104 protein-coding genes, 4 pseudogenes and 1 riboswitch (2 of these 109 cut by a window edge) are annotated in these 113130 nt (G+C 60.1%); of the genes and pseudogenes, 49 read left to right on the top strand and 59 right to left on the bottom strand.

The window, feature by feature from the left end:
* Positions 1-323: the start of an MFS transporter gene (locus ACMGGK_RS11320; protein WP_260966782.1), read on the bottom strand. The gene continues 850 nt to the left of window position 1, outside the view; the window shows 323 of its 1173 coding nt (coding positions 1-323); its start codon is at positions 321-323; the stop codon falls past the left edge of the window.
* A 181-nt stretch (positions 324-504) separates the two neighbouring features.
* Between ACMGGK_RS11320 and ACMGGK_RS11325 the strand changes: the two genes are divergently transcribed.
* On the top strand, positions 505-1374 hold the full coding sequence (locus tag ACMGGK_RS11325) for a LysR substrate-binding domain-containing protein (protein WP_016927730.1): 870 nt from the start codon (positions 505-507) through the stop codon (positions 1372-1374).
* A 49-nt stretch (positions 1375-1423) separates the two neighbouring features.
* Here ACMGGK_RS11325 and ACMGGK_RS11330 read toward each other — a convergent pair whose 3' ends face one another.
* From ACMGGK_RS11330 to ACMGGK_RS11340, 3 genes are all read right to left on the bottom strand, one after another.
* Complete coding sequence (locus ACMGGK_RS11330; protein ID WP_016927731.1) at positions 1424-1831, bottom strand: DUF2000 family protein; 408 nt, start codon at positions 1829-1831, stop codon at positions 1424-1426.
* A gap of 53 nt (positions 1832-1884) precedes the next feature.
* Positions 1885-2733: an AraC family transcriptional regulator gene (locus ACMGGK_RS11335; RefSeq protein ID WP_016927732.1), complete on the bottom strand. Its 849-nt coding sequence runs from the start codon at positions 2731-2733 to the stop codon at positions 1885-1887.
* A gap of 70 nt (positions 2734-2803) precedes the next feature.
* A complete protein-coding gene (locus ACMGGK_RS11340) occupies positions 2804-4684 on the bottom strand; it encodes a diguanylate cyclase domain-containing protein (RefSeq protein WP_049299216.1) in 1881 nt (626 codons plus the stop codon).
* 176 nt (positions 4685-4860) lie between these two features.
* A riboswitch (Fluoride riboswitch) is annotated at positions 4861-4936 on the top strand.
* A 40-nt stretch (positions 4937-4976) separates the two neighbouring features.
* Here ACMGGK_RS11340 and ACMGGK_RS11345 point away from each other — a divergent pair.
* The 3 genes from ACMGGK_RS11345 to eno are packed head-to-tail and all read left to right on the top strand — an operon-like array spanning position 4977 to position 7674.
* Positions 4977-5942 carry a DHHA2 domain-containing protein gene (locus tag ACMGGK_RS11345; RefSeq protein ID WP_420276904.1) on the top strand — a complete coding sequence of 322 codons (966 nt, stop codon included), beginning with the start codon at positions 4977-4979 and terminating at the stop codon, positions 5940-5942.
* A gap of 3 nt (positions 5943-5945) precedes the next feature.
* On the top strand, positions 5946-6374 hold the full coding sequence (locus ACMGGK_RS11350; RefSeq protein WP_016927735.1) for a hypothetical protein: 429 nt from the start codon (positions 5946-5948) through the stop codon (positions 6372-6374).
* Between the two features lie 16 nt (positions 6375-6390).
* Entirely contained in the window at positions 6391-7674 is a 1284-nt protein-coding gene (eno, locus tag ACMGGK_RS11355; RefSeq protein WP_143778992.1) for a phosphopyruvate hydratase, read from the top strand.
* Here eno and ACMGGK_RS11360 read toward each other — a convergent pair.
* Positions 7671-8078, bottom strand: a complete 408-nt coding sequence (locus ACMGGK_RS11360; RefSeq protein ID WP_016927737.1) for a MerR family transcriptional regulator — start codon at positions 8076-8078, stop codon at positions 7671-7673. The genes eno and ACMGGK_RS11360 overlap by 4 nt on opposite strands.
* Positions 8079-8148: 70 nt before the next feature.
* On the opposite strand from ACMGGK_RS11360, the gene ACMGGK_RS11365 reads away from it, so the two are divergent.
* The 3 genes from ACMGGK_RS11365 to ACMGGK_RS11375 all read left to right on the top strand — a co-directional run bounded on the left by ACMGGK_RS11365 (position 8149) and on the right by ACMGGK_RS11375 (position 12745).
* The gene (locus ACMGGK_RS11365; RefSeq protein ID WP_143778991.1) at positions 8149-9369 is read left to right on the top strand and encodes an NADH:flavin oxidoreductase/NADH oxidase family protein; all 1221 of its coding nucleotides are present in this window, start codon (positions 8149-8151) and stop codon (positions 9367-9369) included.
* 505 nt (positions 9370-9874) lie between these two features.
* Entirely contained in the window at positions 9875-11257 is a 1383-nt protein-coding gene (locus ACMGGK_RS11370; RefSeq protein WP_004937838.1) for a diaminobutyrate--2-oxoglutarate transaminase, read from the top strand.
* 18 nt (positions 11258-11275) lie between these two features.
* The gene (locus ACMGGK_RS11375; protein ID WP_028127421.1) at positions 11276-12745 is read left to right on the top strand and encodes a pyridoxal phosphate-dependent decarboxylase family protein; all 1470 of its coding nucleotides are present in this window, start codon (positions 11276-11278) and stop codon (positions 12743-12745) included.
* 76 nt (positions 12746-12821) lie between these two features.
* On the opposite strand, the gene ACMGGK_RS11380 is transcribed toward ACMGGK_RS11375, so the two are convergent.
* Both ACMGGK_RS11380 and ACMGGK_RS11385 read right to left on the bottom strand, forming a co-directional pair.
* Positions 12822-13349 carry a carboxymuconolactone decarboxylase family protein gene (locus ACMGGK_RS11380; protein ID WP_049299212.1) on the bottom strand — a complete coding sequence of 176 codons (528 nt, stop codon included), beginning with the start codon at positions 13347-13349 and terminating at the stop codon, positions 12822-12824.
* A gap of 3 nt (positions 13350-13352) precedes the next feature.
* On the bottom strand, positions 13353-14141 hold the full coding sequence (locus ACMGGK_RS11385) for a cyclase family protein (protein WP_197758478.1): 789 nt from the start codon (positions 14139-14141) through the stop codon (positions 13353-13355).
* A gap of 127 nt (positions 14142-14268) precedes the next feature.
* Here ACMGGK_RS11385 and ACMGGK_RS11390 point away from each other — a divergent pair, with 127 nt between their 5' ends.
* Both ACMGGK_RS11390 and ACMGGK_RS11395 read left to right on the top strand, forming a co-directional pair.
* Entirely contained in the window at positions 14269-15075 is an 807-nt protein-coding gene (locus ACMGGK_RS11390; protein WP_100225605.1) for a helix-turn-helix domain-containing protein, read from the top strand.
* A gap of 69 nt (positions 15076-15144) precedes the next feature.
* The gene (locus tag ACMGGK_RS11395; protein WP_079452142.1) at positions 15145-16077 is read left to right on the top strand and encodes a LysR family transcriptional regulator; all 933 of its coding nucleotides are present in this window, start codon (positions 15145-15147) and stop codon (positions 16075-16077) included.
* A 7-nt stretch (positions 16078-16084) separates the two neighbouring features.
* Here ACMGGK_RS11395 and ACMGGK_RS11400 read toward each other — a convergent pair whose 3' ends face one another.
* Entirely contained in the window at positions 16085-16726 is a 642-nt protein-coding gene (locus ACMGGK_RS11400) for a TetR family transcriptional regulator (protein WP_049299210.1), read from the bottom strand.
* 93 nt (positions 16727-16819) lie between these two features.
* Here ACMGGK_RS11400 and ACMGGK_RS11405 point away from each other — a divergent pair, with 93 nt between their 5' ends.
* From ACMGGK_RS11405 to pqqF, 8 genes are all read left to right on the top strand, one after another.
* Complete coding sequence (locus ACMGGK_RS11405) at positions 16820-17482, top strand: O-methyltransferase (protein ID WP_016927746.1); 663 nt, start codon at positions 16820-16822, stop codon at positions 17480-17482.
* A gap of 81 nt (positions 17483-17563) precedes the next feature.
* Positions 17564-18613: a dipeptidase gene (locus ACMGGK_RS11410; RefSeq protein WP_116403635.1), complete on the top strand. Its 1050-nt coding sequence runs from the start codon at positions 17564-17566 to the stop codon at positions 18611-18613.
* A gap of 117 nt (positions 18614-18730) precedes the next feature.
* Complete coding sequence (gene pqqA, locus ACMGGK_RS11415; protein WP_004937827.1) at positions 18731-18808, top strand: pyrroloquinoline quinone precursor peptide PqqA; 78 nt, start codon at positions 18731-18733, stop codon at positions 18806-18808.
* 58 nt (positions 18809-18866) lie between these two features.
* Positions 18867-19778, top strand: a complete 912-nt coding sequence (pqqB, locus tag ACMGGK_RS11420; RefSeq protein WP_420276905.1) for a pyrroloquinoline quinone biosynthesis protein PqqB — start codon at positions 18867-18869, stop codon at positions 19776-19778.
* 9 nt (positions 19779-19787) lie between these two features.
* Positions 19788-20543, top strand: a complete 756-nt coding sequence (gene pqqC / locus ACMGGK_RS11425) for a pyrroloquinoline-quinone synthase PqqC (RefSeq protein WP_015376769.1) — start codon at positions 19788-19790, stop codon at positions 20541-20543.
* A complete protein-coding gene (gene pqqD, locus ACMGGK_RS11430; RefSeq protein ID WP_049199562.1) occupies positions 20543-20821 on the top strand; it encodes a pyrroloquinoline quinone biosynthesis peptide chaperone PqqD in 279 nt (92 codons plus the stop codon). The genes pqqC and pqqD overlap by 1 nt, the downstream gene beginning before the upstream one ends.
* Positions 20814-21950: a pyrroloquinoline quinone biosynthesis protein PqqE gene (gene pqqE / locus ACMGGK_RS11435; RefSeq protein WP_049299205.1), complete on the top strand. Its 1137-nt coding sequence runs from the start codon at positions 20814-20816 to the stop codon at positions 21948-21950. Before pqqD ends, pqqE begins: the two co-directional genes overlap by 8 nt.
* A 2-nt stretch (positions 21951-21952) precedes the next feature.
* The gene (pqqF, locus tag ACMGGK_RS11440; RefSeq protein ID WP_420276906.1) at positions 21953-24268 is read left to right on the top strand and encodes a pyrroloquinoline quinone biosynthesis protein PqqF; all 2316 of its coding nucleotides are present in this window, start codon (positions 21953-21955) and stop codon (positions 24266-24268) included.
* A gap of 139 nt (positions 24269-24407) precedes the next feature.
* On the opposite strand, the gene ACMGGK_RS11445 is transcribed toward pqqF, so the two are convergent.
* On the bottom strand, positions 24408-27443 hold the full coding sequence (locus tag ACMGGK_RS11445; RefSeq protein ID WP_143778986.1) for an autotransporter domain-containing protein: 3036 nt from the start codon (positions 27441-27443) through the stop codon (positions 24408-24410).
* Between the two features lie 907 nt (positions 27444-28350).
* Here ACMGGK_RS11445 and ACMGGK_RS11450 point away from each other — a divergent pair.
* On the top strand, positions 28351-30444 hold the full coding sequence (locus tag ACMGGK_RS11450; protein ID WP_033640356.1) for a putative bifunctional diguanylate cyclase/phosphodiesterase: 2094 nt from the start codon (positions 28351-28353) through the stop codon (positions 30442-30444).
* On the opposite strand, the gene ACMGGK_RS11455 is transcribed toward ACMGGK_RS11450, so the two are convergent.
* Positions 30441-31637, bottom strand: coding sequence for an MFS transporter (locus ACMGGK_RS11455; protein WP_016927754.1), 1197 nt, complete (start codon positions 31635-31637; stop codon positions 30441-30443). The genes ACMGGK_RS11450 and ACMGGK_RS11455 overlap by 4 nt on opposite strands.
* Before the next feature lie 149 nt (positions 31638-31786).
* Here ACMGGK_RS11455 and ACMGGK_RS11460 point away from each other — a divergent pair, with 149 nt between their 5' ends.
* Positions 31787-32704, top strand: a complete 918-nt coding sequence (locus ACMGGK_RS11460) for an ABC transporter substrate-binding protein (RefSeq protein ID WP_016927755.1) — start codon at positions 31787-31789, stop codon at positions 32702-32704.
* Positions 32705-32759: 55 nt separating this feature from the next.
* On the opposite strand, the gene ACMGGK_RS11465 is transcribed toward ACMGGK_RS11460, so the two are convergent.
* Entirely contained in the window at positions 32760-34535 is a 1776-nt protein-coding gene (locus ACMGGK_RS11465; protein WP_420276907.1) for a sigma-54-dependent Fis family transcriptional regulator, read from the bottom strand.
* Positions 34536-34812: 277 nt separating this feature from the next.
* On the opposite strand from ACMGGK_RS11465, the gene ACMGGK_RS11470 reads away from it, so the two are divergent.
* Positions 34813-36333 (top strand): aldehyde dehydrogenase family protein, encoded by a 1521-nt coding sequence (locus ACMGGK_RS11470; RefSeq protein ID WP_049299200.1) that lies wholly within the window; start codon positions 34813-34815, stop codon positions 36331-36333.
* Positions 36334-36388: 55 nt separating this feature from the next.
* Here ACMGGK_RS11470 and adhP read toward each other — a convergent pair whose 3' ends face one another.
* The 3 genes from adhP to ACMGGK_RS11485 form a co-directional block, all read right to left on the bottom strand.
* Positions 36389-37405 (bottom strand): alcohol dehydrogenase AdhP, encoded by a 1017-nt coding sequence (gene adhP, locus ACMGGK_RS11475; RefSeq protein ID WP_016927758.1) that lies wholly within the window; start codon positions 37403-37405, stop codon positions 36389-36391.
* Between the two features lie 197 nt (positions 37406-37602).
* A complete protein-coding gene (blh, locus tag ACMGGK_RS11480) occupies positions 37603-38892 on the bottom strand; it encodes a bifunctional sulfur transferase/dioxygenase Blh (RefSeq protein ID WP_049299199.1) in 1290 nt (429 codons plus the stop codon).
* Between the two features lie 16 nt (positions 38893-38908).
* On the bottom strand, positions 38909-39694 hold the full coding sequence (locus ACMGGK_RS11485; RefSeq protein WP_033640363.1) for a sulfite exporter TauE/SafE family protein: 786 nt from the start codon (positions 39692-39694) through the stop codon (positions 38909-38911).
* Positions 39695-39885: 191 nt separating this feature from the next.
* Between ACMGGK_RS11485 and ACMGGK_RS11490 the strand changes: the two genes are divergently transcribed.
* Together ACMGGK_RS11490 and ACMGGK_RS11495 are read left to right on the top strand one after the other, a co-directional pair.
* A complete protein-coding gene (locus ACMGGK_RS11490; RefSeq protein WP_420276908.1) occupies positions 39886-41121 on the top strand; it encodes an FAD-dependent oxidoreductase in 1236 nt (411 codons plus the stop codon).
* Between the two features lie 127 nt (positions 41122-41248).
* Positions 41249-41542 (top strand): SelT/SelW/SelH family protein, encoded by a 294-nt coding sequence (locus tag ACMGGK_RS11495; RefSeq protein ID WP_004928553.1) that lies wholly within the window; start codon positions 41249-41251, stop codon positions 41540-41542.
* A 6-nt stretch (positions 41543-41548) separates the two neighbouring features.
* Here the strand turns inward: ACMGGK_RS11495 and ACMGGK_RS11500 are convergent, their stop codons facing one another.
* Entirely contained in the window at positions 41549-42490 is a 942-nt protein-coding gene (locus tag ACMGGK_RS11500; protein WP_420276909.1) for a LysR family transcriptional regulator, read from the bottom strand.
* A 97-nt stretch (positions 42491-42587) separates the two neighbouring features.
* On the opposite strand from ACMGGK_RS11500, the gene ACMGGK_RS11505 reads away from it, so the two are divergent.
* The 7 genes from ACMGGK_RS11505 (at position 42588) to ACMGGK_RS11535 (ending at position 47198) form a co-directional block, all read left to right on the top strand.
* Positions 42588-43787 (top strand): MFS transporter, encoded by a 1200-nt coding sequence (locus ACMGGK_RS11505; RefSeq protein ID WP_117286811.1) that lies wholly within the window; start codon positions 42588-42590, stop codon positions 43785-43787.
* Positions 43788-43881: 94 nt separating this feature from the next.
* Complete coding sequence (locus tag ACMGGK_RS11510) at positions 43882-44376, top strand: TIGR00645 family protein (protein ID WP_025302805.1); 495 nt, start codon at positions 43882-43884, stop codon at positions 44374-44376.
* Between the two features lie 188 nt (positions 44377-44564).
* The gene (fabZ, locus tag ACMGGK_RS11515; RefSeq protein ID WP_004928563.1) at positions 44565-45020 is read left to right on the top strand and encodes a 3-hydroxyacyl-ACP dehydratase FabZ; all 456 of its coding nucleotides are present in this window, start codon (positions 44565-44567) and stop codon (positions 45018-45020) included.
* Between the two features lie 30 nt (positions 45021-45050).
* Positions 45051-45839, top strand: coding sequence for a spermidine synthase (locus ACMGGK_RS11520; RefSeq protein ID WP_049299196.1), 789 nt, complete (start codon positions 45051-45053; stop codon positions 45837-45839).
* Positions 45840-45919: 80 nt separating this feature from the next.
* Positions 45920-46114 (top strand): ribbon-helix-helix protein, CopG family, encoded by a 195-nt coding sequence (locus tag ACMGGK_RS11525; RefSeq protein WP_004928567.1) that lies wholly within the window; start codon positions 45920-45922, stop codon positions 46112-46114.
* A 146-nt stretch (positions 46115-46260) separates the two neighbouring features.
* On the top strand, positions 46261-46662 hold the full coding sequence (locus ACMGGK_RS11530) for a VOC family protein (RefSeq protein ID WP_015377846.1): 402 nt from the start codon (positions 46261-46263) through the stop codon (positions 46660-46662).
* On the top strand, positions 46662-47198 hold the full coding sequence (locus ACMGGK_RS11535) for a dihydrofolate reductase family protein (protein WP_185976516.1): 537 nt from the start codon (positions 46662-46664) through the stop codon (positions 47196-47198). Before ACMGGK_RS11530 ends, ACMGGK_RS11535 begins: the two co-directional genes overlap by 1 nt.
* Here the strand turns inward: ACMGGK_RS11535 and ACMGGK_RS11540 are convergent.
* From ACMGGK_RS11540 to ACMGGK_RS11550, 3 genes are all read right to left on the bottom strand, one after another.
* Entirely contained in the window at positions 47183-48577 is a 1395-nt protein-coding gene (locus tag ACMGGK_RS11540; RefSeq protein WP_016927768.1) for an MFS transporter, read from the bottom strand. The two genes, ACMGGK_RS11535 and ACMGGK_RS11540, sit on opposite strands and share 16 nt — an antisense overlap.
* Before the next feature lie 113 nt (positions 48578-48690).
* The gene (locus tag ACMGGK_RS11545) at positions 48691-49758 is read right to left on the bottom strand and encodes an oxidoreductase (protein WP_016927769.1); all 1068 of its coding nucleotides are present in this window, start codon (positions 49756-49758) and stop codon (positions 48691-48693) included.
* Between the two features lie 12 nt (positions 49759-49770).
* Entirely contained in the window at positions 49771-50520 is a 750-nt protein-coding gene (locus tag ACMGGK_RS11550; protein ID WP_016927770.1) for a DeoR/GlpR family DNA-binding transcription regulator, read from the bottom strand.
* Between the two features lie 149 nt (positions 50521-50669).
* Between ACMGGK_RS11550 and ACMGGK_RS11555 the strand changes: the two genes are divergently transcribed.
* Positions 50670-51545: an alpha/beta hydrolase gene (locus ACMGGK_RS11555; protein ID WP_420276910.1), complete on the top strand. Its 876-nt coding sequence runs from the start codon at positions 50670-50672 to the stop codon at positions 51543-51545.
* On the opposite strand, the gene ACMGGK_RS11560 is transcribed toward ACMGGK_RS11555, so the two are convergent.
* The gene (locus ACMGGK_RS11560; RefSeq protein WP_049299193.1) at positions 51472-52689 is read right to left on the bottom strand and encodes an MFS transporter; all 1218 of its coding nucleotides are present in this window, start codon (positions 52687-52689) and stop codon (positions 51472-51474) included. The two genes, ACMGGK_RS11555 and ACMGGK_RS11560, sit on opposite strands and share 74 nt — an antisense overlap.
* Positions 52680-53846 (bottom strand): serine hydrolase domain-containing protein, encoded by a 1167-nt coding sequence (locus tag ACMGGK_RS11565; RefSeq protein ID WP_176063199.1) that lies wholly within the window; start codon positions 53844-53846, stop codon positions 52680-52682. The genes ACMGGK_RS11560 and ACMGGK_RS11565 overlap by 10 nt, the downstream gene beginning before the upstream one ends.
* Positions 53847-53967: 121 nt before the next feature.
* On the opposite strand from ACMGGK_RS11565, the gene ACMGGK_RS11570 reads away from it, so the two are divergent.
* From ACMGGK_RS11570 to ACMGGK_RS11595, 6 genes are all read left to right on the top strand, one after another.
* Positions 53968-54855 carry a LysR family transcriptional regulator gene (locus ACMGGK_RS11570; protein ID WP_239044530.1) on the top strand — a complete coding sequence of 296 codons (888 nt, stop codon included), beginning with the start codon at positions 53968-53970 and terminating at the stop codon, positions 54853-54855.
* A 225-nt stretch (positions 54856-55080) separates the two neighbouring features.
* Positions 55081-56385, top strand: a complete 1305-nt coding sequence (locus ACMGGK_RS11575) for an MmgE/PrpD family protein (protein WP_420276911.1) — start codon at positions 55081-55083, stop codon at positions 56383-56385.
* A gap of 19 nt (positions 56386-56404) precedes the next feature.
* Positions 56405-57742: an LLM class flavin-dependent oxidoreductase gene (locus ACMGGK_RS11580; RefSeq protein ID WP_016927776.1), complete on the top strand. Its 1338-nt coding sequence runs from the start codon at positions 56405-56407 to the stop codon at positions 57740-57742.
* Between the two features lie 17 nt (positions 57743-57759).
* Positions 57760-58674, top strand: coding sequence for an ABC transporter substrate-binding protein (locus ACMGGK_RS11585; RefSeq protein WP_016927777.1), 915 nt, complete (start codon positions 57760-57762; stop codon positions 58672-58674).
* Positions 58671-59576, top strand: a complete 906-nt coding sequence (locus ACMGGK_RS11590) for an amino acid ABC transporter permease (protein WP_049299026.1) — start codon at positions 58671-58673, stop codon at positions 59574-59576. The genes ACMGGK_RS11585 and ACMGGK_RS11590 overlap by 4 nt, the downstream gene beginning before the upstream one ends.
* Positions 59573-60334 (top strand): amino acid ABC transporter ATP-binding protein, encoded by a 762-nt coding sequence (locus tag ACMGGK_RS11595; RefSeq protein ID WP_016927778.1) that lies wholly within the window; start codon positions 59573-59575, stop codon positions 60332-60334. Before ACMGGK_RS11590 ends, ACMGGK_RS11595 begins: the two co-directional genes overlap by 4 nt.
* Positions 60335-60373: 39 nt before the next feature.
* On the opposite strand, the gene ACMGGK_RS11600 is transcribed toward ACMGGK_RS11595, so the two are convergent.
* The 3 genes from ACMGGK_RS11600 to ACMGGK_RS11610 form a co-directional block, all read right to left on the bottom strand.
* On the bottom strand, positions 60374-60511 hold the full coding sequence (locus tag ACMGGK_RS11600) for an AcrZ family multidrug efflux pump-associated protein (RefSeq protein WP_016927779.1): 138 nt from the start codon (positions 60509-60511) through the stop codon (positions 60374-60376).
* A gap of 193 nt (positions 60512-60704) precedes the next feature.
* A complete protein-coding gene (locus ACMGGK_RS11605; RefSeq protein ID WP_016927780.1) occupies positions 60705-61175 on the bottom strand; it encodes an Rrf2 family transcriptional regulator in 471 nt (156 codons plus the stop codon).
* A gap of 131 nt (positions 61176-61306) precedes the next feature.
* Positions 61307-61702, bottom strand: coding sequence for a DUF427 domain-containing protein (locus tag ACMGGK_RS11610; RefSeq protein ID WP_016927781.1), 396 nt, complete (start codon positions 61700-61702; stop codon positions 61307-61309).
* A 230-nt stretch (positions 61703-61932) separates the two neighbouring features.
* On the opposite strand from ACMGGK_RS11610, the gene osmB reads away from it, so the two are divergent.
* Complete coding sequence (gene osmB / locus ACMGGK_RS11615; RefSeq protein WP_004940700.1) at positions 61933-62145, top strand: osmotically-inducible lipoprotein OsmB; 213 nt, start codon at positions 61933-61935, stop codon at positions 62143-62145.
* Between the two features lie 154 nt (positions 62146-62299).
* Here osmB and ACMGGK_RS11620 read toward each other — a convergent pair whose 3' ends face one another.
* The gene (locus tag ACMGGK_RS11620) at positions 62300-63925 is read right to left on the bottom strand and encodes a methyl-accepting chemotaxis protein (protein ID WP_420276912.1); all 1626 of its coding nucleotides are present in this window, start codon (positions 63923-63925) and stop codon (positions 62300-62302) included.
* 338 nt (positions 63926-64263) lie between these two features.
* Between ACMGGK_RS11620 and ACMGGK_RS11625 the strand changes: the two genes are divergently transcribed.
* A complete protein-coding gene (locus ACMGGK_RS11625; RefSeq protein WP_197758249.1) occupies positions 64264-65502 on the top strand; it encodes a hypothetical protein in 1239 nt (412 codons plus the stop codon).
* A gap of 46 nt (positions 65503-65548) precedes the next feature.
* Positions 65549-65947 carry a hypothetical protein gene (locus tag ACMGGK_RS11630; protein ID WP_016927784.1) on the top strand — a complete coding sequence of 133 codons (399 nt, stop codon included), beginning with the start codon at positions 65549-65551 and terminating at the stop codon, positions 65945-65947.
* A gap of 6 nt (positions 65948-65953) precedes the next feature.
* On the opposite strand, the gene ACMGGK_RS11635 is transcribed toward ACMGGK_RS11630, so the two are convergent.
* Both ACMGGK_RS11635 and mrdA read right to left on the bottom strand, forming a co-directional pair.
* The gene (locus ACMGGK_RS11635; protein WP_016927785.1) at positions 65954-67672 is read right to left on the bottom strand and encodes a penicillin-binding transpeptidase domain-containing protein; all 1719 of its coding nucleotides are present in this window, start codon (positions 67670-67672) and stop codon (positions 65954-65956) included.
* 107 nt (positions 67673-67779) lie between these two features.
* A complete protein-coding gene (gene mrdA / locus ACMGGK_RS11640; RefSeq protein WP_049299020.1) occupies positions 67780-69705 on the bottom strand; it encodes a penicillin-binding protein 2 in 1926 nt (641 codons plus the stop codon).
* Positions 69706-69999: 294 nt separating this feature from the next.
* Here mrdA and ACMGGK_RS11645 point away from each other — a divergent pair, with 294 nt between their 5' ends.
* Positions 70000-70281, top strand: a complete 282-nt coding sequence (locus ACMGGK_RS11645; RefSeq protein WP_004940713.1) for a YjcB family protein — start codon at positions 70000-70002, stop codon at positions 70279-70281.
* Between the two features lie 37 nt (positions 70282-70318).
* Here ACMGGK_RS11645 and ACMGGK_RS11650 read toward each other — a convergent pair whose 3' ends face one another.
* Positions 70319-70765: a MarR family winged helix-turn-helix transcriptional regulator gene (locus ACMGGK_RS11650; RefSeq protein ID WP_060445182.1), complete on the bottom strand. Its 447-nt coding sequence runs from the start codon at positions 70763-70765 to the stop codon at positions 70319-70321.
* Between the two features lie 251 nt (positions 70766-71016).
* Here ACMGGK_RS11650 and ACMGGK_RS11655 point away from each other — a divergent pair, with 251 nt between their 5' ends.
* Positions 71017-72216 carry a multidrug efflux MFS transporter gene (locus ACMGGK_RS11655; protein ID WP_016927788.1) on the top strand — a complete coding sequence of 400 codons (1200 nt, stop codon included), beginning with the start codon at positions 71017-71019 and terminating at the stop codon, positions 72214-72216.
* A 171-nt stretch (positions 72217-72387) separates the two neighbouring features.
* On the opposite strand, the gene ACMGGK_RS11660 is transcribed toward ACMGGK_RS11655, so the two are convergent.
* The 4 genes from ACMGGK_RS11660 to ACMGGK_RS11675 all read right to left on the bottom strand — a co-directional run bounded on the left by ACMGGK_RS11660 (position 72388) and on the right by ACMGGK_RS11675 (position 74974).
* On the bottom strand, positions 72388-72879 hold the full coding sequence (locus ACMGGK_RS11660; protein WP_033640394.1) for an ester cyclase: 492 nt from the start codon (positions 72877-72879) through the stop codon (positions 72388-72390).
* A 9-nt stretch (positions 72880-72888) separates the two neighbouring features.
* Positions 72889-73341 (bottom strand): MoaF-related domain-containing protein, encoded by a 453-nt coding sequence (locus tag ACMGGK_RS11665; RefSeq protein WP_015377823.1) that lies wholly within the window; start codon positions 73339-73341, stop codon positions 72889-72891.
* Positions 73342-73651: 310 nt separating this feature from the next.
* The gene (locus ACMGGK_RS11670; RefSeq protein WP_004940727.1) at positions 73652-74086 is read right to left on the bottom strand and encodes a glyoxalase/bleomycin resistance/dioxygenase family protein; all 435 of its coding nucleotides are present in this window, start codon (positions 74084-74086) and stop codon (positions 73652-73654) included.
* 18 nt (positions 74087-74104) lie between these two features.
* Positions 74105-74974, bottom strand: coding sequence for a helix-turn-helix domain-containing protein (locus tag ACMGGK_RS11675; protein WP_033633095.1), 870 nt, complete (start codon positions 74972-74974; stop codon positions 74105-74107).
* Positions 74975-75153: 179 nt separating this feature from the next.
* On the opposite strand from ACMGGK_RS11675, the gene ACMGGK_RS11680 reads away from it, so the two are divergent.
* Positions 75154-76071 carry a DMT family transporter gene (locus tag ACMGGK_RS11680; RefSeq protein ID WP_033633096.1) on the top strand — a complete coding sequence of 306 codons (918 nt, stop codon included), beginning with the start codon at positions 75154-75156 and terminating at the stop codon, positions 76069-76071.
* 54 nt (positions 76072-76125) lie between these two features.
* The gene (locus tag ACMGGK_RS11685) at positions 76126-77022 is read left to right on the top strand and encodes a PhzF family phenazine biosynthesis protein (RefSeq protein WP_420276913.1); all 897 of its coding nucleotides are present in this window, start codon (positions 76126-76128) and stop codon (positions 77020-77022) included.
* 48 nt (positions 77023-77070) lie between these two features.
* Here ACMGGK_RS11685 and ACMGGK_RS11690 read toward each other — a convergent pair whose 3' ends face one another.
* The 12 genes and pseudogenes from ACMGGK_RS11690 to ACMGGK_RS11745 form a co-directional block, all read right to left on the bottom strand.
* Positions 77071-77424 (bottom strand): hypothetical protein, encoded by a 354-nt coding sequence (locus tag ACMGGK_RS11690; RefSeq protein WP_151254807.1) that lies wholly within the window; start codon positions 77422-77424, stop codon positions 77071-77073.
* Between the two features lie 141 nt (positions 77425-77565).
* Positions 77566-77799 (bottom strand): annotated as a pseudogene (locus ACMGGK_RS11695) (hypothetical protein); the annotation flags it as partial.
* A gap of 87 nt (positions 77800-77886) precedes the next feature.
* Complete coding sequence (locus ACMGGK_RS11700) at positions 77887-78153, bottom strand: hypothetical protein (RefSeq protein ID WP_089184587.1); 267 nt, start codon at positions 78151-78153, stop codon at positions 77887-77889.
* The gene (locus ACMGGK_RS11705; protein ID WP_420277447.1) at positions 78138-78272 is read right to left on the bottom strand and encodes a hypothetical protein; all 135 of its coding nucleotides are present in this window, start codon (positions 78270-78272) and stop codon (positions 78138-78140) included. Before ACMGGK_RS11705 ends, ACMGGK_RS11700 begins: the two co-directional genes overlap by 16 nt.
* Positions 78248-78725 (bottom strand): annotated as a pseudogene (locus ACMGGK_RS11710) (RHS repeat-associated core domain-containing protein); the annotation flags it as partial. The pseudogene ACMGGK_RS11710 and the gene ACMGGK_RS11705, both read right to left, overlap by 25 nt.
* 44 nt (positions 78726-78769) lie before the next feature.
* On the bottom strand, positions 78770-79381 hold the full coding sequence (locus ACMGGK_RS11715) for a hypothetical protein (RefSeq protein WP_420276914.1): 612 nt from the start codon (positions 79379-79381) through the stop codon (positions 78770-78772).
* A 10-nt stretch (positions 79382-79391) separates the two neighbouring features.
* A pseudogene (locus ACMGGK_RS11720) lies at positions 79392-80636 on the bottom strand (RHS repeat-associated core domain-containing protein); the annotation flags it as partial.
* Between the two features lie 141 nt (positions 80637-80777).
* Positions 80778-81095 (bottom strand): hypothetical protein, encoded by a 318-nt coding sequence (locus ACMGGK_RS11725; RefSeq protein ID WP_060435512.1) that lies wholly within the window; start codon positions 81093-81095, stop codon positions 80778-80780.
* A gap of 1 nt (position 81096) precedes the next feature.
* Positions 81097-82257: pseudogene (locus tag ACMGGK_RS11730) on the bottom strand (RHS repeat-associated core domain-containing protein); the annotation flags it as partial.
* A 225-nt stretch (positions 82258-82482) separates the two neighbouring features.
* Positions 82483-82812, bottom strand: a complete 330-nt coding sequence (locus ACMGGK_RS11735; RefSeq protein WP_049242637.1) for a barstar family protein — start codon at positions 82810-82812, stop codon at positions 82483-82485.
* On the bottom strand, positions 82812-87041 hold the full coding sequence (locus ACMGGK_RS11740; protein WP_420276915.1) for an RHS repeat-associated core domain-containing protein: 4230 nt from the start codon (positions 87039-87041) through the stop codon (positions 82812-82814). The genes ACMGGK_RS11735 and ACMGGK_RS11740 overlap by 1 nt, the downstream gene beginning before the upstream one ends.
* 31 nt (positions 87042-87072) lie before the next feature.
* Positions 87073-87504, bottom strand: coding sequence for a DcrB-related protein (locus ACMGGK_RS11745; RefSeq protein WP_049207056.1), 432 nt, complete (start codon positions 87502-87504; stop codon positions 87073-87075).
* Between the two features lie 234 nt (positions 87505-87738).
* Here ACMGGK_RS11745 and ACMGGK_RS11750 point away from each other — a divergent pair, with 234 nt between their 5' ends.
* Both ACMGGK_RS11750 and ACMGGK_RS11755 read left to right on the top strand, forming a co-directional pair.
* Positions 87739-88743, top strand: coding sequence for an alpha/beta fold hydrolase (locus ACMGGK_RS11750; protein WP_049299004.1), 1005 nt, complete (start codon positions 87739-87741; stop codon positions 88741-88743).
* A 69-nt stretch (positions 88744-88812) separates the two neighbouring features.
* Complete coding sequence (locus tag ACMGGK_RS11755) at positions 88813-89463, top strand: dihydrofolate reductase family protein (protein ID WP_164053681.1); 651 nt, start codon at positions 88813-88815, stop codon at positions 89461-89463.
* A 41-nt stretch (positions 89464-89504) separates the two neighbouring features.
* Here ACMGGK_RS11755 and ACMGGK_RS11760 read toward each other — a convergent pair whose 3' ends face one another.
* Positions 89505-91121 (bottom strand): serralysin family metalloprotease, encoded by a 1617-nt coding sequence (locus ACMGGK_RS11760; RefSeq protein WP_016927813.1) that lies wholly within the window; start codon positions 91119-91121, stop codon positions 89505-89507.
* A 411-nt stretch (positions 91122-91532) separates the two neighbouring features.
* Here ACMGGK_RS11760 and ACMGGK_RS11765 point away from each other — a divergent pair, with 411 nt between their 5' ends.
* Entirely contained in the window at positions 91533-91886 is a 354-nt protein-coding gene (locus tag ACMGGK_RS11765; RefSeq protein WP_420276916.1) for a protease inhibitor Inh/omp19 family protein, read from the top strand.
* 4 nt (positions 91887-91890) lie between these two features.
* On the opposite strand, the gene ACMGGK_RS11770 is transcribed toward ACMGGK_RS11765, so the two are convergent.
* Positions 91891-92412, bottom strand: a complete 522-nt coding sequence (locus tag ACMGGK_RS11770) for a chromate transporter (protein WP_028127817.1) — start codon at positions 92410-92412, stop codon at positions 91891-91893.
* Positions 92409-92975 (bottom strand): chromate transporter, encoded by a 567-nt coding sequence (locus ACMGGK_RS11775; protein WP_049299001.1) that lies wholly within the window; start codon positions 92973-92975, stop codon positions 92409-92411. The genes ACMGGK_RS11770 and ACMGGK_RS11775 overlap by 4 nt, the downstream gene beginning before the upstream one ends.
* 103 nt (positions 92976-93078) lie before the next feature.
* Between ACMGGK_RS11775 and ACMGGK_RS11780 the strand changes: the two genes are divergently transcribed.
* Complete coding sequence (locus ACMGGK_RS11780; protein ID WP_049299000.1) at positions 93079-93993, top strand: LysR family transcriptional regulator; 915 nt, start codon at positions 93079-93081, stop codon at positions 93991-93993.
* Here the strand turns inward: ACMGGK_RS11780 and licT are convergent.
* Genes licT through ACMGGK_RS11795 form a run of 3 tightly spaced genes read right to left on the bottom strand, consistent with a single transcriptional unit; the run spans position 93978 to position 98109 of the window.
* Positions 93978-94820: a BglG family transcription antiterminator LicT gene (gene licT, locus ACMGGK_RS11785; RefSeq protein WP_048796984.1), complete on the bottom strand. Its 843-nt coding sequence runs from the start codon at positions 94818-94820 to the stop codon at positions 93978-93980. The two genes, ACMGGK_RS11780 and licT, sit on opposite strands and share 16 nt — an antisense overlap.
* Positions 94821-94840: 20 nt before the next feature.
* Positions 94841-96256: a glycoside hydrolase family 1 protein gene (locus tag ACMGGK_RS11790; RefSeq protein WP_049298999.1), complete on the bottom strand. Its 1416-nt coding sequence runs from the start codon at positions 96254-96256 to the stop codon at positions 94841-94843.
* A complete protein-coding gene (locus ACMGGK_RS11795) occupies positions 96253-98109 on the bottom strand; it encodes a beta-glucoside-specific PTS transporter subunit IIABC (protein WP_016927820.1) in 1857 nt (618 codons plus the stop codon). The genes ACMGGK_RS11790 and ACMGGK_RS11795 overlap by 4 nt, the downstream gene beginning before the upstream one ends.
* Positions 98110-98669: 560 nt before the next feature.
* Here ACMGGK_RS11795 and ACMGGK_RS11800 point away from each other — a divergent pair.
* Positions 98670-99839, top strand: a complete 1170-nt coding sequence (locus ACMGGK_RS11800; RefSeq protein ID WP_049298998.1) for a cupin domain-containing protein — start codon at positions 98670-98672, stop codon at positions 99837-99839.
* Positions 99840-99876: 37 nt separating this feature from the next.
* On the opposite strand, the gene ACMGGK_RS11805 is transcribed toward ACMGGK_RS11800, so the two are convergent.
* From ACMGGK_RS11805 to ACMGGK_RS11845, 9 genes are all read right to left on the bottom strand, one after another.
* The gene (locus ACMGGK_RS11805; RefSeq protein WP_016927822.1) at positions 99877-101181 is read right to left on the bottom strand and encodes a c-type cytochrome; all 1305 of its coding nucleotides are present in this window, start codon (positions 101179-101181) and stop codon (positions 99877-99879) included.
* Positions 101182-101192: 11 nt separating this feature from the next.
* Positions 101193-101651 (bottom strand): (2Fe-2S)-binding protein, encoded by a 459-nt coding sequence (locus ACMGGK_RS11810; RefSeq protein WP_004940763.1) that lies wholly within the window; start codon positions 101649-101651, stop codon positions 101193-101195.
* Entirely contained in the window at positions 101651-103873 is a 2223-nt protein-coding gene (locus ACMGGK_RS11815) for a xanthine dehydrogenase family protein molybdopterin-binding subunit (protein ID WP_261465454.1), read from the bottom strand. The genes ACMGGK_RS11810 and ACMGGK_RS11815 overlap by 1 nt, the downstream gene beginning before the upstream one ends.
* 201 nt (positions 103874-104074) lie before the next feature.
* Positions 104075-104899, bottom strand: coding sequence for a M55 family metallopeptidase (locus ACMGGK_RS11820; RefSeq protein ID WP_015377804.1), 825 nt, complete (start codon positions 104897-104899; stop codon positions 104075-104077).
* Between the two features lie 16 nt (positions 104900-104915).
* Positions 104916-105971, bottom strand: coding sequence for a P1 family peptidase (locus ACMGGK_RS11825; RefSeq protein ID WP_420276917.1), 1056 nt, complete (start codon positions 105969-105971; stop codon positions 104916-104918).
* Positions 105972-106140: 169 nt separating this feature from the next.
* Positions 106141-108240, bottom strand: a complete 2100-nt coding sequence (locus tag ACMGGK_RS11830) for a peptidase domain-containing ABC transporter (RefSeq protein ID WP_420276918.1) — start codon at positions 108238-108240, stop codon at positions 106141-106143.
* Positions 108233-109507 carry an HlyD family secretion protein gene (locus tag ACMGGK_RS11835; protein ID WP_420276919.1) on the bottom strand — a complete coding sequence of 425 codons (1275 nt, stop codon included), beginning with the start codon at positions 109505-109507 and terminating at the stop codon, positions 108233-108235. Before ACMGGK_RS11835 ends, ACMGGK_RS11830 begins: the two co-directional genes overlap by 8 nt.
* A 261-nt stretch (positions 109508-109768) precedes the next feature.
* Positions 109769-110059, bottom strand: coding sequence for a hypothetical protein (locus ACMGGK_RS11840; protein ID WP_420277448.1), 291 nt, complete (start codon positions 110057-110059; stop codon positions 109769-109771).
* Positions 110060-110361: 302 nt separating this feature from the next.
* Positions 110362-111105 (bottom strand): sulfite exporter TauE/SafE family protein, encoded by a 744-nt coding sequence (locus ACMGGK_RS11845; protein ID WP_151254798.1) that lies wholly within the window; start codon positions 111103-111105, stop codon positions 110362-110364.
* A gap of 107 nt (positions 111106-111212) precedes the next feature.
* Between ACMGGK_RS11845 and ACMGGK_RS11850 the strand changes: the two genes are divergently transcribed.
* On the top strand, positions 111213-112094 hold the full coding sequence (locus ACMGGK_RS11850) for a LysR substrate-binding domain-containing protein (RefSeq protein ID WP_420276920.1): 882 nt from the start codon (positions 111213-111215) through the stop codon (positions 112092-112094).
* A gap of 6 nt (positions 112095-112100) precedes the next feature.
* Here the strand turns inward: ACMGGK_RS11850 and ACMGGK_RS11855 are convergent, their stop codons facing one another.
* Positions 112101-113130, bottom strand: the 3' end of a protein-coding gene (locus ACMGGK_RS11855) for a molybdopterin cofactor-binding domain-containing protein (protein ID WP_420276921.1). It continues 2336 nt past the right edge of the window; 1030 of the gene's 3366 nt are visible here — the last part of the coding sequence; its start codon lies beyond the right edge, outside the window; the stop codon is at positions 112101-112103.

A 113130-nucleotide genomic window follows, 5' to 3' on the forward strand; every position in this document is an offset into this window, starting at 1 on the left:
GCGCCGCCCTGCGTCAGGCCGACGAAGGCCATCAACACCAGCGCACCGATATACGAATGGGCAAACACGGCGAACAGCATCAGCGCACCGGCGCCCAGCCAGGAAAACAGCAGATACACGCGACGCGCGCCCAGCGAATCACACCACCAGGAAGCCACCAGCAACGCCAGGGCGTTGGTCAGGCTGAACACCGTCTGCACCGTACCGGCGGAGGCGGCGTCGAGCTGCCACTCGCTTCTGATGGTCGGCAGCGCGCCGGCAAACATCATGGTGCCCAGGCAGAGGCCAGCCCGGCTCACGCAAAGCAAAAAGAAAGCTCGCATTTCAGCGCCGCCTCCCTGCCAACCGCAGGGTGCGGATAACGCCATTAACACACATGACCGATAGCCAAAAGATCCGCATCATAAACTCAGCAATCAGAAGGAAATGCCTCATCATAGTGAGCAAAATCAACGGCTGACAAACGATCTTTCCTCCCTCATTTGGTTGAGCTAGACTCAACCTATGAAAAAAATCCACTCCCTGCCGCACCTGTCCGCTTTCGAAGCCGCCGCCCGTCTCGGCAGCTTCAGCGCCGCTGCGGATGAGCTGTTTCTCACCACCGGCGCGGTCAGCCGCCATATTCGCAGTCTCGAAGCACAGCTGGGGGTCACGCTGTTTTATCGCGGACACAAATCCGTGCGGCTGACGCAGGCCGGCGAGAATTTTTCCCGCACCGCATCTCGGGTGATAAGCGAACTGTATGCCGCGGAAAGCGCGCTGAAAGCGAGCGCCGGTCGGCAACGGCTGGTGGTGCACAGCCTGCCGACGTTCACCATGCACTGGCTGATGCCGAAACTGGCGACGTTCAACGAGATTCATCCGGAGGTCGCGGTTGATATCACCACCGCCACTGGGGCCGTCGATCGCAATATGCCGTTTGATCTGGCGATCAGGCGCGACCCCGCGCACTTCTCAGGGCTGAAGGCGATCCCTTTTTTGCAGGAAGACAGCCTGCTGGTCTGCAGCCAGAGCTATTTGCGCACCATGCCGATCGGTGCGCCAGACAATCTGGCCGGGCATACAGCCATTCGCATCCGCGCCCGGGAGGATTTGTGGCGCAGCTGGTTGAATACCTATCCGACGGCGCTGGACGCCTCGCCGCCGCCGCTAACGCTCGACCATACCTTCGCCGCCATTCAGGCGGCCGAAGACGGCCTGGGACTGGCCGTCGTGCCTTACCTGTTCTGCGCCAAACATCTGTCGTCCGGTCGGCTGGTGTCGCCCTTCCCGGCGTTGACGATTCGAACCGGCGTTTATTCCCTGCTGCTGCGCGATCGGGACGATGAGGTCGTGAGAAAGTTCGCCGCCTGGCTGCAGACGTTCCAGGCCTAAGCGCCGTATTGGATCCCGTCGCAAAAGCGCACCGCGCTAACGGTATTTCTCAGGCGTGCAGCGTCAGGCCTTTTATCGCCTTATCCACCGCTTTCTTCGGCCCGCGCAGCGCCAGGCCAACCAAATCCAGGTTGTCCGCGTCTTCGGCGAGAAAAACCTGCCGGTTGGCTGCATCGTGCCCGGTCGAGAACATGGCGTGCACATAGGGGATCAGCGTCAATTCCCGTTCCAGCCCTTTGCGATGCGCATTTTGCAGGCCCGGCAGATCCGCGGCGAAAATCAGCATCGGCTGCCCGGAAATGCCGCCGTAGCGCCTGCCTTGCGCATCCACGTAACATTCGCCGATGATCTCCGGGGCGGCGGCGGCGATGCCCGTCGCCAGAAAGGCCACCACGTTCAGCCGCTGCCAGGTTTGCAGATCGTCGCGCACGATAAACGCTATCTTGGTATCAAACATGTTTCGCTCTACTCCGTTGTGCTCTTAAAAGCGCATCATCGGCGATGAGCGAGTCAGCGGTATAGAACGTTTGTGCACTGCCGTTGATAGGCCGCCGGCGATAAACGGTAGGCGCGCCGGAACCAGCGGCCCAAATGACTTTGGTCGGCAAAGCCTACCCGCATGGCGACCTGCGCCGGCTCTTCCCCCTGCGCCAGTAACAGTCGCGCGGCACGCAGCCTCAGCCGGATCAGGTAAGCATGCGGCGACTGGCCGAAAGCGCGGGTGAATTGGCGAGTCAGACGGAAACGATCCAGGCCGCACTGAAGCGCAAGTTCCTCCAGACTGGGATTATCCGCCATGTGCTCGTGCAAGTAGTCCCGTAAACGATTCATCTCAATCAAAGCGTCATCGCGTTGGGACGTTGGCCTGACGCGTATATGCCGCGCCAAAAGCGTCAGCAGTTGGTCCAGGCTTTGATCGCGCGCCAGCCGGCCTTCCCTCTGATGCAACGCAAAAAAAGCCTGTTGTATCGCGGTCGCCAGCATCGGATCGTCGGTCAACGTGCTGTGGAAGGCGCCTTCCAGCACTGAAGCGTCCCCCAATCCGCGGCGCTGCATCGCGTCGGAGACCCAGCGCTGCGGCAGATAAAGCATCGCATAGGTAAACCCTTCGGCCTGCGGCGCATGGCCATCGTGCACCGCGCCCGGCTCGATCAGCATGGCGCGCCCCGGCCGGCTGGTGTGCAGCGAGCGGTGGCAATTGAAACGCTGCAAGCCCTGCTGCGTGACGCCCACCAGCATTTCATCATGATCGTGAGGATCGTAGGCATGCCCCTGAAAGTGGGCGTTGACGCTCTCAATACCCGTTTCGTCATCGCGCCGCAGTTCGAGCCAGTCTGTATGTTGATGATTGGACGCCATGCAATTAATCCGGAGTTCTGCTCACAGGAAAAGAAAAACAGCTTACCCTGAGACCGCCACCGTTGCACGCTCACAGCTCGCAGATGGCATAAGTGCCCTTTCCGGCCGATTTCGCCTGATACATCGCGCCGTCGGCACGGGTCAACAGCATCTCCTCCGTCACATCGCCGCGTGGAGAAATGGCCGCGCCGATGCTGGCGGAAAGCCGTACCTTCTGCGGCCCGATCTGCGTAATTTTGGCCAGTTGCGCCAACACGTTTTCGCAAAATTCGCTGACCTCGCGCCGCGGATCCGTCAACGGCCACAGGATCACCGTGAACTCGTCACCGGCCAGGCGCGAGACGCTGTGGTGCTCGCCTGCGCAGGCGCTGAGCAATGTGGCGAATGTCTTCAGGATCGCGTCGCCGAAGTCATGACCATAGCTGTCGTTAAGGGTTTTGAACCCGTCGAGATCGATAAACAACAGCGCCATCTGCCGCTGATGGCAACAGGCCTGCAGCGTGCCCGACAACCGGCGCCGAAACGCGCGTCGATTGGTCAATCCAGTCAGCATGTCATGGGTTGCGTCATATTCCAGCCGCTGCTGCAGCCGCTTCAACTCGGTAATGTCCATGGACAGAATGTAAAACCCCTGCGTTTCGCACGGCACCAGCGTGGTGTGGATCATCAGCAGTCCCTTTTGGGTCTGGAGCTCATTTTCAAAGCTCACCATTTCCCCCGCCAAGGCCCTGTCTATCATCGGTTTCGCTATCTGATAAACGTTCTCCCCCATAAAATCGCGCACCGTCATTCCTCTGAGGCGGCTTTCTTCCAGGCCAAACCAGGTTTTGTAGGCGCTGTTGGCGAACAGGTAGCGTTCATTGCCGTCGATCTGGCTGATCAACGCCGGCATATTGTCAGTAATGGCGCGCAGGCGTTCCTTCTCCGCGCTGAGCTGATATTCGGCGAGCACCCGGGTTTCAATCTCTTCGTTGAGTTTCTTGACGACCACGTTCAGCTCCCGCGTGCGGATTTCGACGCGTTGTTCCAGCTCGTGTTGCAGAGCGAACAGATCGGCCTCCGCCGCCTTGCGCTCGCTGATATCGACGATAACCGAGATGAAATGATCCGGTTTACCGTTAGGCAGCCGATTTAACGCCACCGTCAGCTGCACCCAGACGATCGAGCCGTCGGCGCGGAAATAACGTTTCTCCAGCGAGTAAGTGCTGATCTCGTTTCTCAGCAGCTGCTGCAGTTTTTCCAGATCGGTGTTGAGATCGAGCGGATAGGTAATGTCCTGAAAAGTGCGATCCATCAGCTCGCGCTCGGAATAGCGCAACATTTCGCAGATGCGCGGATTGACCCGCAGCCAATACCCCTGCAGCGACACCAGCGCCATCCCTACCGCCGCCTGGGCGAAAGTCTGTTCGAACAGGGCTTCCGAGCGTTGCAGATTGGACTTCAGGTTTTCGGTATAGACGTGGCGTTCAATGCTCTGCAAATACTCCTCCACCACGGCGGCGAAGTCGTGCAGGTCGGCCAGTTGTTCCGGGGAAAACGGCTGCGGCTGACTGTCGATAATGCACAGGGTGCCGAGCGGCAACCCGTCGAGCGACAGCAGCGGTTGCCCAACGTAGAAACCGATCCGCGGTCCGCCAATCACCAGCGGATTATCAAAAAAGCGCGGATCGTTGGCGGTATCGGGCACCACCAGCGCTTCGCGTTGCAAGATAGCATGGCCGCAAAACGAGATATTGCGCGGCGTTTCCCGGGCATCCAGACCGTAACGCGATAAAAACCATTGACGATCCCGGTCGATCAATGACACCAACGCGATGGTCACGCCGAAGTATTTCGCCGCCAGCCGCGTGATGCGATCCAGTTTCTCCACCGAGTTTGAATCCAGCACGTTCAGCGAATTCAATACCGACAGGCGTTCAGCTTCGTTTTCGGGGAAGCAGGGTTCGAGCATGTTGTCTCCCAATGTGTCACCGACGGACCCGGCATAGCCGGCGTGAGTCCGTTCAGCGTTTTCGTCGGTTAGCGGCAAATATCCTTGTCCATCATAGACTCACTCAGTATCAATCCGATTGCGCATTCTCGCCAGCTTTGCCGGGCGTTGCGTTTGCCACCGCGCTGCGCTACAGTCGCTCACAAGGTGATGGTGTTCCACCTTTCCCAACCGCCGCGTTCGCTCGAACCGGATGATGACGCCTGATATACAACTTCGCTTTATTTTTTAGGCAGGTATGTCAGGAGTCGCTATGAATGAAATCTCACGTTTTACCCCTTTTCCGCCACAGCCTGATCTCACCGTGCGGGAAATGCCGCTGTACGTTTTCGGCCATAAAAATCCCGACAGCGACAGCATCTGCAGCACGCTGGTGGTCGCGGACTGGCTCAATCACCTCGGCAAACCGGCCGTCGCTTTCCGCCTTGGCGAGCTGACGCCGGAAACCCGCTACATACTGGCCGCCGCCGGCGTACAAGCGCCTCCGCTGCTGAAAGGCGATCTCCGTGACCGTAAAGTCTGGCTGGTCGATTTTACCGACGTCGAACAAGGGCCGGCCTCATTGCCCGACAGCGATGTGGTCGGCGTTATCGACCATCACCGGCTGGGCACGTTAATCACCCGCAACCCGCCCGATGTCTGGGTTCGCGCCGTCGGCTGTTGCGCCACCGTGATCCTGCAGATCCTGGCGGCGGAAAGGCCGATGCCGCTTTCTTCCGCCCAGGCCACGCTGCTGCTGGGCGCGATTTTGAGCGATACCGTTGCGCTGAGCGCGCCGACCACCACCGAACTGGATCGGCTGGCGGTCTCGCGGTTGCGCGCAATTTCTCACGTTGACTATGACGCCTTCACCGCCGGACTGCTGGCCGCCAAAACCGATCTTTCGGGGGTATCCGCCGCGCAGTTGCTGCAGCGCGATGCCAAGAATTATCGCATCCATAGCGTCTCGCTGCTGCTGTCGCAGATAGAAGTGCGGGCCATGAGCGACATCGATCCGCTGTTGCCCGCGCTGCAACAGGCGCTTGAACACGCGAAGCAGGAAGCCGGGCTGGCGATGGCCGCGCTATTGGTCACCGATATCACCTGCCGTCGCTCCACCCTGTATTTCTCGCCGAACCGGGTGCTCGACATTCGTCAGGTGTCGCTGCCCGGCATGACGAGCCGGAAAAAAGAGGTTTTACCGTGGTTAACCCGCCAGATCGCTAACGCAGGGAGATAAGTCATGCCGCTCTACCAACATGCTTTACTGCTGGTGCAGGATGAACGCGACGGCCGGCTGCTGTTGCGTCATGCCGAACGCCTCAATCAGCAGATGAATACGCGCATTACCGTGGCGCACATCAGCGCCGACTATGCCGAGCTGGACTACCTCAGCGATTCGCTGACCAAAGATCGCCAGTCCAGCGAGGTGATCGCCGCCAAAGCCATGCTCAGCCGTCTGGTGGAAGACTGCTCAATCCCCCTGGAGGTGCGCGCAATTGTCAGCATCCATCGCTTCAAAGACGTCGAAGCCCTGATTGCCCGCGAAGGGGTCGATCTGTTGCTGCTCGGCCATCAGAACCGTCCGTTCGGCGTCTTTGCCTCCTTCGGCTTCGAGTTCATTAACCATTTGTCGATCGACGTGCTGATAAAGCACGTGCCCACTCCCTAGAATGAGGTGATCATCCATGAGCTATGAGATTGAAAACGTAACCGCCAGAGAAATCCTGGATTCGCGCGGCAACCCGACCGTCGAAGTTGAAATGACTGCGGCGGGCGTCGTGGCACGGGCTTCGGTTCCCTCCGGCGCCAGCACCGGTTCACGCGAGGCGGTGGAGCACCGCGACGGCGATCCGCACCGTTTCGGCGGCAGAGGCGTACTGGAGGCGGTGCACAGCGTCAAAACGGCGATCAATGAGGCGCTGCGCGGGGTGGATGTGCGCCAACAAGAGGAGATTGACCGCCGGCTGATCGCGCTGGACGGCAGCGAGAACAAGAGCCGATTGGGGGCCAACGCCCTGCTCGGCGTTTCTCTGGCCGCCGCCCGCCTCGCGGCGCAATTGTCGCAACTGCCGCTGTATCGTTATCTGGGCGGCATCGGCGCCAACCTGCTGCCGGTGCCCTGCATGAATATCATCAACGGCGGCGTGCACGCCCGTTGGCAAGGGGCAGACTTTCAGGAGTTTATGATAGCCCCGCAGGGCGCGCCATCGCTGCGCGAGGCCGTGCGCTGGGGCAGTGAAGTCTATCAGGCGCTGCGCCAAATCCTGTTGGAACAAGGCCTGTCGGTCGGCGTCGGCGACGAAGGCGGTTTCGCGCCGGCGGTTGCCTCGAACCGGCAACCGCTGGAGCTGATCGTGCAGGCGATAGAGAAAGCCGGTTATCAACCGGGAGACGATATCGCCATTTGCATGGACCCGGCCTCAAGTGAATTCTATGCCAACGGTAAATACCGCCTGCGCAGCGAAAACGCTGAACTGGATGCCGAACAGATGACGGCCTATTACCAGCGGCTGGTGCAGGATTTTCCCATCGTGCTGATTGAAGACGGTTTGGCCGAGGACGATTGGGCCGGCTGGCGCATTCTCAGCGACACCCTGGGCGATCAGGTGGAACTGGTTGGCGACGATCTGTTCGTCACCAACGTGAAATACATCCAGCGCGGGATTGATGAACGGTTGGCCAATGCGGCGCTGATCAAATTGAACCAGATCGGCACGCTGAGCGAAACTTTCGCCGCCGTGCAGCTTTGCCAGGCAAACGGCTGGGGCGCCTTTATCTCGCACCGCAGCGGCGAAACCGTCGACAGCTTTATCGCCGATATGACGGTTGCGATGCGAGCCGGCCATTTGAAAACCGGCGCGCCGTGCCGCGGCGAGCGCATCGAAAAATACAATCAGCTGATGCGCATTGAGGAGCAATTGGGCACCGCGGCGGTATATGCCGGGCGCGCCGCTTTTAAACGCCGTTAATCTTTGCAGGCCGGCCACGCACCGGCCTGTTTTTCATTTTTTGCGCGGCATAATCCCGCCACGCCGGATTCCAACAGAATACGCCGCGTCGCCATCAACGTCTCACGCTGCTCGTTCAGCGTCGCCATCATCCGCTCGATTTCCGCCAGCCGGCTGTCGACGCCCTGTATCAACCCATCCTCATAAGCGCTGCCCTGCAGCGCCAATACCCCGCGGATCGCCTGCAGCGAAAACCCCAGATTCTGGCCGATTTGGATCAGGTGCAGCCGCTCCAGCGCGCTTTCGCTATACACCCGATAACCGTTGACGCCGCGCACCGCTTTGGGCAGCAGACCCTGCTGTTCGTAGTAACGTATCGCCGAGGCGGCCATGCCGGCGCGCTCCGCCAACTCTCCGATTTTCATGCCCTATTGACCTTAAAGTTAACTTTAAACCTAGTATAGCGCCATTCACCCTGCGACAGGAACGTACCCGATGTTTACCCCGCTGATTCTGCCCAACGGCAGCCGCTTACCCAACCGTCTGGCCAAGGCCGCGTTGGAAGAAAATCTGGCCGATGAAGGCCAACTGCCCGGCCCCGCGCTATGGCGTCTGTATCGCCACTGGGGTATCGGCGGCGCCGGCCTCATCATCACCGGCAACGTGATGATCGACGGCCGCGCCATGACCGGCCCCGGCGGCGTGGTGCTGGAACAGGATACGCCGCTCGCCCCGTTTGAAACCTGGGCCAAGGCCGCGCGCCAGGAAGGCGCGCAGGTATGGATGCAGCTCAGCCACCCGGGCCGTCAGGTGATGGCCAACATGGGCGGCAACGCCTGGGCGCCCTCCGCCATCCCAATGGCGATGGGCAAGTACAGCAAGCAGTTTGCCCCGCCGCAGGCCATGAGCGAAGCGCAGATTGCCGAGGTGATCGCCCGCTTCGCCGCCAGCGCGCACGCCGCCGAACAGGCCGGGTTTACCGGCGTGCAGATCCATGCGGCGCACGGCTACCTCATCTCCCAGTTCTTGTCGCCGTTGTCCAACCAGCGCAGCGATCGTTGGGGGGGCGAGCTGGCGAATCGCGCCCGCCTGCTGCTGGAGGTGGTGAGCGCGGTGCGCCAGCGTGTCTCGCCAGGCTTTTGCGTGGCGGTCAAACTGAACTCCGCCGATTTTCAGCGCGGCGGCTTTTCGCCGGACGAGGCCCGACAGGTATTGTTGATGCTCAACAAACTGCCGGTCGATCTGGTGGAGCTATCGGGCGGGAGTTATGAAAGCCCGGCGATGCAGGGCGAAGCGGCGGACGACAGCACCCTGGCGCGCGAAGCCTATTTTCTGACCTTCGCCCGCGATCTCGCCGCAGTAGCCCGCATGCCGGTGATGACCACCGGCGGCATCGCCCGCCCGTCGGTGGCGCAACAGGTGCTGAACAGCGGCGTCGCGGTAGTCGGCATCGCCACCGCCATGGCGGAAATTCCCGATCTGCCGCACCGCTGGCAAACCGGCGAAGCCCCTCATGCACTGCCCGCACCGGTAAAATGGCGCGACAAAACGCTGACGCTGCTCGCCCGCATGGCGCTGATCAAGCGCCGCATGCACGCCCTGAGCCGCGATCGGACGCGCAACGTGCGTTACTCCCCACTGTGGTCGCTGCTCATCGATAGATGGCGCACCCGCCGCACTCTGCGGCGCTATCGCGTCTGGTTACGGCAACGTTAATGACCACGGCGCCGGCAGACTCGCCGGCGCCGCACAAAAATTCCGCTTTTTCGATCGCGCTACGTAAAATCTGCAAGAAATCACCACTCTGGATACCGCGCTTTTAACGCTCGATGACTTATATTCATCACAAATTTTGTGTATATAACCGCTATAGGACTTAAGGTGGTGAATAGATGAAAATAAGCCGCTATTTTCTATTTATGTTATTAATCGGAAATTCACCTTAATAATAAATGCATTAAAGAGGCGGACAAAGGAAAGCAGAAAGGGATTTTTACGCAATGTTAAGGAAATGTTGTTTTCTGCTGGCAAAACCAACGGTCAACAAATCAACAACATATTGATGAGCCTAAGAAAAAACTAAACAATTCAAAACAAAATCGGCTATTGAGTCCCAGGCGAAAAAGCCATATATTGGTCGCGCTTTTCACAAGGCAGTTACTTTTCTAATTCATTAATTCAATCGTTGCGTGTTGAGACCTTCGGTTGTAGGAGAGATATGATGACGGATAAAGTCCGTATTGATACTTTAGTTGCAAACTCATTAAACGGAAACAATGAAACCTATTTGGCGCGTCAAGCCGAATTTGAGTCGAATGTTAGGAGTTATCCGCGCAAACTGCCGTTGGCAATTGCGAAAGCCCAGGGCGTTTGGATCACTGATGTTGAGAATAATCAATATCTTGATTGCCTGGCCGGGGCGGGAACGTTGGCTCTTGGACATAATCACCCCGACGTCCTGCAAAGCATCCAAAATGTCATTACCAGCGGCTTGCCGTTACATACTCTCGATCTCACGACCCCGTTGAAAGATCGTTTCTCCGATTACCTGCTCTCTCTGTTGCCTGGCGAAGGCAAAGAGTATTGCCTGCAGTTCTGCGGTCCGTCCGGCGCCGATGCGGTGGAAGCCGCGCTGAAGCTGGCGAAAAAGCACACCGGCCGTTCCGGCGTGATCAGTTTCTCCGGCGGTTATCACGGCATGACCCACGGCGCGCTGTCGGTCACCGGCAACCTGTCGCCGAAGGCGGCGATCAACGGCATGATGCCGGAAGTGCAGTTCATGCCTTATCCGCATGAATACCGCTGCCCGCTGGGCATCGGCGGCGAAGCCGGCGTCAAGGCGCTGACCTACTACTTCGACAACCTGATCAACGACGTGGAAAGCGGCGTGCGTAAACCGGCTGCGGTGATCCTTGAAGCCGTTCAGGGCGAAGGCGGGGTTAACCCGGCGCCGGCCGAGTGGCTGCAGCGCATCCGCAAAGTGACCCAGGAACACGGCATTCTGCTGATCATCGACGAAGTTCAGGCCGGTTTCGCCCGTACGGGCAAGCTGTTCGCCTTCGAACACGCGGGCATCGAGCCAGACATCATCGTGATGTCGAAAGCGGTCGGCGGCGGCTTGCCGCTCGCGGTACTGGGCATCAAAAAAGAGTTCGACGCCTGGGAACCGGGTCACCACACCGGCACCTTCCGCGGCAACCAGCTGGCGATGGCCACCGGCCTGACCACCCTGCAGTACCTGAAAGAGCATAAGGTCGCCGACAAAGTGGCCGCTCAGGGCGAGTGGCTGAAAGGCAAGCTGGCCGAGCTGCAGAAACGTTATCCGGTGATCGGTCACGTCCGCGGTCTGGGCCTGATGATCGGCATCGAGATCGTCAAGCCGAACGAAGCGCAGGATCACATGGGCTGCTACCCGGCCGATGGCGAGCTGTCCGCGCTGCTGCAGAAGAAATGCTTCGAATCCGGTCTGATCCTGGAGCGCGGCGGGCGCAACGGCTGCGTGCTGCGCCTGCTGCCTTCCCTGCTGATCACCAATGATGAGCTGGGTATTTTCCTGGATAAATTTGAGCAGGCGCTGCTGGCCGCCGGCGTCAAGCCAGTCTGATTGGAGCGAATGACCGCGATGTCCAAGTTAAACCCGATTCTGGCTTCCTCGGCGCATAGCGCCGAGGCTTACCGCCAGGCGATCGCACAGAGCAGTGAAGCCGTCGTGCAGTGGCTGCAACAGCCCGAGATGTATCAGGGCAAAAGCGTTGCCGAACTGCGCGAGCGCATCAAGCTCGACTTCACCCCGCAAGGCCTGGGCAACCAGGCGGCGATCGAGCGCGCCATCGAGTATTTTTTGAAAGACAGTCTGTCGGTGCACCACCCGCAATGCGTGGCGCACCTGCACTGCCCGAGCCTGGTGATTAGCCAGGCCGCCGAAGTGCTGATCAACGCCACCAACCAAAGCATGGACTCCTGGGATCAGAGCCCGTCGGCCACGCTGATCGAAATGAAATTGATTGAGTGGCTGCGCGCCCAGGTCGGTTACCAGCCCGGCGACGCCGGGGTGTTCACCAGCGGCGGCACCCAGAGCAACCTGATGGGGCTGATGCTGGCGCGCGATGCATTCTTCGCGCGTCAGGGCCACTCCGTGCAGCAGGACGGTCTGGTGGGCGATCTGCGCAAGCTGAAAGTGTTCTGTTCTGAAAACGCCCACTTCTCGGTGCAGAAGAACATGGCGCTGATGGGCCTCGGCTATCAGTCCGTCACCCTGGTGAAAACCGATCGCTTCGCCCGCATGGACGTGAACGATCTGGCGGAAAAACTGGCGCAGGCCAAGGCCAACGGCGAGCAGGTGATGGCGATCGTCGCCACCGCCGGCACCACCGACGCCGGTGCCATTGACCCGCTGCGCGACATCGCACGGCTGGCGGCGGAGCAGCAGATTTGGGTGCACGTGGATGCGGCCTGGGGCGGCGCGCTGCTGCTTTCCGAGCAGTACCGCGACTACCTGGACGGCCTGGAGCTGGTGGACTCCATCACCCTGGACTTCCATAAGCAGTTCTTCCAGACCATCAGCTGCGGCGCCTTCCTGCTGAAAGACGCGCGCCACTACGAGCTGATGCGCTATCAGGCGGCCTACCTGAACTCCGAGTTCGACGAGGCGCAAGGCGTGCCGAACCTGGTGTCCAAATCGCTGCAGACCACCCGCCGCTTCGATGCGTTGAAGCTGTGGATGGGGCTGGAAGCGCTGGGGCAGAAGCAATACGCCGAGATCATCGATCATGGCGTCACGCTGGCGCAACAGGTGGCGCGTTACATCGCCGATCAGGAATCGCTGGAACTGGTGATGCAGCCGCAGCTGGCCAGCGTGCTGTTCCGCTACCGTCCGGCGCAGCTGGCGGCGAATGGCGACGCGGCCGTCGCGCTGTTCAACCAGCGTATCGGTGACGCCTTGCTGGAATCGGGCCGCGCCAACGTCGGCGTAACCGAGTTCGATGGCGTAACCTGCCTGAAGATGACGCTGCTGAACCCGATCGTGACGCTGGAAGACATCAAGCTGTTGCTGGCGTTGGTCGAGAAAACCGCCCAGCAGCTGCCGGCGTAACCCTCCGCCACTGCGCATTAAAAGCCGATAGCCCCAGGCTATCGGCTTTTTTATCGCGCTCACGCCGTGCGCGTACTCAATCCGTTGACATGTTTTCCCAGGATGTCGCTTGTAGGTCCAGATCGATTTCCAGCGTTTCCAAAAAGCGCGCCGTCATCATGTAGTGCCCAATCATTAATGCCAGTTCAGCCAGTTGAACCTCATCATAATAGCGCCTGACCGCGTTAAACGTGTCGGCAGAAACCTTCACCTGCTGCACGCATTCATCGACAAAATGCAAGATGGCCGCACCTCTGGCGTCGATGCCAACACCCTGCTCTATTTTCTCGATGTCGTCATCGCGCCACCCCGCAAGGATCGCCAACGGATAGTGTTGCATACGCTCATAAGCGCTGTGGCTTAACGCGCCAACCCTTAATATGATCATTTCCCGATCTTTATCACACAGTCGCCCGGCCGGAAAAGAAGCGCCCAGCGACAGATATCCCTGCGCCGAACGGCTGGTTTTCAACAGACCCAGCGTAAGATTGGCGGGAAAACGGGCATATTGTTGCTGTTGCTCAGCCGTTAATTCACTCACTGCCGGCAGTTTTATTCTGGCCATCGTTTATTCCCCCGCGCGTTCATCGATAATTGCAACCGGCCGAGCCCAGCCGGCGGATGCCTTATAAACTTTGACCGGCAGACTGATCACGTTGAATCCGCAGGGGGGCAGCAATTCAAGATTGCACAGTTTTTCAATCTGGCAATAAGGATATTTACTGCCGGCATAGTGCCCTTCCCAAATAAGCGAAATATCGCCGCTTTGTTCAAATTTGGTGCGCGTATGGCTGAATGGCGCATCCCAGCTCCAGGCATCGGTGCCAACCACTCTGACGCCGCGTTCAGTAAGATACAGCGTCGCCTCACGGCCCATGCCGCAACCGCGATGAATAAAATCTTCACTGCCGTACCGCCCACCGGCCGCCGTATTGACCAGAACAATATCGCCGACGGCGAGCGGATGATCAATCCTCGCTAATTCACTCTCAATATCACGCGCAGTGACCACATAACCGTCTGGAAAATGGCGAAAATCCAATTTGACGCCAGGGCCGATACACCATTCCAGCGGTATTTCATCAATGGTTTTTGACGCCGAACCGTCGTCCATATGCGAATGGTAGTGATAAGGGGCGTCCATATGCGTCCCCGCATGGGTGCTCATGCGGACAAATTCCACCGCCCAGCCCTCCTGACGCGGCAGCGCCAGGGGATCCAGGCCGGGAAATGATTCCGCCAGCTGCAACGCTCCGCGCTTGTTGTCAACATACTCGATTTCCGGCAGAAACCGCTCCGGATCGGAAGCGATCCCGCTCATCAGCGGCACCGAAAGATCAATGATTTTACCGTACATATTGTTACCTTTATCCAGGGGAATGACATGCCCAGAGTAAGCTTTCCCCATAGAATAGAAATGCCGATTATCAGACAACTTATTGTTATAATAGGAAGACGCAGCCATGAACGGACAGGAAGGCGTCATGAAACCGTCAGAATTGACCGGGGAAATCCCAATATCGATTTGGTTCAGAAATAAATCCTGGCCGGCAGGAACGCAATTCCCTTTACAGGCGTTGCCATGGGGCAAACTGATGTATTCCATGAAAGGGTTGGCGGAAATAAATATTGAGGACAATATTTATTTATCCACTCCGGAATATGCCATTTGGCTCCCCGTTAATACCGAACATGAATCCGTAGCAAAGAGTGCAATTGACTATGTCATTCTTCATGTCAGCCCCCCGCTATGCCAATCCTTACCGAGCAAACCGCAAACCCTGCGGCTGAATAAGATCGTCAAAGCGGTGCTGGCCGATTTTTCAGAAAGGCGCATTGGCTATCCGCACACGCCTCAGGACCAGACGTTGGTTACCGCATTGCTTGAGCAGCTGGCGCTGTCGGAGCGTTTTGACAGCTACCTGCCGCTCGGCAGCGACGACGTGATCAAGATCATGACCGAAAAGATGAGCGCCGCGCCGCACGATTTCAACACGCTGACGCAATGGTCGGGCATGCTGGGCTTGAGCGAGCGTACGCTCTCGCGGCGATTTCTCGCCGCCACCGGCATCTCTTTCAATGAATGGAAACTGAGAAGCAAAACCCTCATGGCGATGACGCTGTTGCAGGAAGGGAGAGCCGTCAAATATGTCGCCTCTACCCTGGGGTATCACGATCCTTCCGCGTTTATCGCCATGTTCAGACGGCAAACGGGCCAGTCCCCCTCCGGTTTTTTAGCGGTAAGTCATGGCACCCCGAAAACAGGCTCAGGCATAATGCATGGCGACTGATGCAGCATTCGTACGCACAAACTGCATCGAACGCCTTCCCCCCTATTCAGCACGACAGGATGCGCACGCATGACAGACCCTGATTTCAACCTGCTGATCGCGCTCGACGCGCTGCTGACGGCGGGCAGCGTTGCCGGCGCAGCGCGCCGTCTCGGTTTAAGCCCCTCGGCGATGAGCCGTACCCTCAGCCGACTGCGCGCGGCCACCGGCGATCCCCTGCTGGTGCGCGCCGGCCGTCATATGGTGCTGACGCCCTATGCCGAAACGCTGCGCGAGCGGGCGCGGCACGCGACGTTCGAAGCCCGCGCTGTGTTGCGTCCGGCTCAGGGAGCATTGGATCCCGCCGCGCTGGATCGTACCTTCACGCTGCGCGCCAATGACGGCTTCGTCGAGGCCTTCGGCCCGGCGCTGATCGCCGCCGCCGCCGAACAGGCGCCGCGGGTGCGGTTGCGCTTTGCGCCCAAGCCGGAGAAAAGCGACCGCCCCCTGCGTGAAGGTCTGGTCGATCTGGAGATCGGCGTGTTGGGTGACATGGGCCCGGAAATCCGCCTGCAGGCGCTGTTCCGCGATCGCTTCGTTGGCGTGATGAGAACCGCACACCCGCTGGCGCAACAGCCGGAGATTGGCGTCGCCGACTACGCCGCCTGCGGCCACGTGGTGGCCTCGCGCAGCGGGCGCATCCTCGGGCCGGTAGACGCCGCGCTGGCGGAGCTGGGGCTGGCACGCCATATCGCCGCCGTGGTGCCGAGCTTTCCCGCCGCGCTGGCGGTGGCGCAGGCCTCGAATCTGTTGGCGTTGCTTCCCGCCTCTTTCCTGCAGGCTCAACCTGCCGATGGCCCGCTGCGCGTCTTCGAACTGCCGGTAAAAACGCCGCCCATCACCGTCTCGCAGATGTGGCATCCGCGCCTGGACGCCGAGGCGGATCACCGCTGGCTGCGGCAGTTGGTGCTGTCGGTTTGTCGTCGGCAGGCGCAGCTCCCGGCGAGTGACAATGTCACCTAAAAAGCGTTTACGGCCTCTGATGCCCGTTTAAATCGGCCAGATAAGCGCAGAACATATCCGCCATCGCATCGGCATAAGCCGAGATCTCGGAATCAGTTCGCGGCGTTTCGGAGAATTGCTTGCCCGCCGCCCCCAACGTGCCGACGATCAGATCGCCCGCCAACCGGCGAGTGACCTGCGGAACATCAGGCAACGCTTCGCACATGAAAACCTGCACGATATCCTTGCCGGCTGCCTTTACCGCCTGTGCCTCCGGCGCATCGCGGTAAAGCGGCGCCGCATCATTCAACGCTACGCGCATCTGCGCCTCTTCACATTCCGAACGGATAAACGCCTGCACCAACAACCGCAAGCGCGCGAACGGCGTTTTCTCGCGGTCGGCCAAAATACGGCTCAGCATATCCGTGGTCTGCCGCCATTCGTCGCTCTGCAAACGAAACAGGATCGCCGCCTTATTGGGGAAATACTGATAAAGCGACCCGACGCTGACGCCGGCACGCTCGGCCACCCTGGCGGTGGTGAAACGCGCCGCCCCCTCCTGCGCCAAAACCTGAATAGCGGCGGTCAGAATAGCGGACACCAGTTCGGCGGAGCGCGCCTGTTGCGGTTGTTTTCTCGAGGAAATTTGCTTACTGCGGCGTTCAGTCATAGCGGGCGGCCAATGCGAATAGAGGAATGCGAATAGTTCGTCATATTATAACGGCATGCGCTAACGCGCTCCATTTACGACAGGAAATTTGCCATGAGTACCCTGACCACTGCCCCCTTAGCGCCGCTGCTAAACCGCCTGTTCCAACAGGCATCCCGCCGGTCGCCGGCGCTTGCCGCCCTGTTCCGCGACGTGCCGGACGCAGAGCAAAGCCGGCTGATGCAGAGCAAAACCGAGTACCGCGAACTCTACCACCGCCTGAAGGATTTCCCGCTGGCCGTGTCGCCGGCGACCGGGGCCTTGCTCTACATGTTGGCGCGGGGTTGCCGGGCGCAAAACATCGTCGAATTCGGCACGTCGTTCGGTATTTCGACCCTGCACCTGGCCGCCGCACTGCGCGATAACGGCGGCGGCCGATTGATTACCTGCGAGTTTGAACCGAGCAAAGCGGCGCGGGCGCGCGACAACCTGACCGAAGGCGGCGTCATCGACCTGGTGGAGATCCGCGTCGGCGACGCCCTGGAAACGCTGCGCGGCGATCTGCCGGCCACGGTCGATCTGCTGCTGCTCGACGGCGCCAAGGGACTTTATCCCGATATTCTCGACCTGCTTGAGAGCCGTCTGCGGCCCGGTGCGCTGATCGTCGCGGACAACGCCGATGACAGCCCGGATTACCTGGCGCGGGTGCGCGATCCGGCGACGGGCTATCTCTCCACGCCGTTCGCGGATGACGTCGAATTGACAATTCGGCTTTAAAATCCCCATCGAGCGAGGGTTGTTCCCCCTCGCTCGATGGGAGAACATAGCGTTCACGATGCCTGACGCAGTGAAACGCCCATGACGCTTCCCCCTCTCTGGCCGGTCTTCGACGGCCATAACGACCTGCTGCTCAATCTGTGGCTGCAGCATGACGACGATCCGGTCGCCGCCTTTTATTCCCGCGTCACGCCGGGCCACCTCGATTTCTCCCGCATGCAGCGCGGCGGATTCTGCGGCGGGCTGTTCGCGGTATTTATTCCTCCGGTCGGCTATATCGCCCAGATGCGTAATCAAACGCAGGACGAGGCGCAGGCCGCCTTCGATCCGCTGGCGATCGCCGAACGGCAAATCGCCATCCTGCAGCAGCTGGAGCAGGCTTCTCAGGGGCGGCTGCGCATCTGCCGCACCGCCGCCGAGATAGAGCAGTGCCGCCTCAACCGGCAAATCGCCGCGGTGCTGCATATCGAAGGCGCCGGCATGATCGATGCGGAGCTGACGCAGTTGGAGGCCTTCTACCGGCTGGGCGTGCGCAGCATCGGGCCATTCTGGAATCTGCCTAACGCCTTCGGCACCGGCGTCAGCGGGCCGTTCCCCGGCTCACCCGATACCGGCCCCGGCCTGACGCCGGCCGGCGAGGCGCTGATCCGCGCCTGCAATCACCGACGCATCATGATCGACGTCTCGCACATGAACGAGAAAGCCTTCTGGCAAACCGCCGCGCTGAGCCGCGCGCCGCTGGTCGCCACCCACTCCAACGCCCACGCCCTCTGCCCGCAGCCGCGCAACCTCACCGACGCACAGCTGGACGCCATCGCCCAGAGCGGCGGGATGGTCGGCGTCAATTTCGGTACCGCCTTCCTGCGGGCGGACGGTAAACGTGACAGTGCAACGACAGGCTTAACAGAAATTGTTAAACACGTTGAGTATTTGATCGCTAAACTTGGTGAAGATCGCGTGGGATTTGGCTCTGATTTTGACGGAGTCAACGTACCGCAACCGTTGGAGGACGCCGCAGGCCTACCGCGCCTGACGCAAGCGCTGGCGCAGGCCGGGTTCGATAACCGGCTGCTGGAGAAGCTGACCTGGCGCAACTGGCTGAACGTGCTCGCCGCCACCTGGGGTGAATAACCCGGTTACGCTTTAAAGGTTGCGATCTTCGTCACATTTCGCCAACATTGGGCCGGCCTAATGCGAAAATTTCTCATTGGGCTCGAACTATCACGATGCATGTAAAGGAGCACCGCTATGACTACCTGGACTAAACCTGAGTTTGTTGACCTGCGTCTGGGGCTGGAAGTGACGCTGTACATTTCCAACCGTTAATCGCCTGTCTGCCCGCCTTTCGCGCGGGCATTTCTTTCCCTCTTTTTCTGGTTCAGACATGCAGATAAAAGTTCTCGGCTCGGCGGCGGGCGGCGGCTTTCCCCAGTGGAATTGCAACTGCGACAACTGCCGGGGCGTTCGCGAGCACAGCATCAACGCCACGCGTCGCACGCAGTCTTCCATCGCCGTCAGCGACGACGGTAAAAACTGGGTGCTGTGCAACGTTTCACCGGATATTTGCCATCAGCTGCTGGCTTCGCCCGAATTGAACAATCCCGACGTGCTGCGCGGCACCGGCATCGGCGCGATCGTGCTGACCGACAGCCAGATCGATCACAGCGCGGGCTTGCTCAATTTGCGTGAGGGCTGCCCACACCACGTCTGGTGCACCCCTGAAGTGCATGACGATCTCAGCACCGGCTTCCCGGTGTTTCCCATGCTCTCCCATTGGAACGGCGGGTTGATTCACCACCCGGTGACGCCCGGCGAACCGTTCCGCACGGCGGTCTGCCCGACCGTGCGCTTCACCGCCATTCCGCTGCTCAGCAACGCGCCGCCCTATTCGCCGTACCGCGATCGCCCGCTGCCGGGCCACAACGTGGCGCTGTTTATCGAAGATACCGCGCGCGGGGCCGGTCTGCTGTACGCACCGGGCCTGGGTGAGCCGGACGAGGCGCTGATGCCCTGGCTGCGCCGCGCGGACTGCCTGCTGATCGACGGCACGCTGTGGCGCGACAACGAACTGGCCAACGCCGGCGTGGGACGCAATACCGGCAAAGACATGGGGCACCTGGCGCTGGCGGAAGATCACGGGCTGGCGGCCCTGCTCAGCACCTTGCCCGCCAAACGCAAGATCCTGATCCACATCAACAATACCAACCCGATCCTCAATGAAGACTCCGCGGAACGGCAGAGCCTGACCGCCGCCGGCATCGAAGTGAGCTGGGACGGCATGAATATCGAACTGTAGGGAATCGCCATGACGCAACCACGTCCCCTGACGCCGCAGGCATTTGAAGCGGCGCTGCGCGCCAAAGGCGCTTATTACCACATCCACCACCCGTATCACATCGCGATGCACAACGGCGAAGCGACGCGTGAGCAGATCCAGGGCTGGGTGGCCAACCGGTTCTACTACCAGACCAGCATTCCGATCAAGGATGCGGCGATCATGGCCAACTGCCCGCAGCCTGACACCCGTCGCAAGTGGGTGCAGCGCATTCTGGATCACGACGGCTACGGCGGCAGCGAAGGCGGCATCGAGGCCTGGCTGCGCCTCGGCGAGGCCGTCGGGCTGCAGCGCGACGCCCTGCTATCCGAGCAGTTGGTGCTGCCGGGCGTGCGCTTCGCGGTGGACGCCTACGTCAACTTCGCGCGCCGCGCCTGCTGGCAGGAAGCAGCCTGCAGCTCGCTGACCGAACTGTTCGCGCCGCAGATCCACCAGTCGCGTCTCGACAGCTGGCCGCAACACTACCCGTGGATCGACGCCGCCGGCTACGACTATTTCCGCAGCCGCCTCGGCCAGGCTAACCGCGACGTGGAACACGGCCTGGCGCTGGCGCTGGACTATTGCGATACCGTTGAAAAGCAGCAGCGCATGCTGGAGATTCTGCAGTTCAAGCTGGACATTCTGTGGAGCATGCTGGACGCCATGAGCATGGCCTACACCCTGAACCGCCCGCCTTACCACAGCGTGACCGCCGCGCGGGTATGGCACAACCAGAGGCTGGTGTAATGACGCTGAACCCTGAACACACTCCCGTCTTCCGCCGCGGTTACCGCCTGCAATGGGAGCAGGTGCAAAACAGCCATGTGATCCTCTACCCGGAAGGCATGGCCAAGCTGAACGACAGCGCCGCCGCCATTTTGCAACTGGTCGACGGCCACACTACGCTGAACGGCATCATCGCCCAGTTGAACGCCCGCTTCCCCGGCGCCGATGGGTTGGCGGACGACGTGCTGGAATTTTTCCAGCGCGCCTACGAACAAAAATGGGTGACCTTCCGTGACTGAACCACGTGCGCCGGCGGTGAATCCGCCGCTCTGGCTGCTGGCGGAGCTGACCTACCGCTGCCCGCTGCAGTGTCCGTACTGCTCCAACCCGCTCGATTTCGCCGCGCAGGAAAAAGAGCTGACTACCGCACAGTGGATAGAGGTGTTCCGCCAGGCGCGGGCGATGGGCAGCGTGCAGCTCGGCTTCTCCGGCGGCGAGCCGCTGGTGCGTAAAGACCTTCCCGAGCTGATCGCCGCCGCCCGCGATCTCGGGTTTTACACCAACCTGATCACCTCCGGCATCGGCCTGACCGAGAAAAAGCTGCAGACCTTCGCCGACGCCGGGCTGGATCATATTCAGATCAGTTTTCAGGCCAGCGACGAAACGCTGAACGCCGCGCTGGCGGGCTCCGCCAAGGCATTTCAGCAGAAGCTGGCGATGGCCAAGGCGGTCAAGGCGCTCGGCTATCCGATGGTGCTCAACTTCGTGTTGCATCGCCATAATATCGGCCAGATCGACCGCATCATCGAACTGGCGATCCAGCTGGATGCCGACGACGTCGAGCTGGCGACCTGCCAGTTCTACGGCTGGGCGCACCTGAACCGTGAAGGCCTGCTGCCGACCCGCGAACAGATCGCCGAGGCAGAAGCGGTGGTGAAACGCTACCGCGAACGCATGGCCGCCGACGGCAAACTGGCTAACCTGCTGTTCGTCACGCCGGATTACTACGAGGAGCGGCCTAAAGGCTGCATGGGCGGTTGGGGCGCCATCTTCATGAGCGTGACGCCGGAAGGCATGGCGTTACCCTGCCACAGCGCCCGTCAGTTACCGATTACGTTTCCGTCGGTGCTGGAGCACGATCTGCAGCATATCTGGTACCACTCCTTCGGCTTTAACCGCTATCGCGGCTATGACTGGATGCCGGAGCCCTGCCGTTCCTGTTCGGAGAAAGAGCAAGACTACGGCGGCTGCCGCTGCCAGGCGTTCATGCTGACCGGCAACGCCGACAACGCCGACCCGGTGTGCGGCAAATCGCCGCATCACGGCACCATCCTGGCGGCGCGGGAAGCGGCGAACCGTTCGCAGATCGGTATCGATCAGCTGCGATTTCGCAATCAGACCAACTCCCGTCTGATCTTCAAGGGTTGACGATGGCACCCGCCGCCGCTTCGTGGCAGCTCGATAACGGTTTGGCCGTCAAAGCGATAAGCGACCCTGCCGCCGACGCCGCCGCCGCGCTGGTGCGCATCGAAGCGGGCAGCTTTCAGGCGCCTGCCGCCTGGCCCGGCCTGGCGCATCTGCTGGAACATATGCTGTTTCGCGGCAGCGCGAACTTCAGCGCGCAAGATGGGCTGATGGGCTGGACCCAGGCGGCCGGTGGCCGGTTAAACGCCACCACCCAGGCCACGCAAACCGCGTTTTTCTTTGAGGTGGGCGCCGCCCATCTGGCGGATGGGTTGGCGCGGCTGAGCGATATGCTCGCCGCTCCGCAGCTGGCGACTGAGGCGATCGCCCAGGAGATCGAGGTCATCGACGCCGAATACCGCCTGCTGCGCGCCGATGTTGAAACCCGCTGCGAAGCCGCGCAGCGGCAGATGTTCAGCGGATTTGACGCGCTGCATCGCTTTCATATCGGCAGCCGCGCCGCTTTCGGCAGCGATATTTCCGCGTTGCAGCAGGCGTTGCGGCAGTTTCACCACCATTATTACCGCGCACCGAACATGACGCTGTGGCTGCAAGGCCCGCAATCGCTTGAGCAACTGCATGCGCTGGCACAGCGCTACGGTGGCGGCTTGCCGTCGGGCAGCGCCGCGCCGCCCGAGACATTGCCGCCGCTGGCCGCCGGGCAAGATTACACGCTGTCTCTTCCCGGCGCGCCGCAGCTGCGGCTGGTGTTTGCCCTGCCGCACTGCCGTTCACGCGGCTGGCTGCGACGGCTTGAGCGTTTATTGCTGGACGACGCCCCTGGCGGGCTGTTGGCACGGCTGCGCGCGCACGCGTGGGGCGACGCCGTTCGGCTGGATTATGCCCGCTGCGGCGAAAACAGCGCCCTGTTGAGTTTTATTTTCACCGTCAATCACGGCTCGGCGTCTGAGGCCGCCCATATCGAAAGCGCCTTGCTGGCATGGCTGCAGGCGTTGAACGCGCTGACACCAGGCCAGCTCGAGCATTTCGGGCAACTGGCGAACCGCGATTTTCACCGTCTGGCGCCGCTCGATCAGCTGCGGGCCAGAGCGTTTGGGCTGCCGCCGACGGAACAGCATGACGACTGGACGCGGCAACTCGCTATGCTGATGGCGGCGCCGCGCCGCCGCCTGGCCGTGCAGCCCGAGGGGGGCGGTGAAACGCGCGAAATCCAAGGGCTGCCGCTGACCCTGCGCCCCTTCGCCGGCGCCGCGCTGGCGCCTACAGCGGAACCTTTCCGCTTTTTCTCAGCCTCAGCGGCGCTGCCGATCCCGCCCTTGCCGGCCGGCCAGGCGCCGCTGCGGCATCTGCGTTCCGGCGAGGCGCAGCCGGTGCTGTTGCTGCGCCCAGCGTCGCATGGCGCGCTCAGCGAAGAACAGGCCTGTGGCTTGCAGGCGGCGCTGCGCCCTAGCGCGGCGGAGCTGGCGCATCGGGAGGGACATTTAAGCGTCGAACGCCACCAGGGCGTGTGGCTGCTGCAGCTGGCGGGCAGCCACGGGCTGATCTGCCACGGCCTGAACGTCGTGAACCGGGCTCTGGCGGCGCAGCCGCCGGCCGTCATCAACGAGGCGGCGAGAAACCTGCGCCACGCGCAGTTAAAACAACGAAACGATATCGCCATTCGCCGCCTGTTGGCCCAATTGCCGGCGGCGCTGAACGTCTCTACGACAACGGCGCCACACTGGCATGCCACCCTGGTCGGCGGCGATGGCGAGTTAAAACGGCGACTGTCACATTTGCTGTATGACTTCCCCTACGCCATAACGGCTGAGCCGCAAACGCCGCCGCGTTTACATCCCCCTGTCACGCTGACGGAAAGCGGCGCCGAACACGCCTTGCTGCAGTTTTACCCGCTGCAAAACGATGAAGCCGAAGGCCGCTGGGCGCTGCGCGTGCTGGCCCGGCTTTACGCGCCGCGCTATTTTCAGCGGCTGCGCGTGGAACGCAACGTGGGCTACGTGGTGCAATGTGCCTTCCACCGCTGCACCCATGCCGAAGGCCTGCTGTTCGCGCTGCAATCCCCGACGTTCACCGCAGAACAGCTGCGGCAGTTAAACGATGAATTCTTGCTGCAGATGCATCATGAGCTGACGCACGTTAGCGTTGGAGAGCTGGAGCAAACGCAACAGGCGCTGCAACAAAACTTGCAAGGCCTCAGCGCCGAGCCGTTGCAACGTGCGCGGGAGATTGCGTTGGAAAATCGCGCGGCCATTGCCGCCGCTGCGCCGATCACGCTGACGCAATTGCGCTATTGGCAGCAGCGTTTGTTTTCCTCTGATTGATTTACCCGGCGGCGAACACCGGCCGGGGGAATAGGTCGCGGAGAAAGTATCGCTCATGCCGCAGAAGGCCGGCTGGCCGCGAAAAAAAAGCCCCCATCGTCTCAATGAGGGCTGAATAAAGCGAAGCATGCAACCGCGATCAGAAGCGCCAGGTCAGACCGGCGTTGACGCTGTTGTCCTGGTGGTTGGACGACAGCTGCCCGCCGTAGCCAAGGGACAGGACGGCGTTTTTGTTAATCGATACATCGACGCCCGCTTTCAGAATCGCGCCATCGCGAGAAACAGGCACGCTGTTCACGTCGAACGCCGCATCAGTGCGTTTGAACATCAGCTGCGTTTTACGCTCCAGCTTGCCGTACTGATGCTGCCAACCCAGCTCGCCGCGCAGCGCGATCGCCACGCTGTCGGTTTGCCACTCGGTGTCGGCGCGCAGACCCAACGTCGAGGCGGTGGCGGACTGACTTTGTTTGTCGCCGCGCAGCGCCGCTGCCCCGCCTTGTTCGTTGATCTCCTCGTTACGGTAATGGGTATACGCCAGGTTGGCGAACGGCTCAAGGTTGACCGCATCGCTCGTCCAATCGTAGCCGCTTTCGATGAACAGCTGACCGGTGCGCGCGTTATACTTGGCCTTCTCGCGATCCGACTGCGCGCCGTAGTTCACCGAACGCGAGGTGTCGATGCGATGCCAGGTATAGGTGCCGCCCGCTCGCAGCGCCAACGCGCCGAAGCGTTTGTCGCCGTACAGCCCCAGATGGTAGTTGTCGCTGTGAGCATCTGACTGATAACCTCCATCCAGCGAAGTGCGGGTATACCCGGTCATCATGCCAAGCCGGCCGTCGCCAAACAGTTCGCTGTCCAGACCTAACAGCACGCCATAGGTGGAGGTCTGGTAACCGGTGGCGTTGTCGTTGCCGGAAGCATGCCCCCAGCTACCCAGCAGTTTCGCCCAGGCGCCGTTGTCATCCGCTTTAATGTCGGTAGCGGTGCGGCGGCCTTCCGCCTGGCGCAAGCGCTCGGTGGCGGTATCGCGCAGGTAACGGCTTTCGTTGATCTGGGCGGAAGCCATATCCGCGTGGATCTGGCCGGACAGTTGACGGGTCGCCTGTTGCAATTCTCTGGCCGAGGTGAAGCCGAGGAAGCTTTCATAGACCGGATGGCCCGCCACGATGCTCGCCTCTTCGTTCACGGCTTGCGCCTCGCCCCCATCGCTTTGCAGCAGGTTGGCCTCTTCGGCCGCCGGGATCGCCACGCTGCGTTTGGCCGTTTCCGTGACCGGTTCCGTCGCGTTGAGCGTCTCCACCGCACGAGCTACCGCTTTCTCGTTCTCAGTGCTGGCCAGGCTGTCAAAGCTGGCGTCGGTGCGCGTGATGCCAAGGCCGACGTCATTGCCCCGATAATCCAGCGCGACTTTAACAAACGGATACGATGGGTTGGCGTTTTCGAATCTACCGGTAACGCCGTCCGTCGTGGTCAGGATGGTGTACTTGTTGCCCAGCAGACTCTGCGCCTCATTCTGCGACAGCAGGTTTTGGCTGCGTTCCAGGCTGACATTCACACTGCCGCCGTTGAGGAAAGCGCGCCGCGCGGCGATCTTATCGCTGCGGCCATTGTCCGCCACTTCCACGTTATACTGCGAACCGCGATCAAAAATGGCATCGTGCAACACATGCAGCGTGCCGATGCCGTTGCCCGGCGCGACGCTGCCGCTCCGAGCCGCTCTGAAGGCGCCTACGGTGCCCTCGCCGGACAATGTGCCGCTATTTTCGATATAGACGTTGGATGCCACCGAACCGTCGATCGCCAACACGCCCTGTTTCACCCAGGTATCACCGCGATAGGTGTTATTACCCAACAGCGCCAGCGTACCGGCGCCCGTTTTGGTCAAGCCGCCGTGCCCGCTGATGTCGTTACTCCACGAATCGAAATCGCATTCGCTCGACGTGCAGCGCCGCTCAACCGGCGTGCCGGGTTCGACGATATTTCCCAGGCCGGGGATATTCACCACAAACTGTTTCTCACTGTAGGAACCCGGCACATAATATTCCTGCGGGATATCCTCTTTGGTAATAAACATTTTCGGGCCGTTGATCGCATCGCGTAAATTGACGCGCCCCCAGCCGAATAAATTATCAATGCCGGCAACGCCTAAATCGGTGGCGGTGGTTTTAATGACTGCAGATATTTGATCGGCGCTCATATATGGGAAGCGCTGCATCAATACGGCGGCGACGCCGGTCACATGCGGCGCCGCCATTGAGGTGCCGGATTTGTTGCCGTAACCAGGATTAAGCGACAGCTCGCCCTTATTATAAGCTTCGCGATTCACGGCGCCGCCGGTATTGGACTCCAGCCGGCCGACGGTGCTGTAAATATCAGAACCCGGCGCGGAAACACAATAGCTGGCCGTTTGCCCGCAGCTGGTCGAGGAAACGCTTAACTGATTTTCGTCACTCAGGTTGGTCACAATCAGGTAATTATTCAGTACGTCCGGGAAAGCGTAAGGCAGTGACTTTTGCGCTTCCGGAATATTGTAATTGTTGTAATTGCCCGCCGAGAAGACGATCAGCTTGCCGTGCCTGGCCGCCCGCAGCAGCGTCGACATGGCGCTGTGCCCGCCGGTGGGCACCGGTTGTTCGCTGCCCCATTCCACGCTGGATTTGCTGCGCATCATCTCGGCGATCACTTCGCTTTTTACGAATGCCACGTAGTCCGGCCTGCCGTTCGGCAACCAGATGATATCGCCTTTGGCGTCTCGCCGTATATCCGGCGCGATCCCCCAGCTGTTATTGATGACGCGAGCCGCGCTCTGAATCAGCTCTTCACGGCCGTTGCGATTACCGTAATCATTCAATTTGGTGCCGATAATATCCGCGTCGAAAGCGACGCCGTGCATGCCTGCGCCATCTCTTTTAGCCGCAGCGATACCGGCTACGTGCGTGCCGTGATCGCCGAAAGACATATTATCTTGTTTATCATACGAGAAATTATAACTGCCGTTATCCAGGCGCGTCAGTTTACCGGAGAATTCAGAATGGGAAAGAATAGCGTTATCGATAACGCCGATGGTTATACCTTTTCCGGTATAGCCTCTGGCATAGGCGAATTCGGCGGAAATAGCTTCAAGCCCCCATTGGCGATTAAACTCCGCGGTTTTCCAACTGTCAGGCGCGCCCAATCGACCGGGATCCTGATAAGCGGCAAGAGAAGAATGAATGGATAAGCCATAACAACCCAGAAAAACGCAATACGCTAACTTCAATCTTTTATTAAGTATCATTTTACGCTCCATGTTTATTTATACCCAGAAGAAAACTTACGTTTTAACCGCGCTGAAACCTCCTATGATCGTGAAACGACGGATAACACATGCGGACCCGGCGCGGGCCGCACGAACAGACATGCTGAGAGATGCAAATGGGCGCGGACAGACAAAGGGATGTCATCGCGCCGGGCGCCTATGGCGCAGGCGTCTGGAGAGGAGGCGAATGTACGTTTGCCGGCGCCGTTGCGCCGGAATGACCCGACCATCGGGACCGGGCGTAAGGATCAGGCTGTGGGTACATTTCGCTTCATCATCCAGTTTTGCTAATGATTTTCATTCGCGAGGCTATCTTATATGTAAGCAAAGTGTCAACAGATGAAACAAAACATTTCTTGATTTGTATCATGACTTTTCTCTAAGCGCCGAGCGACGGTGCTGCGATAACCGCTGAAGAGTGCATGAAATGACGGCTATTGCCGCCATAAGTGAGATTTTTATCAGTGAATACGCATAGCGGCGACAGTGCAGACGATGGAAGAGCATGAAAACACCTGAATATTTCATCAAATAGAAACATCAGATTGATTAATTTTTATGGCAATAGCCCACCGTGGTCGGAGCACTTATTTTTCGATGCAATATAAGAGGGGCTTATAAATAACAGGAGTATTCCTAATGCGTTCTTGTGTAATCTATTTCATGCTACCAGGCCGGTTTTTAGCCGCGTCCGCTGGCTATTCCTAATTTCATTGGCAAGACTATATTGAAAGAGGCTCTGCTATAGAGCACGAATATGGGTAATTTTCCGAGGAAATACCGCATGACCCTGTTGCCCAAGCAGAGCAATAACAAAAATCCGATTGATCTCTATAGCGAAATCGTAGACGACTTGCCGGGTCTGATTTGCTTCGGCAACCGCCTTGGCGGTTACTTCAATAAGCAGTGGCGCGACTATACCGGCGCCATCGCCGGTGAGCACGGCGCCGCAGACTGGCTCGATGCCCTGCACACCGACGATCGCGATCGCCTGGCCGCGCAATGGCGCCAGGCGATCGTTGCCCTCTCCTCGTTCGCCGGCGAAGCTCGTCTGCGCGAGCGCAGCGGCGCCTACCGGTGGTTCATGCTGGCGTTTAACGCCCGTCAGGACGGCATGGCGCAGGAGCCCAGCTGGTATCTCACCGCCACCGACATCCATCCGCAAATGCTGCAACGCCAGCAAAACGTTCAGGCGCTCTCTATCCAGCAAGACATGCTGGACGCCAGCGTCGACTGCATCAAAGTCATCAATCACGATGGCACGCTGCGCCACATGAATCGCTCCGGCAGCCTGGCGCTCGGTCTTGATCCGGCGCAGAAAGAGTTTGGCATGCCCTGGCTGGGGCTCCTGTCCCCCGAGATCCGTCGCCGCGGCAGCAAGGCGCTGCGCAGCGTCAGAGCCGGAAAAAATGCGCGCTTCGCGGGATTGAGCGTGACGCCGCAGGGTAAAAAACAGCACTGGGACAACATTCTCACACCGGTCAGCGACGAACACGGCGCCGTGGCCGAGATTTTGTGCGTCTCGCGCGACGTGACGTCGCAACGCGTGATGGAACAGCGTCTGTTGCTCGCCAGCGAATATGACGAATTGACCGGCCTGCCCAACCGACGCTTATTCAAGAAAAAGCTGAAGCAAGAGATGAAGCGCGCCCTGCACGGCAAAAAGTCGCTTGGGCTGATGCTGCTGGATCTTGACCACTTCAAGCTGGTGAACGACACGCTGGGCCACGCGGCGGGCGACCATCTGCTGCGGGTCTTGGGTAAAAGGCTCAGCGCCTGCATGAATGCGCATTCGTTCGTCTCCCGCCTCGGCGGCGACGAGTTCGCCGTGGTGATCAGCGACGTCGAAAACGAGCAGGATATTTTCCGCATCGCCAACAAGTTTCTGCTGCAGTTGGAGACACCGATCACCCACGGCGGCAAGACGCTGCATTGCGGCATGAGCATCGGCGGCGCCATCTATCCCAAAGACGCTCGCGACGCTTCGGAGCTGATGAAATGCGCCGATACCGCGCTGTATGAACTGAAAGACGGCGGCCGCGGCGGCGTCTACATGTTCGATCGCAAGATGATGGACAAAGCCCGCGCCCGCGCCAGCCAGCTCAACTACGCGCGCCAGATCGTGCGCGACAACTGCATCCGCCCCAGCTACCAACCGAAGGTCTGCCTGATCGACGGCAGCATCGTCGGCTTTGAAGCGCTGCTGCGCTGGCACTGCCCACAAAACGGCGTACAGCTGCCGGCGACGGTAAGCGAGGCGTTCAACGACTACGAATTGGCAACCAAGATCAGCGAAGCCATGCAGCTGAAAGTCTTCGCCGATATCGCCCGCTGGCGCGCGGCCGGCGTGGCGGTACGGCCTATCTCGCTGAATGTGTCGCCGATCGAGTTTTTACGCGACAACTACGCCGAAACCTTCCTGCAACGCCTGCTGAAGTTCCGTATTCCCCATCACCTGATCGAACTGGAAGTGACCGAACACGCGTTCAACAAGCACGGTTCGAAATACGTACTGCGCGCGCTGCAAATGCTCAAAGAGATGGGTATCCGCATCGCGCTGGACGACTTCGGCACCGGCCACTCCTCGTTCAGCCATATCATGGACTACCCGCTGGACTGCATTAAGCTGGACTGCGACTTTATTCAACGCATGAACACCGAACCGGCGATCCTGGCGATCGTGGAAAGCATCGGCATTCTCGGTCAAAAGCTGTCGATCGATATCATCGCCGAAGGCGTGGAAACCGAGCAGCAGCGCCAAACGCTGTGCGAAGCCGGTTTCCATATCGGCCAGGGTTTTCTGTTCAGCCGGGCGGTCGAGTCCCAGCAGGTGCCCGAGCTGCTGCAGGCGATGCCGCAATCTGTCGAGGGCCGCTAAGCGCCCTGCCGTTCGCCGAACGGCGCCAGTTTCATGCCGACCAGCGTCACCACGCAAATGACCGCCCCGGCGTAAAAGGTGGACGCGGAACCGAACAGCTCCCACAGGGTTCCGGCCCCGAGACTCGCCAGCAGCAATGCCACGCCGCTGATCAGATTGAACATGCCGAACGCGGTGCCGCGCAGGTGCGCCGGCGCAGTGTGCGCCACCATCGCCGCCAACAGTCCCTGCGTCATGCCCATGTGCACGCCCCACAGCGCCACGCCAAACAGCACGCCCGCCCAATGATCGCTCAGCGCCAATACCAGATCGGCGGCGATCAGCACCAGCAGCCCGGCTTTCAGCAATCCTTCATGACTCATGCGGTCGGACAATTTGCCGAACGGATAGGCCGAACAGGCGTAGACCAGATTCATGGCGACCATCACCAGCGGGATCAACGCCAGCGGCGTGCCGCCCTGCTGCGCCTTCAAGACCAGGAACGCTTCACTGAAACGCGCCAGCGTAAAGATCGCGCCGATGCTCACCACCCACCAATAGCTGCGCCCCAACAGCCGCAGGTTGGCGCGGGTAATCGGGTTGGTGCGCTTGTGGGTTATCGCGGCGGCCGGCTCTTTCAGGCCGAAAAACAGCAGCGCAATCGCCAGCGCCGCCGGGATCGCCGCCACCCAGAAGATGGCGCGAAAATCGTTGTGCCACAGCAGCATCAGGCCGACGGCCAGCAGCGGTCCTAAAAAGGCGCCGACGGTATCCAGCGACTGGCGCAGCCCGAAAGCCGCGCCGCGGATCTCCGGCGGCGTCACGTCGGCCACCAGGGCATCACGCGGCGCTCCGCGGATGCCTTTGCCCACGCGATCCAGCAGGCGCGCGCTCATCACCATGCCAGACGACGACGCGATGGCGAAAAACGGTTTGCTGATGGCGCCCAGCCCGTAACCCAGCAGCGCCAACCCTTTGCGTTTGCCGAGATAATCGCTGAGCACGCCGGAGAACACCTTGACGATCAACGCCGTCGCCTCCGCCAGCCCTTCGATCAACCCGATGACGATCACGCTGGCACCGAGCGTCGTCGCCATAAACAGCGGTAACAGGCTATGGATCATCTCCGAGGAAACGTCCATCAGCAGGCTCACGCCACCCAATACCCATACGCCGCGCGGTATGCGGCCCAACGTAGCGAAACGCGACGACATGGTTCATCCTCGATCGATTCAGCGCCGCCTGAGGCGCCTCATGATTTTTCCAAGATTGGTTAGTTGATTTTGTTCGTTCACAGATCTGCCGCCTTTAGAGATAGTGCAACGACCGTGTGACACCCATAATAATGAAGGTAATTAACATAATGATATATAGCAAAAAAATGATAGTGATTGCGGCGCTGCTGAGTTTTTCCGCCGCCGCCGCACCAGGCGTGGATCTCGTCGCCAACGAAACGCCGATCCACACGGTGAAAAACGCCGAAGCCGTGGCCAAAATCCCCGCCGGCTTCCGGTTCGTGGAACCCGGCACGCTGACGGTCGCCATTTCTCTGCTGGGCAGCGGCCCGCCGTTCGGCCTGTACGCCCGCGACAATAAAACGGTGATTGGCAGCGAGGCGGACATCGCGCGCCTGGTGGCCGACGGTTTGGGGTTGAAACTCAAGCTGGTGCCCACCTCGTGGGAAGACTGGCCGCTGGGGGTGGCCTCCGGCAAATATGACGCCGCGGTTTACAACATCACCGTGACCAACGAACGCAAGACCAAATTCGATTTCGCCACCTATCGGCAGGATACGCTGGGTTTCTACGTCAAATCCGACAGTAAAATCACCCAGATCAAAACCGCGCCGGATATCGCCGGTAAAAAGATCATCGTCGATTCCGGCACCAATCAGGAAGCGGTGCTGCTGGCCTGGGACAAAGAGAACCGCGCCAAGGGATTAGCGCCTCTGCAACCGGTGTATGTCACCGACAAGGCCGCCTCCACGCTGGCCATTCAGTCCGGCCGCGCCGACGCCACCTTCGGGCCCAACGTTTCCGGCGCCTATCAGGCGCGGCTGACCGGCAAAACCCGGCTGGTGGGCATCGTGCCCGGCGGCTGGCCGAAGACCGCCAACATCGCCGTCACGCTGAAAAAAGGCAACGGCCTGGTGGACGCGGTGCAGGCTTCGCTCAACAGCGCCATCGCCAACGGCAGCTATCTGCAGGTGCTGGATCGCTGGGCGGAGAGCGACGAGAAGATTGCCCATTCCGAGATTAACCCGCCGGGGCTGGGGGACTAGAGTATGAACCGGCCCCGCATCGAGGGGCCGGTTATTGATGAGCAATCATGCCGCCTCATTCCGCCGCCGTTTTCTGCCTTCCCAGCTTGCGGTACAGCGTGCTGCGCGAAACGCCGAGCGCCTTCGCCGCCCGGCTGAGATTGCCGCCCGCCCTGTCGATCGCCGCCTGCAGCGCCCCCTGATCGGTATCGGCGTTCTCTTGCCGCGGCGCCAGCACCGCGATGGACTGAGGAAGATCGTCCAGGGTAAGCACCGCATGATCGTCCGCCAGCGCCAGCAGCACCTTGAGCGTGCTCAACAGTTGCCGCACGTTGCCGGGCCACGGATAGCGCGCCAGCATCGCCAGCGCCTCCGGCAACAGACGAATGTCGCGCCGCTCGCCGCCCAGCTCTCGCCATAGCTGCAAAATGAAGGCCTCCAGCTGCGCCCGCTCTCTGAGCGGCGGGATGCGCAGGCTGTATTCCTGTATGCGGTACAGCAAATCCTCGCGAAACGCCCCCGCCTCTACCTGCCGATGCAGATCGTGGTGCGTGGCGCAGACCAGCGCGAATTCGACCGGATAAGCGCTGCGGCTGCCAAGGGGCGTGACCGTTTTTTCCTGTAACACCCGCAGCAGGCGCGTTTGCAGGCCCGCCGGCATGTCGCCGATTTCATCGAGAAACAGCACGCCGCCGTCCGCCTCGCGGATCTTGCCGATGTAGCCTTTCGGATTGGCGCCGGTAAACGCCCCCGACGCATAACCAAACAGTTCGGATTCGATCAGCGGCTCAGGCAGCGCCGCGCAGTTGATCGCCACAAAGTTGCCGTTGCGCCAGCGGCTCTCTTGAAACAGGCTGCGGCTGAAATGCTCTTTACCGCAGCCGGTTTCGCCGGTCACGCACAGCGAAAGGCCGGCGTTGAGAATACGCAGCGCTTTCTGATGCTGCTCGTCGTGCCGTTCCGCCGGCGGCGCAGAACGCAGAGCGCTGACGCGGCGCTGCGGCGCCTCAAGCAACGAATAATAGTGCTGTTGATTGCCGGCCAGCGTCTGGCGCGGTGCGCCGGAAGGCTGTCGCAACAGGTCGGGAAACAGTTGGGTGAACTCAACGGAGCCGAATGAGGCCGACGAAAGCCGGAACTCCATCATCGCCAGTCGATTGGCGGCGATCAGCACTTCGTCGTGAAACACCAGCAGCAGCTCTTGCGCGCTGCCCAGGCAGCGGGCATCGACGTGCAGGCGCAGCGTCCAGTGGCGATCGGCGATCGCGCTTCTGACCCAGCGGTGTTCGATATGCCGCACCGCCTGCATGATCAGGCGCTGTGCATCGCGGTACGGGCGCTGCGCGGGGGCGGAGAGATCCAGTATGCCGGCAATGCGGCCATCCGGACGATAGATCGGCGCGGCGGTGCAGTTCAATCCGGCATTTTGGTTGAGAAAATGCTGGCCGCCGCGCACTTCGCAGAATGCGCCCAGCGCCAGCGCGGTGCCGATGGCGTTGGTGCCCCGCTCCGCTTCTCCCCACTGGTTACCCGGCGCCAGCGCAAAGCGCGACGCCTTATGCAGAAAGTCGGTATTGCCGCGGGTTTCCAGCACCAGCCCGCCGGCGTCGGCGATCACCACAATGGCGGGCTGGCGCGTAATTTGCGCACCCAGTTGCTCGATCAACGGCTGTACCCGCTGCGGCACCCAATCGTTGCGGCTGCGCAGCTCTTCAAGCAATCCGGCTTTGATAAACGGGATATGTTGATCGGTGCGCGTCAAACCATAACTCTGGCTGCGTTGCCAGGATTCCGCCAACGGCTGGGTCAGCACGCTGGCGCCCTCTGCGGGCAAGCGGTCGTCAGACAACATGCGTTTCTCCCCCCCGTTCGCGAGTGTTGCAAATGTGTATCATAAATGTGTACCAGGCGTTGCGACACGGGACACAAAAAATCATCGGCGGCCGCGGCACCGCTCGATTGCCTTACCCCTGTCAATGCCTAACATTTTAATAAATAGCCATTTTTTTACTAATGCTACGTCCATCGCTAATCTGGCACGGGGCGTGCTTCTCTGTGCTGCGGCGACAGGCCGCACTCACAGGCGCAGCGCAATAGCGCCGGTTATCATCTGCAGAGAGGTGCTTCACATGAAATATGTTCACCCCGGTTTGCCTGGCTCGCTGGTTTCGTTCCGTAAACGCTATGGCAACTACATTGGCGGCAAATTTGTCGAACCGGTATCCGGCAACTACTTCACCAACACCTCGCCGGTGACCGGCCAGCCGATCGCCGAATTCCCGCGTTCCGACGCCAAAGACATCGAGCTGGCGCTTGACGCGGCGCATGCGGCGGCGGACGCCTGGGGCAAAACCAGCGTGCAGGAGCGTTCCAACGTGCTGCTGGCGATCGCCGATCGCATCGAATCGCGGCTGGAGATGCTGGCGCTGACCGAAACCTGGGACAACGGCAAACCGATCCGCGAAACCCTGAATGCCGATCTGCCGTTGGCGGTCGACCATTTCCGTTACTTCGCCGGCTGCCTGCGCGCGCAGGAAGGCACCGCGGCGGAGATCGACCAGAACACCGTGGCTTACCATATCTATGAACCGCTGGGCGTGGTCGGCCAGATCATTCCGTGGAACTTCCCGCTGCTGATGGCCGCCTGGAAACTGGCGCCAGCGCTGGCGGGCGGTAACTGCGTGGTGCTGAAGCCGGCGGAACAAACGCCGCTCGGCATCAGCGTGCTGATGGAAGAGATCGGCGATCTGCTGCCGCCGGGCGTGCTCAACGTGGTGCAAGGTTTCGGCGGCGAGGCCGGCGAAGCGCTGGCGCGCAGCAAACGCATCGAAAAAATCGCCTTCACCGGTTCCACGCCGGTCGGCCGCCACATCCTCGCCTGTGCGGCGGAGAACATCATCCCCAGCACCGTCGAGCTGGGCGGAAAATCGCCGAACATTTATTTTGAAGACATCATGCAGGCGGAACCGGAGTTTATCGACAAAGCGATTGAGGGGCTGGTGCTCGGCTTCTTCAATCAGGGGGAGGTGTGCACCTGCCCTTCACGCGCGCTGATCCAGGAATCCATCTACCCGCAGTTTATGGAGAAAGTGCTGGCGCGTATCGCTACCATCCGCCAGGGCGATCCCTTCGACACCGAGACCATGATCGGCGCCCAGGCGTCAAAACAGCAGTACGACAAGATCCTGTCCTACATCGACATCGCTAAAAACGAGGGGGGCAAAATCGTTGCGGGCGGCGAGCCCGCCCAGCGCGGCGACGAAGTGCAAAACGGTTTCTACCTGCAGCCGACGCTGATTACCGGCAACAACAGCATGCGTTTCTTCCGCGAGGAGATCTTCGGGCCGGTGATTGGCGTCACCACCTTCAAGGATGAGGCCGAAGCCCTGGCGCTGGCCAACGACACCGAGTTCGGGCTGGGCGCCGGGCTGTGGACCCGCGACATCAACCGCGCTTACCGCATGGGCCGCGCGATCAAGGCCGGGCGCGTATGGACCAACTGCTACCACCTGTACCCGGCGCACGCCGCGTTCGGCGGCTACAAGAACTCCGGCATCGGGCGCGAGACCCACAAGGCGGCGCTGTCGCACTATCAACAGGTGAAAAATCTGCTGGTCAGCTACGACGCCAAGCCGCTGGGCCTGTTCTGAACCCGGCGTAATGACAAGAAGGCCACCCGCAGGTGGCCTTCTTTTTGCGCGTGGCCTACTTCGCCATGCCGAGATCGATCACCATGCGACCGCGAATGGTGCCCGCCTTCATCTCGTCGAAGATGGCGTTGATATCCCTCAGCGGCCGCTTGGTCACTTTCGGCGTCACCTTGCCTTCGGCGGCGAACTGGAACGCCTCCTTCAGATCTTCGCGCGTGCCCACCAGCGAACCCACCACCTGAATGCCGTCCAGCACCAGGCGCGGAATGCTCAGATCCATGCTCTCCGGCGGCAGCCCCACGGCCACCACTTTACCGCCGGCGCGCACCGCATTCACCGCCGAGTTGAAGGCGGCTTTCGCCACCGCCGTCACCACCGCCGCGTGAGCGCCGCCGGTTTGCTGTTGAATGATCTCCTCCGCGTTTTGCGTTTTGGAGTTGATGGTCAGATCGGCGCCGATCTGTTTGGCGAACTCCAGCTGACCGTCGTTGACGTCGATGGCGATCACTTTGGCGTTAAACACGTTCTTGGCGTACTGCAACGCCAGGTTGCCCAGCCCGCCAAGGCCATAAATGGCGATCCACTGCCCCGGTTTGATATCGGAAATCTTCACCGCCTTGTAGGTGGTGACGCCGGCGCAGGTGATGCTGCTGGCGGCGAAAGAATCGAGCCCATCCGGCACTTTCACCGCGTAGTCCGCCACCACGATGCACTCTTCCGCCATACCGCCGTCAACGCTGTAGCCGGCGTTTTTCACCGAGCGGCACAGGGTCTCGTTGCCGCTGACGCAGTATTCGCAATGGCCGCAACCCTGGTAAAACCAGGCGACGCTGGCGCGGTCACCCACTTTTAACGAGGTGACGCCCTCACCGACGGCGGAGACCACGCCGATGCCCTCATGCCCCAACGTAATGCCCGGCACCTCGCCGAAATCGCCGTTTTTCACGTGCAAATCGGTGTGGCACACCCCGCAACACTCCATTTTCAACGCCGCTTCGCCGTGCTTCAGCGGGCGCAGCACTTTATCCTGAATGTCTACGGTATGGTTTTTCGTCACTACGGCAGCTTTCATGGTGTTTTCCTTAGCAGTGTGGGAAGTACAGTTGTTAATGTAGTGACTGTATTCGGCGAGGGCAAGCGCCGCGTGTTTTGTGTAAAAACAAATAATTAAATATGAATCAGTCTGCTTATTTCATAAAAAACCATTAACAGACGGCGCGATCGCCTTGAGATTGGCAGCCGTGAACGATCGCGCCTCTCTGGCTTGATTTACCCCTTGAAGCGATTAACAGGAATTTTGAGGTAGTGCCGCCCATCATCTTCGCAATCAGGCAGTACGCCGCCGCGAATGTTGACCTGCAGCGCCATCAGCATCAATTCCGGATGCGGCAACGTGGCGTCTCGCTGCTTTCTTTGCGCGATAAATTGAGCTTTATCCATGTTGGCCACCCAGGGGTTGTTCTCGCGCTGCTCTCTCACTGTGCTTTCCCAGCGGGCCTCACGCCCCTCCGGGCGGTAATCATGGCCGGTAAACAGGCGGGTATCCGCAGGCAGGCTCAAGATCCGCTGCAACGAATCCCACAGGGCTTCCGCATTTCCGCCGGGGAAATCGGCCCTTGCGGTGCCGCTGTCCGGCATGAAAAACGTATCGTGAATAAACGCCGCATCGGCAATGTGATACGTGACGGAAGCCAGGGTGTGGCCAGGAGACAGCAAGACTTCAGCGCGCAGGTTGCCGATAAAAAAGACGTCCCCATCCGCAAACAGCGCATCCCACACGGTCTCGGCGGGAGGCAGTTCCTTCAAATTATAGATGTCTTGCCACAGCCCCTGCACGGCGGTAATTTTTTCGCCTATGCCGGTAAGGGCGCCGGTTTTCTGCGCCAGCCAGGTGGCGGCAGAAAAATGGTCGGCATGCGGGTGCGTATCCAGCACCCAGGCCACACCCCACCCTCGCTGCTGGATAAAACTTAAAATGGTGCGGGCCTGCTGATGCGAGACCGTGCCCGATCGGCGATCAAAATCCAGCACCGGGTCGATGATGGCGCAGCGACGCGCCTTGGGATCGGCGACGACATACTGCAGGCTGCCGCTTTCCGGCTCATAAAACGCATGCACTTGCGCATGAGACTGAACGGGCTGATGCCGGCGATACCAACTGAGCGCCTTATCGGCATCCGCGCCATATTCTTCGCATTGGCTGCGGAATTGCGCTTCATCGATCCGCCCTTCGCGCAGCGCATACAGCAGAGTGAGGCAAGCCGAGCGCGCCCCGCTCCTGCAATGCGCCAGGGTCTTCTTGCCTTGCCGCAACAGAAACTGGAAGGTGTAAACGGTCTCCCAGGTCAGCGTATCGAACGTATAAGGGAGATAGACGTAACGCATCCCCCCTTGTTCAGCCAACGCTTTCTCTTGCTGATGGTCAAGATACTCTCCCGGCTCTTCGTCCGGCCGGTTGTTGACGATAAGCCGGTAGCCTTGTTGATGCAGGGTAGCGAAATCACTCGCTGCGGGCGCCCCCGAAAAGGAGAGCTGATGATGGTATGTACGGATGCGCATATTTTTTCCTTCTGTCTTATAAGCTTTTAAAAAGCATATAAAGGGCCAGCACCAAGAGCATGGCGGCGTAGAGCACACGGATAATGTCCTCGCGTTTCTTCAGGCGCTCGGTGAGCGCAACCCCCACGACGCCCCCCAGAACACCGCCGACGATCAGCCAGCACGTGATGACGAGCGACACCTTGCCGGACAAGGCATAGCTTGCGCTCGTCGATAAACCCATGGCAGAAACCACCACCAGCGAGGTGGCCACCGCTTCAAGCAGCGAAAAGCGGAAAAACCAGAGCAGCGCCGGCACCACTAAAAATCCGCCGCCGATCCCCAGAAAGCCGGCCACCGCGCCCAGCGCCAACACGCAGGGCCACACGATGGCGGGATGAAAGGCCGCATCAGGAGAAGCCAATCCGTTGCCGGCCCGGTGATTTTTTTTCAGCGTTAATCCGGCGACAATCAGCATCAGCAAAGCGAAAGGCAGGGTTAGATAGCGCCCGTCCGTGATTTTTCCCATTTGTGAACCTGCCAGCGTGCCGGCCACCGCGACCAGCGACACGACAATGCCGGTTCGCCACCGGACGTTTCCTTTGGCGGCGTGCGCAAAAAGGTTGAGCAGCGCGCTGACGGCGACGGACATGGCGCTGGTGCCTATCACCAAATGCGTATCCGGGATTTGCACCATATACAGCAGCAGCGGCACACAAACGATGGAGCCGCCTCCGCCTGTCAGGGCCAAGAGAAATCCGACTATTCCTCCGGTTATCACCAATAACATCAGGGTATAAAAAGTAAAATGGAAAAAATCCAATGGGTTAATTCCTGAACGGTGTTTGTGGTATTTATTAACGATCAGTTCGCATTAATTGTCAAATAACTTATTCGATTTAGCTATTACATATAGCTAAATCGAATATGTGATTTTTAATATAACCATAAGTTCTATGAATTCCCTTTTAATCTGGGCATTAACCCCCTACTTTCTTATGAAAGGAGGCCTGCATGAAACCGGAAAAAATAAACACCAAGAAGAAAGTTGTTGTTATTGGCGGTGGTTCATCTGGAATAAGCGTCGTGGCAAGCATAAGGAAGCGAGTTAAAGGCATTGATATAACGGTAATTGAACCTAGCGACTGCCATTATTATCAACCGGCATGGACCCTGGTGGGCGGCGGGCTGTTTGATATCAATAAAACACGGCGTTCTATGCGCGCCGTCACCCCCCCAGGAACCGCATGGATTCAGGATAGTGTGGTCAGGGTGGAGCCCGGCAAAAAATATGTCGAGACCCGCCAAGGGCAGAAAATAAACTACGACTTTCTTATTGTTGCCTGCGGCCTCGTTTTACGTTGGGATAAAATAGAGGGTCTTGAAGAAACGTTGGGAATGAATGGCGTCACCTCTAATTATCGTTTTGATCTTGCGGAATACACCTGGAAACTGGTTCGTGAAATGCAAGGCGGCGAGGCGATATTTTCTCAACCGCCGGTTCCGATAAAATGCGCCGGCGCGCCGCAAAAAGCCTTATACCTTTCATGCGATCACTGGCGGCGACAAGGTGTCCTTAATAATATTAACGTCAATTTCTGCCTGGCGGGCGCGGCGGTATTCGGCGTGCCGCAATTTGTTCCTCCGCTGACCGATTACTTGAAGAAATACCACGCACAGGTCAACTTCCGGCATAATTTAGTTCGCGTTGATGGGCTGCGTCGGCAAGCAACCTTTTCTCTGGACGGTGATGAAGAAGGCAAACGCGAAGTGACACTGCCCTTCGATATGCTGCACGTAGTGCCGCCGCAATCTGCGCCGGCGTTCATTTCGCAAAGTGGGTTGTCTGACGAGTCAGGTTGGTGCGACGTGGATAAATTCACCCTACGGCATAAGCAGTGGCAGACGATTTTTGCGGTTGGCGACTGTTGCGCCACGCCAAATGCCAAAACCCTGGCGGCGGCTCGCAAACAGGTGGTAGTGGTGGCAGAGAACATCGCGGCCCGGCTTAACGGCGCTCCTGATGCGGCACGGTATGATGGTTATGGTTCCTGCCCATTGACGGTAGAGAAAGGCAAGGTTGTTCTGGCGGAGTTTGGTTACGACAGTAAATTACTCCCCACCTTTCCTCTGTTCGACAACACGCATCCCAGCCGTATGGCCTGGTGGCTGAAGGCCTGGTTTTTACCCAAATTTTACTGGGCGGGCATGTTGCGCGGGGTCGAATGGTTTGCCAAAAGCAAGCCATAGCGACCGTCATCGTTATCCGCGCCTCGCGGCTTCCGCAGGCGCTTGACTATTTGGCGATACACAGCCACCATCGCTTGCGAGCCCGCAGGCTGATTGCAAGCCGTCACCACTAACCGGTCGATCAACGATGAAAAACGCACCCGCCGTTACGATTCACTACTGTTCACAATGCAACTGGCTGCTGCGCGCCGGCTGGATGGCGCAAGAGCTGCTGAACACCTTCGGCGACGATCTCGCCTCCGTCACCCTGATGCCGGGCACCGGCGGGGTCTACCAAATCAGCGTCGATGGCGTGATGATTTGGGATCGCAAGATTGACGGCGGCTTCCCCGATGCGGCGCAGTTAAAGCAGCGGCTGCGCGATCACAGCTTCCCCGATCGTTCTCTCGGCCACAGCGACGGAAAAAAAGCCAGACACTGAAGGCCGTCAGCGCCCCGTCGGCGGCTGCGCGCCGAGAATGCGCGGCATCGTTTCTTTCATCATTTCCATGAATTTGCGTAAACGCGCGGGATAATAGCTGGCATAGGGATACAACAGGTAAATAGGCAGTGGCTCAGCTCGCCACAGGGGTAACAGCGTCTGCAGAGCGCCTTGCGCCAATTCTTCTTTCACCACCCAAGACGACACGATCGCGACGCCCAGCCCTTCCAGCGCCGCCTTGCGCGCCGCATAAAGGCTGTCGGTGCTCAACCTCGGCGCGATGTCGAAACGCCGCTGTTCACCGCTGGTCGCGTGAGTCAAGACGACCTCATTACGATAAAAACTGTTTACCGCCAACCACGGCAATGAGGCCAAATCGTCGAGATCGACGATCGCCGGTCGTTCAGCCAACAGCGCCGGTGACGCCACCGTGCTGCGCGGCACCTCCGCCAGCAACACCGCCACGACCGACGGATCGGTCACCGCCCCGACGTGAATGGCGCAATCCACCCCCTCGGGAATAAAGTCCGGAGAATGGTCGTTCAGCGTCCACTCAACGTAAGTTTGCGGATAGCGCCGCAAATACTCGCCCAACGGACCGATCAGCTGATCTTGACCGAATGCGTGCGGCGCCCGCACGCGCAACACGCCGACCGGTTCGTCGCGCGCGCCAGCAAGCCCTTCTTCCAGGCTTTGCCATTGTTCGATCAGCCCCCGCGCCTGGCGGTAACAGCGCTCGCCGTCGTCGGTCAGTTTGAGGGCGTGGGTCGTCCGCTGGATCAGTTTGGCGCCCAGCAGCTGTTCCAATGCCTGCAGACGCCGGCTGATTGTCGGCTGCGAGGTGCCCAGCTGCTGCGCCGCGGCCGACAAGCTGCCGCTTTCGACGATGCGCACCAGCGTATGCAGCAAAGTTATGCGGTCGCCGTTAGGTAAGTTAATTTTATTCATACGTTAAGTGTATAACAGTTTTACCTGCGAGGGGGCTACAGCGGAATGAAGCAAGCGGTAAAAATGGCCGCACATTCACCTTGCAGGAATTTTTGCCATGAGCACCGCCACCACCCACGGCGCACCGTCCGCCAACGTCGTATTTCTGCTGGCCGCCGGCGCCGGCCTCAGCGTCGCGTCAATCTATTACAGTCAGCCCATGCTTGGCATGATGGGCGCCGATTTCCACGCCGGCGTCGCCGATGCCGGCATGGTGCCGACGCTGACCCAGTTAGGTTATGCGCTGGGCATTTTACTGTTGGCGCCGCTCGGCGACCGGTACGATCGCCGGCGGATCATTCTGGTAAAAGGCGCGCTGCTGGCGCTGACGCTGTTACTCTGCGCTTTTGCCGCCTCGTTCCCGCTGTTGTTGCTCAGCAGCCTGGCGATAGGCCTGACCGCCACCGTCGCGCAGGACATTATCCCCGCCGCCGCCACGCTGGCGCCAGAGGCCAGCCGCGGCAAAACCGTCGGCGCGGTGATGACCGGGCTATTGGCCGGCATTTTGCTGTCGCGCGTGTTCAGCGGCGCGCTCGCCGAGTTCGCCGGCTGGCGCAGCGTCTACGCGCTCGCGGCGCTGGGCGTTTTGCCGATCACGCTGGCGATCTGGCGCATGTTGCCGCGTCTTCGCCCCCATAACGCGCTGAGTTACCCCGCGCTGCTGCGCTCACTGGGACATCTGTGGGCCGAGTATCCCGCGCTGCGGCGCGCGACGCTGGCGCAAGGCTTTCTGTCATTGGGCTTCAGCGCTTTCTGGTCAACGCTGGCGTTGATGCTGGCGGAGCGCTACCAGATCGGCAGCGCGGCCGCCGGCGCGTTTGGCCTGGCGGGGGCGGCGGGGGCGCTGGCGGCGCCGTTGGCGGGAAGTCTGGCCGATCGGCACGGCCCTGACGTCGTGACCCGTATCGGCGCGGGACTGGTTCTGGCCTCCTTCGCCTTGATGTTTTTGCTGCCGCTGTTGCCGCTCCCGGCGCAGCTGGCGCTCATTGCGCTGAGCGCCGTCGGATTCGACCTGGGCATCCAGGCTACGCTGATCGCGCATCAAACCATCGTTTACGGTCTCGATCCGGCAGCTCGCAGCCGATTGAACGCCCTCTTGTTCACCGGCGTATTCATCGGTATGGCGACCGGCGCCGCCCTCGGCAGCCGCATTCTGGCAAGCGCGGGCTGGCCGGGTGTCGTGGCGCTGGCGACGGCGGCGGGGGCCGTGGCGCTGTGGATCCGCAGCGGGCGCAAAACGGCGCGCGTAGCGGCCTGATATCGCCCTCTACTGGCGCAAGCGGTTGATTTTACCCAGGCCTCTTGCGCTATACTGAGCGCCCTTTTTGCTACGCATTTAAAACAATTTTATGATGGAACGCTTGCTAGAAAACGCGATGTACGCCTCCCGCTGGCTGCTCGCGCCGGTTTATTTCGGCCTTTCACTGGCCCTGGTCGCCCTGTCTATCAAATTTTTTCAGGAGATCCTGCACGTCCTGCCCAACATTTTCTCCGTCGCTGAAGCCGATCTGATCCTGACCCTGTTGTCGTTGGTCGACATGGCGCTGGTCGGCGGGCTGCTGGTGATGGTGATGTTCTCCGGATACGAAAATTTCGTCTCGCAATTGGATATCACCGAAGGAAAAGAAAAACTGAGCTGGCTGGGCAAAATGGACGCCACCTCGCTGAAAAACAAGGTCGCCGCATCTATCGTCGCCATCTCCTCCATTCACCTGCTGCGGGTGTTTATGGACGCCAAGAACGTGCCCGACAACAAGCTGATGTGGTATGTGATCATCCACCTCACCTTCGTGCTCTCCGCCTTCGTGATGGGTTATTTGGACAAGGTGACCCGCTCCAAGCATTAAACGCGCCGCCACGCCCGATCGTCAGGATCGGGTGTCATCCCCTCCTTCGCTATTCCCCAACCGTCGCCGCCGTCATGTCTTTCATCTGGCACATCTGATGATAATTTTATTATAATGTCATTACACTCATTATGGACCGAACGCCGGCCACCGCACCGGATTCGCCGCAGACAGGATCACGCACCTCCATGCCATTAAACGGTCACCCCCTGCAATTCAACGATATTCAGGCGATTCTGCCTCATCGTTATCCCTGCCTGTTGGTCGATCGCGTGCTGCCCGCCGGCACCTGCATTGCCGAAGGGCGGCTGAGCGCCATCAAGAACATCACCGCCAATGAGCCGACGTTCTGGAACGGCCATGCGCACTTCGCCGGTTTTCCCGGCGTGCTGTTGGTGGAAGCGCTGGCGCAAAGCACCGGGCTGCTGGCGCACTATTATCTCGGGGCGTTGAACGAAGGGGAACATTACTACTTCGCTTCCATTCAGCGGGCGCGGTTTTATCGCGCCGCCCGTCCCGGCGACCAGGTGTTGATGGAGGTCGCCTTTGTACGCCGGCGTGGCGCGATCGCCCGCTTCACCGGCCGCGCCAGCATCGATGGCCGGCGCATTTGCACCGCCGATTTCATGTGCGCCCGTAAATAGGCCGCTTGCCAAAGGAACCCTGCGAATACCATGTCTCTGGTTGACAGCTTACTCAGAACCCTCGATTTCTCCCCGCGCGGCCAGGTGATCGCTCGCGAAGCCGACGCCTGGGGCGAAATCATCGTTTCCGATCACAAGGACTACCGCACGCTGCGGTTTGACGGCATCTGCGAGCAAAGCAAGATGAGCCTCAGCAACCCCGCACAGCCGATCCACAACTACATCAAAGCGATGCTGATGGTGGTGGCCTGGCAGCCGCCGAGTTCGGCGTTGATCCTGGGGTTAGGCGGCGGCAGCCTGCTGCGTGCGCTGCACGCGCTCGATCCGGCCATGCGTCTGGACGTGGTTGAACTGCGCGCCGCAGTGATCGCCGTCGCGCGCCGCTATTTTACGCTGCCGGCCACCGACACCATCAGCCTGCGTACCGCCGACGCCATGGACTTTGTGCGCCCGCCTGCCGAGACGCGTTACGATCTGATTTTCTCCGATCTCTATTCGGCGTTCGCCATGGATCCGCAGCAAGGCACCCAGACATTCCTGGAAAACTGCGCCGCGCGGCTGAACGACGGGGGCTGGCTGGTGCTCAATTACCACGATCTGCCCGATGAGAACAGCCTGCTGTACCACAGCCTGCACCGGATATTCGGCACCGTATTGTTTTGCGTCGCCCCCAGCGGCAACGTGATCATTTACGCCACGCCGGCCCAGGTGACGTTGCCGCTCAGCACGCTTCGCACGCTGGCCGCCGGCAGTGGCGAGCTGTTCAACTGCGAACTCGGCTACCTGTCACGCAAGATAGAACGGCTGCATTTCCGCTAAGAACGAGCGGCGACGCGGTCTGGCTGGCCGCTTCGTCCACATGGTATTATCATTCAGTCATCATTCTCTGGAGGATCCTGATGGAAAAGAAAACGGCGCGGCTAACGGTGCTGATTGACCCGGACAAGAAGAAAGCCCTGGAAGAGCTGTGCCTGCAGCAGGACGTCACCCCTTCCCAGGTGGTGCGTCAGCTGATCCGCGATTATCTGCACAAGCATCAGGTGGATTATCCCAGCCAGCCGACCCACGCCAATCCGCGAGTCGAGAGCAATTGAACGGCGGCCTGCCCCGCAAACCGTGAAGCGCGCTTCCCCCTGCGCGCGTCCCTAATCCGAATCCTCCACGGCGGTCTGTCCATCCTGCAATATCGCTGCTACTGTTTTAGGCGTTCATTATTCTCTCTTGGGAAAGGAAACGCGCCATGTTCAGCCATATTACCGTCGGCGTCAGCGATCTGGATGCCGCCGCCGCGTTCTACGACGCCATTCTGTTGCCATTGGGTTTACAACGGCGGGAAGTGACGCCGGACGGCGGCCCCGCCGCCCGCTGCTGGGTGATGCCAGGCCAAACGCTGCCGCGTTTTTACGCCTACCAACCCTTCGACAGACAGCCCGCCAGCGCCGGCAACGGCAGCATGCTGGCCTTTCTCGCCGCCGACGAGCTGGCGGTTAAACGCGCCTACGCCGCCGGTCTGCTGGCGGGCGGCAGCAGTGAAGGCGAACCCGGCGAGCGCGCGCACTACGGCAAAGGCTATTTCGGCGCTTACCTGCGCGATCCCGACGGCAACAAGGTGCATGTGGTTTATCGGGGAGATCTCGCCTGATGAAATGCTCGGTTTACATCGCCACCAGCGTAGACGGATTCATTGCCGGCCCGGATGGCGACATTGACTGGCTGCTGCGGCCCGAATACGCGGTTTCGCTGCTCAATGGGTTGAGTTTTGAAGCGTTTGTCGCCGACATCGACGCGCTGGTGATGGGTCGCCATACCTATGAAAAAGTCCGCGCCTTTCCCGAGTGGCCCTATGGCGCACTGCCGGTGGTGGTGCTGTCGACGCAGCCCGCACCGCACGGCGCAGAACCTGTCCGCTGGATGAGCGGCGAACCGGCCAGCGTCGTGGCGCGGTTGGCCGAGGTCGGCTGCCGTCACCTGTATATCGACGGCGGCCAGACCGTGCAGCGCTTCCTGCAGGCCGGCTTGATCGACGAACTGACGATTACGCGCGTGCCGCTGCTGCTGGGCGGCGGTATCCCCTTATTCGGCACCGACGGCCCGGAGCAGCGCCTGCGCCTGCTTGCCGTCACCTCATCGGACAACGGTTTCGTGCAAGAACGCTACGCGGTTCAGCGCGCGCCGTAACGCAGCATCAGGCGGCGGCCACCGAAGGCGATGAGCAACGCCGCCAGTGCCAACAGCGCCGCCACGCCGTAGGTCACCCGCATGCCGTAAGCCGCGGCGGCCGCAGTGCCCGCGACCTGCTGCGAAGCCAGATAAAACAGCGCCCCCATCGCCGACGCGCCGGTGATCGCCCCGAGATTGCGCGACAGGTTCACCATGCCGGCGATCAGCCCGCGCCGTTCAGGAAACAGATCTTTCATCAGCATGGTGTTGTTGGCCACCTGAAACAGCGCATAGCCGGCGGTCAGCAGCGCGATGGGGGCGATATAGCCGAGCACGCCCCAACGGTTAAGCAGCGACAGCAGCGCCGCGCCGGCGGCCACCGCCATCAGCCCAAGCAGGGCAATGCGCTGCGATCCAAAACGATCCACCAGATAGCCGGCCGGTATGCCGGTCAAGATCGCCACCGCCGGTCCCGCCGACATCACCAGCCCCACCTGCGCGGCGCTTAACTCCAGCGCGCGTGACAGATAGAACGGCCCGACCACCAGCGTGGCGGTCATGACCGTCATCACCAGCGCGCTGGCCGCCAGCCCCGCCGTCAGGGCCGGATGACGGAACATCGACGGCGCAAGCAGCGGCGATGCGGCGCCGCGCTCCACGCGGATAAACAGCGCCCCCGCCAACAGCGCCCCCAGCATCAACGCCAGATTGAGTGCGCCGAAGTCGCCGCGCCCGAGGGTCATCGCCAGCGAATAGCAGAGCAATGCGCCGCCCAGCAGCAACGTGCCGGCGCGATCGAACGGTTCCGCGCGCACTGCCGCGCGCGGCCCATTCGGCAAGTATCGCCAGGCGAGCCACAGCGCCAGCAGGCCCAGCGGCAGGTTGATCAGGAACATCGCCCGCCAGCCGAAACCGGCGATCAGCGCGCCGCCCAACGACGGCCCCAGCGCGGTGCCCACGGCCGACATCGTGCCGAGCAGCCCCATCGCGCGGCCGATTTTTTCCGTCCCCAGCGCCTCGCCCGCCAGCGCCATGGCGATCGACATCATGACTGCGCCCCCCAGCCCCTGCGCCAGGCGCGCCGCCAGCAACAGCCACAGTTGCGGAGCCAGCGTGCAAACCAGCGAAGCGGCGGTAAACAGCGCGATGCCCGCCAGCAGCAGGCGGCGGCGATTGAGGCTGTCGCCCAAACGGCCGATGCCGATGATGCAAGTGGTGACGGCCAGCAAATAGCAGAGCAACACCCACTGCACCGCCTGGAACGAGGCATGGAACGCGGTGGCGAGCGCCGGCAGCCCGACGTTGGCAATGCTGATACCAAGCGATGACAGCAGCATGCTCAGAGAAAGAGCGGCCAGTATGCCGCGGACGCCTTGCGGCGAAGGATGGGATAACATGATGAACACTCCTGACATTGACTGCGGGTAAGCCTATGTCAGGGGGCAGGATGGCGGAAGACGCATGGCATGCACTGTATCCATGCGCCTGACGCCTTATCTGACGCGAGCCGTCACCAGGCGGCGATTTCCGCCTCGGTGAGCGGGAGAGTTTGGGTGACGCCGGTTTCCGCCGCCAGGGTGGCCGCTTCCAGCACCGCCATCACCGCCAACGCCTGCGCAGCGGTGACCGGGTTGGCGCCTGCGCCGCGCAACGCATCGCGCACCTGGAAGTAATACTGGCGCTGATCGCCATCCGGTGTCGGCAGCGTACGCATCGGCTCCGTGCCGATAAACAGGCTCATCGCATCGTCGTCTTTGCCCCACTCCGCCGATCCCGGCGTCACGCCGGCCAGCAGTTGGCTTTCCTGCCCGTCGGCGCGCGCTTTGACCACGCTGCCTTTCTCGCCGTGCACGGTAAAGCGTGAGACGCCCCCCGCCACCAGCATGCTGCCATGCAGGATCACGCGGTGCGTCGGGTAGTTGAGCACCACGTGAGCCCAGTCGTTAATCTGCGCGTTGGGGCGCAGCGTGGCGATGTTGGCCTGCACGCTGTGCGGCAAGCCGAACAGCTGCAGCGCCTGATCGACCATGTGCGGCCCCAGATCGAACCACAGTCCGCTGCCAGGGAGGTTTTGTTCACGCCAGCGCACCCGCACTTCTGGGCGGTAACGATCGATGTGCGACTCAAAGTGCGTCACCTTGCCAATCAGCCCCTGTTCGATCACCTGCTTCACGCCCAGGAAATCGCTGTCCCAGCGACGGTTCTGGAACACCGACAGCAGGCGGTCGTGCTTCTCCGCCGCCGCAATCAGCGCGCGCGCCTGCGCCAAATCCAGCGTAAACGGCTTATCCACCACCACGTGCTTGCCCGCCTCCAGCGCGGCCAGCGCCAGCGGCGCATGGGTGGCATTCGGCGATGCGATCACCACCAAATCCACCTCCGGCCGGCGGATGGCCTCCAGCGGATCGGCGATCACCTGCGCGTGCGGCAGATCGGCATGCACCTTGGCGGCATCGCGCGAAGCCACCACGCTCAGTTCCAACCCCGGCACCGCGTTAATCAGCGGCGCGTGAAACGCCTTGCCGACAAAGCCGTAGCCAATCAGCGCCACCTGCAACGGTCGAGCGGTATCGTTCATCAGTGTTCTCCTCTAGCGGTCGTCGGCGACGACACAAAGTTCAATCAATGACTGTTCGTCCAGGTTGTCCCACGGGCGATCGGTAAACAGGCGTTGGATCTGCGCCAGATCCGCCACGTGATGCGGTTCGCAGCGATCCAGCTTCATATGGTCAGCCACCAGCCAGCGCTCGCCGCTGTTAGCCAGCATGGCGCGCTTGACCTCTGCATCGGCCTCTTCGCCGGCGCTCAGTCCCAGCTGAGGATGCACCGCGCAGGCGCCCAGCAAGGCGATATCCGCGCGGTAGCGCGCCAGCAACGCCAGCGTGGCGCTACCGGCGAACAGCCGCTGGCGCGCATCCCACTGGCCGCCAAGCAGGATCAGGTTGATCTCCGGCCTGTCGCTCAGGCACTGCGCGATATCCAGCGAAGCGGTGATCACCGTCGCCGGGCCGCGCAACGCCTGCGCCACCGCCAACAGCGTACTGCCCGCGTCCAGCATCAGGGTGCTGCCGGGCGGGATCTGCGCAGCCACCGCGCGACCGAGCCGCTGCTTGATCTGCGGCAACAGCGCCGCGCGCGCCTGACGTGGCATGCCGGACGGTTCGAGCGCGATCGCGCCGCCGTGATGTTTCTGCGCCAACCCTTGCCGCTCGAGATCGGCCAGATCGCGGCGCACGGTATCGACCGAAACGCCGATGGCGGTGGCCAATTCCGCCACCGCCGCCTGTCCGCGTTCGCTGAGCAAATCCAGTAAATGGCGCTGCCTTGCCGCTTTGTGCATGGGCTTATTCCGCAGTAAAAAGCATAAAACAGCAATATACAGCAGATAACAGCAATGGAGAAGTCGCAATTGTGCGCACCGGCGATCAAACATCTTTTCGCCTGCGGGACGATGATGAAGGCATAACACATAACAATCCGGAGAAAGGCATGAACATCGATCTGACGTTTGAAGACCTGAGCGCACGCGCCGTGCAATACAACGCCCGCGCTTCGGTGGAGGATTTTGACGCCTGCATGGCGGAATACGCCGCGCTGGCCCAGCGAGCCAAGGCGCAGACGCCCGGCATTTACGACCTGCGCTACGGCATGAGCGCCGCCGAGCGCCTCGATCTGTTCCCGGCCAGCGCACAACCCGCTCCGCTGCTGATCTTTATTCATGGCGGCTATTGGCATTCACAGCGCAAAGAGGAAGCCTGTTCGATGGCCGCCGCGTTTGCTCGCCGCGGCGTGGCGGTCGCCACGCTGGAATACACGCTGGCGCCGGAAGCGACGCTGGCGGAGATCGTACATGAGGTGCGCAGCGCCGTCGCCTGGCTTTATCATCACGGGGCGCCTTTCGGCATCGATCCGGCGCGCATTTTCGTCAGCGGCAGTTCGGCCGGCGGTCACCTGTGCGGCATGCTGATCGCCGACGGCTGGCAACAACGCTATCGCCTGCTGCCCGACGCGATCAAAGGCGCGCTGGCGCTGAGCGGCCTCTACGATTTGCGACCGCTGTGCGATATCTACATCAACGACTGGCTGCACCTGACGCCCGAACAGGCGCAAACCCTCAGCCCGCTGTTTCTGCTGCCGGCGAAAGACCATGCGCCGCAGATCCTGCTCGACGTCGGCCAGCGGGAAACGCAAGGTTTCAAAAACCAGACGCAGGCCTATTATGACGCTTGCCTGGCGCATGGCCTCGACGTCCAGCTGCTGGCCGACCGTCACTGCAATCACTTTACGCTGGTCAACGAGCTGGCGGATGCGGAAAGCGCGATGTTCCGGCAGGTGATGGCGATGATCGACGCAACGCAACGGTAGCCTGCCGCTGTAACCGCAGCCTGGCGGCGATCGTAATCACCGCCAGCGCGGCGAACAAGGCTCCGCACAGCAGGCTGCCCTGTAGCCCCCACGCGGTGATAAACCCGCCGCCCGCCAGCGCCCCCACCGCCACCCCCAGATTGATAAAAGCGATATACAGCCCGGTGGCGAACGCCGGCGCTTGCGGGGCTTCGGCGGTCAGCCAAATCTGCGTGACAATCAAACCGCTGGTGTGCGCCGCTCCCCAATACAGGCAAAGCGCCGTCATCGAGCCAATATTCACGCTGCCATAGCGATACAGCAGCGCATAAGCCGCAATCAAGGCTATCGGATGCAGCAGCACCGTCACCGCACGATGGCGGCTCAGCCATCTGCCGGCCAACAGGTTGCCCACGACACCGCCCACACCGAACGCCACCAGAAGAAAGCCGATGACGCCGCGGCTGAGACCGATTTCGCGGCTGAGGTACTCGGCCGCGTAAGCATAGACGGCAAACATGGCGGCAAAGATCAGCACGCAGGTAGTGATATTCAGCCACAGCGTACCGCTGCGCAGGATTGCCAACTGTTTGCCATAGCTGAGGCGCTGTACGGCCGCATCAGGCAAACGCCACAGCAATCCCAGCGCCGCCAGAAGGTTCACCCAGGCACAGAACCTGAACGACGCTTCATAGCTGAACTGTCCGGCGAGCCATTGCGTCAGCGGTATCCCCAGCACCATGCCCATGCTGGTGCCGATGAACGCATAGGCGGTTGCTTTGGGAGCTTGATGCGGCGGATAAAGCGACGCGGCCGCCACCATGGCCAGTGAAAAATAGATCGGATGAAACAACGCCGGCACAATGCGCAGCAGCATGAGCATGGCGAAGCTGTCCACCTGTGCGGACAGCGCGCTGGCCGCCGCAAACACGGTCAACGCGATCAACAACATGCGTTTGCGATTGAATTGCGACGCCAACAGCACCAACAGCGGCCCGAGCAGCGCAATGGTCAGGGCGAAGATCCCGACCAGCCAGCCGGCCTGCGCCGTGGAGATGCCATACCGTGCAATGATCAGCGGCAAAATGCCCACCACGCCGAACTCGATGCAGTAAACGCCGAACAGCCCCAGCGCGAGGAAGAAAATCGGCGGCATCAGGCGCATTGCATCGCTCCCGTCGCGGCATAGACCGCCTGACAAATCTCGCCGACAAAGGCACCGGACATCCCTTCCAGCGCCGTGTTGGTAAACGCCACCACGCTGAGCTGCCGGGCAGGATCGACGAACCACGAGTGGCCATAGGTGCCGCCCATCCGCCAGCTGCCAACGGACTCCGGCGTGTGCGCAGCGACGGGATCTTTCAGCACGGTGATGCCCAGGCCAAACCCGCGCCCCGGCCAAAACGGCATCGGCAAATCGCCGATTTGGTTGCTGGTGAACGCCGTAACCCACTCGGTTGGCAGCACCGGCTCTCCTCCCTGGCGCAACGCTTCCAGCAGGCGCAGGAAATCCTCCGCCGAGCCGACCATGCCGGCGCCGCCGGAGGCGTACGCCAACGGATCCAGCGCACGCGCAGGTGACAGATGAAAACCGGCGCTGCCATCGATGAACGGTAAACGATCCGGTTGGCGCAGGCGGCGTGGCTCGCCGGGATGATCGGCGTAAGCGGCCGCCAGGCGCGCGGCGTCCACCGCCAGGAAATCGGTATCCGTCATCGCCAACGGCCCGGTCACCCATTTGTTGACCGCCTGCGCCAGCGGCAGGCCGCTCGCCTGTTCAATAACCGCGCCCAGCACATCGGTGGCGATAGAATAGCGCCACGCCGCGCCGGGCGGAGCCAGCAAAGGGGCGCAGGCAATGCGCCGCACGTTTTCCTGCAGGCTGACGGACGCGTCATCCATGCCGTCGGAGACGCCGAGCCGGGCATAGAATCCCCCTTCCGGCTGGAAAAAACGGTAGCTTAATCCGGCGGTGTGGGTCATCAAATGCCATAGCGTCAGCAACGGTTGGGTGCCGTCCGCCAGCCGCGGGCGAAAATTCGGCAGCCAACGCGTGATCGGATCGTCTAACCGCATGGCGCCTTGCGCCATCAACGCCAGCGCCGCCGTGGACACGATCGGTTTGGACACCGAGGCCAGACGAAACAGCGTATTGAGCGCCATCGGCTTGCCCGCTTCGCGATCCGCCATGCCCGCCGCGCGGCGATAAACGATCTCACCGCCCTGCGCCACCAAAACGACCGCGCCAACCAATCGTTTTTCGCGCAAGGCTTGCTCTATCGCGCCGTCAATCGCGTTGGCGGAGGATCCGTATTCATTCATCTTTATTACCTCAGATAGTCAGCCCATGCTGTCGCCACCGAGCATAGGGCGTGGCGATTAACGAAAAAACAGGCTAGATTTCCTTTCATAGCGGACACTCACGTCCGTAATAGGGCAAGCAATGGATAATCTGTCTGGGGTGAGCGTCTTTGTGCAGGCCGCGGAGACGCTGAGTTTCGTTGAGGCCGGGCGCGTGCTCGGCATTTCCGCTTCCGCGGTGGGGAAAAGCATCGCCCGCCTGGAAAACCGGCTGGGCACGCGCCTGTTTCACCGCAGCACGCGCAGCATGACGCTGACCGCCGAAGGCCGGCTGTTTCTGCACCGCTGTCAGCGCATTCTCGGGGAATTGGCGGCGGCGGAACGGGAAATCAGCGATACGAACAGCGCCCCGCGCGGCAAGCTGCGTGTCAGTTTGCCGCTGGTGGGCGGCCTGCTGAATCCGGTGCTGGCGGAATTTGTTCGGCGTTACCCGGAGATTGAGCTGGAAACCGATTTTTCCGACCGTCGAGTCGCGGTGATCGAAGAAGGGTTCGATGCGGTGATCCGCGTGGGCGATACCGAGGACTCTCGCTTAATGAGCCGCCAACTGGGCACGTTTCACCTACAGCTGGTGGCGGCGCCGGACTATCTGCGCCGGGCGGGAATACCCCGCCAGCCGGCAGAACTGCGCGATCACGCCTGCCTGTTATACAGATTCCCCACCACCGGCAAAGTCGAGACCTGGCCGGTGGCGGGCGGAGATAAACTGCTCGACGAAGGCCTGGGCAAGCGCACGGTATGCAATACCGTCGACACGCTGATTTACCTGGCGGAACAGGGCCTGGGCATCGCCTGCCTGCCCGATTTCGCGGTACGGGAGGCGCTGGAGCAGCAGCGGCTCCAACCCGTGCTTGGCGACCAATGCCGACACAGTGGCAGTCTCAAAATTCTCTGGCCTTCCAGCAAACATCTTACACCGCGTCTCAGGGCATTTATCGACATCATGAGCGTTCGCCTTTTCTCGGCCTAAGTCCTCTACCGCGTTAGAACAAATTCAGCTTTGCTTTGCACAAAAATAGCTAAAGTGCAGCCTGCCGCGCCTGCCAGCAGCCCTGACGGCGGCGCAGTGCCGTCGTGATATTCCATTCAGCGATATGGAAGCGCCGTTCGTTCTTTCGGGACAAAGAAAACCGCCACACAATACCTTTCACCCCGCACTCGTGCATAACCATCTATAAATTCAGGTGTTAACGCCTTGTCATTATCGATAACCGCCCAATTCGCTCATCTGATATTGAACAGCCAGCCGGATCAAACCGCTCTGTCAGCCGCTCGCCGCGGCGTGAAAGATTACTTCGCCTGCGCATTGCCGATTGCCCGCGGGGCGTTGAGCGATGCCGGTCTGGCAGCGATCGGCACGACGTTTCCGCCGAACGGCAGTGAGAACCGCGCACTGCGCTATGGCTATGTCAGCCACTCGTTGGACTTCGATGATTACCATCCTGCGCTGCGTGGCCATCCGAGCACCGTAGTGCTCTCCGCCCTGCTGGCGCTGAACGGTGAGAGTGACAATGTCACTGAACTGTTAACCGCCTATGTCATCGGCGTAGAGGCCGCTGGCCGGCTGGGATTGGCCGCTGGCACGCAACATTACGTGCTGGGTTTTCACAGCACCGCCACCCTGGGCGCGGTCGCCGCCTGCGCCGCCGTGGCGCGTTATCTGCAGCTTGACCAGCGGCAAACGCAGATTGCTCTCGGCCTGGCGGCCACCCAGGCGGCGGGCCTGCGCAGCCAGTTCGGTTCGGCGGCCAAACCGCTGCACGCCGGCCTGGCGGCACGCAACGCGGTCAACGCCACCCTGCTGGCTCAGGCCGGTTTCATCGGCCAACCGGAGGGCGTGCTGGACAGCCTGCTGGCTTCCCACGGCGACGGCCGGCAAAAACCGGAATGCCTGACCGCCGGCTGGGGCGCGCCCTGGCGCATCCTGCAGCCGGGGCTGGAGTTCAAGCGCTACCCGACCTGCGGTGGCACTCACAGCGCGGCCGAGGCGGCGCTCGCCCTGCGCGAGCGGCTGCTGGAACAAGGCGACGCCCTTGCAGAGATCGCCCTGGTTGAGGTCAGTTTTCCGCCCGGCGCAGATACCGCGCCCTATATTCGCCAACCGGCCACCGGTGTGGAAGCGCGCTTTAGCCTCGAATACGTCATCGCCGATGCGCTATACCACGGCGAGGTCGCGCTGACGCATTACGGCGAACAGCCGGTCGATGCGGCTATCGCCGCCCTGGCGGCAAAAGTTGAGCGCCATGCCGATCCTGCGGCCCCGCCGGACGCGCTCGATCCGGAGATGCGCTTCCATCGCCTGACCCTGACGCTGCAGGACGGAAGGCAAATAAGTGACATAGTCACAAGAAAGCAAACCGCCGCCCGGCCGACAGACCTCGACGCCAAGCTGCGCGCCATTTTGCAGCTGCTTCCGGGCCTCGAAGGCGAGAGCGTTATCCGCGACTGTGCGCTTATGTCCCCTGGCGCGCTGCCGCGACTGATTGCATTGTTAAATTAATAATAAAACAGGAATAACTATGAGTACTTCACCTTCAACACCATCGCGCCAACTCCGTCTCGGCCTGTTCGTTCAGGCGCTGGGGCACCACATCGGGGGATGGCGCGCAGAAGGCGCCAGCGGTTCACCGACCGATATCGACTGGTTCACCTGGATCGCAAAAAAAGCCGAAGAAGGCACCTTCGATATGTTCTTCGTCGGCGACGCGCTGGCGACCAGTGTGCACCGCCTGCCCTCGACGATGTCACGCCTGGAGCCGCTGACGCTGCTCGCGGCGCTGGCGGTCAATACCCGCCATATCGGGCTGGCGGCGACCGCCTCCACCACTTTCGATCAACCTTTCCACCTGGCACGCGCCATGGCCTCCATCGACCATATCAGCCACGGCCGCGCCGCATGGAACGTGGTGACCTCATTCTCCAGCGATGCGGCGCGCAACTTCAGCCGTGAAGATCTGCCGTCGCATGCCGAACGCTATGAAGTGGCGCGGGAATTCCTCGAGGCCAGCTACAAACTGTGGGACGGCTGGGAAAAAGACGCCATCGTGCGCGACAAGCAAAATGGCGTGTACGCCATCGACGAGAAAATCCACGCGGCCAACCATAAGGGCAAGCATTTCTCGGTGCAGGGCCCGCTGAACATTTCCCGCTCGCCGCAGGGGCGGCCAGTGATCATTGAGGCCGGCTCTTCCCCGGCCGGCCAACAGCTGGCGGCGGAAACCGCCGAAGTGGTGTTCACCGCCGCCGCCAGCCTGGAAGAAGGACAGGCTTTCTACCGCAGTCAGAAAAAATACGTGGCCGACGCCGGCCGCAACCCGGACCACCTGCTGATCCTGCCAGGTGTGATGCCGATTGTCGGCCGAACCAAAGAAGAAGCGCGAGAAACCTGGTATCAGCTGAATCAACTGGTGGATATCGATAACGGCATTGAGCAGCTGTCGGCACGCTTTGGTTTCGATTTGAGCGATTACCCGCTGGACGGCCCGGTGCCGAATGTGGGCGCCACCGAAGGCGGCCAAAGCCGCGTGAAACTGCTGACCGATCTGGCCGCGCGGGAAAACCTGACGCTGCGCGAGCTGGCGGCCGTCGCGGCCGGTTCGCGCGGCCACCGCGTGGTGGTAGGCACCGCCGAAGAGATCGCTGACGACTTCCAGCTGTGGCTAGAACAGCAAGGCGCAGACGGCTTCAACATCATGCCGGCGGTGTTGCCTAACCAGCTGGAACTGTTCGTCGAGCTGGTGATCCCGGAGCTGCGCCGCCGTGGCCTGTTCCGTGAAGAGTATCAGCATGCAACCCTGCGTGAAAACCTGGGTCTGCCGGAACCGGCAATCAACTTCGCTAACGTAAAATCGGCTTAATCCGCAGGGAAATCATGATGAAAACCACATTCAAACGCACCGTACTGTCCCTGCTGTTGGCTTCCTCCACGCTGGCGCCGTTGGCCGCAGCTCATGCCGCTGAAGGCGATGTTCCCTTCAAGGCGGCGGTGAAAGCTGCCGCCGATCCGGCGCTGCATGACAGCCTGCCTGAAGCTATCAAAAAGGCCGGCTATATCGTTGCCGGCACCAACCCGAACACCCCGCCGACCACCTTTTACCAGGCGGACAACAAAACGCTGGCCGGGCGTGAAATCGACGTGATGAGCGCGATTGCCGATCGCCTGGGCGTGGCGATCCACTGGAAGGACACCGGCGGTTTCGACAACATCATCCCCGGCCTGAAGTCCGGCCGTTATGACGTCGCGCTGGCCAACATTGACGCCAACAAAAAGCGCTTCCAGCAAGTGGACTTCGTCGGCTATTACAACGCTTCCAAGCTGGCCTTGATCGCCCGCAAAGACGCTGCGCTTGGCCCTTACACCGAGCTGGCCCAGCTGTGCGGCCAGACCGTCGGCGCCGGCGCAGGCACCTCGCAGATCACCCGCCTGCAGCAGGCCAGCGATCAATGCGTCGCCGCCGGCAAGCCGGCCATCACCATGCCGATCTTCCCGGACCGCCCGGCCGGGGTGCAGGCGGTGATCAGCGGCCGCGTGCCGATGTTTTTCGGCCCGTATGAAGGGTTGCGCTACCAGGCCACCCACGTTAAACCGCTGACGCTGGCCGGTGATATCAACATCGACGGCACCACGGTGGCCATCGCCCTGCCGAAAGGCTCCGAACTGGTGAAACCGGTGCAGGCGGCGCTGAATTCTCTGATCGCCGACGGCAGCTACCAGAAAATCCTCGACGGCTGGGATATCGGTTTTGGTGCTGTGAAAACCGCCGGCATCAATGAAGAGATCGCAAAATGAGTGGGCAACACCCTGTCGACGACGCGGAACTGAGCATCGTCGGCCACCGGCATTACGGGCGCTGGCTCAGCGCCCTGGTTGTGCTGCTGATCGTCGGCGTTATCATCAATTCCATGCTGCACAACCCGCGCTTTGAATGGTCGGTGGTGGCGGAAAATCTGACCGAGGCGTCCATCCTCAACGGCGTGCTCATGACGCTGAAGCTGACGGTGATTTCGGTGGTGTTCGGCTTCGCCGGCGGCGTGCTGCTGGCGCTGATGCGCCTGTCGGCCAATCCGGTATTGGTTGCGGTAAGCTGGTTCTACACCTGGTTCTTCCGTGCGGTGCCGATGCTGGTGCAGCTGTTTCTGTGGTACAACATCGCCGCGCTTTATCCGCGCATCAGCTTGTGGATCCCGTTTCTGGGCGAAGTCGCCAGCGCGCCGACCAATACCCTTATCAGCACCTTCAGCGCGGCGGTGATCGCGCTGGTGATGCATCAGTCGGCCTATGCGGCGGAGATCGTGCGCGCAGGCGTCCAAAGCGTCGGCAGCGGCCAGCTGGAAGCCGCCAAAGCGCTGGGTTACCGTCGTGGGCAAATCCTGTGGCGCGTGGTATTGCCGCAGGCGATGCGCACCATCCTGCCGCCGGCGGGCAATGAGGTGATCGGGCAGTTGAAAACCACCGCGGTGGTGTCGGTGATTGCCCTGCAGGACGTGCTGTATTCGGCGCAGATCATTTACCAACGCACCTACGAGGTCATCCCGCTGCTGCTGGTCGCCACCCTGTGGTATCTGGCCATGACTTCGATTCTGTCGATTGGCCAATACTACGTGGAGCGCTATTTTGGCCGCGGCACGCAGGCAACGCGCAGCGGCGGGTTCTTCCTCAACCGCAAAGCCCCTCAGGGAGGTGAACAATGAGCGCATCCATCCACATCAACCGGGTGCGGAAATCCTTTTCCGGCACCGAAGTGTTGAAAAACATCAGCCTGACCATTCCGGCGGGTTCAGTGACGGTGATCCTCGGCCCTTCCGGCTCCGGCAAATCCACCCTGTTGCGCTGCATCAACCACCTGGAAAAGCTGGACGGCGGCACCATTCGCGTTGGCGAACAGCTGATCGGCTATCGTCAAAAAGGCCGGCATCTGTACGAGCTGAAAGAAGCCGAGGTGGCCGAACAGCGTAAAAGCATCGGCATGGTATTTCAGCAGTTCAACTTGTTTGCGCACCGCACCGTGTTGCAAAACGTCAGCGACGCGCCGCAGCGGGTGAAAAAGGAAAAAAAAGCCGAGGCGCAGGAACGGGCGAAGCAGTTGCTGGCCCGCGTCGGGTTGGAACATCGCATCAACGCCTGGCCGCGTGAACTGTCCGGCGGCCAGCAGCAACGCGTCGCCATCGCCCGCGCGCTGGCGATGAACCCGCAGGTGTTGCTGTTTGATGAACCGACTTCCGCCCTCGATCCTGAATTGGTTGGCGAAGTGCTGCAGGTGATGAAAGACTTGGCGCATTCGGGCATGACGATGGTGGTGGTCACGCATGAAATCGGCTTCGCCCGCGAAGTGGCCGACCAGATTGTCTTTATGGATCAGGGAAAGGTGGTTGAAACGGGCAGCGTGCAGCAGGTTCTGGATGCGCCGGGACATGAGAGGACGCGCAACTTCCTGGCGACGGTATTGTAACCCTACGTCAGGGGGCGTTGCGTCCCCTGACGTTCAAATTCAGCCGTTATTTTTTCGGCCGATAGCGGAAAAGACGTTGAACACTTCACCCAGACCGTAAATCGCGCCGAGCAAGACGGCCACCATTACCGGCACCAGGACCACCACGGTGGCCAAGCTTTCAATCATTTCTAACATCGTTCTCTCCTGGTTTATAAGCACAGCGAATCTGCGCCGGAAGAAAAGGTTTCCGGCCAATCGATCGATTATCGTGGGGAGGCAGTCTAAAACGTGAGCCACATCACACTTGATGCGAGCTAATGTAACTTACACAATTACATTAACGCAATGCAAAAAATGCTCTGCGGGAAGACGGAATTGGCGTGGATTTTTATTGCGTATCCGCTTGATATTGCGATGAACAAGGGACGAAAGGATAGCCGGCTTGCCGCTCGACCTGCCCGGCCATTTCGGCGATGCTGGTTTGCGCCAGGCTGGCTTCCAGCGCGTGACCAACGCGCGCAAACTCTTGCTCCAGCACTGGGGTAATAGCGTGGCCGATATAACACGCATCGTTAGGCCGGGCGCGGTGCAGCATGAAATAAGGTTGATCCTCCACCGCGCGATACACGTCCAGCAGCGAGATCGCTTCTGCCGGCCGCGCCAGCAGCGCCCCGCCGCCTTGCCCCATCTGCGAATAGGTCAGCCCGGCCTCCGCCAGCGCGCCGAGGATCCGCCGCACCACCGTCGGGTTGGTGTTGACGCTGCGCGCGATATCTTCGGAACGCACCGTCTGGCCACGACACAGCGTGATGTTGGTCAGAATATGGATGGCAACGGCAAATCGCGTAGAGGTAGACACCTTGGCACCTGCTCAGAGTTTCGTTTATGTCGGATTAAAACATAAGGAAAGCGTATCAGTTTCCAGTAATACACATAATGAGTAGGGATAAGCGGAATGTCAACCTGCCCCCGCCCGGCGGCGGCGGCAGGTCAGGCTTCAGTACTGATTTCTGTCACTTTATCGGGATAAAATGCCAGATGATCCTTGATCGCCACCACGGCGTTGTAAGGCATTTCATAGCTCCAGGCCGTATTGGCCCCCTGCCCGCCGTTCAGCGCGAAGGTGAAATAACTGCAGTCGCCCTTATACGGGCAGTAGCTGACGTGCTCGTTTTTCTGCAACAGCGCCATATTCACGTCCTCACGCGGAAAGTAAAACACCGGCGGATAGGTGGCTTCCTGCAGGATGAGCGCATTGCGACTGTCGGCCAGGATTTTCCCGGCAGCACGCACCACGACTCGCGTCGGATGACGGGTCAAGGTGATCGGGTGATCCGGGCCGGGGATTTTCACCGGTTTGCCGGATGCGGAAACGAGATCGGACATGGCGGCCTCCAGAGTGTGTGCCCCGCCCCCGCGAGGCGTCTTCCCAGTATAGACCAGCGGTTTTGTCGGCGGCCGCACATTCGGCGAGCAATCGCTTTTCACCGCCGCAAAATTAAGAATTTTTACCTGTTCGATTTTCTTTCTGAGGAATACATTCATCCCAACTTCTACCGGCGGGTTAATCGGATTATTTTTAATCCATTAATCAGCCAATTTACCAGGAACTCATTATGAATATTAAACGTGCCGCAGGTGTGTTGGTGGTGGTGATGGCGACGCTTTCCGTTACCGCATGTGGGCATATGTCCAATCGCGATCGCAACACGGCGATCGGCGCGGGCGTCGGCGCGGTCGGCGGCGCCGTGCTGACCGACGGCAGCACGCTGGGCACCCTCGGCGGCGCAGCGCTGGGCGGCATTATCGGCCACCAGACCAGCCGTTAATCCTCCCGTTAAAATAATTCTCTGCAGGCCGGCGCTTTTTTCATCCATAAGCGCCGGCCTGTTTTTATTTATCGAAATAACGTCCCTCAGCGCGGGGAAATAATGAATAACATTAAGCGCAGCTTTATTATTCATTAACCCGCGCCAGGGTTATTTATTGCACAGGCAGCCTGAAACGCGCCATCGCTTTTTCCAAGCGTTCCGATTCGCCCTGCAGCGACTGCGAAGCCTCGGTCACCGCGCTCACCACGTCGCCGGTTTGCTGCGCCACCTGATTCAGCGTCGCAATGCGCGCCGTCACGGCCTGAATGCTCTCCCCTTGATTGAACGACGCCAACGAGATTTCCCCCATCAGCGCGCTGCATTTGTTCACCAGATCGATAATCTGGCGCAGATTGCCCGTCAGAAGTTCGACCGCCTGCGAACCTTGATCGATTTGCAGCAGCGAACGGTTGATCAACTGCTGGATATCGCGCGTCGAATGGCTGCTTTTTTGCGCCAGCAGGCCCACCTCTTTGGCTACGATGGCAAAGCCGCGGCCGTGAACGCCGGCATGCGCGGCCTCGATCGCCGCATTCAGCGCCAGAATATGGGTCTGGAACGCCACGCTGTCGATCAGCGCGACAATGCCGCGCATCTCGGCCGATTGGTTGACGATCCCGTGCATCGAAACGTTGACAGTTTGCATCATCTGCTCACCGGAGCCGGCGCACTGCCGGGCCAATTCGGTTCGTTGGCTGGCCTGCTGGGCGTATTGGCCGTTTTCTTCCACCCGCGCCGCCAGCTGCTGCACGTGCTCGGTCGCCAACTGCAATTCCCCGTCCTGCTTCGCCGACTGCGCCGTCAACTGTCGATTGCCGTCCGCCAGCCGCTCGACGCCGTTCAGGATCCCGCTCGCCGCATCGCGCACCTCGCTTACCAGGCGCTGCAAGCCGCTTTGCATATGGCCAATGCTGGTCTGCAGCTGACGCATCTCGCGGTTCAACGCCCGCTCAGGCGGCAGCGGCCGCGAAAGATCGCCGGCGGCCAGCACGTTGAGGTGGACAATCGCCCGCTGCAGCGGTGCTATCACCCAGCGGGCGACGCCGAACCACACCCCCACGGCGATCAGCGCCAGCGCGGCCAATGCGCCAAGCGCAAAGGTCTTGGCCTGCTCCAGCGCCGCCAATTGCCGCACGTTGACGTCATCGCCACGCTGTTCGTTCAGCGCCTGATACGCGAGGTACTTTTCGTTGAAATCCGCCTGAAACGCCTGGATCGGCACGGCGAAAAACGCATCGATGCTGGCGCTGTTTTGCAACCCTTGCGCCTGTTCCTTCAGGCCGTCATAGAACAGGCGATAACTGTCTTTCAGGGCGCCCGTCGCTTCGGGCGCAGCCGCGCTCAAGCGCTCGAACCGGGCAAAGGCCTGCTTTGAAGCCGCCAACGCCGCCAACGATTCATCCAGCAGGCTATGCCAACTGCCGTCGGAGCCGGTGACTTTGTCCTGCAGATAATAGATGCCCGCGCGGTTCAGGCTGTCGCTGGCCGTCAGCAGCGACAGTCTGGCGCGATCCATCGTCGCCTGCTGGCGATGCAACCCGTCGCCCGTCACCAGGTTAACCTTGGCGTCGCGCAGAATATTGGAAATAAATACGGTGGAAAACAATTGCAGCAGAGAAAATAGCGCAATAACGCAAATTATGCCGCCTAATAAGCCCATGCTCTTGCCGATGCCAAATGCGTGCGGCAGCGCTGCCGCAGGTTTTACCCGGCGGCCAAGTGTCAGTTTTATGTTCATGATTTTTAGTCAGTCATACCAGGATGCCGCGAGTCTAACGGGCATTGATGACACCACTATTTCAGCTTGCTTTGTGTCGCCCACCGCAAACCAGGGCGACCCAATAATCGGAATTTCTCGTCAACGCTCATTTTTATTTCTTGACTTGTCTAATGCCGGATTTATAGTTTTTCCATTAAACAAGAAACAAAGTTTCATATATTAATCGACAGCGAATTTAATATATGAAACGCACATATAAAATCGTCTCAAATATAAAACTGATGAGCAAAATCACCCTATTCACAGGTGGAATTCGCTCGCCTTAATAAACCGTCTACTTTCACCAGGGGCCAGGCATGCGCAAGATCACGCTTTGTTTTTTTCTTGTTTCACCAGTAAGTTACGCGACCACTGTCGCATTGCCCAGCGACACTGCTGCCACCATGGCACCGGTAAAAAAAAGCCGTCCGGCATTTCCGCATATTCATTGGCAAAGCGAGGATAATAAAAAGAATATTGATATCGGCGGCGCGCTGCGCGCCAATTATCGCTATGAAGACTGGCGCAGCAGCAATTATCGAAATCCTCCGCATTTACGCTTTGACGCCTTTCGCATTGATACCGCCGGCCAGGTCAACGACGCGTTTTTCGATAGCGGATTCTGGTTTCAGGATCGGCGCAAATACGCCATCGACCGCGCCTATATCGGCTACCGCCTGTCTGAGCGCTCCACCGTGCAACTGGGCGCGCCGTTCAAACCGTTCGGCCTGATGCCCTACCCGCAGTTCGGCTGGTCGTATGGCATTCCGTTTTACCTCGGCTTTGGCGTCAACACCGGACTCGGCGCCAAATACCAATACCAGCATGACGATTGGGCCTTCGACGCCGCCTACTACCCGCGCATGATGCCGACCGGCGTGCGTTACGCCCCCGACGTCGCCAGCTACGGCGATCTGAAAAACACCAACTATGCGTCACAGCACCTGCAGCGCAACGAAAAACGCGATCAGATAAACCTGCGGCTGACGCGCGCTTTCCACCAGGGCAGCTGGGACAATGAGCTCGGCGGTTCGCTGGCGGCCTCTCGGCTCTACAACCAGGCGACCGGCGATAACGGCAGCTTCTGGGCGGCGGGCCTGCATACGCTGGTGAATAACGATCCCTGGCATCTGTCCGGCCAGGTGATCCGCTATGGTTACGACGCCAAAGGCCCGGCCGGGGCCAACAATTCGGTGATCCTGATGGGCGGCAACGGCCTGACGCCGGCCTATCTGATCCCGTCGCAGGCCACCACCGCCGCCATCAACCTGGCGCGCGACGTCGACGTACCCTGGGGGCCGGTGAAAAAGCTGCGCTTCTACAACGACTACAGCGTGCTCTGGAAGGATAAGCACGGCGGTTCCGACTCCAAAATGAATACGCTCGGGGTGCAGGTGTTCGCCATGCCGGTGATGCTGTGGGTGGATCTGACCTGGGCGCAGAACGCCAACCCGTGGGGCGGCGTGGAAAACGCCACCGGCTGGACCGGCACCCAGTCCTCCGGCAGCAATAAATGGTATTTTCGCACCAACGTAAACATCGGTTACTACTTCTGAGCGCGGCGGGATCTACACTGAAGTATCGCCGTCAATCGGAGAAATCATGATGCTGAGCGCGCAAACGCTGCATATTGCCATTAACCGCCCCTGTGACGAGGTGTACGCCTTTCTCAGCCAGCCGGAAAATTTCCCCTTGTGGGCCAGAGGGTTAGCCAACAGCTTACGGCGGGAAGGGGAAGATTGGGTGGCAAACACCCCACAAGGGCCGATCCGCATTCGCTTCAGCGCGCCGAATGCCTTCGGCGTGCTGGATCATTGGGTGACGCTGCCGGATGGCGGCGTGGTCTACGTGCCGCTGCGCGCGCTCGCCAACCGGCGCGGCACCGAGGTGATCTTCACCCTGTTCCGCCAGCCGGAGATGGACGACGCGTTGTTCGCCCGCGACGTCGGGCTGGTGAACGCCGATCTGCAGGCGCTGAAGCGCCTGCTGGAATCGCGCTAATCCCCCTTACCCCTTGACCGACGACACCACGTTAAGCGGCTGGGCGTCCGGCAGAATATTCATGTGCTCCAGCACCTGGGCCATGATCTTGCCGAACACCGGCCCGGCCACCGAACCGCCGAAGTGCTTGCCGGCTTTCGGGTTGTTGACCATCACCACCAGCGCCACCTGCGGATCGCTGGCCGGCGCCACGCCGGCGGTGTAGTTGATGTAGCCGCCATCGTATTTGCCGCTCGGGCCCATTTTCTCGGCGGTACCGGTTTTGATCGCCAGCCGGTAGCCCGGCACTGCGGCGCTCACCCCGCTGCCGCCCGGCAAGGCGTCGCTCTCCATCATATGCACCACGGATCGTACCGTATCCGCCGGCAGAATACGTTGCCCCATTACCGGCGGCGTCACCTTGGTGATCGACAGCGGCCGATAAATGCCGAAGGAACCGATAGCGGCATATTCGCGCGCCATCTGCAGCGGCGTCACGCGCAGCCCATAGCCGAAGGAGAAGGTAGCGCGTTCGATATCGGCCCAGCGTTCACGGTGCTGCGGCAGATAGCCGCTGCTCTCGTTGCCGATGCCGAGCTCGGTCGGCCGCCCCAGGCCAAAGCTGCGGTAGACCGCCGGCAGCACCGTGGCCGGCAGCGCCAGCGCGATATGCGATACCGCGATGTCGCTCGATTTTTGCAGCACGCCGGTGATGGTCAGTTTCGACCAGTGGCCGACGTCTTTGATCAGGTGACCGTTCACCCGATACGGCGTGGTGTCCAACACGGTATCCGGCCGGATCAGCTTATGTTCCAACCCCACCATCACCACCACCGGTTTCACCGTCGAACCCGGTTCGAAGCTGTCGCTGCTGCACACGTTGCGGATATCTTTCGCCGGCGTGCTGCCATAGTTGTTCGGGTTGAACGATGGATAGCTGGCCATGCCGAGGATTTCGCCGGTGTCGATCTTGACCAGCACCGCGCAGCCTGAGTCGGCCTGGTTAGCCACCACGCCGTCGCGGATCTGCGCATAGAGCACGTACTGGATAAATTTGTCGATGCTGAGCGTCACGTTCGGCGGCGGCACCGGATCCACGCTTTTGAGCACGCCGATCACCGCGCCGCTGCCATCCTTCTGATAGACCCGCAGGCCGTTTTTTCCCTGCAACAGCGGGTTGAACCCCAGCTCGATGCCCTCCAGCCCCTGATTGTCCTGGCCGACGATGCCGATCAGCCCGGCGGCATCCTGGCCCATCGGATAAAAGCGGCTGAAATCCTGCTCGGCGCTGACGCCGGTCAGGTGCAGTTTGCTGATGTAGGCGGCGTTGTCGTCCTCCACCTTGCGCGCCAGGTAGACAAAACGTTTGTGCGCGTTGCTCTGGATCAGATGCTGGATGTCCGCCAGCGGGATCTTCAGCACGTTGGCCATGCTCTGCCAGCGTTCGTTGCCGGTATCGGTCTGGGTATCGAGAATATGCTTCGGATCCAGCACGATGTCTTTGGACGACACGCTGACCGCCAGCGCCTCATCGTTGCGATCGGTGATCATGGCGCGGTTGGTCGGCACCACCTGGGTGCGGATCGAACGCTGGTCAGCCTGATTGGCCAACTGCTGGTGTTCCAGCAGTTGCAGGTAGCCGACCCTGAACGCCAACAGAAAAAAACAGACCAGCATGCCGGCGCAAATCCAGCCGAAACGAACTGTGGAATAGGTTTTACCGCTCTTTTTGGTCGATGGCGCCACTGTTGTGTTAACCCTGCGTTTTTATTCAGTTTATGGTGTTATTTCAGTCTACCTTGCCGGAAATGGTCAGGAGATTGCAGTTTGTAAGAAAGTAAAAACAAACCGCATCACCGTTGCACATCCGCGCTGTCGTTTAACTGCGGTTTACTTTGCAGCGTATCGCCGGGCTGTGGCGCGTTGGCCGGGTCAAAAATGTGGTCGAGGATCGCGCGCGCGGTCGGCCCCGCCACCACGCCATCGCCGCCGCCGTTTTCCAGGATCAGCGCCATCGCCACCCGGGGATTTTTGTAGGGCGCAAACAGCGTATAAAAGATGTGATCGCGCAGCCGCACCGGGATCATTTTGGCGTTGTAAGTCTGGTTTTGCTTCAGGCTGAACACTTGCGAGGTGCCGGATTTGGCGGCGATCTGATACGGCGCGGTATGGAACAGCTTGTAACCGGTGCCGTTCGGCAAGTTGGCCATGCCGTACATGCCGTTGCGCACGATGCCCCAGTAAGGCGAGTTGGGATCGCCGATCTGCGCCGCTTGCGCCGGCGGCTGGTAGCGCGTCACCCGGTTGCCCTGCTGCAGCGAATACAGCAGGTGCGGCGTTTTCACCTTGCCGTTGTTGAGCAGCGTGGTCAACGCTTTCACCATCTGGATCGGCGTCGCCACCCAATACCCCTGGCCGATGCCCACCGAGACCGTATCCCCCTGATACCAGCCCTTTTTGTGCACCTTCAGTTTCCAGTCGCGGCTTGGCAGCACGCCGCGGTACTCTTCGTTCAGATCGATGCCGGTCGACTGACCGTAGCCGAATTGGCTCAGCCAATGGTGAATGCGATCGATGCCCATCTCATACGCCACCTGATAAAAGAAGGTATCGGCGGACTCCTCAATCGCTTTGGTGACATTGAGCATGCCGTGGCCGGTTTTCAGCCAGTCGCGGTAACGGCGCTCGGTGCCGGGCAGCGTCCAGGTCGGCGCGCCGAAAAAGGTGGTGGTGGGCGTGATCACCCCGGCGAACAGCGCCGAAACGGCCATATAGGGCTTCACCGTGGAAGCCGGCGGGTACAACCCTTGGGTAACGCGGTTGATGAGCGGCAGCTCCGGATTGCTCAACAACGTTTTATAGGCCTGATAGCCGATGCCTTTGACGAAGGGATTGGGATCGTAACTGGGGCTGGAGACCATCGCCAGAATGCCGCCGTCGCGCGGATCTTCCACCACCACCGCGGCGCGTTGCCCCTTTAGCACCGATTCAATGTACTGCTGCAGCGGCAGATCCAGCGTCAGGTAAATGTTTTTGCCGGCCTGCGGCGGCTGTTCCTTCAGCAGCCGGATCACCCGCCCGTGGTTATCCACTTCCACCTCCTGATAGCCGGTGGTGCCGTGCAGCTCTGACTCGTAATAGGCTTCGATGCCCTGTTTGCCGATGTTGCGGTCGGCGGCGTAGTTTTCGCTCAGGCCGGCCTTGTCCAGGCGCTTGAGATCGCTGTCGTTGATCTTCGACACATAGCCCAGCACGTGCGCCAGCTGAGCGCCGTAAGGATATTCACGCTGTTGATAGGTATCGATTGTTACCCCGTCGAAACGGTATTGATTGACGGCAAAACGTGCCACCTCGGTGTCGCTCAGCCCGGTTTTTAGCGTCACCGGCTTGTAGCGGCTGTTGTGGTGCATATCGTCGCGAAACGCGCTGATGTCTTCCGGCGTCAGATCGACGATCGGCGTCAGCGCCTGCAGCAGCGCCGCCATGTCGGTGATTTTGCTGGGCGTGATCTCGATACGATACAGTGTCACGTTTCGCACCAGCGGAGTGCCGTTGCGATCGAAGATTAACCCGCGGCTGGGAGCGAGCGGCAGCATCTTGATGTCGTTCTGGTTGGAGCGCGTCTGGTAAAAACCATGCTGGCGGATTTGCAGCCGGTAGAGATTGGCGATCAGCACGCCGAAACAGGCCACCACCAGCGCCAGCGCCACGCCCGCCCGGCGGATGAACAGCCTCTCTTCCGCGGAATGATCGCGAATTTTTTCTTTTAACAGGGCCATGCGGTGCCGGTACCTTTTGCGTCACATTTCCCCGCAAAATCAGGGAACTGAAAAGCCGGCAAGCATAGCGTTATCGGGCGCGCCGCCCCATGAAAAGGTTGCTAATGAAATGGCATAACTGTTTCAGCATATTGGAATGTTACCGGCGGCGATTTTTTCACCGCGATCCCCATTGAGCCGCCGTTCGCCTCAATGCTACAATGTGATCTAAATCACATTATTCCCGTTATTCCCCCGCATTTCCCTGTCGGCGCCCTGCCGGATGCGGCTTTTTGTTACATAGGATCGAGTTCGATGAGTACCATTGCCACCGGTTTAGTCATGATGCGCTGGGAGTTGCTGAGCGCCGTGATGATGTTCTTCGCCAGCCAGTTAAACGTCGTTTGCCGTAAAACCAGCCGCAACGGCATGGCGTTCATGTTCAGCAGCCTGGGCCTGTTTACCGCCTGCTGGTTCGTGATGGGCCTGATGGGCATCCACCTCACCCTGGAAGCCTTCACCCAATTCTGGTCATCGGCCTGGGATCGCTACGTGGACGTGGTCAGCACCATGCCGGCCGATTGGCCGATGCCGTAACCTCGCTGCACGGGCGGCGCATCTGCCGCCCCGCCGATTATTCCTCGTCCGTTGGCGCCGCCGCCAGTCGCGCCATCAACGCCCCCGCCTCTATCAACAGCGCCTGCTCCCGCTCCGTTAAACAACTTTCCATCGCCGCCAGCAGCCACGCCTCGCGTCGGCTGCGGCTTTGCTGCAGCAGGCCCAGCCCGGCGGGCGTCAGGCGCACCCGTACCCGGCGTTTGTCTTCGGCATCCGGCGTGCGCACCAGCAGCCCATCACCCTCCAGCTCACGCAAGGCGGCCGCCAGGTTAGAGGAGCGCATGCGCTCCGATTCCGCCAGCAGCGACGGCGTCGCCTCGCCGCCGTGGCGATCGATAGCCCCCAACAGCATCAACTGGGCCCAGGATTTTTCGTCGCTGCGCGACTCGCGCCGCAAACGGCGCACCAGCGACATTAACTGCGTGCGCAGCAGCGTCACGTCTTCAGGGTGATCTTTTTTCATTGGCATCAATCTAGCGTTCAGTTTATCCCTGCTTTCACACCACCGGATCGCGCAGTGCCCTGCCTGGCTACCGCGTCGCTCTGGCTTAACCTAATTACCTATGATAATATAGCTATTGATATATAGCAAAAAAGACACTGCATCGGCAGGGTTACGTTTGCTCACGCATTTCCCCCGCGCCGGCCAGTTCGCGGTGTTATTATTATCTTGCTTAACAAATCCCTCCAAATTCAAAGTGGTACGACAAGTCGATGGAAGCGTGGAAAGTCAATCTGATCTCGGTCTGGCTCGGGTGTTTCTTCACCGGGCTGGCGATGAGCCAAATCCTCCCTTTTCTGCCGCTGTACGTCGAACAGCTCGGCGTCAGCGATCATCAGTCCCTCAGCCTGTGGTCCGGGCTGGTGTTCAGCGGCACCTTTTTGGTCTCGGCGGTGGTGTCGCCGCTGTGGGGCAGCCTCGCCGACCGCAAAGGCCGCAAGCTGATGCTGCTGCGCGCTTCGCTGGGTATGGCGATCGTCATCGCCCTGCAGGGGCTGGCCACCAACGTCTGGCAGCTGTTCGCGCTGCGCGCCCTGATGGGGCTGACGTCCGGCTATATTCCCAACGCCATGGCGCTGGTCGCCTCGCAGGCGCCACGCGATAAAAGCGGCTGGGCGCTGGGCACGCTCTCTACCGGGCAGATCTCCGGCGTGATCGCCGGGCCGCTGCTGGGCGGGTTGATGGCCGACCATCTGGGGCTGCGGGTGGTGTTTTTCGTCACCGCCGGGCTGATGTTCGTCAGCTTCCTGGTGACGCTGTTCCTGATTAAAGAACGGCGCATTACGGTGAAAAAAGCGGATCAGCTGAGCGGCAAGGCGGTGTTCCGTTCACTGCCTTATCCGACGCTGATCGTCACCCTGTTCGTTTGTACCTTAATGATCCAGTTGGCCAACTCGTCCATCAGCCCGATCCTGACGCTGTTCATCCGCGAGCTGTCGGGCGATGTCAGCAATATTGCCTTTGTCAGCGGGATGATCGCCGCCGTGCCCGGCATTGCGGCGCTGATCTCCGCGCCGCGCCTCGGGCGGCTCGGCGATCGCATCGGCACCGCGCGCATCCTGATCGCCGCGCTGCTGTTCACCACCGCCCTGTTCGCCGTGATGGCCTGGGTGAATACGCCATTACAACTGGGCATTCTGCGCTTCCTGCTGGGGTTCGCCGACGGCGCGCTGATGCCGGCGGTGCAGGCGCTGCTGCTGAAGTATTCCTCCGATCAGGTGACCGGGCGCATCTTCGGCTATAACCAATCCTTTATGTACCTGGGCAACGTGGTTGGCCCGCTGCTGGGATCGGGCATTTCGGCGATGATGGGGTTCCGCTGGGTGTTCGCCGTGACGGCGGTGTTGGTGCTTTGCAATGCGCTGCAGCTGCGCCATCAGTTCAAAAAAGTGGAAAATCAACGCGCGGGATAACGGGAAATGTGGGGAAACGCCTCAAGCAGTGGCGGGACAATGACGCCCATCAACCGTACCACCACTGCCAAAGGCGGCCGTAGCCTACTCGACGCGGCGGTCATTTAATATTTATGTAAGTAAATAAAGTGTTGCGGGCGCGTTGAGGGCCGCCGCAGCGGCCCTTGTGGCTCAGAACATGGTATTGTCGTTAGCCGATTTCTCCGGCACATCCTGATTGACGTCCCAATGCTCGGTGATTTTCCCCTGATCGTTCACCCGATAAATATCCACGCTGGCGGTGCCGCGATCCTGCGGGTTATTTTGGTATTTGACGTGAACGTAGACCAGATCGCCGTTGACCGCGCTGCGGTATATTTTGGCGCTGTATTGCGGATTGTCTTTGAAGGTCTGGCTGAAGAAATCGAGGAACGGCTTGATGCCGTCGCCGACGAACGGGTTATGCTGCTTGTAGTTTTCCACAATCAGCCTCTGCGCCACGCCGATGTCGTGGCGGTTGAAGAAGCCCGCGTACAGATCCTCCACCACCTTCAGCTTTTGCTGGGCATGATGATAGCCGCCTTTGCCGGCCGACTTTTGCGACGCCGTCTGATCCGTTGACAGCGCCGGGTAACTCGCCAGCAAACCGCCGACGATCGCACAGGTGATCAATGCCTTTTTCATAACTGCTCCTTAGTTTCCTGAGTGACCTACGATTTTCAGCTGCCCTTTCAGATGGGTGAAGCTGCCGTCCCTGGCGGCGATGTTGGTGTACACCTCGCCGCGCTCAAAGTCCTCGACATGCGTCACGTTGTCGCCGGACTGCGGTTCATGCCAATAGACCATGTAGACCTTCGGCCGAATCTCCACCGCGGTGTACTGCACGGTATCGGTGATGCCCTGCGACGCTTCGCCGATACCGGTGAAGGTCATGGTCTTGTCATCGGTAAAATCCAGCTTGAAGGCGAAATCGCCGAAGGTCACCTGCACCACTTTACCGACCGCAATAAACTGCCCGTGTTTTTCCGTCATCGTCGCCGCCTTACTGTTTGTCAGGGTGGTTTGCGCCGCCAAAGCGGCAGGCAATGCCAGGGGGAAAGTCAGGGCTATCGCCAGCGCGATGCCCGTTCGTTTCACTGTTTTCATCGTTCCTTCTCCTTTCCGTGGTTGAAAACGAGAATCATTATTATTTCTTAACGGTTGGCGGAAATATAAGAATAATCTCTATTCCTATCAGGCACCTGGCGGCGAAAAAAGCGGGCGAAAAATCGCCGTAAAATGGCATAGCAATAGCGCGTTCTGGCCATTGGTTTTTACGCAATGAACGGAATTACTGCTTTCAGAAAGAGAAACCACTCGGGGATTTGATGGGTCTATAGCGCAGATCGCTTTAAGCTAATGCGTATTTATTCTTAAGCCGCCCGCCGCAGGGAAACGGCGGCGAACGGCGTGGCGTTTAACGCAGCCAGGGCGTATAGGTGACGCCAACCAGCAACCCTTCCGGGCTGAGCAAACGGGTAACGCTTTGCCCCCACGGCTCTTCACGATTGGCGACCAGCAGCCGATAACCGCGATCGATCAGTCCCTGGGTGGCGGCCGCCATGTCGGCCACGTCGAACTCGATCCATGCCTGCGGCACCGCGAGATCCGCCGGCCAGCGATCGTCGCCAAAGCAGGACTGCGCCGCCTGCGCCAGCGGCCACAGGGCGAAGTGCTTCACCCCGTCCAGCGCGCCCTGCTCGGCCAGCAGATAGGTTTCGTTGCCCGGCATCGGCTTGAGCGGCAACCCCAGCGCCTCGACATAAAACGCCTTGCTCTCGTCGCTCTCACGCGTGATCGGCCCGAATCCGGCGACAAACAACACGCCCAGCCCGGCAAATGGTTGATCCATGCTTGCACTCCCTTCCGGTTAGCGCCCCTGCCGCACCTGCAGCGGAGCAAATCCATAGGCCGCCTTGAAGCGGTTGCTGAAATGGCTGGCGGAGCTGAAGCCGCACGCCAGCGCGATCTCAGTGATCGGCTGTTGGCTGTGGCGCAACAGCTGTTCCGCCCGCTGCAGCCGCGCGCGCATCACAAACTGGTGCGGCGCCAGGCCGGTCGAATGTTTGAACATGCGGGCAAAATGGTATTCGCTCAACCCGGCCTGCGCCGCCAGATCGGCCAACAACAAAGGCCGATCGAGGTGGCTTGCGATATATTCCCGCACCCGCCTGGCTACCGCGGGAGCCAGGCCGCCGCGCGCCGCCGGCAGCTTCCACTGCAGCTGGCTGTAGCGCTGGATCAGGTGCGACATCAGCAGGTTCGAGGCGCTGCTGAGCGCCAGCAGGTTGGCGCTGTCCCGCCAGTCGCAGTTGAGCAAAAACTGACGATACAGCAGCGTGATCTGCGGATCTTCGCCGAAGCTGCGTTGCTCCACGTTGATCGCCGCCGGGCTGCGATCCCAGGTTTGCTCCGCCAACTGCCGCAGATGGTCATCGGTGCAGTACAGATGCACAAACGACAGATCGCTGCGCACATCCCAGGTGGAAGCGTACTGGCGCGGCATGATGCAGAAGCGATCCGGCCCGCCGCCGTTGCGCCAGCCGCCCGGCACCTGCTGGTAGCACTCATAGCCGTCGGCGACGTACAGGCTCAGGGTATGGTGGTCGGCGCTTTCCTGCGTGACGCGATCGTTGCAGTTGGACCAGGCCGCCAGCTCCACGCCGGTGCCCAGCAGCACGCTGCCGTGCAGCCGCGCCTTGTGCTCACGCAGTGTTTCAAACGCCTGATAGTTGGACATCGCCGGCCCCGTTGTTCGACATTCTGACAGTGTAAAGAGTGGCGCCTCGGCATGCCAGCCGCCGCCTCGCGCTTTTACCAAAAAAAAGCGCAAGAATATGCAACTGGGCGCAAGGCGCTGCAAGCGCGGCCGCACGCCAAAGCGGATACTGCGCCATCGGTTTTTTCGGAGTAAATAGAATGAATGCGCTGTTGTACCTCGCAGTGGTGCTGATTTGGGGCACCACCTGGATTGCGATCACCCTGCAACAGGAAGGCCCGGTGGCCATTCCCGTCTCGATCGCTTACCGCTTCGCCATTTCCGCTGCGGTGATGTTCGCCGTGCTGTTGTTAACACGCCGCCTGCGCCGCATCGCCCCGCGCGATCATCTGTTCTGCGTGCTGCAGGGCTGCTGCGTGTTCGGCTTCAACTTCTTCTGTTTTTACCACGCAGCGGCTTATATCAGCAGCGGGCTGGAATCGGTGATCTTCTCGATGGCGGTGCTGTTCAACGCCCTCAACAGCCTGCTGTTCTTCCGCCAGCGCCCCAGCCCCAATCTGCTGCCGGCGGCGCTGCTGGGGTTGACCGGCATCGTGGCGCTGTTCTGGCAAGATCTGGCCGCCACCCGCATGGCGCCGGAGCTGCTTAAAGGCATCGGCCTGAGCGCGCTCGGCACCTACGGCTTCTCGCTGGGCAATATGATCAGCGCGCGCCATCAGCGCCGCGGGCTGGATATTTTTTCCACCAATACCTATGCCATGACCTACGGCGCGATGCTGATGGCGCTGATCGCCCTGGCGCAGGGCGCATCGTTCCAGATGGAATACAGCAGCCGCTATATCGGATCCCTGTTGTATTTGGCGATCTTCGGATCGGTGATCGCCTTCGCCGCCTACTTCAGCCTGCTCGGCCGCATCGGCGCCGGCGCGGCGGCCTACAGCACCCTGCTGTTCCCACTGGTGGCGCTGACCATCTCAACGATTTACGAAGGCTACCAGTGGCACTTCAACGCCGTGCTGGGCCTGTGCCTGATTTTGCTGGGCAACCTGGTGATGTTCGCCAAGCCGGGGCTGAAGTGGCGACGGGCGGGTATCTCAAAACAAAACTCAACCCTTTGAAGCCATTGGCGAATATCGTTATTATCAGGTTTTGTTGATAACGGATGATGGCCAATGCTCAGAAGTGATGATGTGACACCCCGTGCCTACCAACAGGTGGACGTTTTCACCGCCACGCCACTGCAGGGCAATCCCGTGGCGGTGGTGCTGGAAGCCGAAGGGCTGAACGACGCGCAGATGCTGGCATTGGCCCGTTGGACCAACCTGTCGGAAACCACCTTTGTGCTTAAACCGACGCACCCGGCGGCGGATTATAAGGTGCGCATTTTCACCACCGAAAAAGAGCTGCCCTTCGCCGGCCACCCGACGCTGGGCACCGCCCACGCCTTGCTGAAAGCCGGATTGACGCCTAAACGCCCTGGAACGGTGATGCAGGAATGCGGCGTCGGCCTGGTGGCGGTCAATATCCTGCCGGAAGGCACATTGGCGTTCGCCGCGCCCGAAGTAGAGTTCCGCCCAATGGCGGCCGAAGAAACCGAACGGTTGACGGCCGCTTTACGGCCCGCGGTGATTGCAGCAATCCCCCTGCCGGTGATTGCCGAGATGGGCATTCGCTGGCTGATGGTGCGCCTGCCGGACGCGCAGTCCTGCCTGGCGGTAACGCCGGATCAGGCCACGATTAAACAGCTGCAAACGGCGTGTGATGTGGATGGCGTGGTGATCTATGGCGTCAGCTCTGCAACCGAACCGGTCGATTACGAAATGCGCGCGTTTATGGTGGAATGCGGTGTTTTGATTGAAGATCCGGTAACCGGCAGCGCCAACGCCTGCCTGGCGCGCTTGCTGCAAACCAGCCGCTTCCCCGACGGCGGCCAGACCGCACAGGGTTACCAGGTGCGCCAGGGCACCCAACTGAAGCGAGATGGCCGCGTGAGCGTGCGCTTTATTGACGGTGAGCCCTGGATCGGCGGGCAGTGCTGCACCCTGATTAACGGCACATTGGGTATTTAGTATGCCTCCTACCGTTTCGAACTTTTTCTGCGGCACAAAATGCCGCTATTATTCATACAATATTTTAAAACTACCTGTAACATCGAAAACATGATCATAGGTACTTAACGCAACCCTTGCTTTTCCTGAACTGTATTCCTCCAGCAAGTCAAAGCTTGACTCTGAATACTTCTCATAAGGATAGTCATCGACTTTATAGATAGACATCCTTTCTATATCACTAAAAAAGAACTCTATTTTCACATCAGCCTCATTCAAAACCTCTGGCTCGCATGCCGATAACGAAAGCAACGCTTTAATTTTAAATGTGAAAGGAGAAAGACTCACTTCATGTTCAGAGATAATCAAGGCATCTCGCCCTTGAATGATCCCATACTTAGTCTTTATTGCTTGCACCTTCATCTTTAGCTCACTCTCTACTTAAATGATAACTAAGAAAGACATTGCGCTGTATATTCCAGACAAGCTAGTCGTCATATCGGTTAATTTCAATGCCGCACTTTTCAGAAGCATTTTATCCCCTGGGAGTTGGTCTCTTCTGCTACTCAATCCCAGCGGATCCACCCACATCCGCGGGTCCGTAGTAGCGGAACTGTAGTGCAGACCGCTTTCGTCGTCCTGATATTGCCCGGCGTAGCACAGCGGCTTCTGGTATTGCGCGCCCTGCCGCTTCGCCGCGTTGGTTACCTCCAGCGGCGCGCTATTCAGATCGGTTTGATACCAGTAAATATCCGCCAAGCGGCTGTCACCCGCCTGCTCCAACGCCGCCAGCGGGCTCGCCGCATCGTTATTTAAAAGTCCATCAGTGCATAAAGCCGAGCATTTAAAATTAGTAAATCAAAATCAGATCAATAATCTTTATAACTAAGTTCTAAGCAACGATACAAACTCTTTAAATCCTTCTATTACAGTTTCCTCGTCTGATAATTCTCTTCGTTCATTAATTATATAGTTCCCGGTTTCAACATCAATGATCTCCAACATACAAGATGCATCATCCCACACCGTAAAACGCGCAATCTTCGTATCGTCATCTATATCAACAACCAGACTATCTGTAAAATCATTAGCATTGTACTTAACTTCATAATGGCTATTGGATAAGATCCAATCACTTATTTTTTTGAGCATGTTGAAGTTCCCGTTGTGCTTTGCACAACCTTACCTGTGGAAACCTTTTTTTCATATTCTGCCGGTCCCATCCAGCGACCAACAGTAACCTCAGTCAACCCATACGGGTCCACCCACATCAGCGGGTTCGGCGCATACTGATACAGGTTCAACCCACCGCGCAGCCCTATCGGATCCTGCGTGGTGAAACGCCCCACCTCGGGTTCGTAGTAGCGGAACAGGTTGTAGTGCAGGCCGCTTTCGTCGTCCTGGTATTGCCCGGCGTAGCGCAGCGGCTGCTGGTATTGCGCGCCCTGCCGCTTCGCCGCGCCGGCCACCGTCTGGCCCTGCAGCTTGCCGAAGGTGTCGTATTGCCCGGACCAGCACAGGTTGCCCGCCGCGTCGGTCACTTCCAGCGGCGCGCTGTTCAGATCGGTGTGATACCAGTAAATATCCGCCGAGCGGCTGTCGCCCGCCTGCTCCAGCGCCGCCAGCGGGCTCCATGGGCTGGCCGGATCGTAGCTCCAGCTGCGGCGGCTGCCGTCGTCGCGCTGCTCCTGCAGCAACCGGTAGCCCTGCCACAGGAAGCATGTAAATAACTAAAGTCGCCCTGTCAATTAAGAATCAACTTAATATCCTAGCGAGGATATATAACAACCTTTCCCTTATTGTTATTAAAATAAATTTCACTAATTTTACCATCATCATAAACACATGATAAAATAACATATGGTAAAGGAGAGTAATTACTTACTGTCAATATACTATCGATTCTGCCATCTTTATAAAAGTAATGATAACCAGATAAATTGCCATCATCATTTGCAAAAAAAGCTTTAGATGGCTGCCCTTGAGAGTTTAAAAAAACTCTACTTATAGCTAAATAGTTGCCCTTTACATCCTGTCTTATTTCAAGAACCTCATCACCATCTCTAATGACGTAAGATGTATCCGCCACAACTCCTTTTGAGTTATAGCTGTCGATTTTATTTACAAGGCCATCATTTGAAAAATAGCAATATGCATTACTTTTGTTCTTAGGCTCTTTACTCAATATTTCTCCGGTTTTAAAGCCGGTTAACTCATTGTAAAATGGAATAATACTAAAGGCATTAGTTTTAGACCACGATACAACCTTTGATTCCGCATGGCTAATAGAAGATATTTTTTCAGCTAATAGCTCTTCATTCGAAAAAAGAGACTGCACTTCATCTAAATCAGCCCTTATACCATCAGCTACTTCTTTCATTTTATCACCATTATAAAGTAGGGATTCTACCATTTGCAAGAGGAAATACCTTACCCCCCTCAAGCTCACTTTTTATTTGCTTAAGAGAAGATAAGAACTCTTTATCCGTCTGACTGTTAATAAGTTTATCATAAACATATTGTTTATATGCATTGCCATGTATCCCATTACCTTTGTGGGCAGTCGTTAAAGTACCTTCTATACGGTCAGCCCTAGTATTAGGAAGCCAAACTCCATTCTTTGAATTATTAATATCAATATCGAGATCATCCATTCGTTTTCTTAATGCAACCATTCGGGCATCAGAAGAGTTGGACATTATAATATGGTGCGCATCATATTTCCCTCCCCCCATAGGTTGTGGCCCCAGATTTCGGGCAAGCTTAGCTGCATCAGTCGAGCAACTCATCAACCCCAGCGGATCCACCCACATCAGCGGGTTCGGCGCATACTGATAAAGGTTCAACCCGCCGCGCAGCCCTATCGGATCCTGCGTGGTAAAACGCCCCACCTCGGGTTCGTAGTAGCGGAACAGGTTGTAGTGCAGGCCGCTTTCGTCGTCCTGATATTGCCCGGCGTAGCGCAGCGGCTGCTGATATTGCGCGCCCTGCCGCTGCGCCGCGCCGGCCACCGTCTGGCCCTGCAGCTTGCCGAAGGTGTCGTATTGCCCGGACCAGCACAGGTTGCCCGCTGCGTCGGTCACTTCCAGCGGCGCGCTGTTCAGATCGGTGTGATACCAGTAAATATCTGCCGAGCGGCTGTCGCCCGCCTGCTCCAGCGCCGCCAGCGGGCTCCACGGGCTGGCCGGATCGTAGCTCCAGCTGCGGCGGCTGCCGTCGTCGCGCTGCTCCTGCAGCAACCGGTAGCCCTGCCACAGGAAACGGGTCGTCTGTTCGGTTTTGCCTTTGTAGCGCACCGTTTTGCGGCTGCGGCGGCCCAGCGCATCGTAATGGTACTGCGCCTCGAACTCGCCCTGCGGGCCGCGGCCGTTCGCCTGCACCAGCCGATTGGCGTCGTAGCGGTAGTGCTGTTCATACAGGCCGTTGCGCCGGCTGATCAGGTTGCCCCAGGCGTCGTAACGGTAAAACAGTTTTTGCCAGTGCGTCAGGCGGTTGTCGGCGATCGGCGCCAGCGGCAGGTGCGCGTCGATGTCGTTCTGCGGGCTGCGTTCGCCCAGCAGGTTATCCGCCAGATCGTACACCAGCCGCGCGCCCGGTTTGCCCTGATTGGGCTCGCGGTGTTGCAGCAGGCGGCCTGCCATACAATCTTAACCTTTTGATTCTATATGATTTTTAAAGAACCAAACATTGCCTTTTCACGCTTTAATTAAATTCTAAATTCGTTTGTTTAGCAGGAGGCACCACGCTATTCCTGTAGTGCCTAATTTTCTTTGAGGCTAGTCCCCCGGCTTCTCCCAATAAGGGGTATCCTCTGTAGCTCTCTCTATATCATCCATATCATCATCACCAAGACTATTATCAAACTTACTGGATAATATCCTTCTAATTTCTGCAAGCCTATGTGTAACTTTATTCTTGTCTATAAATTTAGTTGTTTCGCTCTCATACTCTAACCGCTTATCGTCACTAATAACTGGCTCGCTGTAATAATAATGTGCGATATTACCAAGTGAGATCAATAAATAATTAACCTCCTTGATTATATTAACAGCTTCTTCACCTGTTAGTTTGATTGTTTCATTTTCTTTTAACATCTTACTTCCTTTTTGTGATCGTTGGATTTTTTAAGGGCACATCACCCTTCACAGTAAGCTCTTGGGTATGATAGCGAGGATTAGTAATCCACTCTAATTGTGAGTTGGGAACATCGGTCTCAACATAATCCCTTCCTCTTCCTGGTTTAATTTGATATTTATTTTCAGCCTGAACTTGACTCATTGGTTTTTTATTTGCTGGCTCAACATAAACTCGACCATTATCCTGAGCTTTTATTACGCCACTTTCTTCAATTGCATTTGAGCCTTTACGATTGGTGTAATGGCGAACACGGGTTGTTTCTTCAGTCTTGCAAGGCTTACTACTCAACCCCAACGGATCCACCCACATCAGCGGGTTCGGCGCATACTGATAAAGGTTCAACCCACCTTCCAACCCTATCGGATCCTGCGTGGTGAAACGCCCCACCTCGGGTTCGTAGTAGCGGAACAGGTTGTAGTGCAGGCCGCTTTCGTCGTCCTGATATTGCCCGGCGTAACGCAGCGGCTGCTGGTATTGCGCGCCCTGCCGCTGCGCCGCGCCGGCCACCGTCTGGCCCTGCAGCTTGCCGAAGGTGTCGTATTGCCCGGACCAGCACAGGTTGCCCGCCGCGTCGGTCACTTCCAGCGGCGCGCTGTTCAGATCGGTGTGATACCAGTAAATATCCGCCGAGCGGCTGTCGCCCGCCTGCTCCAGCGCCGCCAGCGGGCTCCACGGGCTGGCCGGATCGTAGCTCCAGCTGCGGCGGCTGCCGTCGTCGCGCTGCTCCTGCAGCAACCGGTAACCCTGCCACAGGAAACGGGTCGTCTGTTCGATTTTGCCCTTGTAACGCACCACCTTGCGGCTGCGGCGGCCCAGCGCGTCGTAATGATACTGCGCCTCGAACTCGCCCTGCGGGCCGCGGCCGTGCGCCCGCACCAGCCGGTTGTCGGCGTCGTAGCGGTAGTGCTGTTCGTACAGGCCGTTGCGCCGGCTGATCAGGTTGCCCCAGGCGTCGTAACGGTAAAACAGTTTTTGCCAGTGCGTCAGGCGGTTGTCGGCGATCGGCGCCAGCGGCAGGTGCGCGTCGATGTCGCTCTGCGGGCTGCGTTCGCCCAGCAGGTTATCCGCCAGATCGTACACCAGCCGCGCGCCCGGTTTGCCCTGATTGGGTTCGCGGTGTTACAGCAGACTGCCTGCTCTACAATAAATACTTGGAATATTTAATTTCATATATTTTTTAAAGAGCAGGGCATTATTTTTTCACAATTTAATTAATCAAATAAAGGATTCCTATGAACGTTCTGGCTTCATCATCCCTATGAAATCCACTTTATCTAGATATATCTAGCGTTTAATCGCTAAGTAATACTCGAGAAGCCGTGAAGCCTTTTCGACTATATCAAGCTACCTCAACAATAAAACAATCGAAGGCTCCTGGCCTTTTTCTTTGCATTTTAAGCTTACATTTTCAATAGTGAATATTAATGTTTCCTTTATTTCCGCTGATGCTAAAGAGAAATGATGAAGCTCCATTAATAAATACTCAGAAGCTGCTACATGAATCTTCGTCATTTCATCTTGTGGATAGCGCAAGCTGAAAAAACAATCAATTAATGCATTGATATTCCTACCAAAAAAATCAGGAAACCCAAATAAACCAGATAACTCAGTATAAAAATCATCCAGCGTTTTTATCTTGGCAAAATCTATTTTGACTTTCCGCCCTATTTCCATTATTTCCACCCTCCAAGATCGATCTCTATAAACGAATCATAATGATCATGAGTATAATAAGCTTTACCTGTCTTCGTATCAACTACCACACGCCTCGCTCCATTCCCACCTACATCTGGTGTCTTAACAGTCCATTCTTTATATGGTCCACTACCAGTGTTAAGACGCTGGCTATTAGAGTTACCAATAGAGTGCGTATTGCTAAATGTTGTTCCATCATTTGAATAATGAGGTTTGTTTAATTTAATTCTATCAACTGTGTTTTGTAGCTCACGCATATCTCTTTTAGACATTGCGTGCCCCCATTTATCTTTAATGACCGCATGTGCCTGCTTAGGATTTTTAGCAGAATGGCTACATTTCAACCCCAACGGATCCACCCACATCAGCGGGTTCGGCGCATACTGATACAGGTTCAACCCGCCTTCCAACCCTATCGGATCCTGCGTGGTGAAACGCCCCACCTCGGGTTCGTAGTAGCGGAACAGGTTGTAGTGCAGGCCGCTTTCGTCGTCCTGATATTGCCCGGCGTAGCGCAGCGGCTGCTGGTATTGCGCGCCCTGCCGCTTCGCCGCGCCGGCCACCGTCTGGCCCTGCAGCTTGCCGAAGGTGTCGTATTGCCCAGACCAGCACAGGTTGCCCGCCGCGTCGGTCACCTCCAGCGGCGCGCTGTTCAGATCGGTGTGATACCAGTAAATATCCGCCGAGCGGCTGTCGCCCGCCTGCTCCAGCGCCGCCAGCGGGCTCCACGGGCTGGCCGGATCGTAGCTCCAGCTGCGGCGGCTGCCGTCGTCGCGCTGCTCCTGCAGCAACCGATAGCCCTGCCACAGGAAACGGGTCGTCTGTTCGGTTTTGCCCTTGTAGCGCACCACCTTGCGGCTGCGGCGGCCCAGCGCATCGTAATGATACTGCGCCTCGAATTCGCCCTGCGGGCCGCGACCGTGCGCCTGCGCCAGTCGGTTGTCGGCGTCGTAGCGGTAGTGCTGTTCGTACAGGCCATTGCGCCGGCTGATCAGGTTGCCCCAGGCGTCGTAACGGTAAAACAGTTTTTGCCAGTGCGTCAGGCGGTTATCGGCGATCGGCGCCAGCGGCAGGTGCGCGTCGATGTCGCTCTGCGGGCTGCGTTCGCCCAGCAGGTTATCCGCCAGATCGTACACCAGCCGCGCGCCCGGTTTGCCCTGATTGGGTTCGCGGTGTTGCAGCAGGCGGCCTTCGGCGTCGTAACCATAGTGCACTTCGCCGCGCAGCGCGTCGCTCACCCCGGCCAGCTCGCCGCGGCCGGTGTAGCGATAAGCGCGCCACAGCACGCCGTCTTCCGGCCGGGTCAGTTTGTCGTGGCCGAAGGCGCTGCTCTGCCAGCTGCGGCGGCCCATGGCGTCGTAACGCCGCTGCTGCTGCAGCGCGCCCTGGCTGCGGCCGGTTTCCCGGTGCAGGCGATCGCGGGTGAACTCGCTCACCACCTGCTGGTTGAATTTGATGGCGCTGGCGTGGCCGGAGCCGTAATACAGCCACTGCAGGCGATCGCCCTGCGGCAGCGTCAGCGCCTGCAGGTTGGCCAGCGCATCCCACTGGTATTGCAGCTCGCCGTTCACGCCCTGTTCGCCGAGCAGCCGCCCGGCGGCGTCATAGCGCATCTGCACGCTGTCCGGCTCGATGCCCAGCGCCGCGCCGCTCGCCGTCGGCAGGCGGTTCAGCTCGCGCAGCCGCCCCATGGCGTCGAAGCGGTAATGCCATTCCGCGCTGGCGTTGCCGCGCCAGACCAGCTGCCCCGCCTCGTCGAAGCGGAAGCGCTGTTCGCGCTGCGTCAGCTCACCTGCGCTGCCCGGCAGGCCGACCTCGCGGTGCTCCTCCAGCAGCCCGGCCGCGCCGTAGCGATAATCGTGGCGGGTGTCGTCCGGGCGCTCTTCGGTCAGCACGCGGCCCACCGCATCGTAGCTGAAGCGGTATTCGCCGCCGTTGCCGTTCTCCAGCCGCGTCAGCCAGCCCTGCGGGCTGTAGTGATAGCGCCGGGTGCGGTTGATGCGATCGGTGATGCTGACCGGCAGCCCCAGGGCGTTGTACTGCCAGCGGGTCAGGCTGCCCAACGCGTCCTGATGCTCGGCCAGCTGGCCGTGCGCATTCCAGTTAAAGCGCTCTTCGCCGCCGTCCGGGTGGATCAGGGTATGCAGGCGGCCGCCGTTATCCCACAAGTAGCGCGTCTGATGGCCTTCGGCATCGGTCTGCGCCGTCAGTTGCCCCAGCGCATCGTAGGTATAAGCCGTCACGCTGCCGGAACAGTCGGTGTAGCGCGTCAGCTGGCCGCGGGCGTCCCACTCCAGCTTCACTTCCCCGCCCAGCGCGTCGATCACGCTGGCTGGCAGGCTCTCTTCGTCATCCGGATAACGGTACAGCGTGGCATTGCCCAGCGCATCGACATAGCGCGTCGGGCGCCCCAGCGTGTCCCAATGCTGCGCCTCACTGCTGCCGTCCGGGTAGGCGACGGCGAACAGCCGGCCGCTGTTGCGCGAATATTGATAGCGCGTCACGCGGCCGAGCGGATCGGTCTCCGACAGCAGGCGGCCGTAGGGATCCCATTCGCTCTGGCGCTGCGCGCCGCCGGGCAGCAGCACGCTGCACAGCTCGCCGCGTTGGTAGATGAAACCGTAGCGGCGCTGGTCGAAATCGGTGTACTGCGCCACGTTGTCGTCGTCATCCAGCCGCCACTCCGCCCGTTTGCCGTCGCCGCGCACCGCGCTGCGGCGCCCGCCGGCGAAGTCGTAACCGAACTCAAGGGATTCCCCGGCGCTGTTGCGGTAGGCCGTCACGCGCGGCACGCCGTCGATCTCTTGCCATTGGTATTCGTTCAGCAGCCCGGCGGCGTCCTGGTGGCTGATCATCAGGCCGTCGCGCCAGCCAAAGCGCCGCGTCACCTCACCGGCGCGGTTGCTCACCGTCGTCAGCTGGCCCTGCTCATCGTAACCGTAGCGCGCCAGCGTCCGTTCGCCTTCGGCGGTTTGCAGCGCCACTTTGCGCAGGCGGCCCTGCGCATAGCGGCACATCAGGCGCTGCCCGGCGCTGTCCACCAGTTCGCTCAGCAGCCCCTCATCGTCGTAGAACAGCGAGGTGGCGTTGCCGATGGCGTCGGTGATCATGCTGAGCCGGCTCGGCTGGTCGCCCGCCAGCGGCGGGTAGTGGAAAATCTGTTCGCCGACGTCAAACAGCTGCCAGCTGCCGTCGTCGTTGTGCATCAGCCAGCATTTTTCGGCTTCGCAGTAGGTTTTATGGCCGCGCGGCACCATAGGGAAAGCGACGAAGTCGCCGGAAGGCGCACGCCACACCAGGCCGTCCTGATACGGCTGCAGGCTGCTCTCCCAGAACAGGTTCCAGCCGCGGCCCAGCACGCCGTCGCCGGGGTTGCCGCTGCGCCAATAGCGCTGCCAGGCGACCGGCAGGCGCGAAGGCAGCACGAAATCGAGATCGTCTTCGCCGTCGAGGAATTTCTGGCCGCTGACGATATCCACCGGCCGGGCGATAATGCCGACCGCGGCGGTGGCGGTCATCAGGGTGCCGGCGCGGCAGGCGATGCGCGCCAGTTTGTTGATGCCGGGCAGCTTGCCCAACAGTTTGCCCAATGCCCCCAGCTTGCCGGCGGCGCCGCCCACGCCGCCCACCAGGCCGGCGAACAGCAGCGTCAGGTCAGAGACCTTGTACAGCCAATCCGGCACTTCGGGCTTGATCGGCAAGGTGGTGACGGTGCCGCCGCCGATAAACACGTTGGGCGAGCCTTCCATCACCTGCGCGTCGCAGTTGGTTTTGTCCCCCACGCGCGAGGCGGGCTGGCCGTTGATGCTGACCTTGTCGGAGCCCTGCGCCATCTGCATGCTCGGGCCGTCGTCGCTGCAGGCCACCTGGCTGTTGGTGGCGAGCGCGGCGGGTTTGCCATTGATGAAGACGTTGGGGGAGCCGGTGACGATATTGCCTTTGGGGGTCAGGCTACCGGCACCGGCGTCGGCAATGCCGTCGCGCGCCGCGGTGGCCGCCTCTCCGGTGAGATACCCCACCGCCAGGCTGGCGCCGATAAGCAGCACGCCGACGCCGATACAGGAAGCCGCCAGGCCGGCGACGAACAGCGCGCCCGCCGCCACCGCGCCTGCGGCGGCGATCAGGCCGCCGACAAGGGTGCCGGCAATCATGCCGGCCAGGGCATGGGAATGCCCGATGATATCGCCGACGCGAGCCGCTTCGGTCATCGTAAGGTCCTTTTACGCAAAGAGTTCATCGTTAGGCCGCCCGGTAACTGCTCAGCACCTGCTGCAGCAGCGCGTCGTCTTGCGGCGTCAGCTTGCGCGCCATCGCCAGAGTGAATACCAGCACCCGCCCCTCCGCCAGCGCGAACACCGCCTGGTTCTGCCAGATGCGTTTGCCGTCGCGCAGGTAGCTGGCGCGCACCCACTCACCGGCGGCCAGCCCATCGCCCAACGTTGCCGGCTCGCGGCTTTTGAACGCCCAGCCTTTCAGCCCCTGCGCCAGCGCATCGAGCTGGCGGGTGACGTAGCCTTCCAGGTTCTCCGCCGGCTGCAGCGCATCGCGGGAAATATTGACTGAGGGGGAAACATCATCGCCGGCCAACAGGACGTTGACCGTGCGATCGGCATAGCCTTCCGGCAAAGCGACGCTGCCTTCGCTGAAAGCGCAGCGGGATAAAGCGGACATGCGAGGATCCTTTTGCATAAATAATGCTTAAGCATCGCATAACTTAGCCTTGAAATAAAACCATCAGGCGTCGCCAATGTTGCACGGCGTGACCGCGTTCACTGTGCAAAAGAGCGTTGCCGGAATCTGGCCGGGAATCAAACCGTCATATTACAGAATTATCTGAAACCACTGGCGCGCCAACGCCTTGATTGTGGCTATACTCGGCTCTCGTCCGTTTTTCAGGAGATCAGGATGCTGAGATTCACCCGTAGCGCGCTGCTGTGCGCCGCGCTGGCCGCGTTCAACGCCGGCGCCGCCGAAACGCCGACGTTCGGCCCGGAACTGCAGGGCTTTCACTACCCCTACCCGTTGCAGCAGTTCAGCTTCACCTCGCAGGGGCAGCCGTTAAAGATGGGCTATATGGACGTGCCGCCGGAAGGCGCCGCCAACGGCCACACCGCGCTGTTGCTGCACGGTAAAAACTTCTGCGCCGCCACCTGGCAGGACACCATCAAGGCGCTGAGCAAGGCCGGCTACCGCGTCATAGCGCCGGACCAAATCGGTTTTTGCTCCTCCAGCAAGCCGGCGCATTACCAGTACAGCTTCCAGCAGCTGGCGCAAAATACCCACGGCCTGCTGCAGAACCTGAACATCAGCAAGGCCATCGTCATCGGCCACTCCACCGGCGGCATGCTGGCCACGCGCTACAGCCTGATGTATCCGCAGGCGGTGGAACGGCTGGTGATGGTCAACCCGATCGGCCTCGAGGACTGGAAGGCGAAAGGCGTGCCGTGGCGCAGCATCGATCAATGGTTCGCGCGCGAGCTGAACACCACCGCCGAGGGCATCCGCAATTATGAGCAGCACACCTACTACGGCGGCCGCTGGAAGCCGGAGTACGATCGCTGGGTGGATATGCTGGCCGGGCTGAACAACGGGCCGGGCCACCGCCTGGTGGCGTGGAACTCGGCGCTGATCTACGACATGATCTTCACTCAGCCGGTGTATTACGAGTTCAAGGATCTGCAGACGCCCACCACGCTGATGATCGGCACCGCCGACACCACCGCCATCGGCAGCGATATCGCCCCGCCGGCAGTCAAGGCCAAAATCGGGCATTACGCGGTGCTGGGCAAGCAGGCGGCGAAACTGATCCCGCACGCCACGCTGATCGAGTTCGCCGGGCTGGGCCATGCGCCGCAAATGGAGGAGCCGGCGCGCTTCCATCAGGCGTTGCTCAAGGCGCTGCAACCCTGAGCGGCCGGTTGGCGCGGCCGCCGCACGGCGGCTAAACTTTCAACTGGCACTCAATTGCAGGAGACAGCCATGCGACAGATTATTGCCAGTGCGTTCGTCAGCCTCGACGGCGTGATGCAGGCGCCCGGCGGGCAGGACGAAGACCGCAGCGGCGGTTTTCGCTTCGGCGGCTGGACCGCGCCCTATTGGGATGACGCCGTCGCGGAAACGATGAGCGATCTTTTCTCTGCGCCTTTCGATCTGCTGCTCGGGCGGCGCACCTACGATATCTTCGCCGGCTACTGGCCGCATATCACCGACGAGGCCGACCCGTTTTCCGCCGACATCGCCCGCGTGTTCAATCAGGCGGCCAAGTACGTCGCCACCCACCACGGCGAGACGCTGACGTGGGAGAACAGCCAGTGGCTGGGGCAAGACATCCTCGCCCGGCTGCGCGAGCTGAAGCGCACCCAGGGGCCGGTGCTGCTGGTGCAGGGCAGCAGCACGCTGATGCAACAGCTGCTGGCCAACGATCTGGTGGATGAACTGCGCTTGCTCACCTACCCGGTGCTGCTCGGCGGCGGCAAGCGGCTGTTCGATGACAACGCGGCGCCGGCGGCCTTCACGCTGGCCCACTCGGTGGTCTCGCCCGGCGGCGTCATTGTGGCTCACTACCGCCGTGCCGGCGCGGTGAAAACCGGCTCTTTCGTGGCGGAAAGCGCCGCGGCGGCCCAGTCGTAAAAAAAGGGCCGGTCGGCCCTTTTCTCTTCCCCTTCCTCACCTCAGGCAAACAAAATATCGCTCTGCTCCACCTGCCCGACCACGTGGATCTTGAAGTCGGCGGCATAGCTGTTGCTCTGGGTGTTCATCAACAGATCGGTGGTGCCGTTGAAGGCGTCGAAGTTGAGCTGGATCTCGCCTTTCTGGCCGCTGAAGGCGCTGCCGCTGTCGATAAAGCGCAGCTCGCTCAGGCTGTTGTTGAAGCGCAGGCCGGAGAGATCGATCTTGTCGATGCCGTGCTCGAAGTCTTCAATCACGTCGAACGCCGCCACCGTGGACTCTTTGGCGTTGAGATAGACGAAATAGTCGGTGAAGTTATTGGCGTCTTTGCCGCCCCACAGATGATCCGCTCCCAGGCCGCCGTACAGGATATCGGAGCCGGCGTTGCCCGCCAGCAGGTTGTCCTGATCGTTGCCGATGATCACATCGCGCCCGCTGCCGCCTATGGCGTTCTCGATGATCGCCCCGCGCGCGATGGCGACGTTCTGCGTGCCGCCGCCGACGCTGGAGAACGCACCGTCGTTCAGGTTGATCATCTGCTGCTGGCTGTAGCCGGAGAAGTCCAGCGTGTCGTTGCCGCCGGCGTCCCACACCGCGAAGTTGACCGGTTTGCCGTTGTCCGCCGTGGCGGTCAGGAAATCGCGCCCGGTGTTGGAGTTGAAGCCGTACACCGTGTCGCCGGTGCGGGTGTTCATGTTGGCGCCGTACAATTTTTGGATCGCGGCAATGTCATCCACCATCGGGCCATAGCCGTACACCCCTTTGGTATCGGCGCCGGTATAACCGGCGTTGAAATAGCTCATGATCGAGTATTGCAACGAATCCTGATAATAGGCGGCATCGTTCTGGTAGCTCGGGTTGCCCAGCGACGCGTCATAAGATCCCGGGTGCGCCAGCCCCAGGGCATGCCCCAACTCGTGGGTGAAGGTCTGGCTGCTGAAGTCACCGCTAACCGGCGCCTGATGGGTGGCGAAGTTTTTGTTGAACCACACCGTGCCCGCAAAGGCGTTATCGCTGCCCGGTTTGGAGCTCGGCGGGTAATAGGCGTACGCGTTGATGGCATTCGGGCCGCTGCCGGCGGCGGTGCTGCCGTCGGCGCGCTGGGTGAAGTACGCGAAGGTGATGTCCGCGCGGTGGTTGATATCGGTAGACGCCGCTTCGGTAAAGGTCACGTTCGCCACGTCGGCCCACGCCTGCATCGATTTCAGCGCCTGAGCCTGCGCCGCCTGGGTCAGTGGCTGCAGCCCCTTGTCGCCGTCGCCGGTCTGGCCGATGCGGTTCAGCGCGCTCTGCGTCAGGAAGGAGTAGGTCAGCGCCACCGACTGATGATACACCTGATCGCCGTTGTGCGTCAGGCCCGGCCGCGTCAGCTGATCGGCGGCGCGATCGAAGCTGAAGTTATCGCGGATTTTACCCAGGTTGTCGATGGCTGCCCCGCCGCGCTGATTGCTGTACAGGTTAGCGTTGTCCAGCGTGAACAGCGCGCCGTAACCCAATCCGTCATAAATGCTGCCGGGCTGGTGATAGTAAAACTGATAGTTATGATCGTTGGGGGATGTGGCGCTCAGGCTGGTGAACTCATCGTCATCTTGCAAAATGTCGTTGTGGCGACTGCGCATTGTATTCTCCTTTTACACAATAGGAACCCACTCGCTTTGTAAGACTACTCATCAGTCGTTCTAATCTAAGCCAAGGCTTAGGAATGACCAGTATAGTGACTCACCCCGCTGGCGCGAGCCCGCCCGGCCTGGCTTCACCACGCCGGGCATTGAGTTGGAGATACGCGTAACAATTTGTATTCTCACTATATTAATGAGAAAAATGAGCGCATTAACGGGTTAATTATTCGTCTTTTTGCGCACTTTATCGCCGATTAGGTCAGAATAATCGAGGATTAAAAAACCTAATCCTTCCCTCATCATCAAGATGGGTACGTGCTAAAGTGTGAACGGACAGCCGAAAGGAGTGACCTGATGCCAACCCATTTCCTTATGCGCGCCTTGCGCCGCGCCAGCCTGACAGGAGTCGTTATGAGCATATTGTGCAGCAGTGCCCTGGGCAGTTCACTGCCGTTGCTGGAACCCGCCGCGCTGAAGGGCGACTGGCAGCTCATCGCCATCGGCGACGGTAAAACCGTCTGCGAGGTGCAGCTGAGCGACGAAGCGGTCGCCAACACCAACGCTTTCCGTTTCAGCGCCTCCACCCAATGCCTGCAGCCGCTGGCGCTGCACGCGCTGCCGGTCGCCTGGCGGCCGACGCCGGACGGCATGACGCTGACCGATGCCGAAGGGAGCATGGTGGCGTTTCTGGCCCTGACCGCGCCGAAGCGCTATGAGCTGATCGACCGCAACGGCCCTTCGCGCTTTGTGCTGATCCCGCGCTAACCCTTCAGGCGAACAGCAACCCGAGCAGCGCACCGCCCGCCAGCACCCACAGCGGATGGAGGCGCTTGCTCATGCTCAACCCCGTCGCCAGCGCCACGATTGCCGCCAGCCGCCAGCTGGGCGCGGAAGCCTCGGCGATCAAGATACCGCTGGCCGCCACCAACCCCACGGTCAGCGGCACCAGCCCGGCCTGCACGATGCGGCGCCACGGGCGATCCTTAAAGCGCCGCCAGGCGCCCATCACCAATAGCGTAACGATAGAAGACGGCCCGAACTTGGCGATCGAAGACACCAGCAGCCCCGCCCAGCCGGCGACGTGCCAGCCGACCAGCGGCACGATCATCATATTCGGCCCCGGCGCGGCCTGCGCCATGGCGAACAGCGCGCTGAACTCCTGGGCGCTCATCCACTGATGCACCTCCACCACCTGCCGCTGCATTTCCGGCAGAATGGTCATGCCGCCGCCGAACGCCAATAAAGAAAGCTCGGTGAAGATCAGCGCCAACGCCATCAACACCCCGCTCATGACGGCCACCGCCACATCAGCAGAATGCTCAGCGGCGCCAGCACCAACATGGTCGGCAACAGCGGCAGGCGCAGCCAGGCGATGGCGATCAGCGCCAGCGCGACGATCGCCAGCGCCGGCCATTTACCGAGCAGCGGCAGCAGCATCTTGATCCCGGTCGATAGCAGCAGCCCGGCGGCGGCGGCGGCCAGCCCGGCGAACACATGCTGCACATGCGGATCGTTTTGGAAGCGGGCGTACACCACGCCCAGCCCCACCACGATCGCCGTCGGTGCGCTGATGAGGCCCAGCAAAGCGCACAGCGCGCCGCGCAGCCCGCGAAACTCCATGCCCACCGCCACCGACAGGTTGATCACATTGCCGCCGGGCAAAAACTGGCACAGGCCGAGCAGCTCGGTAAACTGTTCGCTGCTCAGCCAGCGCCGGCGTTCCACCAACATGCTGCGCGCCATCGGCAGCACGCCGCCGAAACCGATCAGCCCCAGCCACAGAAAGCCCAAAAACAGCTCTGCATTACCCGGCGCAGCTGCCGGGTGCGGTTTTAACGTATTGATATCTGACATGACATTGCCATTCCACATCGCTTGTTTTGATGTCTGGTATCATGCGCGCCGCCGTGCCATGATGTCTAATGCATTCCGGAAAAACCAAAGATACCTTTGAGGTATGGCTATGATCGAACTGCGTCGCCTGCGGGCATTCGTCACCGTGGTGGAAGAAGGCAACATCACCCGCGCCGCCGAGCGGCTGTTTATCCAACAGCCGCCGCTGACCCGCCTGCTGCAGGGGCTGGAAGACGAACTGGGCGTAACCTTGTTGCAGCGCCTGCCGCGCGGCGTGCGCGTCACCGAAGCGGGGGGCGTGCTGTTTGAAGAGGCCCGCGCCCTGCTGGCGCGCGCCGAACGCCTGCGCGAAGCGGTACAGCGCGCCGCCCGCGGCGAGCAGGGCTATATCGCCATCGGTTTCACCAGCTCCGCCGCGCTGCATCCGTTCGTGCCCAACCTGCTGCGCCGCTATCGCGATATCCTGCCGGGCATCACCACCCAGTTGGAAGAAGCCGGCAGCGGCGAACTGATGGAGGCGTTGCTGGAACAGCGCCTCGACGCCGCCTTCGTGCGCTCGCCGGCCAACGGCATTCCCGGCCTGAGCGTCGAGCCGGTGCTCAGCGAGCCGATGATCGTCGCCCTGCCGCTGGGCCACCGGCTGGCGCAAGAAACGCAGCAACCGCTGCCGCTGGCCGAACTGGCCCACGAGGCGTTTATTCTCTATCGCCGCCCCGCCGGTCAGGGGTTGTACGACGCCATCCTGGCCGCCTGCCACCGCGCCGGCTTCAGCCCGCGCATCGTGCAGGAAGCGCCGCGCCTGCCGGCCACCCTCAGCCTGGTCGGCGCCGGGCTGGGGTTGTCAATCGTGCCCGGCTCGATGCGGCGGCTGGGCGGCGACGGCATTGTCTACCGCACGATCGCCGAAGAAGCGCAGCTCAGCGCCCCGCTTTACCTGGCGCTGCGCCATAGCCCGGCCTCGCCGATCGTCGAGCGCTTTCGCGAACTGGTCGCCGAGGCGGTTCAGGCCTCGGGCTGATCGGTGATGCGCGTCAGGTGGATCATCAAATACAGCAGCTCATCGTTCGACATCTCCATTTGCAGCAGATTCTTCACGTAATCGCGGATCAATAGCGCGCCGCGATAGGCATGCGGGTACTCGGCCATCATCTGGGCAAACAGAAAGTCGGCCTTCGAGGTCATCTGTTTGCCGTCGAGCATGCGCTGGATAAAGAACTGCATATGCACTAAAAAGCGCGCGTAGTTCAGCGAATCGGTGTCGATATTGAGGCGAAAGTGGTACTTGATGATATTGAAAATATCTTTCAGCATCTTCACCGCCAGCAACGTGTGCTCCATGTTTTGCACTTCGGTCTGGCCGTTGACCAGGTGAAAGGCGATATTGCCCGCTTCCTCTTCAGGCAGTTGGATATTCAGCCGCTGGTTAATGTAGGCCAAGGCTTGCAGCCCCACCGCAAACTCTCGCGGGTAGAAACGCTTCACCTCGAACAGCAGGCGGTTTTGGATGGCGATACCCTTGTGATGACGTTCGATAGCAAAACTGACGTGATCCGCCAGCGTAAAGAAAATCTGTTCATTAATGTTGCCGTTCAGTTGGCGGTTGGCCTCACTGAGGATCATCTGCACAATTTCGATGTGCTCCGTCGGGGCAGTTTCAATCAGCCGCAGGTAATCCCGCCCCTTTTGCCCCTCCTGCACCACATACACTTTCTCAATGGCGGCCGGGTTGATCTCGTCTCCGGTTTTGCTGTTAAAACCAATTCCCTTGCCCATGACGATAACCTCACGGTTATCGTCGTCCGCGGTTAACACCAGACTGTTGTTGAGCACCTTAATGACTTTCATCGTCTCGGCCGTCACCTTGCTTATTTGCCCAACCGGCCATTGGCGGCGATAAGCTGCCGATACCAGTCAAAACTGCGTTTTTTGATGCGCCGCAGATCCTTAAGATCCCGTTCTCCGCGGTTCACGTAGATAAATCCATAGCGCTTTGCGTAACCTTGATGCGTGCTGACGACGTCAATCGCCGCCCACGGGCAGTAACCGAGCAGCTCGACGCCATCGTTGATCGCCAGCCGCATCTGTTCGACATGCTGCCGCATGAATTCAATGCGATAGTCGTCGTCGATAGTCTCATCCGCCCGCAATTCATCCGGCGCGCCAATGCCGTTCTCCGTGATCAGTATCGGCAGGTGATAGCGCTCGAAGGTCTTGCGCAGCGTTAAGCGCAGGCCAACCGGATCGATCACCCATCCGTAGCGCGTCTTGCCGACAAACGGGTTTTCCGCCGCACGATACACACCCGGTTCGCCGAGCATAATTTGCTGATCGCCGGCGCGTGCGCTCACGTCTGAACCGTCGCCGCGGCTGGCGGCGATCGTGGCGGTGGAATAGTAATTGATCGCCACATAATCCGGTCGTGCCGCCAACAGCAGCGCCGCGTCCTCCGGCTCCCTGTCCGGCGACCACCCCCGATCCTCAAGGTAACGCCAGGCCAGGGCGTTATAGCGGCCATGCACCGCCACATCGAGAAAACTCCAACAGCGCAACGTCTCCCAGTTATGAGCGGCAATGGCATCCAGCGGATTACAGGTCTCCTGATACATCGAGGTGGTATTGATCGCCGGGCCAATTTTCCCGCCGGGACAGCGCTGATGGCATAATGCCATGACTTTGGCCTGAGCGACCAACATATGATGACTCTGCTGATACAGCGTCCGTTTGTCAGGCAACGCACCGCCTTTGGGCGTGCCGATAGCGCCGGGGTGCAGGATCATGGTGTTCTGTTCATTGATGGTGAGCCAATACTTCACCCGATCGCCGAAGGCGTCGAACAGCACGCCGGCATAAGTGACAAAAGCCTCGATGGTGGCGCGATTGGACCAGCCGCCCTGCTGCTCCAGCACATACGGCAGATCGAAATGATACAGCGTCACCACCGGCTCGATGCCGTGCGCCAGCAATTCGTCGATCAACTGCCGGTAAAACGCCAACCCCGGCGCATTGACTTCGCCGACGCCTTCGGGCAACACGCGCGTCCACGCAACCGAAAACCGGTAGGCCTTTAACCCCAGTTCTGCGAACAGCTTCACATCCTCGCGAAAGCGATGATAGTGATCGCTGGCCACCGTAAAATCCGCCGTGCCTGCGGGATGTTCGAGCATATCGACGATCGACGGGCTTTTGCCGTCTTCATTCCATGCGCCCTCCACCTGATAGGCGGAAGTCGACGCGCCCCAGAGAAACTCGGCGGGAAAATCGTGCAAGCGTTGATAAATCATGCCGGCTCCTTATTGGCCTTCAGCGCCATAATCGTCTCACCGGCATGAACGCCATGCGGCTTAGGTAACACCTGAACCTGAAACGCTTCGCTGTTGACGATCAATACCGGCGTCGTCAGATCGAAGCCCAATGCGGCGATCGCGCCGATGTCAAAACGCACCAGCTCGTCGCCGGCCTTCACGCGATCGCCGATCTGCAGTCCGGAGTCAAAGTGTTGGCCACCCAGGTTTACCGTGTCGATGCCGATATGCAGCAACAGCTCCGCGCCGTTGTCCCCCTTGATGCCGACCGCATGTTTTGACGGAAGGAAAGTCACGATCTCGCCGTCCAGCGGCGCACGCAGCACGCCTTCCGACGGTATGATCGCCATGCCCTGGCCCAACAAGCCCTGGGAGAAAACGTCATCGTTGACCTGATCCAACGTCACGGCTTTGCCGGTCAGCGGGCTGAAAACCGGCGATACCTCGTCGGCCGCCGCCACCTGAGTCTCGTCGTTCGTCTCCTCGACCGGATCGTCGAAGCCAAGGATCCAGGTCAGGGCAAAGGTCACGACGATGGCAATGGCGCAAGTGATCAGCGCGTGCACGATATTCATCGGGTTCTCACCGATAAACGCCGGCAAAGCGGCCAGGCCAGGAGAAACGAAGGCATAACGCACCAACCCGCTCAACCCGGCGTAAATGCCGGCGCAGCCACCGCCGATCATCGCCGCGATCAACGGTTTGCGCAGTTTCAGCGTCACCCCGTACAGCGAGGGTTCAGTGATCCCCAACAACGCGGTAAAACCGGCGGAGGACGCCAACTGGCGCAAATTCGTGTTCTTGGTGCGGAATGCCACACATAGCGTCGCCGCACCTTGTGCAATATTGGACGCCAACATGCCCGGCCCGTTAATCATCTCAAAGCCATTCTTGGTCAATTGGCCGGTGGCGATCGGTGTCATCGCCCAGGCGGTGCCAGTGATCACCAAAAATGGCTGCAGCCCGCCCATCAACATAGGAATCAGCCAGCTGGCCTTGCCATCGACGATCGCCGCACCGGCGGCCACCATGTCATTGAGGAAAATGCCGAACGGCCCGACCACCACCAACGCCAGTGGCGCGGTGACCAGCAGCACGATCATCGGTTTGGTGAAGAACTTGATCATCGTCGGCGAAACTTTCTCGGCAAACCGCTCGATATAGGACATCAGCCACACGGTAAAAATGATCGGCAACACCGAGCCGGCATAATCCGCCAGCCGCACCGGAATGCCGAGAAAATCAATCGCGGCGCCCGCCGCCTGCATCTGAGCCAGATTAGGGTGCAGCAACGCGCCGGCGAGGGTCATCGCCAGGATGGGATTGCACTCGAATTTTATCGCGGCACCGTAAGCCAACAGCACCGGCAGGAAGAAAAAGGCCGCATCGGCGACGGTATCCAGCAATCGATAGGTCGTGCCGGCGGGATCTATCGCCCCGGCCAGCTTGAGGATCGCCAGCAGCGCCTTGATCATCCCCGCGCCGGTAATGGCCGGGATCACCGGGGTAAAGGTCGTGGAAATCACGCTGATAATCCGTGACACCACGCCACCTTTCGGCTGCTGCTTTTGAGCGCCGGTTTGCGGCTGGCCAATCTCCTTTTGCAGCACGCGGAACGTTTGCTGCACGTTATTGCCGACCACGATCTGAAACTGGCCGCCTCGCACCACCACGCTGATAACGCCCGGCAGGGCTTCGATCGCCTTCGAATCCACTTTAGCGTCGTCGTTGAATTCCATACGCAAACGGGTCGCGCAGTGCGTCAGCTTGCTGACGTTGCCTTTACCGCCGACCCGCGCCAATATTTCTAAGCCAAGTTTTTGATAGTCCATCGTCTTCCCCGGTAAAATGCAAAAAAAAAGACCAAAATGGAAATGCGCCTCATCACAAGGAGAAGTGCATTCCTATTTTGGTCTTGCCTGCTTTAGCAGTAACACGCCGCAATAAAAATGGTGTGCGGTCTTCTCGACCGCGCTAAAAGTATCACCATACTCGCGAATACTCGGCAATAGCCAGACGTCAGCGTTGTGAAAGGCGTCACGATTTAGCGTAAATGCACTGCAATGTCGCCGCTGCACGCTTTTTGCGCACACCCATAGCGCAATCGGAAGGAAATAACCCAAAATAATGCGTTTCATTGACACTTTGTTTATTTAATTACAGGGGAAGATTAATTCAGATCCATGACTATTGAGATTAACAATGAATAATTAAACCCGCTCTCACTTAGTAACAAACGCAAACAAATAAACGCCTACGCAATACATTCCAGCCGCTAGGATTTAAGGGTCACAGCCTATTCCCGCCGATGACAAAAATCATTTCAATGGCGATCGCGCCTTCCCCGTCGCCTGCTTCTGCAGGCGCACGGCTTTATATTGGAGAAAATGCTATGCTATCGCGTCGTGATATATTGAAAGTCTCCGCCGTCAGCGCGGCCGCCGCCGGCATGATCGGCGGCATCACCAAAAATGCCGCTGCCGACGACCATCGCAATATCGTGCCCCCCAGCAGCTATCAGCCGCCTGCCGATGCGCAACATCTCTATAAATACAAATTCACCGACAGCAAAAAACGCAGCCTGCCCAGCGGCTGGGCGCGCGAAGCTACCGTCGAGCAATTCCCGATCTCCGAAGGCGTGGCGGGCGTCGACATGACGCTGGAGCCGGGCGGCGTGCGCGAACTGCATTGGCACGCCATCGCCGCCGAATGGGCATTCATGCTGGAAGGCCATGCGCGCATCACCATCCTCGATCCCGAGGGAAAATGTGAGGTGGCGGATTTCGGCCCCGGCGACGTCTGGTATTTCCCGAAAGGCTACGGCCATTCCATTCAGGCGCTGGCGGACGGCGCGCATTTTATTTTGGCGTTCGATAACGGCCATTTCTCCGAATTCGGCACCTTCAGCATCACCGATTGGGTGGCGCATATGCCGAAAGAGGTATTGGAAAAAAGCGTCGACATGTCGGCGGCGGTATTTTCCAAGGCCAAACAGCGCGAAGCTTATATTGTCGGCGGCGCCGTTCCGCCCACCTTGCCATTACCGAAAAGCGACGGCGGATTAAATAATGCCCCGCTGACCCACCGCTATGAATTAATGAAGCAAAAGCCGTTCTTTGAAAATGACGCCGGCAGCGTCCATTTGGTGTCGTCGAAAGAATTTCCCATTTCCACCACCATGACCGGCATCATCGAGATCGTGAAACCCGGCGCGATCCGGGAATTGCACTGGCACCCCAACGCCAACGAATGGCAATACTATATTGCCGGCAAAGGCCGCATGACGGTGTTCAGCTCGCACGGCCACGCGCAGACGGAAGAGTACGCCCCTTCGGACGTCGGTTACGTGCCGCAGGGCTTCGGCCATTACATCGAGAACATCGGCGATGAGGATTTGAAGGTACTGATCGTGATGGACAACGGCATTTATCAGGATATTTCGTTGTCCGACTGGCTGGCGAAAACCCCGGCCTACCTGCTGGCGGACAACTTCAATAATCAGGTTGAGGACTGGCAGGATAGACCGAAAGACAAACGGGTGATGTCGCGGCGCAGCCGATAACGCCGCGGCGAGGGAGAATCTCCCTCGCCGCTTTTCGTTACTGCTTGCGCTGCTCCGCCACCTGTTTGGCGGTGACGCTGCCCTGCTTATCGCCGAAGTGGCCGACCACGAAGTTGGCGACCGCCGCCACTTCCTCGTCGGAATACGCGCTGCCGAACGACGGCATCATCTCATGCCGCTCGCCGACGCTGATGCTCGTCCCCTTCAGGATAGCCTGCACCACGCTGCGCCCCTGCGGATCGTTCACCGCCGTGCTGCCCACCAGCGAAGCATACTCGCTCTGGCGGCCCGGCCCGTTCCACTGGTGGCAGCCGCTGCAGTCGTTGGCGAACATCCGCCGCCCGAGCGAGCTGTCTTGCCCGCCCGGCAGGATCGGGGTGGAAGCCCCCGCGCCCTTCGGCTGCAAGTTCACCGCCGCCGCGCTGTCGCCGGCGATGGGTTCGATGTCGCGCAGGTATTTCACCAGCGCCAGATTATCTTCCGGCGTCAGGAACTGCAGGCTGTTTTCCACCGCTTCCGCCATCGGACCGGCGGCGCTGCTGCGCCCCGGCGCATGGCCGGTGGCCAGATATTGCGACAGTTGCTGGTCGCTCCAGCCGCCGATGCCGGTCTGTTTGTCCGGCGTGATGTTGGCGGCGAACCAGCCCTGCACCACTTCACCGCTCAGGTGCTTGCTCTGGTTAAGACCGAACCCCAGATTGCGCGGCGTATGGCACTCGCCGCAGTGGCCGAGCGCCGTCGCCAGATAGGCGCCGCGATTCCACTGTTCATCCTTGTTGAGATCCGGCGCGAAACGCTGCTCCTGGAAGAACGCCAGGTTCCAGAATTTCATGCCCCAACGCTGGTTGAACGGGAACGACAGCTCGTTTTGCGGGTTGGCCTGTTTCACCGGCGGCAGACTGAACAGATAATCCTTGATCGCCAGCACATCATCGCGGCTCAGCCCGGTGTAGGAAGTATAAGGCATCGCCGGATACAGGTTGCCCTGTGGGCCGATGCCCTCACGCACCGCGCGCACGAACTGATCGTCGCTCCAGTTGCCGATGCCGGTTTCCTTGTCGGCGGTGATGTTGGTGCCGTAGATGGTGCCGAACGGCAGCTTGAAGGCGAAGCCGCCCGCATAAGGCGTGCCGCCCGGCGCGGTGTGGCACGCCACGCAGTCGGCGGCGCGCGCCAGGTACTCGCCGCGCGCCAGTTTGTCGGTCATGCCGGCCGGCGCCCCGGCGATCGGCGCCGCAGGCTCAGCGCCGGTGGGCCGCAGCAGCGTATACAGCGCGTACCCTCCCGCCAACACCACCACGGCGATAATCAGCCATAACAGCCCTTTCAAGGCATTGCTCATCGCATCTCTCCCTAACCCAACGCCTTGGCGGCCTGGTGGATGGCGGCGCGAATGCGCACATAGGTGGCGCAACGGCAAACGTTGCCGCCCATCGCCGCGTCGATGTCCGCATCGCTCGGATCCTTGCTTTGCGCCAGCAGCGCGCTGGCGCTCATGATCTGGCCGGACTGGCAGTAACCGCACTGCACCACGTCCAGATCAAGCCAGGCTTCCTGCACCGCCTTGCCTTCCGGCGTGGCGCCCACGGCTTCGATGGTGGTGATTTTTTTGCCGACGGCGGCGGAGACCGGCGTCATGCACGAACGCACCGGCACGCCGTCCAGATGCACGGTACAGGCGCCGCACATGGCGATGCCGCAGCCGAATTTGGTGCCGGTCAAGCCGGCTTCGTCACGCAGAAACCACAGCAGCGGCATGTGCGGATCGCCCTCAAAGGTCAGCGGCTGATCGTTTACGGTTAAATGAATCATCAGGTTCTCTCCTTGTCAGACGCCGGATTCGCAGTGGGATTATGCAGCGGCAGGCTCAGCGAAGTGCGTGGCCGCCCGAGCAGCGCCAGCGCGTTGCCGACCGCCGGGGCGATGGTCGGCACCCCCAGCTCGCCCACGCCGGTCGGTTTCTCGGTCGAGGGCACGATGATCACCTCGATCTCCGGCATCTCATCGATGCGCAGCGGGCGGAAGTTATTGAAATTGGACTGTTCGACCACGCCGTCTTTCAGCGTGATATTGCCGTATAGCGCCATGCTGAGGCCGTAACCGATGCCGCCCTCGATCTGCGCGCGGATCACGTCGGGGTTCACCGCCACGCCGCAATCCACCGCACACCACACTTTATGCACTTTCGGGATGCCGCCCTCGCCGATCGACACCTCGGCCACCTGCGCCACATAGGTATCGAACGCCTTGGCGACGCCCACGCCGCGCGCGCGCCCGTCTACCACTTTAGCGCCCTGCCAGCCGGCGGCTTTCGCTACCGCCCGCAGCACGCCCGCCGCGCGCGGCGCATCGCCCATCAGCGCCAGCCGCCCTTCGACCGGATCCTGGCCGGTTTCCTGCAACAGCTGATCGATAAAGCTCTCCACCGCGTGGCCGGTGTGGGTGCTGGCGACCGACCGCAGCGAGGTGGTCGGCACCTTGCCGGGCACGATGTGCGCATCGCAGCGGAAGGCTTCGAAGGTGTATGACACCTCGCTGGCGCCCTCGACCATCATTTGATCGAGCCCGTTGACCACCAGCGCATCCATCGCGCTGTGGCGCGTCCAGGAGTGGCCGACCACGGTATCGGTCCAGCCCACCACCTTGCCGCCGCGAATGGCGCCGCGCAGGCGGTGCAGGATCATCGGGCGATACCAGCCGTTGCGGATGTCGTCCTCGCGCGTCCATACCACCTTCACGCCGTGACCGGGGCCGATGCCCTTGGCCGCCGCCGCCATGTCGGCCGCCAGATCCGGCCCCAGCGTCGGGTTGCCTAAATCGATGCGCCGGCCGAAGCTGCCGCCCGCCAGAATGGTTTCAATCTGCACCTTCTCCGGCGGCAGCTCGAACAGATCGCACAGCTGCTTATGGTCAAGCGTCTGGATTTGGCAACCGTAGCGCGCCTTAACGCTCTCGCCGTCCCAGAACAGATAGCCGTCCAGCGGCTCCATCGGCGCGTGGGCGACGTACGGGAAGGTGTATTCAGCCTCGATCACCTTGTCGGCCTTATCGAACACCTCGTCCGGCTTGCCGTGGCTCTTCGCCACCACGCCGGTTTTCTGCGCCACCTGGCGGAACTCGGCGTAGATCTCCTCGGTGTTGCGCCGTTCGGCCTGCGCATCGTCCCAGGTGACCCTCAGCCGTTCCCGCCCCTGGATCGCCGCCCAGGTGTTTTTGGCGTAAACCGCTACGCCGGTGGCAACCTGTTTCACCGCCACCACGCCCGGCACCGCCAGCGCCCGCTCGGCGTCGAAGGTCGCCACTTTGCCGCCGAAACGCGGCGGTTTCTTGATGGTGACGGTCAGCATGTCCGGCTCGTGGATATCCTGCGAGAACTGCGCGCTGCCGTTGGTTTTCGCCAGCGAATCGACGCGGTGCAAACCGCGCGTTTTGCCGATCAGGGTGAAATTGGCCGGGTCCTTCAGCGTCAGGCTGGCGGGATCGGGCGGCGGCAACGTGGCGGCCAGCGCGGCGAACTCGCCAAAGCCCGCTTCTCGCCCGCTGGCGGCATGGCGGATCTTGCCCGCCTGCACGGTGATTTCCTGCGCCGAGGTTTTCCAGCTCTGCGCGGCGGCCTGCACCAGCAGCGCGCGCGCCATGGCGCCCATGCGCCGCATTTGCTCATAGGCATTGGCCACCGAACTGGAACCGCCGGTGCCCTGGAATCCGAACGCCAGGTTCTTGTAGACGGCGGTATCCACCGGCGCGGCCACGACCCGCACCTGCGCCCAGTCGGCATCGAGCTCTTCGGCGACCAGCGTCGCCATGCCGGTATAGACCCCCTGGCCCACTTCGGTGTGTTTACTGATGACGGTGACGACGCCGTCGGCGCCGATCTGAACGAAGGCGTTGGCGTCTAACGCCGCCGCGCCGGAGGCGGTCGGGGCAGCCGAACGCGCCAGCGCGCCGGTGGACGGCAGATAGGCGCCGATCACCAACGCCCCGGCGCCGACGATAAACCGCCGCCGCGAAAGCGGAACTTGGGATATGCTCATTGCTCATGACTCCAAAAAAACCGAAGGCGTCACTGCCTTCGGCGAAACAAATCTTGTTATGGGAATGGCTTGTCGCGTCCGTCAGGTGATATAGCGCAACAGAGCAATAATTAGCGTAGCCTATTATTCAGCAGGCCTAATCTTGATAAGGGATTTTCTGTTGGAGAATCGTGCGGTGCGGGCGGGAACCCGCACCGGGAGTCAGCTCTGCGTCGTCGCCAGAGAGGAGAAGACGCTGAGCAGGCGGATTTGCGCCGCCATGTTGTCGCTGTCGAAGGCCACGGTGAGCGCGTCCTGGCGCTGCACGCCGGGCACCAGGCTGAACAGATCCGCCAGCACCGGTTTGGCCGCCATCAGCGTCAACCGGTAAGGTGGCATGAAGCGGCGCTCCACCGGCAGTCTGGCGCCCTGGCGCACCTGCTGCATCGCCCGCTCGCGGATCTCCGCCCGCGCCCGCTGAGGGCTGAGCGATTCGGCGGCGGTTTGCGAGATGGCGCGTTTCACGCAAACATAGCCAGATTGCGGATAACGTTCAGCGATCCAGCGTTGCAGCTCGTCGTCACCGCTCACCAGCCACAGCGGGACGTTCAACTCGGCCGCCGCCGCCGCATACAGATCGCTTTCGCCTACCACCTCGCCGTTCAGGCTGACGCGGTAAAAGGCCCGGCCATTGATGGTATGCGCCAGCACGCCGCGTTCGCCGGCGGCGCTGTGATAACCGATACACATCAGGCCGTCGTAACGTTGATGCTGCAGCCCTTCCACCATCGATAACCCGCGCGGTTTGCCCTGCACCAGACGCGCCCGCGCATCGATGCGATCGGCGCGCAGGTTCTGCATCATGGCGTGGCTGTCGGCCACCGTCACCTCGGTGGCGCCGCCGGCAAAAGCGCCGTCGATGGCGGCGTTGACCTCCTGCTCCATCAGCTCGCGCGCCGCCGCATAGTCAGCATGAGCCGGGTTGCACTGCTCCGGCCGCATCACGCCGGCAATACCCTCAATATCCGCAGAGATAAAGACTTTCACATCACACTCCCGTTATTTAATTTACCGCCAGCCGATCGAGCAGCGGGCCCAACGCCATACGATCGTGCTGCTGGAAACCGCTGACGCCTTCCGCGCTCAGCAAGGCATCCAACACCGCGTATTCGGTGGCGTCCGCGGCGGCCGCAAACAGCGGCTCCAGCCGCTCGTCCGGCAACGTCGCCCCCAGCAACCGGGTGGAAAACGCCAGCGCGATATCGCCGGAGCCGTGCCCCCAATGGCTGCCCACCCGCCCCAAACCGGCGCCCGCGCGGCGGGCGATGCGGTTCAGCTGGCGGCTGTCCAGCGCCCGATCGCAGGCGATGATGATAATGACCGAACCGGCGTCCACCTGCGGCGGCGGATCCGCCAACAGTTTGCCCAGCGCCTGGCCAACGCGCACGCCGCTCAGCGTCAGCGAGTCGAGGGTGCCGAAGTTGGCCAGCACCAGCACGCCGAGCGTGGTGCCGAGCCCAGGGCAATAGCGCGAGGCGGTGCCGATGCCCCCTTTCAAGCCGAAGCTGCTCATGCCGCGCCCGGCGCCGACGCTGCCGCGCGCAAAGCGGGTGGAATGGTTATCCAGCGCGCTGAAGACGTGCTCCTCACGCACCGCCATCGCCTGAATATCGTTGAGGTAGCCGTCGTTGCACTCCAGCACCAGCGGGTTGATGGTGGCGCTGCCGCGGCCGATCTGCGGGTAACGCAGACAGCTGCGCCGCACCATGGCGTTGAACAGCGTGCCGACCGCGAAGGTATTGCTCAGCAGGATCGGCGTTTGCAGCACCCCCAGCTCATTCAGCTGCACCAGCCCCAGCGGCTTGGCGAAGCCGTTGAGCACCGCGCTGCCACACGGCAGCGGCTGGTTAAACAGATCGCCCGGCGGCACGATGGCGGTAACGCCGGTCTGGCATTCGCCGTCGGCCAGCGTGTGATGCCCGACGCTGACGCCCGGCACGTCGCACAGGGTGTCGGTCGGGCCGGCCGGATAGCGCGCGCCCGGCAGGCGGCGATGGCGCCGCCAATAGCTCAGCAGATTGTCGAGGCTTTGTTGTTCAAACGCCTGGCTGTCTGTCATGGTTCCCTCATCCGCCGTCAGCCCATCAGAAAACCAGAATATCGCGCAATGCGCCGCGCCGTAAATTGAAAGCCGAAGCGAGCAGCAAAAATAGCCTTGCCCCATCGCCATTTATTGGGTTTTTAGGGGGGAACAGTGAAAATGGCCGGTGCCGCGGGTGATACCCCCCTTATCCCAAATGTATAACCCGATCTGCCGACGCAATGGTCGTTTCACGGTGGGCAATGATCAGCTTAGTGATATTGAGTCTCTTGATGGCCTGATTCACCACAGCTTCGCTCTCCTTATCCAGCGCGCTGGTGGCCTCGTCCAGGAACAAAATAGCCGGTTTTTTGTAGATTGCCCGGGCTATGAATAGCCGTTGTTTTTGCCCGCCGGACAATCCTTCCCCCAACTCGCCAATCAGTGTTTCATATCCCATAGGCATGCGTAAAATCACGTCATGCAGATAGCTGGCACGGGCACAGGCTTGCATCCAGGCATCGTCCACCTCGTCCGCAAACCCGCAAATATTTTCCCGGATCGAGCCGGAGAACAGTTTGTCGTCCTGCATCACGCAGGCAATCATTTTGTGGTAGTTGTTGATGCCGAGCTGCCGGATATCGACGCCGTTCACCTCAACCCGCCCTGAATCCGGGGTAAACAGTCCGCACAACAGCTTCATCAACGTGGTTTTGCCGGCACCGGACGGGCCCACAATGGCCACGCTTTCGCCTGGCGCAACGCTGATGTCCAGGCCATCAAAAATAGCCGGTGACTGGCTGTCGTAACGATAGCTCAGGGCATGGGTCGTCAATCCCAAAGGTTGCAGGCCCGCCGTGTATGGGTGATCGGGTTTACGCGCCTCCCGCGGATGCAGGGCGATATCAGCGATGCGCTCGTTATGCAGGCTCATCATGCGCAACTGCAGCAAAAATTCCGTCAGCGACCCGATGCGGTCGGAGAACTGGCCCCGAAAGGCGCCGAACGCCACGAACATGCCGAGGGTCATCTGGTTATCGATCACCAGGCTGGTTCCCAACCACAGAATGACGATCTGGTCGCACGCCGCTATAAAGGTGTTGATCCCGCCAAACAGCATGTCCATCCTGGTGACGCGGATACCCGTGTTGATAGTGTCAATTTCAAGGTTTAGCCAGTGGGCGATGCGGCGTTCTGCCATACCCTGCATCTTGACGGTAGCGATACCGTACAGCGTTTCCATAAAATACGAGCCGGCCCGCGCCTCTCTCACCAGCGCCTCCCCGGACAGCTGACGGTAATATCCATAGGTCAGCAGCCGCATCAACACATAAAGCGCGGTGAAACTGAGCACTACCCAGGTCAGCCAGCCGCCATACAGCACCATCATCACCAACACACCGATCACCATGATGCCGTCCATGATGGCGCCGACGATACTGGTGGTGAAAGTGCTGCGCAGCGTATCCAGCGAACCGAAGCGTGATTGAATGTCACCCAGCTTACGCCGTTCAAAGTAACCGAGTGGCAGGCGCAGCAGATGGGTGAACAACCCGGACTGCCACTGCACGTTGATAAGCGTCGCCATGACCAATCCTGACCATGCCCGCACCATGCCGATGGCAGCCCGCAACAAGATAAACAGCATCAATCCGGCGCAGATGAGCGACAGTAACCCGCGATCTCCGGCAGGAATAGCGTGATCCATCACCAGTTGCGTGCCGATGGGCATCACCAGGTTGATGGTTTCGAATACCAGAGACAGGCAAAAGATTTTGCCGAGCGCCCGCTTGAGGCCATGCACGCTGCCGATCAGCGTGCGAAGATGAATGCGATGGCGGACGCTGTCGGCGGTGAATTCGCTGCCGGGCCAGGCCTCAAGCGCTACGCCGGTGAAACTGTGCGACAGTTCCGTCAGGCTGACGATCCGGCGCCCGCGCGCCGGATCGTGCAGCACGGCGCGGTGGCCTTTGACGCTGACCAGCACCACGAAATGGTTGAATTCCCAGTGCAGAATGCAGGGCAGTTTTAGCGCGCCGAGTTCGTCCAGATCCAGAGACAGGGGACGGGTGCTCAACCCCAATTGCTCGGCGATACCGGTCAGTCCAACCAGCGTTGCACCGCGGGATGACAGGTTGAACTGCCGGCGCAGCGCGATCAGGTCGATGTTTTTGCCGTAATAACCGCAAATCATCGCCAGACAGGCCAGCCCGCATTCCGACGACTCGGTCTGGTGCACCATCGAAACCCGGTGGCGCAACCGCAGATCCAGTTGGCTGACCCGTTGTTTGAATGTGGTCCTACTCATTGACTGGCCCCGTCGCGCTGTGTTTCATGTCGTAGAACGGCGACAGCATCCATTGATACATCTTCCTTTTTTCCAGAAACAGAGTGCTTTGCGCTTTCATGCCGTTTTCCAGGCTGAGGCGTTTACCGTCATAGGCAATGGCCTGTTTCTCCGGCATGACGATCACCTTGTAGTACGGCCCGGAGGCGGTCAGCGCCGCTTTGGGCGCTCCCTGGTAGGTCAGCATTTCCTGCGGCGAAGCCGGGGCTTTGGAGATGACGGACACTGTGCCGGCGAACTGACCAAATTTCTCCGCCGGAAAGGCGTCATAGCGCACATTGACCTTATCGCCGGCGGCGATGTAGGGGATGGCGTCGTTGGGCACCCAGAGCACCAGGGCATAGCGATCGATGTTTTGCGGGATAATCTGCAGCAGACTGTCGCCGACGTTGACCATCTGGCCAACCGTGACGCTCAGCGAATCGATACGGCCTCCGGCCAGCGCGCGAACGATAATATCGCCAGTGGCATCTATGTTTTGCCGCTCCTTTTGCAGCTCGTAGCGCTGCAGCTCCATCTGGTAGATCTGGTTGTCGAATTCGGCGGCCTGGGTATGGATCTGGCTCTCCAGCGCGGTGATCTGCAACGCATTCTGTTCGTTCTGGCCGGACAGGCCCAGCAGGTTGTTCTGCTGCTGGTAATACAGCGCCACCTGATTGGTGAGCTGATCCTTATTGATCAGCCCCTGGGTCTGATAGTGCCGGTAGTTCTCCATGTTTTCCTTCATGATGCGTATCCCTTCCTGGGCGCGTTTGAGGATATCGGTGGAGCGGGTGAATGCCGCGGTGTATTGCGCCTTCTGTTGTTCCAGCATGATAAGCGTGGCCTGCTTGCTGCTTTCCAGTCGGTTAATGATTTGCGCAATGCGCGCCAGTTGGCCATCGATATCCCGGCGTTGGTTGTCGCTGAGCACACCGCTACGGGTACTCTTGCTGACGTCGATCTGGTAAATCGGGGCACCAACGGCAATCACCTGCCCTTCGGTGACAAATTGTTTGACCACTACCCCTTGAACCGTGGAGTAAACGTTCGCGGCGCGGGGATAGGTGCTGATCTCACCGGTCACGTTGACCCGCCGGGTATAGGTGCCGGCGATGGTGAAGGTGAGAAAAGCAATGAGGAAAAACAGGCACAGCCCCGCCGTGAGCCAAAAGGGAATGCCGGGAAGGAGGAGCGCCCGGCCACGCCATTTCATTTTCTGATTATCGATCGCTTCCTGGCGAAACATGATCAGCGTCCCTTATTGATAGCTAACATTCAAATTCACAGGCTATTGTATTGACAATAAAACAAGCAGAAGGTCAGTTAATTTTGGTGAGAGGATATGAAACTATTAAAATAAACACCTTTAAATCTTCTGAGTGATCCTAGCACCAATAAATTTTCATGAACGTATTTTTCACCCTATGGCAGTATCATATCCAGAGGAAAATCAGAGAGATTCAGTTCTAAAAGCCGTTTTATTTTTTTAATCCAACTGCATCTACTTCTAACTCATTTTCATCGTGGTAAAATAGACTATCGTCATAACAATAACACAAATAGAACAGAACAATAAATCACCGGAAAAACATCTCAATGAATCCAAATAATCATTGCTGTTCTTATTTATTTTTTTAATGGCATCGCTTTCGTTATCAGCCTCTACTTCGATATGATGCTTTCTGAATCCCTTCCGCTTCATATTCTTAATGGTTTCTCGTGTAACCACTTCCTTTTCTAGCACTTTTGATTCATCACTCTTTATAAAAACAACATATTTATTAATCATATACCCCATCTCCGTTATCAGACGCTCTTTTTCCACTCCCATCGCGATCCAGCCATCCACCCGACACCGCATTGAATTGGCTGCTTAAAATTTCCTTCATAAATACTCTCCTATGGGTTTACTGGGGTTATCCCATTTAAAAAGGGTTATAGTTGAAAAAGTAAAACACACTAATGACAATCCATAACCACTCTGTATTTCATAAAAAATCCAATAAGAAAATTATATTTTAAACATTGAAAACCATCATATTAAAATAAAACCCAGAATAATATACCGAACCTAATTACACGTAGGCACTATCGATTCAATTAACTGAATCGCCAAACAATCTCAACGCCCAAGATTAATAACCCAATAAAGAAAAGGCGGCGAAACAGCTGCGGGCGACAATGACGGCGCACGATCCCGCCCAGCCACATGCCGGCCAACGCCGGCAACAGCGACAGCAAGGAAACGCCGAGCAGCGTGCCGGGCAACGCCTGATGCCAGGCCAACCCTGCGGCCAGCGCCAGCGTCGAGACGGTGAACGACAGCCCCAGCGCCTGCACCAGCTCATCGCGCGCCAGGCCCAACGCATTCAGGTAAGGCACCGCCGGAATGACGAACACCCCGGTGGCGCCGGTCAGCGTACCGGTCACCAGGCCGCACAGCGGCCCCAGCCAAGGCTCTGCCTCGGCGGAAATGCGCCAGTCGAAACGGGTGAATCCCAACAGGGCATAGCCGATCAGACACATGCCCAGCGCCAGCGGCGCCAGGCGGCCGTCGCCGGCAGTGAGCGCCCCCGCGCTCAACAATGTGCCCAGCGTGACGCACAGCATCATCGGCCAGAGCCGCCGCCACAGCGCCCCCAACCGCGGTCCGCACAGCAGTTGCCACAGGTTGGTGATCAGCGAGGGCAACAGCAGCAGCGCGGCGGCCTGTCCCGGCGGCATCATCAGGCTGAGCAACCCCATCGACACCGTCGGCAACCCCAGACCGATCGCCCCTTTGACCGTGCCGGCCAGCGTAAAAATGCCCGTCAGGGCGACAATTTCGAGTAACGTCAGCGACATGCGTCTATCCTTATGGCGAATCAACGGCTCGATTGTGGCCAGCGCCGCGCCGCGGCACAATGCGGCAATGACAGAGCCTGCCTGCGGCAAAGACAGAGGGAAAACGCATGCATTTTGACTTTATCGATCTGCGGCTGTTGGCGGCAGTGCTCGAGACCGGCAGCATCACCGCCGGCGCCGAGCGCGTCGGGCTGTCGCTGGCCGCCGCCAGCGCCCGCATGCGCGGGCTGGAGCAACAGGCCGGCGTAGCGCTGCTGACGCGCAATCCGCGCGGCGTCCAGGCGACGCCCGCCGGTGAGCGCCTGTTGCATCACGCGCGAGTGCTATTGCAGCAGCGCGACCGGCTGCGCGGTGATATGGCCGAGTTCGCGCCGGGCCAGCGCAGCCAGCTGCGCATCGTCGCCAATACCGTCGCCGCCGACGCCTTTTTGCCGGAGCTGTTGGCGGATTTTCTGATGCTGCACCCGCACACCGATATCGCGCTGGAAGAGCTGCCCAGCCCGGCCATCGCCCAGGCGATCGCCGAACGGGCGGCGGATATCGGCATCGTCGCGGACCACGCCGATCTGCGCGGGCTGACAAGTTACCCTTTTCGCCAGGATCGTCTGGTGCTGGCACTGCCGCCGGGGCATGCGCTCAGCGGCCGCCGGCAGGTCAGCTTTGCGGACGCCCTGCCTTTTGATTTCATCGGCCTGCCGGAAGAGAGCGCGCTGCAACAACATCTTGAGCAATTGGCGATACGCAGCGGCGGCCCGATGCGATTGCGGGCGCGTGCCGCTCATTTCGACGCCATCTGCCGCATGGTGCTGCGCGGCGCCGGGCTGGCGGTGGTGCCGGAAGAGAGCGCACAACGCCAGCCGGAAATTCGGCACAGCGCACTGCCGCTGACGGACGATTGGGCGACCCGGCGCCTGTCGATCGCGGTGCGTGACCCGGCGCAGTTGCCGCTGCCGGCGCAGCGGCTGGTGACGTTCCTGCGCCATGCCTGAGGCGGCTCAGTGCGTGCCCGGCTCTGCGCGCAGCCTCGCCACCTGCGCCTCCACGTCGCGCCAGGCCGGTTTGTCGCCGGCATAGCGTTGGCGTAAATAATTCACCAGCGCTGTTACCTGCCGATCGGAAAAACTGTCCTTAAAGCCCGGCATAAAGCCCAATTCGGCGGTGGCCGGTTTGGGGATCCCTTGCAGGATCACCTTGATCAGGTTATCGGGGCGATCGCTGAAGATGTTGGTGTTGTTGGCCAGATCCGGGCTGACGCCGAACAGCTGCGGCCCGCCGGCGGCGGCGCTGTGGCAGGCCTGGCAAGCGCCCTGAAACAACCGCTCACCGGCAAGTTGCCCCACCGCCGGCAATGCGCGAGCCGCCAACTGCGCCTGCGGTTCCACGTTCAGCGTCGACTTGGCGCTCAGCGACATCACATAATTGGCCATCGCCCGCAGATCGCTCTGCGGCAACGTCGCCAGCTCGCTCACCACCGGCCCCATCGGCCCGGCCGCCACGCCGTGCTCGGCGGAATGCCCGCTGCGGAAATACTGAAACAGCTGTTCCTCGGTCCAGGGTTTGTCCGCGTTGGCCAATTGATTCAGCGCCGGCGCTTCCCACCCGTCCACCATCCCCCCCGCCAGGAAAGCCGCGCCGCCCTTTTCCGCCCCCAGCAGATTGCGCGGCGAATGGCAGGCGGCGCAGTGACCGAGCCCGTTGACCAGATAGGCGCCGCGATTCCACTGCGCGCTTTGTTGCGGATCGGGTTGATATTCCCCCTGGCGCAGGAACAGCGCGTTCCAGCCCGCCATCAGCGGCCGCAGGTTAAACGGGAAGCGCATCTGATTGGCCGGATTGCTCTGGCGCACCGCCGGTTGCGACATCAGATAAGCGTACAGCGCCTGCATGTCGCCGTCGGTCATTTTACTGAATGCCGTGTAAGGAAATGCCGGATAGAGGTGGCGGCCGTCGCGGGCGATGCCCTGACGCATCGCCCGATCGAATGCGGTAAACGACCAGTTGCCGATGCCGGTTGCCACGTCCGGG

Source organism: Serratia sp. BNK-33-b, assembly GCF_048684565.1.
Taxonomy (GTDB): domain Bacteria; phylum Pseudomonadota; class Gammaproteobacteria; order Enterobacterales; family Enterobacteriaceae; genus Serratia; species Serratia marcescens.

Coding starts and splice junctions, on each gene's coding strand:
- osmB (WP_004940700.1), top strand. CDS start 61,933: ATGAATATTAAACGTGCCGCAGGTGTGTTGGTGGTGGTGATGGCGACG.
- ACMGGK_RS11360 (WP_016927737.1), bottom strand. CDS start 8,078: ATGAAAATCGGAGAGTTGGCGGAGCGCGCCGGCATGGCCGCCTCGGCG.
- ACMGGK_RS11340 (WP_049299216.1), bottom strand. CDS start 4,684: ATGCTCGAACCCTGCTTCCCCGAAAACGAAGCTGAACGCCTGTCGGTA.
- ACMGGK_RS11740 (WP_420276915.1), bottom strand. CDS start 87,041: ATGACCGAAGCGGCTCGCGTCGGCGATATCATCGGGCATTCCCATGCC.
- ACMGGK_RS11690 (WP_151254807.1), bottom strand. CDS start 77,424: ATGAAGGTGCAAGCAATAAAGACTAAGTATGGGATCATTCAAGGGCGA.
- ACMGGK_RS11745 (WP_049207056.1), bottom strand. CDS start 87,504: ATGTCCGCTTTATCCCGCTGCGCTTTCAGCGAAGGCAGCGTCGCTTTG.
- ACMGGK_RS11495 (WP_004928553.1), top strand. CDS start 41,249: ATGAAAAACGCACCCGCCGTTACGATTCACTACTGTTCACAATGCAAC.
- ACMGGK_RS11410 (WP_116403635.1), top strand. CDS start 17,564: ATGACGCTTCCCCCTCTCTGGCCGGTCTTCGACGGCCATAACGACCTG.
- ACMGGK_RS11765 (WP_420276916.1), top strand. CDS start 91,533: ATGAGCATATTGTGCAGCAGTGCCCTGGGCAGTTCACTGCCGTTGCTG.
- ACMGGK_RS11800 (WP_049298998.1), top strand. CDS start 98,670: ATGCTATCGCGTCGTGATATATTGAAAGTCTCCGCCGTCAGCGCGGCC.
- ACMGGK_RS11525 (WP_004928567.1), top strand. CDS start 45,920: ATGGAAAAGAAAACGGCGCGGCTAACGGTGCTGATTGACCCGGACAAG.
- ACMGGK_RS11665 (WP_015377823.1), bottom strand. CDS start 73,341: ATGAAAACAGTGAAACGAACGGGCATCGCGCTGGCGATAGCCCTGACT.
- licT (WP_048796984.1), bottom strand. CDS start 94,820: ATGAAAGTCATTAAGGTGCTCAACAACAGTCTGGTGTTAACCGCGGAC.
- ACMGGK_RS11450 (WP_033640356.1), top strand. CDS start 28,351: ATGACCCTGTTGCCCAAGCAGAGCAATAACAAAAATCCGATTGATCTC.
- ACMGGK_RS11365 (WP_143778991.1), top strand. CDS start 8,149: ATGTTTACCCCGCTGATTCTGCCCAACGGCAGCCGCTTACCCAACCGT.
- ACMGGK_RS11610 (WP_016927781.1), bottom strand. CDS start 61,702: ATGTCCGATCTCGTTTCCGCATCCGGCAAACCGGTGAAAATCCCCGGC.
- ACMGGK_RS11805 (WP_016927822.1), bottom strand. CDS start 101,181: ATGAGCAATGCCTTGAAAGGGCTGTTATGGCTGATTATCGCCGTGGTG.
- ACMGGK_RS11595 (WP_016927778.1), top strand. CDS start 59,573: ATGAGCGCATCCATCCACATCAACCGGGTGCGGAAATCCTTTTCCGGC.
- ACMGGK_RS11400 (WP_049299210.1), bottom strand. CDS start 16,726: ATGACTGAACGCCGCAGTAAGCAAATTTCCTCGAGAAAACAACCGCAA.
- ACMGGK_RS11590 (WP_049299026.1), top strand. CDS start 58,671: ATGAGTGGGCAACACCCTGTCGACGACGCGGAACTGAGCATCGTCGGC.
- pqqB (WP_420276905.1), top strand. CDS start 18,867: ATGCAGATAAAAGTTCTCGGCTCGGCGGCGGGCGGCGGCTTTCCCCAG.
- ACMGGK_RS11565 (WP_176063199.1), bottom strand. CDS start 53,846: ATGAATGAATACGGATCCTCCGCCAACGCGATTGACGGCGCGATAGAG.
- ACMGGK_RS11470 (WP_049299200.1), top strand. CDS start 34,813: ATGAAATATGTTCACCCCGGTTTGCCTGGCTCGCTGGTTTCGTTCCGT.
- ACMGGK_RS11790 (WP_049298999.1), bottom strand. CDS start 96,256: ATGATTTATCAACGCTTGCACGATTTTCCCGCCGAGTTTCTCTGGGGC.
- adhP (WP_016927758.1), bottom strand. CDS start 37,405: ATGAAAGCTGCCGTAGTGACGAAAAACCATACCGTAGACATTCAGGAT.
- ACMGGK_RS11670 (WP_004940727.1), bottom strand. CDS start 74,086: ATGGATCAACCATTTGCCGGGCTGGGCGTGTTGTTTGTCGCCGGATTC.
- ACMGGK_RS11380 (WP_049299212.1), bottom strand. CDS start 13,349: ATGGCCAGAATAAAACTGCCGGCAGTGAGTGAATTAACGGCTGAGCAA.
- ACMGGK_RS11505 (WP_117286811.1), top strand. CDS start 42,588: ATGAGCACCGCCACCACCCACGGCGCACCGTCCGCCAACGTCGTATTT.
- blh (WP_049299199.1), bottom strand. CDS start 38,892: ATGCGCATCCGTACATACCATCATCAGCTCTCCTTTTCGGGGGCGCCC.
- ACMGGK_RS11620 (WP_420276912.1), bottom strand. CDS start 63,925: ATGAACATAAAACTGACACTTGGCCGCCGGGTAAAACCTGCGGCAGCG.
- ACMGGK_RS11335 (WP_016927732.1), bottom strand. CDS start 2,733: ATGGCGTCCAATCATCAACATACAGACTGGCTCGAACTGCGGCGCGAT.
- ACMGGK_RS11600 (WP_016927779.1), bottom strand. CDS start 60,511: ATGTTAGAAATGATTGAAAGCTTGGCCACCGTGGTGGTCCTGGTGCCG.
- ACMGGK_RS11645 (WP_004940713.1), top strand. CDS start 70,000: ATGAGTACCATTGCCACCGGTTTAGTCATGATGCGCTGGGAGTTGCTG.
- ACMGGK_RS11850 (WP_420276920.1), top strand. CDS start 111,213: ATGCATTTTGACTTTATCGATCTGCGGCTGTTGGCGGCAGTGCTCGAG.
- ACMGGK_RS11520 (WP_049299196.1), top strand. CDS start 45,051: ATGTCTCTGGTTGACAGCTTACTCAGAACCCTCGATTTCTCCCCGCGC.
- pqqD (WP_049199562.1), top strand. CDS start 20,543: ATGACGCTGAACCCTGAACACACTCCCGTCTTCCGCCGCGGTTACCGC.
- ACMGGK_RS11795 (WP_016927820.1), bottom strand. CDS start 98,109: ATGGACTATCAAAAACTTGGCTTAGAAATATTGGCGCGGGTCGGCGGT.
- ACMGGK_RS11700 (WP_089184587.1), bottom strand. CDS start 78,153: ATGCTCAAAAAAATAAGTGATTGGATCTTATCCAATAGCCATTATGAA.
- ACMGGK_RS11330 (WP_016927731.1), bottom strand. CDS start 1,831: ATGTTTGATACCAAGATAGCGTTTATCGTGCGCGACGATCTGCAAACC.
- ACMGGK_RS11390 (WP_100225605.1), top strand. CDS start 14,269: ATGAAACCGTCAGAATTGACCGGGGAAATCCCAATATCGATTTGGTTC.
- ACMGGK_RS11725 (WP_060435512.1), bottom strand. CDS start 81,095: ATGTTAAAAGAAAATGAAACAATCAAACTAACAGGTGAAGAAGCTGTT.
- ACMGGK_RS11830 (WP_420276918.1), bottom strand. CDS start 108,240: ATGAGTAGGACCACATTCAAACAACGGGTCAGCCAACTGGATCTGCGG.
- ACMGGK_RS11825 (WP_420276917.1), bottom strand. CDS start 105,971: ATGACAGACAGCCAGGCGTTTGAACAACAAAGCCTCGACAATCTGCTG.
- ACMGGK_RS11735 (WP_049242637.1), bottom strand. CDS start 82,812: ATGGAAATAGGGCGGAAAGTCAAAATAGATTTTGCCAAGATAAAAACG.
- ACMGGK_RS11625 (WP_197758249.1), top strand. CDS start 64,264: ATGCGCAAGATCACGCTTTGTTTTTTTCTTGTTTCACCAGTAAGTTAC.
- ACMGGK_RS11580 (WP_016927776.1), top strand. CDS start 56,405: ATGAGTACTTCACCTTCAACACCATCGCGCCAACTCCGTCTCGGCCTG.
- ACMGGK_RS11655 (WP_016927788.1), top strand. CDS start 71,017: ATGGAAGCGTGGAAAGTCAATCTGATCTCGGTCTGGCTCGGGTGTTTC.
- ACMGGK_RS11840 (WP_420277448.1), bottom strand. CDS start 110,059: ATGGGGTATATGATTAATAAATATGTTGTTTTTATAAAGAGTGATGAA.
- ACMGGK_RS11585 (WP_016927777.1), top strand. CDS start 57,760: ATGAAAACCACATTCAAACGCACCGTACTGTCCCTGCTGTTGGCTTCC.
- ACMGGK_RS11510 (WP_025302805.1), top strand. CDS start 43,882: ATGGAACGCTTGCTAGAAAACGCGATGTACGCCTCCCGCTGGCTGCTC.
- ACMGGK_RS11500 (WP_420276909.1), bottom strand. CDS start 42,490: ATGAATAAAATTAACTTACCTAACGGCGACCGCATAACTTTGCTGCAT.
- ACMGGK_RS11455 (WP_016927754.1), bottom strand. CDS start 31,637: ATGTCGTCGCGTTTCGCTACGTTGGGCCGCATACCGCGCGGCGTATGG.
- ACMGGK_RS11630 (WP_016927784.1), top strand. CDS start 65,549: ATGATGCTGAGCGCGCAAACGCTGCATATTGCCATTAACCGCCCCTGT.
- ACMGGK_RS11780 (WP_049299000.1), top strand. CDS start 93,079: ATGGCTATGATCGAACTGCGTCGCCTGCGGGCATTCGTCACCGTGGTG.
- ACMGGK_RS11460 (WP_016927755.1), top strand. CDS start 31,787: ATGATATATAGCAAAAAAATGATAGTGATTGCGGCGCTGCTGAGTTTT.
- pqqA (WP_004937827.1), top strand. CDS start 18,731: ATGACTACCTGGACTAAACCTGAGTTTGTTGACCTGCGTCTGGGGCTG.
- mrdA (WP_049299020.1), bottom strand. CDS start 69,705: ATGGCCCTGTTAAAAGAAAAAATTCGCGATCATTCCGCGGAAGAGAGG.
- ACMGGK_RS11845 (WP_151254798.1), bottom strand. CDS start 111,105: ATGTCGCTGACGTTACTCGAAATTGTCGCCCTGACGGGCATTTTTACG.
- ACMGGK_RS11465 (WP_420276907.1), bottom strand. CDS start 34,535: ATGTTGTCTGACGACCGCTTGCCCGCAGAGGGCGCCAGCGTGCTGACC.
- ACMGGK_RS11345 (WP_420276904.1), top strand. CDS start 4,977: ATGAATGAAATCTCACGTTTTACCCCTTTTCCGCCACAGCCTGATCTC.
- ACMGGK_RS11715 (WP_420276914.1), bottom strand. CDS start 79,381: ATGAAAGAAGTAGCTGATGGTATAAGGGCTGATTTAGATGAAGTGCAG.
- ACMGGK_RS11680 (WP_033633096.1), top strand. CDS start 75,154: ATGAATGCGCTGTTGTACCTCGCAGTGGTGCTGATTTGGGGCACCACC.
- ACMGGK_RS11810 (WP_004940763.1), bottom strand. CDS start 101,651: ATGATTCATTTAACCGTAAACGATCAGCCGCTGACCTTTGAGGGCGAT.
- ACMGGK_RS11570 (WP_239044530.1), top strand. CDS start 53,968: ATGGATAATCTGTCTGGGGTGAGCGTCTTTGTGCAGGCCGCGGAGACG.
- ACMGGK_RS11650 (WP_060445182.1), bottom strand. CDS start 70,765: ATGAAAAAAGATCACCCTGAAGACGTGACGCTGCTGCGCACGCAGTTA.
- ACMGGK_RS11350 (WP_016927735.1), top strand. CDS start 5,946: ATGCCGCTCTACCAACATGCTTTACTGCTGGTGCAGGATGAACGCGAC.
- ACMGGK_RS11775 (WP_049299001.1), bottom strand. CDS start 92,975: ATGTCAGATATCAATACGTTAAAACCGCACCCGGCAGCTGCGCCGGGT.
- ACMGGK_RS11750 (WP_049299004.1), top strand. CDS start 87,739: ATGCTGAGATTCACCCGTAGCGCGCTGCTGTGCGCCGCGCTGGCCGCG.
- ACMGGK_RS11560 (WP_049299193.1), bottom strand. CDS start 52,689: ATGCGCCTGATGCCGCCGATTTTCTTCCTCGCGCTGGGGCTGTTCGGC.
- ACMGGK_RS11395 (WP_079452142.1), top strand. CDS start 15,145: ATGACAGACCCTGATTTCAACCTGCTGATCGCGCTCGACGCGCTGCTG.
- ACMGGK_RS11535 (WP_185976516.1), top strand. CDS start 46,662: ATGAAATGCTCGGTTTACATCGCCACCAGCGTAGACGGATTCATTGCC.
- ACMGGK_RS11555 (WP_420276910.1), top strand. CDS start 50,670: ATGAACATCGATCTGACGTTTGAAGACCTGAGCGCACGCGCCGTGCAA.
- ACMGGK_RS11325 (WP_016927730.1), top strand. CDS start 505: ATGAAAAAAATCCACTCCCTGCCGCACCTGTCCGCTTTCGAAGCCGCC.
- pqqF (WP_420276906.1), top strand. CDS start 21,953: ATGGCACCCGCCGCCGCTTCGTGGCAGCTCGATAACGGTTTGGCCGTC.
- ACMGGK_RS11705 (WP_420277447.1), bottom strand. CDS start 78,272: ATGTGGGTGGACCCGTATGGGTTGACTGAGGTTACTGTTGGTCGCTGG.
- ACMGGK_RS11545 (WP_016927769.1), bottom strand. CDS start 49,758: ATGAACGATACCGCTCGACCGTTGCAGGTGGCGCTGATTGGCTACGGC.
- ACMGGK_RS11675 (WP_033633095.1), bottom strand. CDS start 74,974: ATGTCCAACTATCAGGCGTTTGAAACACTGCGTGAGCACAAGGCGCGG.
- ACMGGK_RS11405 (WP_016927746.1), top strand. CDS start 16,820: ATGAGTACCCTGACCACTGCCCCCTTAGCGCCGCTGCTAAACCGCCTG.
- ACMGGK_RS11760 (WP_016927813.1), bottom strand. CDS start 91,121: ATGCGCAGTCGCCACAACGACATTTTGCAAGATGACGATGAGTTCACC.
- ACMGGK_RS11660 (WP_033640394.1), bottom strand. CDS start 72,879: ATGAAAAAGGCATTGATCACCTGTGCGATCGTCGGCGGTTTGCTGGCG.
- ACMGGK_RS11385 (WP_197758478.1), bottom strand. CDS start 14,141: ATGTACGGTAAAATCATTGATCTTTCGGTGCCGCTGATGAGCGGGATC.
- ACMGGK_RS11540 (WP_016927768.1), bottom strand. CDS start 48,577: ATGTTATCCCATCCTTCGCCGCAAGGCGTCCGCGGCATACTGGCCGCT.
- ACMGGK_RS11490 (WP_420276908.1), top strand. CDS start 39,886: ATGAAACCGGAAAAAATAAACACCAAGAAGAAAGTTGTTGTTATTGGC.
- pqqC (WP_015376769.1), top strand. CDS start 19,788: ATGACGCAACCACGTCCCCTGACGCCGCAGGCATTTGAAGCGGCGCTG.
- ACMGGK_RS11550 (WP_016927770.1), bottom strand. CDS start 50,520: ATGCACAAAGCGGCAAGGCAGCGCCATTTACTGGATTTGCTCAGCGAA.
- ACMGGK_RS11755 (WP_164053681.1), top strand. CDS start 88,813: ATGCGACAGATTATTGCCAGTGCGTTCGTCAGCCTCGACGGCGTGATG.
- fabZ (WP_004928563.1), top strand. CDS start 44,565: ATGCCATTAAACGGTCACCCCCTGCAATTCAACGATATTCAGGCGATT.
- ACMGGK_RS11530 (WP_015377846.1), top strand. CDS start 46,261: ATGTTCAGCCATATTACCGTCGGCGTCAGCGATCTGGATGCCGCCGCC.
- ACMGGK_RS11770 (WP_028127817.1), bottom strand. CDS start 92,412: ATGAGCGGGGTGTTGATGGCGTTGGCGCTGATCTTCACCGAGCTTTCT.
- ACMGGK_RS11370 (WP_004937838.1), top strand. CDS start 9,875: ATGACGGATAAAGTCCGTATTGATACTTTAGTTGCAAACTCATTAAAC.
- ACMGGK_RS11375 (WP_028127421.1), top strand. CDS start 11,276: ATGTCCAAGTTAAACCCGATTCTGGCTTCCTCGGCGCATAGCGCCGAG.
- ACMGGK_RS11815 (WP_261465454.1), bottom strand. CDS start 103,873: ATGAGCATATCCCAAGTTCCGCTTTCGCGGCGGCGGTTTATCGTCGGC.
- ACMGGK_RS11685 (WP_420276913.1), top strand. CDS start 76,126: ATGCTCAGAAGTGATGATGTGACACCCCGTGCCTACCAACAGGTGGAC.
- eno (WP_143778992.1), top strand. CDS start 6,391: ATGAGCTATGAGATTGAAAACGTAACCGCCAGAGAAATCCTGGATTCG.
- ACMGGK_RS11835 (WP_420276919.1), bottom strand. CDS start 109,507: ATGTTTCGCCAGGAAGCGATCGATAATCAGAAAATGAAATGGCGTGGC.